The sequence below is a fragment of the Glutamicibacter uratoxydans genome (assembly GCF_006539925.1).
GTDB lineage: Bacteria > Actinomycetota > Actinomycetes > Actinomycetales > Micrococcaceae > Glutamicibacter > Glutamicibacter uratoxydans.
Genome location: NZ_BJNY01000002.1, coordinates 115,344 through 227,419, shown reverse-complemented (window position 1 = coordinate 227,419; position 112,076 = coordinate 115,344). Strand labels below are relative to the sequence as shown.

The following is a 112,076-nucleotide window of genomic DNA, read 5'->3' as shown; positions in this document are numbered from 1 at the left end:
CGGAACCTCTGCGGCTGATTCGCAAAGGTCGGTTATTCATCAGGTGCTGGAATATGCCAACTCGCGGCCCGAAGTACTCGGACTTGAGGAGACGGCAATGCTCTCGGCTTGGCTGCGCAGGCTATCTGAAGCCTAAAGGAATGCGCGTCATGCCGGCGGTGAAAAGGACTTGTATGGAGCTCTCACTGCGAGGCTGCCCGTGGAATGCAAAAAGTCCCCGGAGCTTCAGCATCAGCTGAAATCTCCGGGGACGATTTAGGGAAAGAATGCTGGGTCTAGATTAGACGCCCAGGGTCTCGCGCAGGCGGGCAACGTGGCCCTTGGCGTCGACGCCGTACTCGACGTGGCTGATCTTGCCTTCGGTGTCGATGACAGCGGTGGAGCGCAGGGTGCCCACGATGGTCTTCTCGCCAATGGTCTTTTCGCCGAAGGAGCCGTAGGCCTTGGCTACCTGGTTCTCCGGATCTGAAAGCAGTGGGAAGTTCAGCGACTCGTCCTCAGCGAACTTTGCGATCTCTTCTGGGCTGTCTGGGGAGATGCCCAGAACCGAGTAGCCTGCTCCGCGCAGCGAGTTCAGGTTGTCGCGGAAGTCGCATGCCTCAGTGGTGCAACCTGGGGTTGCAGCCTTTGGGTAGAAGTACACGATGACGTTCTTGCCGGCGAAGTCGCCCAGGGAAACGGTCTCGTTGTCAGCGGTGTTCAGCGAGAAAGCTGGTGCTTCCTGGCCGACGGTCAATGGAGTTGAGTACTCGGACATGTCGTCAACTTTCGTATAGCGGTATTTTCTTTTCATTCTAGAACGAGTTGATGGTGTTCGCTAGCGATGGGCAGAAAGAAGACGATTCTCGGTTGGGAGATGAAGAATTAAAACGAGATGATGCTGGAGCCGTGCGGCTCCAGCATCATCTATGGAATGCGGGTGATCAGTCATTTTGATGGCTGTGCTCTCCGCCCCGCACCTTGGCCTCGTGAGGCTGCGCTTCGGCACCCTTCTTGCCAGCCTTGCTGGGATCGGCGCTGTTTTCTTCACCGAAACTTCCGGTGCTGGCCTCGCCGCCCTTGCGGGCTTGCTCCTCGGTGTCAGAGCGATTGCCAAACTGTCCCGGGTTGTTCTGATCTGCCATGGTCGTGCTCCCTTCTTGACTGCTCCCGGCCTCTCCGGGAATGCACTTTCGACGCTACGGCCATGGTTCCAGAGCTCCAAGGAGGCCCCGCAATGAACGATCAAAGAGCAAGATTCAGGTAAGGAGCTGTTGAGGGAAGCACAGATCCTAGACCGTTGTGCTACAGTGCCGCGCACAGAAAAACGCGTCCCGTGGGACAGGATCTCAGCATTGTTTTGGACGTTCTGCGAGCCTCAACGAGACGCCGCCTTCGCCTCGAGCTTTCTGGTCCAACGCTTCGTCAGCGCCTGGATTACTGATGCGCTCGCACCGGAAATCACCGCAAAAGCGAGCACTTTGCCGACCGCTTCTTCATTCTGAGCGGAGGGGTTGCCGAGCGACGGGGGAGTATCACCGGTGCTCTTCTTCCAGATCCCGCTGACCAGCTTCGCACCCGCCCAGCCTGCGGCAAGGGATAGGGCCATGCTGAAAATTTTGACGAGCAGTTTCATTGATTCTCCTTTGATGGTTGTTCCCAGCGGACTTCCGCTGGTTCCTTGTCTTCGCGCCAGCCACGCCACACCGGATGGCGCAGGTGCCGGTCGCTGGTAAGTTCTGAATATTGGACTTCGGCCACATATTTCGGGGTCACCCAGTGAACATCTCTCAAGAACCGCGGAGGTATGCCGCGCACCGGTGGAGTTTTCCTCTCGATCTTCTCCAACCGATGCCTTATCTCCGACAACTCGGCGGTTGAAAATCCGGTCCCAACACGGCCAACGAATTCCAGCTCGCCTTCCTGGGGAACGGCGAGCAGCAAGGACCCGATGCTTTGGCGGCGTTCTCCATTCCCCTTGCGCCAGCCGATGACGATGACTTCTTGATGCAGGTGGTGCTTCAGCTTGATCCAGCTTTCAGAACGCCGCCCCGCCTCATAATTGCTGTCCGTAGTTTTCGCGACGATGCCCTCTAAATCCAGTTCGAGGCTGCGCTGCAGTGCCTTATCGAGAGAACCGGAAAACGACTCAGGAATTTTGATGTGTTTTCCTTCGCGAACCGACGCGCGTAGCTTTCGCCGCCGCGTGAGGTAGGGCTGGTCCATCAGGTTTTCATGATGCCCTTTCCCGTTCTTGCCTTTTTCAAGCACCTGGAGAGCGTCGAAGAGCATCAGGCGGAGGGGAATCTTTTCCGCGTCGCGGCGCGCCTTCTTCCGCTCATGGGAGATCCGCTGCTGCAGGCGGGAAAAGCTGGGACGCCCCTGGGCATCGAGAGCAACGATTTCTCCATCAAGAATGCTCCCGTCACCGGCCAGCTCCGCTAGTTCCTGAAGCTCCGGGAAGTCCTTTTCCAGGTGTTTTCCGTTGCGGCTGTACAAGACAACCTGCCCATCATGGACCATCGCAATGGCACGATATCCATCCCACTTCATTTCAAACTGCCAGTCATCCTCTTCAGCCAGATCCTCGCGGGTGCCGAGCTGGGCAAGCATCGGCTTCGGAGGCTCGGCGATCGGAGCGGGGCGCGTTTCCGCAACTCCCTGCGGCTGATCCTTGGTCAGCTGAAGCAGCCAGTTATTCTTTTCTCCCATGCCGTGGGCGTGAACCAAGACGTAGCGCCGCGGCACACCCCCGAGCCCGCCATCGGGTGCGCCGGTCAGCACCGCAATAACTTCTTGGCCATCACGCCACTTTTCAATGACGCAGGTTCCCGAATCCCAGATCTTGACTTCTCCAGCACCATACTGGCCCTTGGGGATCGTTCCCTCGAAGCCGCCATAGGACAGCGGATGATCCTCTGTCATGACAGCCAAGCGCTGGACGCCTGTATCCAGCGGAGGCCCTTTGGGGACTGCCCACGAGACAAACACCCCGTCATGTTCCAACCGGAAATCCCAATGCAGGGCCCGGGCATGATGCTCCTGGATGACAAAGCTGGATTCCTTCACTGAGCGCCTAGGAGTTTTTCCCGACACGGCTTCACTAGGTACAGGTTCCGGGGTCGCCGAGGCATCGCGTTTGGCACGATAGAGCGCCAGCTTGTCCTGCTCTTGCCGGTAGCTGGCCGCCAAGTCTGCGAGCGGATCTATTCCCTCGTCGAGGCGGTCGAGTACCGCGCGATAGTCCAACTGCGCCAGGTCCTCAGCTTCCAGCTCTTTCCACGTCCGTGGGGCGGCTACCGTCGGGTGGAGCTTGCCGCGCAGCGAGTATGGAGCAACCGTTGTTTTCGAGCCGTTGTTTTGGCTCCAGTCGACCAGCACTTTTCCTTCGCGCAGCGAACGCCTCATATTCGCCACGATCAGGTCGGGATGTTCATGTTCTAGAGATCGGGCAAGTTCCTTGGCTACCTCGTTGACCTCGTCTGAGGTAGAAGTTCCATCAAGAGCCGCATAAAGGTGGATCCCCTTGGAGCCGGAAGTCACCGGGTAAACCTCCAGACCCATGCCGTGAAGGATCTCCCTGCAGAGGAACGCTGCTTCCACACAGTGTTTGAGCTCGGCTCCGGGTCCGGGGTCGAGATCCAACACCATCCGGTCTGGATTCTGCTGCTTGAGCGAAGCATCGAAACGCCATTGGGGTACGTGGAGCTCCAAGGCCGCCATCTGGCCAGCCCAAGCCAGCGCTGCTTCGTCGTTGATCAGCGGATAGGTATTGGTATGCGTTTGGTGCTGGATCTTGGCGCGGGGGAGCCAGTCTGGGGCCGAGTCTTCAAGGTCTTTGCGGAAAAACACCTGGCCCGGATTTTCTGCTGTGCCTACGCCATTGACCCACCGCTTTCGGGTCGCCGGGCGCCACGCTGTATGAGGCAGCAGTGCAGGAGCGGCGCGCACGAGGTAGTCAAGCACCTCTCCTTTGGTGGTTCCCGTTTCCGGATACATCACCTTGTCGAGGTTGCTGACCTTCAACGTCTGCCCGGCGACGTTAACTTGTTGTTCTTTCTTTGCCATGAGGATCCTCGCTTTGCCGTTAACGGCAAATGTTCCTTGGCCACCTGCCGAAAGCTACAGTTCCTAGCGAGCTTTGCGATTAATCCAGCAGGGACCTTGGCAGGCGCTGGAAGAAACGAAAGATCATGTCGTCAACCGACAATTGGTGTTTCACTGTCGGCATGAGAGCTATATGGACTGGATCAATTGCCTTTGGACTTGTGAACGTTCCGGTGAAAGCCTATGGAGCTACCGAGGACCACGACATCGAGCTGCACCAAGTTCATGCCAAGGACGGCGGACGGATCAAATACCAGCGTCGCTGCGAGGTCTGTGGCAAAAAGATTGCCTATAAGAATATCGACAAGGCCTACCAGGACGGCGACCGCACGATTGTGCTGACGGGTGCAGATCTGGATGCGCTGCCTGCCGAAAAGAGCCGCGAAATCGAAGTCCTCCAGTTCGTCCCAGCAGAGCAGATCGACCCGCTGATGCTCGAGAAGAGCTACTACCTGCAACCTGATTCCAAGTCTCCCAAGGCTTACGAACTGCTGCGCAGGACCTTGGAGCAAACGGAAAAAGTTGCGGTAGTCCGATTTGCCCTGCGCCAGAAAACACGGCTCGGGGTGCTGCGGGTACGCTCCAAAACCATGGTGGTTCAGGCCGTGATGTGGGCCGATGAGCTCAGGGACGCAGCATTTGCCGCCCCGGAGAAAACAGCGCGCATCAGCAAACAAGAACTGGCCATGTCAGCCGCGTTGGTGGAGCAATACAGCAGCGACTTTACCCCAGAAGACTTTGACGACGACTATCAGAAACAGCTCCGCCAGCTCATCGAAGCGAAGATTGAGCAGGGGGACGACATTGATACCGAAGCCACCTTCGGCAAGGAGAGCACGGAAGAGCCTGGTGAGGTCGTGAACCTGATGGATGCGCTGAAGCGCAGCATTGCAGACCGCGGCACCCGCCAAGGCAAGTCGAAACAAACAGCGGATACGAAGAAGCGGAACGCGAAAAAGCGCTCTCCTAAGAAGAAGAGCGCTTGATCCTAACTAGGACTGCGTAGCAGCCGGTGCCACGAGCTCAGTCCGTATTGAACTGCGAAGTTTCTTCGCTATCAGGATCTTTTGCTTTCGCCTTGTCCTTTTTGATCTGCTGTTCTGACTTCTCGTCCTCCAACTGGTCTTCTTCAGGGATCTTGACCTTGCGTGGGTCAGGCACCCGCGACGGGTCCACCTCTGGATCTGCCGGCTCTTTCATGGGATCCACGGGAGTTTGCAGTTTGTCTTCGGCATGTTTTGAGTAGTCCATGACCTGCCTCTTTTCTCTTGCAATGAACACGAAGCCTGATGCCACCGAGGGTGGCACGCTGTGCAGCGTGGAGCAACCCCCTTAGTGGCATCGTTTTGTCATTTGACCTAAACCCCGGAATCACGCGGATATCTGGGCTTTGTTTGCATCACAACCCTGAATAATCGCTGGGCCTTCGGCCCCCGAATCCGATGCCAGCCATAGGCTGGCACGACAGGGAATCAATGTAGTTGGCGAGGTAGGGCAGTGGACGATAAAGAACCGGAAGTCCGCACCGTGGGTCTCATCGCAGATCCAGGTCTTGCACATTCCTTCGCGGATAGTGTTTGCCGGTATCTAGAGAAGAGGCTCAATAAACTTGATGAGTATGCCTACTCATGGCAAGTCACCGCCGACCCGTTAACGCTCCCGTTGCATGAATCCGGGCGCGTGAACCTTGACGACCATATTCCAGGGCTCCGTACAAAGCACGGATGGGACTACATCATCTACCTCACCGACGGGCCCCACTATGAACAAAACCAGCCAGTGCGATCGGTGATCAACAAGGCACAGACCTCGGCTACCCTGAGCATTCCCAGCCTGGGGATTGCAACGCCAGGATCGGTGGCAAAAGCGCTGGTGGAAATCGTGCGTGAACTTGCCACGGGAGATCCGCCGCGGTCCAGTGCTTTTGAACGGGCCTTCAGCATGCGCGGCAGGAAAAATGACGGAGACGAATCATCCAAGATCAATAGCATTGAGGGGCTGCGCGCGCGGCTATGGCTCATCATTGGAATGATTCGAAGCAACCGTCCCTGGAAGCTCGTGCCGCAGCTGTCCTCCGCCATGGCCGGAGCCGCTGCCACGGGCGCCTTCGGCGTGTTTTATACAAGCATCTGGTCCATGGCCGACTACCTTTCGAATGCACGCCTTACCCTCATAACCATCAGCAGCATCACGATGTTGAGCCTATGGCTGCTTTTCCACAATCAGCTGTGGGAGAAGCCTGAAGGGTACCGCCGGCGTGAACGAAAAGTCGTGTACAACGTTGCCACCGTGTTGACAGTGGCTCTGGCGGCAACAGCGATGTATGTTCTCTTGTTCCTTGCGCTGTTTGCCGCGGCTCTGGTGGTCATTGACCAGGAGTATCTGTCGACGCAGCTGGGCCATGAAGTGAGCATGCAAGAATACCTCAACCTTGCATGGCTTGCCGCCTCGCTGGGCACGCTGGGCGGCGCCATTGGCTCAAGCTTCGACGATGTGGAACTTGTCCAGCGCGCAACGTTCAGCCAACGTGAATTTGAACGACGGAATCTGCGCATGAATGAGGATGCCGAATAGCAGCACCTGCGCCGCAAAGATGTTGCGGCACTCGGTGCAGGCAGACACCGGGCGCCGCAACACTGGCCTTCAGCCTATGGCTGGTTCTTGCCGCCATTGACGTGCACAGTAGAGCCGACCACGTAGCTGGCTTCGTCGCTGGCCAAGAACACGTACGCCGGGGCGACTTCTACAGGCTGCCCGGCCCGTCCAAGCCAAGTGTCATGCCCGAATTTGGGCAGAGCTTCAATCGGCTGTCCTTCAGAAGGCTGCAACGGGGTCCAAATTGGCCCAGGTGCCACGGCGTTGACTCGGATACCGCGGGGCGCAGCCTGTTCAGCCAGGGCTTTGGTGAAATTGCTGATGGCGGCTTTCGTCGCTGCGTAGTCCATCAGGTGTGCCGAGGGTTCGAAAGCCTGGATCGACGTCGTGTTGATGATCGAACCGCCCTGGCCTATCACCTTGAGCGCGGCACGGCTCAGGGCAAACATGGCAAAGATATTCACGTCGAACGTCGCTTCAACCTGTGAATCTGGAAGTTCGTCCAATGACTCAACGGAAATTTGCTTTCCCGCATTATTGACGAGGATATCCAGTCCGCCTAGGGCAGCTGCGGCCTCATCGACCAACCCGTCGCGGTACCCTCGATCGCGGAGATCACCGGGGAAGCGATGAACCTGGACTCCCGCATTTTCGAGAACCGATTCGATATTCTCCGCATCCCGGTCCTCAACAGGCAGATGCGCCAGGGCCACGTCGGCGCCTTCGCGGGCGAAGGCAATTGCCACGGCGGCGCCGATTCCCGAGTCGCCTCCGGTGATTAACGCGCGTTTGCCTTCCAGCCTTCCACGCCCTTCGTAGCTGCTTTCGCCGTGGTCTGCCAAGGGGGTCATCTCCGCGTCGAGGCCAGGTTCGGGCTGCTGCTGCTTGGGAGGACTGATGCGCTCCTTCCCAGCGCGATCGGTGGACGACGATTCATTCTTTGGATGATCAAGCATGGGATTCCTTCCATATCGCTGCGGGGTGCTGAAAATCCGCACAGACAGTGCGGGGAAGCAAGATGGTGCCAGTCTTCGACGATCCTGAGCAGATCAACACTCTGAGGCCACGTTCACGAGCTTTCCTCCAGTCAATGTTCGGTGGGATTCCAGTTTCCGGAGCTTCGATGCAAGTTGTGCTAGCGCCGAAGTCTGAGTCTTCGCGCAAAGGTTGACGGTGTGCTGTCAACCTGTAGCGGCTCTCGCTACCGTGGGTGGCATCGAACCAGCAGCACATCGTTGTGGAGGAGGCACCATGGCCAAAAAGACAGACAACCGCATCAAGGACGAAGAACTCTATGAGGAGCTTCGCGAAGAAGGCAACTCCAAGCAGAAGTCGGCCCGGATCGCCAACGCCGCCGCGCGCGACGGCCGATCCAAGGTTGGAAAGCGCGGAGGCAAAGCCGGCAGCTACGAAGACTGGAGCAAGCACGAGCTCTTGGAGCGGGCCAAAGAAATCGGAATCAACGGAAGATCCAGAATGAACAAGAACGAGCTCATTGACGCATTGCGCAACTCATAGGCGCAGTACCGAAAACGAAAGGAGCCAGGACAACATGGGCGATCGAAAGAAGCATGACGAAACGGCGCGGACTACGGAACCTGACCAGTCCGAGGCTGCGCATGAACAAGCCGAAGGCGAAGACGTAGCCCGGCAGGGAGAATACGATCGCCATGGCGGCCACGTACCCGATGAGGACGAAGAGAGATTCGACGCAGGATAACTAAGCGAGGGAAAACATGACTTACGAAAACACTCCGGCCCCGCGCAGGAGGCCGGGCTTGTGGCTAGTTCTCATCGGTGCCGTCGTTGCGATCGTTTTCGCTGTCCTGGCGTTGACAATCTCATCTGAGAGTACGGCAGGCCCCTTCTGGATTGTCGTCGGCTGGGCTGGACTAGTCTTCCTCTTTGGGCTGTACCGGATGATCCGTGGACGGAGCAGCTTGGACCATCGCCGCGGCGGTACCGATGCCGGAGGCCGATGAACCAGCTGCTAAGGAAGTTTCCGGCCTGCGCATCAAGAACTTTGGCTGTCACCGTTGCCGGTGACAGCCAAAGTTTTTTTATGAAGTTATGCATCGTGCTGGATCCCGGCTCCTAAGGTTCAGATACGCCGGAGACCAGATGGCCAGTGTCGTTCTCATCTGAGTACCTGGCAATATCGGCCTGGGCCAACATCCCCACGAGCTTGTGCCCGTCGATGACAGGCAGCCGGCGCACCTGGTGCTGTTGCATGGTGCTGATGGCTTCTTCGATGGAATCGTCGGCGCCGATGGTCACTGGCTTGCCTTGGGCGTAGTCAGCCACCTTGGTGCTTGAAGTGACCACTCCGTCAGCCACGCAGTTGAGCACGATATCCCGGTCGGTGATGGTTCCGGCCAGACGGTTGTCCTTGCCGCAGATCGGCAACATGCCAACGTCGAGGTCCTTCATCAGCTGTGCGGCGAGCTGGATCGAGTCCTGCTCATTGACGCATTTTGCTGGTGAAGTCATCAGTTCACGTGCTGTAGCCATGGTTCTGCTCCTTTCGAATTGTTGTGGTTGGGACAATTTCCACGCTGGTCGAGGGGACAAAAAGAAACAAGGATTGCCAGCCTCCTTCAAGGCTTGAGGCCGGGAAACCTTAAAGCTGGCTCTTAACCGTGTACGTCTTAAAGAAAGCACTGTTACGTGGAAGAAGAAGGATGAAACGACTCACCAGAACTCTTCGGAAGGAATGATCATGGGCTTTCTAGATAAAGCTAAAGAAGCCATCAGCAATGCGGCCGAGCGCATCAAGGACCCTGACGGAACCATTGTGGAAGACACATGGCCGGCGGGTGAAGATCCAGAACCCGGAGACACCAAATATGCGCAGGAGGATTCGTCGACCACTAAGCCGGTGCAAGACGCCGACCCTGAATTGGATGCCTCGCTTGAAGACCAATACGACGAGGAAGACGACTGACCTGCTATTGATCCACCGCTGAGCAAAGGAGAACGACAATGGCAACCTGTAGCACCTGTGGCAATGAAACCGAGCGGCCACTGGAATTGGCCTATGACGGGCGTGCAGGAAAGTACGACAGTTTTGAATGCGCCATCCATGACTTGGCAGAGCGCTGCGCCCACTGCGATTGCACGATCATCGGCCATCCGGTCTATGCCGGCGGCGCTGCCTACTGCTGCGAGCACTGTTCTGGGATCAGCTGAATCATGCCTGACCCGGGTCTTCTGCGCTTTCCGGCGTTGGTGCTCATCGACCTCCAGGAAGGATTCTTTGAAACTCCAGCCCTGGCACGGGAGCGAAAACGCTTGGTAGCCAATTGCAACTGGCTGATCGGAGCCGCCCGCGCGACAGCCATTCCTGTCATCAATGTGCGCACGGTGCATAAAAAGGACAAGTCCACGTGGACGCTGAAAATGCTCGAAGACGGCCAAGGGTACCTGTTTGAAAACACCGAGCAGGCGGCGAACCTGGAAGAGCTTGACTTGGAAGGCAGCATCGAAGTGGTCAAGCGGCGAGACAGCGCTTTCTGGAACACCGAAATGCTCACCGTGCTGCTGCGCCACAGGGTCAGCTCGCTGATTCTGGCCGGAGTCTCATCGGAAACATGTGTTTCTGCAACCGCGACGGATGCCTTCGCCGCCAATCTCAGAGTGGTGCTGGCTTGCGACGCATTGGCCTCAGAGGATGAAAAGTTCGAGGACGTGACGCTGAAATTTCTCGAAAGCCAGTACCGGCAAAAGCTGCGAAAGACCAAGGAGGTGGTTGCAGAACTATTCACGGCAAACGGCCAAGTCCTCGATTGAATCTGAGCAGTGGGAAGCGAATAGGAGAGTCCAAGATGAGCCTGAACAATGAAGAATTTGAGAATGTCCGCCGCGACAGGGATGAAGACGAACCATTGGACGGCCGGGACAGCCAGCCCGGCGAAGGCACGTCAGATGACGTGCGATCCCTTGAAACAGATGACCCATTGCGCGGCGGCTCAGCGGTTCTTGAGGAGAACGACAGGGATCCGCTGGGCTTGAATCCCGAAACCTTGCAATTGGAACCGCTCGATGAACAGCGCAGCATCTATGACGTCGACTCGGAAGATGATCCGGGAATCGATGCTGAACGCGGCGCCGGTTCTCCCGACCGCCGTGAATCGCCGGACACAGAATAGGAGCTTGACATGGCGTTGCTCGTCTCCGACCACATGGTCTCTCGCCTCAAAGACTGGGGAGTATCACGGATATTCGGCTATAGCGGCGATGGGATTAACACCTTTCTCTCGGCTGTCAGACGCGGCGGTATTCCTTTTGTCCAGGCACGTCATGAAGAAGCGGCAGGCTTCATGGCAGTAGCCCACAGCAAGTTTTCCGTGGGGCAGTTTGGCTTGGAAGCCCGGAAGCCCGCCGCCGACTTGGGCGTCGTGGTCAGCACCCAGGGACCGGGAGCTGTTCATCTGCTCAATGCGCTCTACGATGCAAAACTGGATTCAGTGCCTGTACTGGCAATTGTTGGACAACAGAACAGACCTGCGCTGGGCAGCGACTACCAACAGGAAATTGATCTGGAAGCGCTCTTCGCTGACGTAGCCTGTTACCGGGAAGAAGTTGCCACACCTGTCCAACTGCGCCCCGTGATGGACAGGGCCATCCGAAGCGCCTTGGCGAAGTCTGGGCCGGCGGTCGTCATCGTTCCGCATGACGTGCAGCAGATGGGCATGGATGAGCCCGACGGAACCCATGCCCAAATGCCGACGGCCGCGCAGTGGCAGCCCCCGCGTACAATTCCTTCCGACCCTGAGATCAAGGAAGCCGCCGCGCTCTTGGACTCGTCTAGGCGAATAGCCTTTCTTGTCGGGCAGGGGGCACGGCATGCGCAAGAAGAAGTAGAACGGCTGGCCCGCCATGTGGATGCCGCAGTGGTGACGAGCCTTCTGGGAAAGCCGTACATCGATGAATCATCGCCGATGTCCGCCGGAGTGATGGGCCATCTGGGGACGACGGCAAGCGCGGCAGTGCTCAACGAATGCGATGCCCTGCTGATCATCGGCTCGAACGATCCATGGACGGAGTTTTACCCGCCGCCGGGCCAGGCACGGGCAGTGCAGATCGATATTTCCGCCTCGCGCCTAGGAAACCGCTATCCGATCGAGGTCGGTTTGGCAGGAGAAGCGGCTGCCACCCTGCGGGAACTGCGGGCAAATTTGGCTGGGGCACCAGGGCATCGAAGGGCTTGGCGCGAACAAGTTCAGCACCACGTGGCGAACTGGCATCAGCTGCGTCGAGAACGGGCAGCGGTGCCCATGAACGGCGTTAACCCGGAGGCGCTGGTTGCAGAATTGTCAGCGCAATTGCCCGAACAAGCGCAGATTGCCCTGGATGTTGGCAGCTGTGTGTATTGGTATGCCCGGCAGCTGTCGGTGCCGCCCAAAGCTTCGGCGCACCTGTGTAGCACTTTAGCCAGCATGGGTGCCGGCGTACCCTATGGGCTGGCCGCCAAGCTGCTGCATCCGGATCGACCGGCCATTGTCTTGGCCGGCGACGGCGGAATGCAGATGTCTGGAATTGCGGAGCTGATCACCGTGGCGGATCGATGGCGGCAGTGGGAAGATCCTCGGTTCGTAGTCTGCGTGTTGGCGAACAAGGATCTTGCTGAGGTGAGCTGGGAGCAACGTGAAACCGAAGGGGACCCGCGCTTTCAACAGAGCCAGCAGCTGCCGCACTTTTCATATGCCCAGTACGCAAAGATGTTGGGCCTCGCCGGCATTGAGGTCCAGCCTGGCGAAGATCTGGAGGATTTATGGCGCTTAGCGTTGTCAGAACGCCGTCCGGTGGTGCTGGAGGTGCATACCGATCCGAATACGCCGTTGCTGCCTCCGCGAGCGAGCGATAAGCAGCTTGAATCGATGATGTCAGGACTGCGGGAAGAGGACAACGCCGAAGGTCTGGACCTCCTGCAGAAATATGTCGATCTGGAGCGCAGGATCGCAGGAGCGTAGTTGAGCACCTCGCCTGGCCTGCGCGTGAAGCAGCTGCGAGCCGGTCATCGCATAATTGACCGCCGGTGGCGCGCCGTGGAGAAAAAGCGCGTACCAACGTACAGAAGCACGCCTATGACGATGAGCAGGCCTGCACGGAGCCAGATTCCCGCGTCCTGCTGCGACATCAGCAGAAGACAGGAAGCCAACCCCAGATAGGGGATGGGCGGCGCCACCTTGAAGTGCTGGTGCTTCACCTTGTCCCTGCGTAAAACTATCGCCGCGAGGTTGGTGCTGAAGAAGACAAACAGCAGCAACAGGACCACGGTCTTTGCCAGCGTTGCGAGATCTCCGGTGAGCGTCAGCGCCATGGCCACAAGGGTCGTAGCGAGAATGGCAACCCACGGGGTGCCCCGCTTGGGGAGCACCCTTCCCAGCGCCGCAGGCAACAGGCCCTGTTCGGCCATTCCGTACGCCAGCCTGCTGGACATGATCATCGTCAACAACGCGCCGTTGGCCACTGCTATCAAAGCGACAAGGCTGAAGAGCCAGTCGGGCACCGCAAAACCCGTTGCGGCGACAACATCAAGGAGCGGGCTGGAAGAGCCGGCAAGATCATTCGTATCTATTGCAATGGATGAAAGGACACCGAGCAGAAGGTAGATGATGCCAGCGGTGAGCAAAGCGGCGAATAATGCCCGGGGATAAATCCGCGGAGTATCAATCACTTCTTCGGCAACGTTGGCCGAGACTTCAAAACCAACGAAGGAGTAGTAGGCCAGCAGAGATCCAGCCAGGATCGCAGAGGCCGGCGTGGCATCTTCGGGAAAATCTCCCAGCCGCGAGACCTCTCCGTTGCCTGTTCCCACGAACAGGGCCGCCGCGACAATCACCAGCAGCAGGCCGGTGAGCTCTACGGATGTCATGGCCACGTTCGCCTGTACAGATTCCTTGATGCCGCGCGCATTGAGCAGCGCCACCAAAGCTAAAAAGGCCAACGCCACCACAATGGTGGGTGCATCGAAAAACGTGGAGAGATAATCACCGGCGAAGGCAATGCTCAGACCTGCCGCACTGGTAACTCCAGCAGCAAGCATGCAGAAGCCAACCAGGAACGAGACAAGCGGCGATCTGAAGGCGCGCTCTGCGAAAATTGCCGTTCCGCCAGCCTTGGGATATTTACTGACGAGTTCTGCGTAGGAGGCCGCAGTGAGCATCGACAGCACTAAGGCGACGAACAAGGGAGCCCAGATGGCCCCACCGGATTCTGCTGCGATCTCGCCGACCAACGCGTATATTCCGGCGCCCAAAACATCGCCGAGGATGAAGAGATACAGCAGCGGCCCGGTGATTTTCCGTTTGAGCTTTCCCTCGGGTTCCACACTCATGATGTTGTTTCCGCTTCATGGGTGAAAAATGATACTTTGCCGTTGGCTTCCAGAATTGCAAGGCGAATTGAGCTATATTCTTCAATTCCAGCTTGCCGGGCGAGCATGCTCAGCTCGTCTAGGCCGATGCGTTCGTGATGCAGCGCTTTGCGATCAAGCTGTCCGTCTCTGATCAAGACGATTGGGCGGCCCTGGGTCAGCTTTCCGAGCTTTGGCCACAATACATTGAAGTAGGCAAGAAGCACTGCCATCGAAATCATGGTGAGTACGGCCAGGAGATTTCCGGTGAGAGAGCGATCCTCCATGGTGATTCCCTGCTGCACCAAATCACCGAGGACTACGAAGAGCACTAGCTCAAAGGAACTGAGTTCTCCGAGGGTCGACCGTCCGGCGGCCCGTGTCACTAGCCAGAGAACAACAAAAGCGATGGCTGCTCTGATGACTATTTCCATTATGGGATCCTCCATGTGGCGATTGAAATATTGTGTTTCGCCGAGCCTGACTGAACTTGGAGAGTTCCTGGAGTGTAGATATCCCATTGGTCGGAGGCTCGCCCAGTTACGCGAACGACCGTCTTGGTCGCATCATTTGGCACCGAAATAGTGAAGGACAATGCCCCGTCACCATTAGCGGTCTGTGAGTCAGGGTCGGGAAAGACTGCAAGATCCTCGAAGAACTTCAAGTATTCTTCGGACAGCTGCACCGTTAGTTCTTTGGAAAGCGGCTTTTCGGACGAGACCCGAATTTCGAGTTCAACCTCATTACCTGCTCTAGCAATGCTTTGATAGTCAACTTCGACTCTTTGACCGGAGATCCCATGCGTTTTCGTCGATTCGCGGTCGAAAAGGCCGCAGAGTGCTGCAACGATCAAGCAGGCAACGAAGGCAAGAGTCACCATGCTCATCATTCGACGCTTTTTATTCTGCCCTTCTGAAATAACGTCTTTCAGCGTGGAGTTCGAAACATCTGCATCGAAAATGGTTCGCATGGAATCTCCTTAGCCTTTGCTAGAACGCGAGTCTGGAGGTTTCTGGGCTTGCAGGACGGGCCGAACCTCACCGATACAGTTCGGGTGCTCTTTCCGTTGACAACCCCGGAGAGCAAAGAATCAAAGTGAGCAACAGGTCCTGACATCGTTGATCTTCCATAGGGACAGAGGTTGCCGTTTCACTCGCGTAGGTCGCTCTTTGCCTTGCTGCATCAGCGTAATGGTGCGGTGCGTACGGCACACGACACGAAGGCTTCGTGGCGGAGTCTGGGGGCGCAGAATCCGCCACGAAGCGCTTGCTAGTTGACTAGTGTTCGATGGTAGCTCGTACGCACAAGATCATCGGGGATACGAAGCTCTGGAATGAAGTGGGCGACAGCACTGTGCTTCCAGTACTTGATGCGAAAAGTCATTCCGCCGCCTACTGCTACATCCCGGATGAAATCGTCAATGCGATAGCCAGGGGCAAACAAATCTACGCAGTAGAGATTCTCGTTTGGCTCGGACACATGTATGAACATGAGCTTTCCGGATCGCTGTTCCAGCATCGCAACGAGTACCGGCTGTCCATGCAAGGAAACAAGACCCATTACATCGTCGAGCAGTTCATGTTCAGCAGCCATGACAATGGGCATCCCGGGGCGCCAATTGTATTGGCATAGGTACTCGCGACCCTCGCGTGTTCCTAATAGTTGGGCTACCCTCTGTGCTGTGTTGCTTCTTGCGTATCGTCCGGGCATGGGTCTACCTCCACTTGTTCGCAACCTTCGGAAAATTTCGTTCAGCCACGGTATGTCAAAGACAGAAAAACCAGAATCGTCACTGAATTGACATGGCCGCAGAGTGTCCAATCAGCTTAGAAATCTGGGAAGTGCAAGGGAAGAGCGTTGAGGGAACTCACACGCTCTTTCCTTTCGGAACTGTTTATAGGCTCCACAGTCGGCCAAATTCCGAAGAATTCGGTATGCACAAGAATTACTCTTCAATGTCTGAGCATCGTCTTTCGACAAGAGAGAGCATGTCAAAAGCGAAATTGTATTACTCGAGGCTATCGAATGAGTCTTAAATAATGCGGGTCGCATGACAGTGTCGTCCGGCATTCTAGGTGTTTCTTGTACAAAGCAACAGGGCTCATGTTTTCTCGCTGTTCTGGATAGTTGTCTTCCGGTATTCGCAAGGATGTGGCTCATTGTCATGCTCTAGGAAGCCCAAGCTTGAAGAACGATGAGAATCAGTTTTGTCCTTGATTTCGAATCTGTACCGTCCAAGGCATGCAGAGCGCGCTGCTCGCCCAGGGAGCTGGTTGAACAGAGTCTGCGGGCACGTTTCGCATGAACTGAATTGGAGTCAATCTTGTGAGTTGGAGACAACCCGAAAGGAATGAGTCGTAATGAGCAAAGAACCTTCACCAGAGATCAACGAACAATCCTCCGCTAGGGAGGCAACGGGTCACTTGCCAAACACGAGCAACAATCCCCTAACCGAGGAAGAGCTTCTTCGCGAGCAAGAGGCGGAGTCATTTCCAGCTTCGGATCCACCGGCCAATTACTAGCACTTGAGATCTGTGGGATGTCGAACTAAGCGGCGGCAATCGATGCTGCTGTCTGGAGAGTTGAAATGCAAGAGCAACTGAGCCCTGCCTAAATAATTGGGCGCCAAATTGTAAGGACTTCAATGGAGCGAACGTTCGGCCTTGAGGAAGAGTACTTTTTCGTAGATAGGGAGAGCTACCTTCCGACGCCAATCCCTGCATCGCTTCGGCGTGAACTGTCGGCGATGCACGTTCTTGGAACGAGCGTTCAAACTGAACTGTTGGAGTGCCAACTTGAAGTGGTCACAGACGTGTTTCTGCGTCGGGGTGATGCGCTTGAAGCACTAGTGGAACGCCGGCAGAAAATCGATGCAGTCTGTCGCAAGGTCGGCTATCTGCTGCTTGCAGTTGGGACACCAGTAATGCTTCCAACTCAGATAACGGTGACCGATTCTGGTAGGTATGATCAGATCCACCATTTTGTTCCAGGAATAGTCCGCGAACACTATATTAATGGGCTCCATATTCATCTAGGGATACCTGATGATTTAGCTGGAATTAGGGTGATGAATGGTTTAAGGATATGGTTGCCTAAGTTGGCCGCAATAACCGCCAATTCTCCACTGTGGGACGGCCAGTTGTCAGGATTTGAATCATGGCGCACGGTGCATTATCGTCGGTGGTCGGTTATCGGGATTCCTCCGTTTTTTGCAAATGTCGGCGACTACAGAACTCATCGCCATGATCTTCTCGCTTCAGCGGCTCTCTTGGACAGCGGGCATATTGGATGGGCGGTGCGGCTATCCGAACATCATCCAACTGTTGAAGTCCGTGTTGCTGATTCGCAAATGACTGCTGGCGAATCAGTAGCTTTTGCACTTCTTGTGAGAGCAATCGCCGATACGATCTTGGAAAATCACCAGCAGGTTTTTGTGCCACACGAGGAGTTGTTGAACCTCAGCCTGTGGCAGGCGGCGAAGTCCGGACTTGCAGGGCCCCACTTTGACAGCTTGACTGGACGCCTGCTGGACGCGGCGGAGATTGTTTCTTCACTGCTCCAATTTGCTGGCCCGAAACTGGATTTCTACGGTGATTTCGATTTTGTGCAGACATATCTTACTTTCTGGCAGAGGCAGGGAAACGGTGCGCAACGACAACGTCTAAGTTGGGACAATGGAGGTGCAGTTTGTGTTGTAGAGGAGTCGGCGAAGAGATTTGCTTTTGAAGGATAACTGACGAATGCAACGGGGCTGGGTAGCGGAGATGCTTCGCCCGGTTGTACAGCTATAACCTAAACCAAATTGGTTGTTTCACGACTCTGCTCTGCGGAGATCAAAGAATTGCTATACATTCCATTTTGCGGTGTTCTTGTTGTGCAATCTGTGAAAAATCGTTGTCCTTAGGTGATTTCTCGAGGAAAGCTTGCGTGCTGATAAATCGTCCATTCGATTGGTTTGCTAGGGGAGTTGTGGAAATTGGCGCAACCTCGGATGCACTGCAAAATATGAAACCTACGAATTGCTTTTAAACTGTTGAACGATAACCCTTGATGCTGAGACTCTGATGGTGAAAGGAGTCCACTCATGCCGTCTAATGATGTGATCACACAAGAAGCGCTGAACGTCTACCTCAAAGACCTGCCGGACTGGCGGGAGGTTCCAGGCGCTATTGCCGCGGTTTATGAAACGAAGGGATCGGCGGAAGCCATCGAGCTCTTCAGCGACATCGCAGGAGCCGCCGAAATGGACAACCACCACCCGGATGTCGATTGGCGTTACAACCTGATCTTTGTCACTACAACCTCGCATGATGTCGGTGGGCAGATCACCGCGCGAGACATTGCTTTGGCAAGCAAGATTTCCGAACGGGCGAATGCCCTGGGTGCCACAGCGCGGACAGACCTTGTCGGCGTCGTGGAGGTTTGCATCGACACCGACAATCCTGAGGCCATCGCCTCGCAGTGGGCTGCGGGACTCGGATACAAGTTCCTCACCGACGGCAGCCTTGCAGATCCCAACCGCCGAGGCCCGGCCATATGGTTCCAAGGAACTGATACACCCAACGACAACCGCCTGCACCTGGATGTTTGGGTCCCTGACTCAGAGAGCCAGCCGATCCTGGCTGCTCTGGAAGCTTCGGGCGTCAACGCGCAGGCCGACAATGCTCCCGCCTTCACTGTTATCACCGACAGCCAGGGAAACAGATTCTGCATCTGCACCGAAGCCGGGCGCTGGCCTGAATAGGCGGCGGGAACTATGGCCTGTCATTGAACGAGCTAAATTGTCGGAGCGTGGGATTAGTCTGGACAACAAGCTCATAGAATCACGGCGCTAAGTACCTGGCTGGCCGTGTGGCAACCCTCCTCATCGAGCGGGGTGCCCCAGGGGAAGAGTCGGCCCGAACAAAAGCCTCGGGCAAGTCGGTGGATTCCACGGCGTATGCTGTTCGGAATTCCCTCAAGTGAAGGGGAATCTTTTGCAATCATACTGCGCGAATACGCCATCGTTGATGGCGTAGTTCCCGAGTCGCGGCGTTAAGTACCTGGCTGGCCGCGCAGCAACCTGCCTCCATTGGGCAAGGTGCTCCAGGGGAAGAACAGGGCTGTCTTCGGGCAGCTAATACCAATGGCCACACCAAGGTGTGCGCCCTGAATGTATTCAGGAGTCGGCATGAGCTACGAGATCATTAACTGCCCAGAAGTCGAACCAGAAGGGGCGCCGCTAGAACGCCTGTGGCAGAGTGTTCTGATGGACTACCCGTATTACGAGGGTGTGAGCATTGCCCAATCTGCATTTGTGCAAGCCGCTCGGGCTCAGAGCTTTGCTGCGGGCCACCTGGGCAAAGAGAGCGCCGAGCATCAGTCATACGTCAGCCGATGGATTGCAGCGGGATTCACTCCAGAGTTGTATCTGGCGGTCAGCCAGTCAGTTAGAAGTGCTGCTGAGTGGGCCCGTAAGCGCTGTAAGGATGCAGATGATCTTCTGCGTCTGGAAGAGCGCATGCATTGGCTGGGGGTTCTTTCTCCTAATCCTCGGGCGGGAAAGAAGTACAGCCGCTTTGACAGGGACGCTGCGGGAAAGCCGAGACTTATCGAAGAGCAGTATCCGGACTTTATCGTTCAACTGGTTCCGGAAGCCTGGGCTGATTTTCCGAGAAGGCTTCAATTTCATCGCCCGAGTGCGGCGCTGCAGCGGCATATTTACGGCGACGAGGTTTAAGGCCGTCTATGGCTAGTTAGCATCGGTGCAGGAGTGTGGCTGCCTGCCAACTCAGGCAGGTAGCTGCGGCCTTAATCACTGATTGGCAAAAATCAATCGCAAGGATGACTTCTCTTGTCGGTGGATGACGTTAGACTAGCTATCGCTCTTGCATCGCCGTGCCTTTAAAACGAGGGTCTGCAGCGTTTGCAAGTCCGATGCTAGCGAGGACTATCCACATGCTTCTGAAGCTCATCCTTAAACATTCAAAACCCTATACGTCATGGATTATTGTCGTGGTCATCCTGCAGCTGGCCACCACCATGGCCACGCTGTACCTGCCGAGCCTGAACGCAAAAATCATTGACGTCGGCGTAGTGAACGCCGATGTTGGATATATCTGGCGCACCGGCGGCCTGATGCTGCTGGTGGCGCTGGTCCAGGTCATCACTGCCGTCGGCGCCGTCTACTTTGGCGCCAAGACCGCGATGAGCGTTGGCCGCGACGTGCGCCAGTCGGTCTTTGAGAAGGTCTCCACCTTCTCCGCCCAAGACGTCAACAAGTTCGGCGCCGCGACCCTGATCACCCGCGGCACCAACGACGTGCAGCAGATCCAGATGCTCACGCTGATGACCCTGAACTTCATGGTCAACGCGCCGATCATGTCCATCGGCGGCGTGATCATGGCCATCCGCGAAGACCCGGGCCTGTCCTGGCTGGTGTGGGTCTCCGTGCCTGTTGTGCTGATCGTCGTCGGCCTGATCGTCGTGAAGCTGATGCCGCTGTTCCGCGACATGCAGGTGCGCATCGACGGCATCAACGGCGTGCTGCGCGAGCAGATCACCGGCATCCGCGTAGTCCGCGCCTTCGTGCGCGAAGAGCACGAAACCGAACGCTATGCAGATGCTAACGAAAAGCTCACCATCCTGGGCATCAAGGTCGGCAACCTGTTCGTCCTGATGTTCCCCGCGATCACCATGATCCTGCACCTGTCCACCGCGGCGGTGCTGTGGTTCGGTGGACACCGCGTGGACAACGGCGAGGTGGAGGTCGGCGCGCTGACCGCCTTCCTGCAGTACCTGCTGCAGATCCTCATGGCGGTCATGATGGGCACCTTCATGGCAATGATGGTTCCGCGCGCTATGGTCTCCGCGGATCGCATTTCCGAGGTCCTGGACACCGAGCCGAGCATGCTGGATGCCGCCGACCGCGAGATCCAGCTGCCGCAGCCGGGCATCGTGGAGTTCCGCAACGTCACCTTCGGCTACCCGGGCGCTGAGGCGCCGGTGCTTTCCAACATTTCCTTCACCGCCAAGCCGGGGCAGACCACTGCGATCATCGGCTCCACCGGTTCGGGAAAGACCACCTTGCTGAACCTGATTCCGCGGCTCTACGACGCGACCGAGGGTGAGATCCTGATCGGCGGCGCGCCGCTGCGCGAACTGGGACGCGAAACTATTTCGCAGAACATCTCCTCCGTTCCGCAGCGCCCGTACCTGTTCTCCGGAACCATCGCCAGCAACCTGCGCTTCGGCGCACAGGAGGCCAGCGAGGAAGAGCTGTGGGAAGCGCTGAAGGTGGCCCAGGCGGCCGACTTCGTCATTGAGCGCGAGGGTCAGCTTGAATCGAAGGTCTCCCAGGGCGGCACCAATGTCTCCGGCGGTCAGCGCCAGCGCTTGTGCATTGCCCGTGCACTGGCGGCCAAGCCGAAGACCTACCTCTTCGACGACTCTTTCTCAGCACTGGACGTGAACACCGATGCGAAGCTGCGGGCCGCTTTGGCCGAGCCGACCAAGGACGCGGCGGTGATCATCGTGGCGCAGCGCGTCTCCACGATCACCAACGCGGACCAGATCCTAGTCTTGGACCACGGCGAAATCGTCGCCCAGGGTACGCACGAGCAGCTGCTCGAAACCTCGGAAACCTACCAAGAAATTGTGACATCCCAGCTCAGCGCGGAGGAGGTGGCCTAAGTGGCAAAGAAAACTGACAAGACGACAGCTCCGGAGCTTGACGCCGAGCTGGCAGACGTCGACGAGTTCGACACCGCCGCAGGCGCCGACGACTGGAGCGGCGGCGCGCCCGTGCGCAAGGCGCAGCACTTCTGGCCTTCGGCCAAGCGCCTGATCGGGCTGATGTCCCCGTACAAGCTGGGCATGGTTGCGGTCTTTGCGCTGATCACCGTGTACGTGGTGCTCTCCGTGGTGGCCCCGCGGATCCTCGGCAAGGCGATGGACGTCATCTTCGCCGGCTTCGTCGGATCCAAGCTGCAGGTTCCTCCGGGAACCCCTGCCGATGCAGTCATCGAGCAGCTGCGCAGCTCCGGCCAGGGCACCATGGCGGATATGCTCTCCCGGGTGGACTTCGTGCCGGGCGAAGGCATCAACTTCACCCTGCTTTCGCAGTACATCCTGATTGTCCTGTCCATGTACTTCATCGCCTCGCTGTTCTCCTGGGCTTCGGGCTGGCTGCTGAACCGCTTGGTGATGCGCGTGGTCTATAAGCTGCGCCAGGATGTGGAGAACAAGCTCAACCGCCTGCCGCTGAACTACTTCGACACCCGCCAGCGCGGCGACCTCCTCTCGCGCGTGACCAACGACGTGGACAACATCCAGAACGCCCTGCAGCAGGCGCTGAGCCAGCTGGTGCAGTCGATCATGACGGTCATCGGCATCGTAATCATGATGTTCGTGGTGTCCTGGCAGATGGCGCTGATCGCCCTGGTTGCGCTGCCGCTGTCAGCGGCCGCCGCGGGCATCATCGGTTCGCGCGCGCAGAAGCTGTTCACCGCCCAGTGGAAGAACACCGGAGCGCTGAACGGCCAGATCGAGGAATCCTTCTCCGGCCATGAGTTGATGAAGGTCTTCGGCCGCGAAGAGGACATGGTCCAGCGCTTCACCGACCGCAACGAGGAGCTGTACAAGGCAAGCTTCGGCGCCCAGTTCGTTTCGGGCATGATCATGCCCGTCATGAACTTCATCTCCTACCTTGCCTACGTGGGCATCGCGGTAGTCGGCGGCCTGCGCGTTGCCTCCGGCGCGATGAGCTTGGGCGACGCGACCGCGTTCATCCAGTACTCGCGCGAGTTCACCCAGCCGCTGGGCCAGATTGCCGGCGTGGCGAACATGTTGCAGTCCGGCGTCGCCTCGGCCGAGCGCACCTTCGAGCTGCTGGATGCCGAGGAGCAGGAGCCGGAGGAATCCAGCGAGCAGCTTCCTGCGCGCACCGACGGACACGTGACCTTCGAAGATGTGACCTTCTCCTACACCCCGGAGAAGCCGCTGATCGAGAACCTGTCCTTCGAGGCGGATCCGGGCCACACCGTGGCCATCGTGGGTCCCACCGGCGCCGGCAAGACCACGCTGGTGAACCTCGTAATGCGCTTCTACGAGCTGAACTCCGGACGCATCACGCTGGACAACGTGGACATCACCAAGATCACCCGCGCAGACCTGCGCTCCAAGGTGGGCATGGTGCTGCAGGACGCCTGGCTGTTCGGCGGAACCATCATGGAGAACATCCGCTACGGACGCCTGGACGCCACCGATGAGGAAGTCATCGCGGCGGCCAAGGCAACCTTCGTGGACCGCTTTGTGCGCGCTCTTCCCGACGGCTATGACACTGTCATCGACGAAGAGGGCACGAACGTCTCTGCCGGTGAAAAGCAGCTGATCACCATCGCCCGCGCGTTCGTGGCGAACCCGTCGCTGCTGATCCTGGACGAGGCGACCTCTTCGGTGGATACCCGCACCGAGTTGCTGGTGCAGCAGGCCATGGCCGCGCTGCGCAGCGATCGCACCAGCTTCGTGATCGCCCACCGCCTCTCGACCATCCGCGATGCCGACACCATCCTGGTGATGGAGGCGGGCAAGATCGTCGAGCAGGGCAACCACGAAGAGCTGCTGAAGGTACAGGGCGCCTACTACCGCCTGTACCAGTCGCAGTTCTCCGGCCCTGCCGAAGACGTTGATGCGAATCCTTCCACGGCGGCCATCCCGGCTGCCACCGGCGGAATTCCGCTGACTGCGGCTCCGACTCCGGATGCCCAGGAGGAGAGCGAGTAGCCTCCCATTCAAAAGCCCCCGGTACCTGACGAATCTGTCGGGTACGGGGGGCTTTGCGCAGCTATCGAACGGTATCTCGCCGGATCGTTTTGGCGTATTCATCCAGTGCTGCCAGGACCTGGTCGTGTTGCCAGATCCTGTTGCGGCTTTGCCCTGTCTTTTCTTTCAAGACTCCTCGCTCGGCAAGGACAGCGAGGGACCGTTGGGCACTGGCGTCGTTGATACCCAAGGTCTTCTTGAGATAGTTGGCGTTGACAATCGGCTGTGCGATGAGCAGTGGAAGAATTTTGAAGACCGAAGAGTTGGAGCGAATCCCGGACAGTTTCATTCGAGATTGCTGCATAATCTGGGCCAGGGTGGAAACTAATTGCTCGCCTGTTGCTGCAGCGTAGATGCTCGCGTTAATGAATATTTTGATGATTGGGTAGGCGTTGCCATTGCGGAACTCGGTGAGCGCTTCGAAATAGGCTTGCGTGTTTCGCAGAATGCCGGCAGAAACCGGAGCCGTGGTGTTGACTGTAATTTTCCGTTTGCGAAGCATCGCATGTGCGAGGGCTCGCCCAGTACGCCCGTTGCCATCGACGAATGGGTGGATCGTCTCGAACTGGGCATGAGCAACTGCTACCTGTACTAGTGCAGGGACATCATCTCGATTCATGAAATCCATCAAGTCGTCGAGGGCTTCGGGGATCAACTCGTGCTGGGGCGCGACATACGACGCCCCGCGGGGGCCCGCATTGTCTTTCCCTCCAATCCAGACAAGTTCTCGGCGGAGCTTCTCGGCTTCTTCGGCCATGTCTAGCTGGTGTGACAAGAGTTCAGAATGCATTGCCAAGATCGTCTCGACTGAAAGATTTTCGGAGAGCTTCAAGGCTGCTTCCATGGCCCGTACGTTGCCGATTACGGTTTGAGCGTTGGATTTCTGGCTCTCGTTGATCTCCCATAGCGCCAGTTGCTTTGCAGAGGTTGATAGCTGTTCAATCTGGCTGCTAGAAGCGCTTTCTGTGCGAAGCAGAATACTCGACATGGGCCCCAGTTCGGGGCTGGAAGTTCCAAGGGAAGCAGACGCAAAAGTATCAAAGCTGCGTAGGGAATTGGTGGCTTCTTCAAGCTCTGCGGCCAGCTGAGCATCAATCTCGGCAGACCACATGGCCAGCTTCGCCGTAACAGCTGACTCGTAGTTGCCGGTCTGTCTACGCACTTCGGCATTGGAGAATATTTGCGGATGTTGGGGCGACCAGAATTGTGTCACCGTACCTAGTTTAGGAACGGGAACGAACAGCCTATTGTGAGTTCCAGTCATCGAATGCTCCTAAGCGATAGTTACTTGTCACCTTACTATCACTTAAGCGCTAAGTGATAGTAAGGGAAATTCTTACTATCACTTAGCAGATCGACTGAAGGTCATCGATGACGCTCGCGGATTCAGACAATGATGCAATAGACCCATGATTCTTAGACAGTTGGAGTACCTGGTTGCGCTGGCCAATGAACGGCATTTTGCCCGGGCCGCCGATGAATGCATGGTCTCTCAGCCTGCGTTGTCTGAAGGAATCCGCAAGCTTGAAAAAGAGCTTGGCACTCCGCTGGTCCGCCGAGGCCACGCGTTTCAGGGCCTGACGGTGGAAGGCGAAGCGGTGCTGAAATGGGCGCGCAAACTCCTGAAGGATCAGGAATCACTCAAGCAGGAAATTGCGGCGTTGCAAGGCGGGCTGACCGGGACGCTGCGGGTGGGAACAGTCCCTGCCGCGTCCTCGACGATCGCAACGCTCACCGACAAGTTCGCACGAACCCATCCAGAGGTGAACGTCAACGTGCAGGCGAGCCTGAGATCGGTGGATATTATTCGCCAGATCCGAAACTATGAACTTGATGCCGGCCTGATCTACGCCGAACCGCAAGATCTTGCTGGGTTGGTGGTGTATCGGCTGTATGCCGAGCAGCATGTGCTGCTCACAGCGCCGGGAATGCTACAAGAAGATGTGCCGGCATCGTGGGACACCGCACTTGCCCTTCCGCTGTGCCTGTTGGACTCTTCCCTGCGTGGACGCAAGGTCCTTGACCAGAAGCTGCAGGAAGCGGGGTTGAGAGTCAGTCCGCGCATTGAATGTGATTCCATCGTGACGCTGCTGGCTCACGTGTCCACCGGGAACTGGGCGAGCATCGTTCCACGCCAGTGGCTGCCTCCTCTGGGAGAGCTCCCGGGAATCGTCTTGACGCAGCTGGACGATCCGGAAGTGACTTCGCAAATCTCGCTTGTCATGGAAGATAGCAAACCGTTAACACTCATGTCACAGGCATTAACAAAAATTATTCTTGAGACGTTTCCACGATCCGAAATTTCGCTCAGTAGGCATGATAAGCATTAGTTGTTGAGCTATCAAAAGTAATTGTTGGACGTAATCAAACGTTTTCGTCAACCCTAGTAGCAGGCCTTCACTCGTCAATGAGCGGGTGGGCCAAGGCAAGTGGGGGAGGAAACGTGGAAACAGGAAACGCGGCGCAGGCGGCATCGGTCCGAACATCGTTCAAGACGAGGTTCCGTGCCTTTGCCAGCTGGCAGCACTTTCTTGCTTCACACAGCCCCGAAGTCCGGCCAGCGCTGAGAGTGGGCCTGGGCCTGAGCGTGCCCGGCATCATGCTGTTGCTGATCGGGCGGCCGGAACTACTGGCCTACGCAGTCTTCGGCTCGGTGGTGGGGATGTACGGCCGCAATCCGCACCGGCTACTGCGGCTCAAGAACCAGGCGCTGGGCGCGGCCATGATGCTCTGCGCCGGGGTCTGCGGAATCATGCTTGCCCCCTTCGGGCTGCACGGTTGGCCGCTGCTGGCTGGCGGCATGTTCTGGGCAGCTTTCAGCTCCGTGATTGCCGACCGCTATGGGCTCAAGCCGGGTGGCGCGTTCTTCCCCCTCTTTGCCTTCGGCGCATTGGGCACCCTGCCGGTGGGGGAGCGCCCTGCCGTCGACGGTCTGGTGGCCTTCGTCGCCACGGCGCTGTTCAGCATCCTGCTCGGCCAGCTTGCCCGCTTCGGTCCCGCGAAAGAACACGGTGTTGAGACCATTGCCTTTCCCTGGCCCAATGTTCTGCGCCGGGCGGGGACCTACCTGGTGGTCGTCTTCCTGGCCGGGGCCATCGGCATCGGGCTGCAGGTAGAGCATTTGCAATGGACCATGGCAGGTGCGGCAGTCCCGCTGGCCGCCGGCAACGCGCGCGGACGCCTGCGCCGTGGCACCCATCGGATTGCCGGGACGCTGGCGGGCATTGGGGTGCTGCTGGGGATCTACTACCTGGGTCCCAGCGAAGTGTTCCTCGGCTGCCTCATCATCTTGCTGATGTTCCCGACCGAGGCCTATATGGTGCGCAACTACGGCCTGGCGTTGAGCTTCTTCACGCCATTGGTCATCTTGATGCTGCAGCTGGCAAACCCTTCTGTGGGCGCGCAGATGATGTGGGACTGCGCCATGGGGAACCTCCTTGGTGTCGTGGTGGGAATCGCCGCCGCCGCGGTCTTCGACCGACGTCCGCGGACGCAGTACGCCAGCGGCACAGTTGGCTGATCTGGGTGTCTGCCCCATTGGCAGACATGAAACTGTGCGGTGTTGTCGCCCGGTGATGAGCTCACATAGCATGTTGTGCGCAGATAGCTTCTGACTACTGCTTTTCCCTAAAAGAACAAGAGGCTCACAAAGTATGGACCACCGAATTCGCGGCGTACGACGGGTCATGACGGTGCTGGCGGCTGTGGCGCTGATTGCTCCGCTGCAGCCTGTCGCCGCGGCTCCAATCCCGGCGCAAGGTGCAGCAGTTGTAGCCGCGCCGGCGGTCGTATCTTCCACGGCGGTCAAACTCTGGGTCAAGCCAACCACTCGGCTGAACATCAGAACCGGTCCGGGGACCAAATACGCCAGCATTGCGAAGATCGACAAAGGACAGCCGGCCTACGCCACAGCCAAATCGTCCAATGACTGGTACAAGATCACCACCAAAGGAAAGACTGGCTGGGTCTCCGGCAGCTACGTCAGGACCTGTTCCAAAGGCTGCGAAATCGACGCCGGACCGTACACAACGAACAGGGCAGGGCTTACCGATCGATACTACTCCCGATTGGCCGGAACAGATCTGTACGCGTCGGTGAACGGCGCCAAGCGCATCGGCGACATCCCTGCAAACTCCATTGTTTACCGCGATCTTGCCTGGGAGAGGAAGGCGGGTCAGGTTTCGGGCTGGTTCTACGTGCGAACCCAAGGCGCAGATGGATGGATGAAGTCATCAGCACTGAAGCGAACCAGCAGCGCCAAGACCTCGAACACGACAAAAGTCACCGCAGCTGCGGTCCGCCGCCAGAGCAATGGGAACATTCCAGCATCAATGCTGGCCGCCGCCGGGTGGGACAAGGAGAAGACCTTGCTTGCAGCGCCAGCCGTAGCTGACCTGACAAAGCTGAATACTGCATTCAAGAACAAGTTCGGCAAGAATCTGGACATCGATCTTGCCTACCGCACGCTGGATACCCAGAAATTCTTCTATTCCGAGCTCGGCCCCTACATCGCGGCGAAGCCGGGAACTTCAAACCACGGATGGGGTTTGGCCATCGACTTCCCTGAGAGCTACAACTACTCCTTTTCCGGCAAATACTACAAATGGCTGAAAGCTAACTCCAGCAAATACAACTGGGTGCATCGGAAGAATCTCGAACAGTACCGTTCAGATGGAAGCAAGAATCCGTACGCTGAAGCATGGCATTTTGAATATGTCGGCAGGTGATAGATACGTCTGACCGGAAAAAGCTGCTCCCCATTGTTAGGAACTGCCAATTTTTGTCACGAGTTTCACTCGATTTTCATCTGTGGGTAGACATATGGGATCAAGACTAGAGAATAGTATGTACGTGCACTCGCTTTAATCCCTTGAGGAAAGGAAACGCAGCATGTCAGACAATGCCGCACCAACACTCGGTGCCAAACTCTCAGCAGAATTCCTAGGAACCTTCGTGCTGGTCTTCGGAGGCTGTGGCGCAGCGATCTTCTCCGCCAAGGTTGTCGCAGATGGAACCATCAATATGGGCATCGGCTTCCTAGGTGTAGCCCTGGCCTTCGGCCTGACGGTGCTGGTCATGGTTTACGCGGTCGGCCACATCTCGGGCGGCCACTTCAACCCTGCAGTCACCGTCGGCACCGCAGTTGCAGGCCGCACCGCCTGGAAGGATGTTCCTGCCTACATCATCACCCAGATCATCGCAGCCTCGGCCGCAGGTGCCGTGCTGTTCCTGATTGCCAGCGGCAAGGACGGATTCAACGCTGTTGAATCGGGCTTCGCCACCAACGGCTACGGCGACCGCTCGCCAGATGGCTACTCCATGCTTTCTGTACTGGTTGCCGAAATCGTGCTGACTGCGATCTTCCTCTACGTCATCATCGGTTCCACGGACCGCCGCGCCCCGAAGGGCTTTGCCGGCGTTGCCATCGGACTGTCGCTGACCTTGATCCACTTGGTGGCCATCCCGGTTTCCAACACCTCGGTCAACCCTGCCCGTTCTCTGGGTGTCGCTTGGTTCGCCGGCGGCGAGGCACTGGGCCAGGTCTGGCTGTTCATCGTCGCTCCGATCATCGGTGCAGCGATTGCAGGTGCGACCTACAAGTTCATGTTCCCTGATCTGCAGATCAAGGGACGCGAAGGCTACGACAGGAACTAGTCGAAGCCAATCTTTAGTACGTAAAATCGGATTAGGTTAATTATTCGATTATCGAATCCCGGTACTCGCTTCAAGTTCTTTTCGAAGCGCATGCCGGGATTTTGAGTTTAAGTGACGTCGCCTTCGTGGCTGTTATCGAGATTCTATTGCTATGAATGTGGATTTGACCAGTAACTTTGATGATTGAAGTAGATTCTTCGCAAGGCAAAAGGGTACGTGACGCCAGCCCTGCTGGAAGATTCTTGCCTGTTCGACTATTCAGCAAATCTTCACTTAAGCTCAAGTTAAGCTCAAGTAAAGGTATTGTGCGGCATGTTTTGTCCGTGCTAGATTCTAAATAACTCGCGCATCATCAATTGTTATCACTTGTTTGAGGAAAACTTATGTTTGTGTGTTTTGCCCTTTTGCCGGAGGTTGCGCAGAAGGATTTTGCTCCTGCCCAGTAGTGAGGCATGAGCACTTCTGTCTGCTTCAAATGTCAGATTGCAACACTTGGCTGCGATTGCTCGTGACCAAAGGGCGTTCTTTTGCGGCGGCTCTTTCTGGAGCGTTGCGCGATCCGAGTCTTGGAGTAATTCGTTTTTAGTTGCTCGGCGCTGTCTGGTTGTCTTTAACGAACCGTAGAGTCGGTTCTTGTTTTCTGAGTCGCTAAGGCTCATTCCCTGGGTGTCGTGTGCCCATTTTCCCCTCTGCAGCAGTTGCGACGTCGATTGAATAACTTGTATAGTCGTTCGTCTTTCTATATATGCGCAAGTCAGAGTTAAAACAACTAGCTCGTTAAATTTAAGAAACTTTGAGAAATCTCTTGATTTCTCCCCTTGTAACAAGCTTGGATAAACCTTGGGGAAACCTTGGGGTGCCAATCACAAGCACAAAAAACAAGGAGGGTGTCTGAATGCGACGCACCGAGCGCAGTAAGACCGCACCTGCAGTACACGCCGGATGGTGGAGACGACCACTGGCACTAGGCATGGTCTCATCCGTGGCTGTATCCACATTTGGGCTTCCAGCTTTTGCTGATGTTGACACCAAGCCAGATGAGAAGACCGAATCAGCTTCCAGCATTATCGACCTAAGTCTGCTGGGCAAGGAATTGGCCGGTGGCGGGCAAAGCCGTGCTTTGTTCCCGAGCGGTCCAGCTGAGGATGACGGCGCACTTGACGCCTCTCTGATTGGCAGCCAGCTTATCGATCTTGGTGGTGTTGAACTGCCGGTAGACCAGGTAATTGACTATGGCGAACTTGGCGCGATGCTTTCGCGCTCATCAGCAACTGATGCCAAGAACGGCGAGGCCATCACCGGTATTGCCGGCGCAGACGGGTCGATTGGCCTCGACGGCAAAGAAGGCGGCTTCGGTACGGCAAAGCTAGATCTGCTTTCGCTGTTCAAAGCTTCCGGCGCTGACGGAATCACCGACGCGATTTTGTCGAAGGCCGAGCTGACCGCTGGTGTTGGCGGAGCCCACGTGAAGGCTGTCGATGGCAAGTTCCAGGACCCGGACAATGTCGGAGGCCCAGGCCAGTACCGAGTTGCCGAGGCAAACCTCGAACTGCAGTCCCCTCTGGTCGATGACCTTGCAGAATCTATTTACGATTCTGTCGGACAGATCGACGGAATCGTTGAAGACAGTGTCGGCAAGCTTGGCGACTTCACCACGCTGGTTACTGGCATTACCAAGGCGCTTCCAGCTGGCGCTGAGGTTAGTTTTGACGTCAAGTCAAACATGCAAGAGAAGATTTTTGCCGCAATCGTTGATAAGCCGATTACCACGAAGAATGAAATTCTCACCGTCGACTTCTCCAAGGGAACTATCTACGTCGACCTGGACAAGGCCTACTCAGGCGAACGTCCGGAGGGCGTTGATCTTCCCGACGGTATTAACAACCAGGCTCCGAATACTGAGCTGATCGACGACCAGCTTTACCCGATCATTGGTGAGTCAGTTCATGACTTGATCAATGAAGTTGTATCCATCGCAGTAGGTTCCATCGAGGGCGCACTCGACAGCGTCACGCTGGATCTCAACGTCAAGACGACGGGAATCGCTCCAGCAACCGCTTCGTGGAGCGTCAACCTCATGGGCGACGTCAAGCCTGTAGAGTGCGACGGCTCGGCACTCGTTTGCGAACCGCTCAAGGCAACTATCAATACCATCGTTGCACCGCTGGTCAAGACTGCGATCGTGCCGATCCGCGACTACATCCTGTCCGACGACGGACAAAACCTCTACGAATTGGCCATCACCGATATCAAGACCGGCGCCATGACCATGCCGATTCGCGCGGTGCTGGATCCATTCTTCAAGGTCCTGAACCAGGTTGTTTCGCTTCAACTGAACCGGCAGGTCACCACGACTTGTGAAGGCCCTGATGGAGAAATGACCGAGAGCCTCGAAGTTTCAGCTTTGAGCCTCGGCCTGATTCAGGCAGCTGATGCAGGTCGTTTGAATCTGGGCACTGCAGGTGTCCGCATCGGCGCATGTGACGATGCTGCGGTGATCAACCCTGCCATCACCGTCGACCCGGGGTCTGTTGAGCCGGGCCAGCCAACTAATGTCACTGGCGAAGGCTTCACTCCTGAAGGAGACGTGACCCTGCAGCTGACTGATCCTGACGGAAAGCCTGTCGGTGATCCGATTACCGTCAAGGCTGATCCTGAGGGCAAGATTCCTTCCACCGCTGTGCCAGTTCCGGATGACGCTGCACCTGGCGACTACAAGATTGTCGCTACCGACGTCACCACTGATACTCCGGCTGAAGGCAAGGTCACTGTGACCGAGCCGGGCACCCCGCAGCCGGGCAATGGCAGCATCGGCGACACCGTTTTCGATGACGCCAACAAGGACGGCCTGCAGTCTGACGGAGAAGCAGGCGTTCCAGGCGTCACCGTGAACCTGCTGGATGCTGATGGCAACCCGGTCAACGGCGAAGATGGAACCCCGCGTACTGCGACGACCGATGATTCGGGCAAGTACACCTTCGACAAGCTGCCTAATGGCGACTACACCATCGGCTTCGTTGCACCGGAAGGCAAGACCTTCTCTCCAGCGCAGCAAGGTGACGATCGCGCAGTCGACTCGGATCCAAACGCCGAGGGCGTAACTCCAGTTGTGACCGTCAGCGACGACACTCCGACCACCGACCAGGTGGATGCTGGCCTCGTTGACGACGATGGAACCACTCCGCAGCCGGGCAACGGCAGCATTGGCGACACCGTTTTCGATGACGCCAACAAGGACGGCCTGCAGTCTGACGGCGAAGCAGGCGTTCCTGGCGTCACCGTGAACCTGCTGGATGCCGACGGCAACCCGGTCAATGGCGAAGATGGAACCCCGCGTACTGCGACGACCGATGATTCGGGCAAGTACACCTTCGACAAGCTGCCTAATGGCGACTACACCGTCGGCTTTGTCGCACCGGAAGGCAAGACCTTCACCGCTGCTGACCAGGGTGATGACGATTCCAAGGATTCGGACGCCAACTCCGAGGGTGTTACCCCGGTGGTGACTCTGACCGATGATGCTCCAACCACCGACCAGGTGGATGCGGGCCTCGTTGACGACGATGGAACCACCCCGCAGCCGGGCAACGGCAGCATTGGCGACACCGTTTTCGATGACGCCAACAAGGACGGCCTGCAGTCAGATGGCGAAGCAGGCGTTCCCGGTGTCACCGTGAACCTGCTGGATGCCGATGGCAACCCGGTCAACGGTGAAGATGGAACCCCGCGTACTGCGACGACCGATGATTCGGGCAAGTACACCTTCGACAAGCTGCCCAACGGTGAGTACGTCGTTGAGTTCAAGGCTCCAGAAGGCAAGACTTTCACCGCTGCTGACCAGGGTGATGACGACGCCAAGGATTCGGACGCCAATGTTGAGAACGGCCGCACCCCTGCGGTTGTGCTGACTACCGAGGCGCCGAACAACAACACCGTTGATGCAGGCCTTGTCGCAGCAGACCAGGCACAGCAGCCTTCGATCACCGCGGATCCGACCGACGTGAAGCCGGGCGAAGAAACCACCGTCAAGGGCAAGGACTTCGAGCCGAACGAGACCATCACCGTGGTCATCAAGGACAAGGACGGAAACCCGGTCGGCGATCCCATCGAGGTCACCACCGATGAGAACGGAGAGTTCACCCAGCAGGTCCCAGTCCCTGAGGACACCGCGCCCGGCGAGTACGACGTGGTCGCCACCGACAAGGACGGAGACGAGACCACCACCGGAATCAACGTCACCGACTCCAATAACCCTCCTGCCGGCAACGGCGAACTGGGCGACCGGGTCTGGCGCGATGCAGATGCCAACGGCATCCAGGATTCCGGCGAAGCCGGCATTCAGGGCGTCAAGGTCAACCTGCTCGACGCCTCGGGCGCTCCGGTCAACGGCGCCGACGGCAATCCTGTCACCGCCACCACCGACGAGAACGGCAACTACACCTTCGCCGGCCTCGAGCTGGGCGAGTACACCGTCGAATTCGTGGCACCGGAAGGCGCCAAGTTCTCGCCGGCCAACGCAGGCGAGGACCGCACCAATGATTCCAACGCCGGCGAGGACGGCCGCACCGACGTCGTCGCGCTGACCTCGGTAGTGCCTGTCAACACCTCCATCGACGCCGGCATCGTGGATGCCCCGGCGCCGTCCGAGGCAACGGTGACGGCAGACCCAAGCGATGTGAAGCCAGGCCAGGAAACCCAGGTGACCGGCGACGGCTACGCACCGAACTCGGAAGTCACCGTGCAACTGGTGGACAAGGACGGCAATCCGGTCGGCGATCCGATCACCGTCACCACCGACGAGAACGGCCACTTCACCACCCCGCTGCCAGTCGGCGAGGATGTTGAACCGGGCGACTACGGCATTGAAGCCAAGGACGACCAGGGCAACAGCGACTCCACCGCCCTGGTGGTCTCGCCGAAGGACGACGGCAACCCCAACCCGAACCCGGGCGGCGAGGGTGAACTGGGCGACCGCGTTTGGCGCGATGCAAACAGCGACGGCATCCAGGACTCCAGCGAATCCGGCCTGGCCGGCGCGGTGGTCAACCTGCTGGACGCCGAGGGCAACGCAGTCACCGACGCCTCGGGAACCCCGGTGACCACCACCACCGATGACAACGGCAACTACGCCTTCACCGGCTTGGCCCTGGGCGAGTACATCGTTGAATTCGCGGCTCCTCAAGGTGCGGGCTTCTCCCCAGCCGAGGCTGGCGAAGACCGCGCCCTGGATTCCAACGCCGGGGAGAACGGGCGCAGCACCGTGGTCACGCTGACCTCTGCGGCTCCGGTCGACCGCACCATCGACGCGGGCATCGTGGATGCCCCGGCCGTCGACGAGGCGACGGTCTCGGTCAACCCGGGCGAAGTCGCCCCGGGCGAGAAGACCACCGTCAACGGCGAGGGCTACGCCCCGAACTCGGAAGTCACCGTACAGCTGGTGGACAAGGACGGCAAGCCTGTAGGCGACCCGGTCAAGACCACCACGGACGACGAGGGGCGCTTCAGCACCGAGCTGGAAGTTCCGCAGGACGCGGCTCCGGGCGAGTACACCGTTGAAGCCAAGGATGCCGAAGGCAACTCGGACGACGTCGAGCTGACCGTCACCGAGCCGGATGGCAACAACGGCGGAAACAACGGCCAGCTGGGCGACCGCGTCTGGCGTGACGCCAACGGCAACGGCCTGCAGGACGAGGGCGAATCGGGCCTGCCCGATGTCACCGTCAATCTGCTGGATGCCGACGGCAACCCGGTCAACGACGCCGAAGGCAACAAGGTCAGCACGAAGACCGACGACAACGGCAGCTACAGCTTCGCCGGACTGCAGATCAAGCAGTACATCGTTGAATTCGTTGCTCCTGAAGGCGCATCCTTCGCCCCTGCCAAGCAGGGCGATGACCGCGGCATTGACTCGGATGCCGGCGAAAACGGCCGCACCGAGGCAGTCACCCTGACCAGCCAGGCACCGGTGAACAACGGTGTGGACGCCGGCGTGGTGGATGCTCCGGCAGTTGAGGAAGCCACCGTCACCGTCAACCCCGACAAGGTGGCGCCAGGCGAGGAAACCAACGTCATTGGCGATGGCTACGCCCCGAACAGCGAAGTCACCATCACCCTGAAGGACAAGGACGGCAACCCTGTGGGCGACCCGATCAAGGTCACCACGGATGAAAACGGCCACTTCAGCACCGACGTCACGGTTCCTGAGGGCACCGTGGAGGGCGAGTACACAGTCACCGCCGAGGACGCCGAGGGCAACACCGATTCCACCACCCTGCAGGTTACAGCGCCTGACGGTAACGGAAACGGGAACGACGGCGCATCGCTGGGCGACTTCGTCTGGAACGACGCCAACTCCGACGGCCTGCAGACCGAGGGCGAAGCCGGGGTCAAGGACGTGGCAGTGAACCTGCTGGATGCCGATGGCAACCCTGTAGTGGACGAGGACGGCAACCCGGTCTCCACCACCACCGGCGAGGACGGCAAGTACGGCTTCGAGAACCTGAACTACGGCGAGTACGTGGTCGAGTTCAAGGCTCCGAAGAACGCCGCCTTCACCAAGCAGGCACAGGGCAATGACCGCAGCATCGACTCGGATGCAGGCGAGAACGGCCGCACCGCGGCGGTGCAGCTGTCGGCCAACGCCGCATCGAACACCTCGGTGGATGCGGGCCTGGTCATCGATGAGCAGCAGGCGAGCCCTGAGTTCACCGTGAACCCAGACGAGGCTGCTCCGGGCGAACGCGTGAAGATCGTGGGCGAGGGCTATGCTCCAAACACCACGATCACCATCGAGCTGCGCGACAAGGATGGCAAGGTCGTAGACTCCATCGAGGTCACCACCGACGACGATGGCAAGTTCACCACCGATTACACCATCCCTGAGGATGCCAAGGAAGGCGACTACACCGTCGCCACCGTGGATCCACAGGGCGTCGAGCAGACCCGTTCGCTGCGGATCACCGAGAAGACCGCTGACATGTGCGAGGCCGAGCAGTCGATCGCCGTATCGCCTGAAAAGGTGAAGGCCGGCGACACTGTGACGGTCAAGGGCCAGGGCTTCACCCCGGGCCAGACCGTGTCGGTCAGCGTGACCGGAGAGGACGGCAAGCAGATCGAGGTTGCCATCAGCAAGGGCGCCGCTGCCCAGCTGATCACCATCGATGAAAGCTGCGGTTTCGAGTTCAAGATCCAGCTGCCAAAGGACATCAAGGAAGGCTTCTACACCGTCGACGTCAATGACGAAGACGGCAAGAAGATCGACTCCGGCAAGTTCGAGGTAGTCGGCTCCGACGACAACAACGGCAACGGCGACAACAACGGTACCGACAACAACGGTACCGATGATGGAAACCAGGATAACGACGGCAAGCAGAACAATGACGATTTGGCCAGCACCGGCGCAAATGTCATCGGCTTCTCGCTGCTCGGCCTGCTGGCAGCCGCCGGCGGCGTAGTCCTGAGCGTGGCGGCCCGCCGCCGCTCGCAGCGCGGCTAGCGCCCTGCGCTGATTAGCACCAGATGGGGGACCCTTGAGGGGGTTCCCCATCTTGGCGCGTTAATGACAGTACAGCTACGAAGCTTCAAGGATGTGTACGGCCAAGTGTTCGTAAAAATGGTTAAGACTCTCTGCCTAGTGTCGGCGGCGCTGCTTGCAGGATGCCAGGCGGGTACCACCGCAGCTTCTGCGCAGGATGCCGCGGCAGGAAAACAGCAGGAACAAGCCGTGCCGGCCGACTGCTCCGAGGGCCAGAGCCCGCTCAGCCAAAAGATGAGCAGCGGGGCCACCTGGTCACTGTGCTTTTCGGTGGACCCGAAGCTCGGGATGGTGCTCAGCGATGTGGCCTTTGCACCGCCCGGCGCCGAGCCGATCAAGCTGATCAGCTCGATGTCCCTGGCCCAGCTGGAAGTGCCTTATGACGACGGCGGCCGGATGACTTCCGACATCACCACCGCAGGGTTCGGCGGGCCGAATATGCATTCGCTGACCGAAACTGAATGCGCAGGTGATCTGCTGGAGCATCCGATTCCCACGATCGGCGACGGCAAGAAGTTCGGAAAGATCGTCGACCGGCCGGTGCTGTGCAGCGACATGGTTGATGCCGGGCTGTCCTACCGCTCGGGCGAAGTCGGCGAACTGCTCGCCAAGCGCAAAGACGACTGGCAGCTGTCGACGATCTCGAAGGTCGGCTGGTACGAATACATCAACCAGATCACCTTCGGAGCCGACGGCACGATCCGGCCCTCCCTGGGCGCCACCGGAGACCTGTCACCAGCAGACTACAGCGACAAGGACCACGGCAGCGCTGTAGGCGAGGGGCAGCAGGACCACGCTTCCAGCCATTCGCATAACGCCGTATGGAAAATCGACTGGGCGCTGGGCGGTGAAGCCGGCCAGCAGATCGAGCAGTATGACACCCGCAGCACCGGAAAGGAAGGAAAGCATTCGCCGGTCGTCGAAGGAAAGTACACGAAGATCGCTTCGCCTGCCACGGGCCGCTGGAAAGATTCGCGCTGGTGGAAGGTCTCCGCACCTTCGCTGCTGAACGAGGACGGCCACGTCATGTCCTATGAGATCGACATGGGAAAGACCGACAGCTTCACCTTCGTCGACGATGCGCGCAACCATCAGCCGTCGGAACAAGGCGCCGGGTCGGGAACCGAAGAAATCGGCTACGACGTCGCCTTCACCAACGCGGACGAATGCCAGGTCTATGCGACCTATAACCGCGGCGGCTGCGGGCGGGGAGTCTTGGACTATGTGAAGGACCAGAAGCGGCAGAAGCTCGACGACGTCGTGTCATGGGTGGCGGTGGGCTACCACCACGTTCCCCGCGACGAAGAGCAGTCGCCCATGGAAGTGCACTGGCAGGGATTCAACCTGGTGCCGCGTGACCTGACCGCCACGCGGATCGACCCGCCTGAAGAACGGAAGGACCTGAACGGGCAGCCGGATAATTGGGACGGGCAGATGCCTCCGGAAGAAGAATAGCGGGGCTAAGCGTGGACTGGGGAAACAAACAGCCAAGCCAGCTAGGCTGGAAACATGCACCAGCCGCCGCCATACCCGAATTACTACCAGCCGGTTCCGCGGCGCAGACAGCGCGTCTTCGACGCCGGGAGGTTCACCCGCGGCGACCTGTTGACGGTCATCGCCTACATCCTGTTCTTCATCCTTGGCGGAGCTTCGCTGATCGCCCTGATTCCGGGATACATGCAGGCCTTCGCCACCTCGGAGCAGGCATTGTTCGGGATCAACCTGATCCTCTACGTCACGTTCTTCATCCTGGCGATGATCCAGTGCGGGCCGCAGTTCTTCGACTCCTTCAAGACCATGCGCTACCACCCGGTGGCCAAGTGGCTGATGCTTCCCGGCGGCTGGATGATCACCATCCTCTCCACCGGCATCATCTCGGCGCTGCTGGGCAAGCTGCAGACCAGCGAGAACCAGCAGGCGCTGGAAGGCATGTCCCAGGTGGTGCCGCTGCCGGTGATGCTTGCGGTCACCGCCTTGTTCGGCCCTTTCGTTGAGGAATACTTCTTCCGGCACCTGCTGATCGGCAAGCTTTCGCGCAAGCTGAACGTCTGGGTCTGCGCGCTGATCTCCGTGGTCCTGTTCATGGGCATCCACTTTGTGGGAGCGGGCATCGGCAACTGGACCGAAGTGGTCCCCTACGTCATGCTCGGCGTCATGATGTCTGCGGCCTACATCCTCTCGGGCAAGTCCATGGCCTACTCCTACATGCTGCACGTCATCAACAACACCGTGGCCCTGCTCATGGTCTACCTGGTGTACCCGCTGCTTCCATCCCAGGGCATCTAGCCCATGCCGTTCACCGGACACGAACCGCAGACCCCCGCCTACCGGGGGATGCTGTGGGCGCTGTTCGCCGGCGGCGTGGCCACCTTTTCTCAGCTCTATGCGGTGCAGGGGCTGCTGCCGGTCATCGCGCAGAACTTCCAGGTCTCCTCCTCCGACGCGGCCCTGACAGTCTCTGCAGCGACCTTCGGCCTGGCGCTGGCGGTGACGCCGTGGGCCATCGTGTCCGATGGCATCGGGCGGCGCAAGGTCATCAGCATTGCGCTGGTTTCTTCGGTATTCCTAGGCCTGCTCTGCGCCGCTGCCCCGAACTTCCAACTGCTGGTCGCGCTGCGCTTCCTCGAAGGGATCGCGTTGGCAGGCGTCCCGGGCAGCGCTCTGGCATTTCTCGCCGACGAGGTCAGCGCCCGCGCCGTGGCAGTGGCCAGCGGAACCTACATCTCCGGGACCACGCTGGGCGGGCTGGCCGGGCGATTGCTGGCCAGCTTCGTCGGCGAGCCGGCAGGCTGGCGCTGGGGTGTTGCTGCGGTGAGCATCATGGCAGTCGTCGCCGCCCTCTTCTTTCTGCTGAAGGCGCCCAAGCCGCAAGGCTTTGCGCCCATCCGGGGCCGGAGCCTCGGTGAGGTCGTCGCAAAATTCGGGCAGGCATTCCGCGGCAAAACCGTGCTGGTCTATGCCCAGGGCTTTTTGCTCATGGGCGGATTCGTGGCCGTGTACAACTACCTGGCCTTCAGGCTTGAGGCCCCGCCGTTCTTGATTCCCACCTCATGGGCCGCGCTAGTGTTTCTGGCCTATCTTTCGGGCACCTACACGTCGGTGGCCAGCGGAAGGCTCGTCGCCAAGCTCGGACGCATGAACACGCTGCGGCTGAGCATCCTGCTCAGCTTCCTCGGTCTGCTCGCAACGCTGGGCAGCAACTTCATCGTGATCATCTGCGGTTTGCTGGTCTTCACCGCAGGGTTCTTTGCCGCCCATGCTGTGGCCAGCGGCTGGGTTCCGGTCTTGGCGGCCGAAGCCCGGGCGCAGGCCGCCAGCTTGTACAACCTCTTCTACTATGTCGGTTCTTCGCTTCTGGGATGGATGATCGGCATCCCGTTCATGAACAGCGGCTGGGCCATGGTGGTCCTGTGCGTTGGAGGGCTGCAGGTCATTGCCCTGATCCTAGCTTCGTTCCTGAGCCAGAAACCTGTTAAATAATTAGATCAAACACTATATTCTGTTGCAGGAATATTATGTGAGTGCGTCGTATTCGCCCGAGACCCAGCGTGCATAGCGTTCGGCTGAGTACTGGACAATCTGATGGGCGTCGCTGGGGACAGTGCCGGAGAAATTGTTGTAGAGGCGGTCGAACTCCAAGGCGCCCGCTTGGGCGGCGATCCGGCGAACCACCGCCGCCGAGAGCGGGATGCGATTGGGATAGCTGCGCAGGAAGGTGACATTGCCATCCGCCACAGGGAAGATCGCATCCCCTGCCAGCAGCACGCCGCGGCCCTCGGCGCCCGCGCTCCACACAGCGACGGTGCTGCCCATGAAGTGACCGCCGACTTGATGCAGCCAGATGCCCGTGGCTACCTCAAAGGGCTCGTCCCACAGCCGGATGGCCTCCGAAGAATATTGGACCCATTCGGCGTCCTTGCTGGCAACGTAGATCGGGGCATCGTCGAATGCCTGGCTGTATTGCTGCTGCACTCCGTACATGTGCGGGTGGCTGGCAACGATCCCCAGCAGCGGGCCGCGTGCCCGGATGTACTGCACCGCGGCTTCCGTGATTAGCCCGGGAACATCGAAGAGCAGGCAGCCGTTGGCAGTTTCTATCAGCAGCGCGCTTTGCCCAATGCCCACGCCATCGCAGGTCAATGCGGTCAGCCCGGGCTCTAGATGCGTGAACTCGACCTGAAGACCGGAAGCGACCAGCTCTTCGGTGCTGACCCAGCGCTGGACGCCGCCGGGAATGTACTGCCGCTCATCAGCGCAGATAGGACACAGCCCGGTGGGCTGGGGACCTGGCGGATATTCAACGGCGCAGCCGGCGCATTGCCAATGGAGAATTTTGGTCGAATCTGTTGATTGATCAGTCATGGTTTCCTTCAGGCAGGCGCAAAGCAGGGAAGAATAAATCGGCTATGGCTTGATCCTAATTGCGGGCACTAGGCAAGGGAAGAGCAAAGCTGCTCGCTGCCATCTGCAGCAGCCTGATCCCAGTCGGCGAGATGAAATGGAGTTCGACTTTCGCTCTTCGTACAGTTAACTGCGTGACTTCATCGACTCCCACTGAATCCAGCCGCAGCATTTCCCGGCAGATCCTCGCGCTTGCAGTGCCGGCGCTGGGTGCACTGATCGCCGAACCGCTTTTCCTCATCGCTGACTCGGCGATTGTGGGGCACCTGGGAGTCGCCGAACTGGCAGGTGCGGCGTTGGGCACCACGGTGCTGCAGACCGCGGTGGGCCTGATGATATTCCTGGCCTATGCCACCACGCCGGCGGTGGCCCGCGCACTCGGTGCAGGCCAGCCAGGCAAAGCCATGGCAGCCGGGCGCGACGGCATGTGGTTCGCTGTGGTCTTGGGCATCGTGCTTACGGTGCTCGGCTATTTCACCGCCGGGCCGCTGGTTGCGGCCATGGGCGGGCAGGGCGAGACCGCCAGCTTCGCGGTGGACTACATCCACTATTCGCTGCCCGGACTGACCGCCATGCTGCTGGTGCTGGCTGCCACCGGCGTACTGCGAGGCATGCAGGACACCAAAACGCCTCTGGTCGTAGCCACCGCAGGGTTCGGCCTGAACATCATTCTGAACTTCGCGTTCGTCTACGGACTTGACATGTCTGTAGCCGGGGCGGCGCTGGGAACTTCGATCTCGCAGTGGATCATGGCCGTCGTCTATCTGTGGCTGATCTTGCCCAGAATCGTGGAACAGCATGTGTCCATGGCACCGAGCTGGTCGGGGTTCATCTCCACCGGCCAGGTCGGCTCTTGGCTGATGCTGCGCAACCTGACCATGCGCGCGGCCCTGCTGTTGACGGTCATGGTGGCGACCAACGCCGGCGAGCAGACCCTTGCCTCTCACCAGCTGGTATTCACCATCTTCTCCTTCCTGGCCTTCGCACTCGACGCCCTGGCCATCGCCGCCCAGGCAATGATCGGCAAGGAGCTGGGGCAGGGAGATGCCGAGCAGGTCCGCAGGCTCACCGGCATCATGAGTCGGTGGGGCATCTACTTTGGCATTGCCACCGGGTTATTCCTGCTGGCGACCTCATGGGTCTTCCCGATGATCTTCACCACCGATGAACAGATCCGTTCCCTGACGACCGTTGGCCTGTGGGTGCTGGCGCTGTCCCAGCCATTGTGCGGATTGGTCTTCGTGCTCGACGGCGTGCTGATCGGCGCGGGCGATGCGCGCTATCTGGGTCTGGTCGGAGTACTGAATCTGGCGGTTTATGCACCGATGCTCTGGGCGGTCCAGGAATTCACCCATGACCCGCAGACCTCACTGGTGTGGATCTGGGTATCCTTCGCCCTTGGCTACATGGCAATGCGCGGATTGACCTTGCACCTGCGTGCCCGCCGCACCGCATGGATGCGGCTGGGCGCCTAAGCTCACCGGGACGATTCGTCGCGGGGCAGCGGCATCGCGGCCAGCTTCTTTACTGCGTCTGATGTTGGGCGGCCCAGTTCCTGGTCGAGTACCACCTTGAGCTGAGCTGCCTGGATCTCCCTGCGAAGAGTGTCCAGGACTTCGATACGGTTGGCTGGATCATAGGGCCTATCTTCTGGCTGCTCGACCCCGCCCGCTGAGGCTTTGTTCGTTGCGTTCGAGCCTCGGACCGAGTCCGACAGCAATTGGGCGATTCTATGGTCATTCATTTGGGTCGATGACTCCTGCCAGACCGAGTCGAGCAGCTGCTTGTCTTCAGGGCTGGTCAGATTGCTCAGAGCCAAGCTTTTGAGCACCTCGCCGCCGATCCTCTGCAGCCTCGAATCCTTGGAAGCGGTAGATTCCAGCGCCCATTGTGTCCGCCTCCACCACTCGGTGCGCGCATCATTAGCCCGTTGATGCTGCAGAGTTTTCCACGCGATGCCAGCAACAACTACCGCCGTCAGGAAGGCCGCCCACGGCGCCAACGCAGCGATGATGTCCCAGAAAGTCATGCTTTGCTGGTTCGGGGAGGAACTACTGTTTTGGGCAACTGCTACTTCCAAGATCTGCATTGAATTGTGGAATGCAAAGAGCATTGGCCGGGCTCCCTCCTACGCAGGCACCATCACCATAGGTTGGATTACCTTTCCGCACAAGGGAACGTGAGAACCGGACAGCCGCCCGTATCGATCGTCAAAGTCCAAGTGCCAGTGGCGTTAAGTACTAGTGTGCTATTCCACCAGCTAGATGTTTGAACCAAGCATTGCAGTCCGAATGGAATTAAGATGTTCGCGCATTCTCGATTCTGCTGTTTGAGGATCGGATGCTTCAATGGCATCGAGAATTCCTCGATGCTCGGACAGCTCACCTGATTGCGACATATAAGGCTGCATGGAAGGAAGCACGTAGTGGGCACGTGCGGTTTGGGCTAGGCATGTATCAAGTGTGGCCACGATACGGGAGTTGCGTGAAGCATTGCTCAGCGCGGAATGGAATTGACGAGCTGCATGCATTGAAGCGATGGGATCGCTTTTCGCTAACGACTCCTGCTTGTCTAGAAGAGCATGGAGCTCGTTAATGAGTTCGGCACTGTGGATCCGGGCGACTTGACCGCTGACATGCGGCTCCAGAAGAATGCGCATCTCGACGACTTCATAGACATCGCTCATGGAGACGGCTCGAACTAGATAGCCCTTCTTCGGCAGAATCTGTAAAAGACCTTCGCTGGTCAGCTGTCTAAGGGATTCTCGAACAGGGGTCTTGGAGACATTAAATTCCTGGGCGAGGGCCGGTTCTATGATCAACGAACCGGGTGCCAGCTCGCCCCGGTTGATGCGTTCTCGCAGCTGTGTAGTCAGCTGCTCTGACAGAGAGCCGGCCATGAATCCCCAATCTTCCACCACGGAGGGCACGGAATTTTTATATGTAACATTGGGACCTAGTTCACAAAAGCCCCCTAGAACACTCTAGTCTTGGTTGAAATATATTTCAGGTATCTTAGATGCTTCGGCGAAGACGAGGTTGGCATATGGCATTAGTTGATCGCATCGCAATCGAACAACGCGACAAGAACCGTCGCAGGGCGCTTCTAGCGTCCGTTCTTGGAACAACCATTGAATGGTACGACTATGCTCTCTATGGCGCCGCTGCTTCCGTAGTCATCGGCCCGCTTTTCTTTGCCAGCGCAGGTGAGTCGGCTGCATCCATTGCCGCTTTCGCGACTTTTGCGGTGGGCTTCATAGCTAGGCCGCTCGGAGGAGTAGTCATTGGACACCTCGGGGACCGTTTCGGCCGCCGGCCAGCAATGCTGCTATCGGTTATCTTGATGGGAGTCGCTACCGTCGGTGTCGGTTTGCTGCCCACGGCCAACACCTGGGGCACCTGGGCGGTCATACTTCTGGTGATTTTCCGACTAATTCAAGGTTTTGGTGCTGGAGCAGAACTCACCGGAGCGATGACGCTAGTCGCAGAGTACGCCGATCCCAAGCGTCGTGGGCTATACACATCGTTCGTGCTGGCAACGCCACCGTTGGGAATTGCGCTAGCCACCGTCTGTTTCTTCCTAGTATCTATTCCCGGCGAAGAGGCCCTCCTTGGGTGGGCGTGGAGAATACCGTTCCTGATTTCGGCTTTGCTGTTTCTCGTCGCGATCTATATTCGCAATAAATTGGAAGAGACTCCTGAATATGCTCTGGCGATGGCTAAGGCACGGAGCAAGAGCAAGGAAGCACAGCTTCCGCTGCGCGAGGTCTTCACGTCCCACTGGCGTCGTGTGATTCTGGGCTTCTTCGCCATTACCGGACACAACGCGGTGAACTACATCATCGCTGTCTTTTCGATCAGCTTCATGGTCACCTCCGGAATGGACAGAACAGCTGCCTTGCTGGCAGTCACCTTGGGCTCGCTAGTCTCGGTGATTCTGACTCCTGTGGGAGGTCTGCTTGCAGACAGGTATGGCTCCGCCAAGATTCTTGCAGCAGGTAATATCAGCGGCGTTATTCTGGCATATCCCATCTTCTTACTTCTTTCTTCGGGCGAGTTCATCTTTGGATTCGTAGCTGTTGCAGTGGGATACGCATTGGTGATTCCCTGTACCTCGGGCGCACAGGGTGCATTCCTCACAGAACTGTTCCCTGTATCTGTGAGATTTTCCGGTATCGCTATTGCGCGAGAGCTCAACGGTGCTTTGGTAGCGGGGCTTTCGCCACTGATTGCTGCAGCGCTCTTGGACCTAGGCGGCGGGTCAATCATTTTGCCTGCTGGATACTTGGCACTGTGCTGCTTTGCATCAGCTATGGCCATCTTTGTAGGAGTACGGATCGGCAATACGACGCGTTATTAGCAGGCAGCACAAAGAGCATTTATTAGTCCCGAACGTAGAAGGAAATTTTTATGGGAAACCTCAACCGCCAAATTCCAGATGTCAAAGAACTGGTCAGCCTGATGAGGTTCAAGATGCCTTCCCTCGATCGCAGGGCAGCGCGGTTGTCTTCCGCCGCAGATATATGGGACCTGCGCAAAATCGCCAAGCGCCGCACCCCGACCTCTGCCTTCGACTATGTGGACGGCGCGGCCGGACGCGAAATCACCGCCAGCCGGGCCCGCGAAGTCTTCGACTCGGTCGAGCTGCTGCCTCGGATCCTGCACGGAACAGCACACTCGGATCTATCTACCACTATCGCCGGTGGAGAATCGGCGCTTCCTTTCGGCATTGCGCCGACTGGATTCACACGATTCATGCAGTCCGAGGGCGAGATCGGTGGGTCCAAGGCGGCTGCCAAGGCGGGAATCCCCTTCAGCCTGTCCACCATGGGTACCCGGTCAATCGAAGAGGTTGCTCAGGCGGCACCCGAAGGTCGCAAGTGGTTCCAGCTGTATCTATGGAAGGACCGAGAAAAGTCCAAGGCATTGGTCGAGCGTGCCGCCGCGGCAGGCTATGACACCCTACTGGTCACCGTTGACACTCCGGTGGCAGGACAGCGGTTGCGCGATACCCGCAATGGCATGAAGATCCCGCCGGAGCTGACCTTGAAGACTGTTCTTGACGCTTCCTATCGTCCCGAATGGTGGTTCAACTTCCTGACCACTGATTCGCTCAAGTTTGCGTCGCTCTCGGATACTTCCGCCGATCTTCCGACCATCATCAACTCCATGTTCGATTCTTCGCTCGACTTTGAAGACCTGAAATGGATCCGCAAATTGTGGAAGGGCAAGCTCTTCGTCAAGGGCGTGCTCACCACTGAGGATGCTGCAAAGTCCAAGGCTGCCGGCGCTGATGGCCTGGTGGTTTCCAATCACGGTGGGCGCCAGTTGGACCGCGCACCGATCGCTTTCGAAGCTCTGCAGGAAGTGCGTGCCGAGGTTGGCGACGACATGGAGATCATCATGGACTCGGGCATCATGTCTGGTGCTGATATCGTCGCGTCTCTCTGCGCAGGAGCGGACTTTGTCCTGATCGGCAGGGCATACCTCTACGGCCTGATGGCCGGAGGTGAGCAGGGAGTTTCGCGAGCCATTGAATTGTTGGCCAAGGAGATTGAAGTCAACATGCAGCTGATGGGCGCAGCCACGATCAAAGATCTGACTCCGGACTTGATTCGCCGCCGCAAGTAGCGACTTTGTGCCCAGCTTCGTTTAGCCTCATTAATCAGAAAACGAGCAGCTCGATAGGCTGCTTCGAGTTGTTCCCGTATCACCGGTTCATGCCCGCATCCGGAGCGAGATTTCATCTTGAACACGGTGAAGCGAGCGGTGTTCGCGACTTCCGTGCAGAACAATGTAAGAACCTACATTTAAGTGCGCGGTCGTGTTCTTTTCTGTAATTGAGCGCCGTGCGCCAGAATCCATTGTGCTTAGCAGCATCAGACCGCAGTCAGCGAGCACGGCGGGATGTGCACAACGCACACTTTCCTGCCTGCGTTCCACGATTGGATGCCGTCGGCCAGGCTGGTCACAGGCAAATGTGATTAAGCCCGGCCGAAGTGGCAGATACTTCTATGGCCGGTAGAATGGAAATTGTGCCAGCACCAAAAACCACCCCAGCCCAAGCTCAAGATGTCTTCCGCCCAGTTCTGCTGCGCGGCGGTACAGCACTGCTGTATGCACTGCTCTCGATCTTCTGGATTGGCGCGGACGCCAAGGTTCTGGCCTACTCCACCGCCGCATTCTTGGTGCTGACCGGTGTGTTCATGTGGCAGTACGTCACCGTCGACAGTGCGCCGGAGAAATCCCGCGGCGCCTATGCGCTGGGTGCGGGACTGATGCTTATTGCGGGCATCGCCACCATCTTCGTCACGACGCCCATGTGGATCGGATTCATCGCCGCTTTCGCCTTCCTGGCCGCCGGCTTGACCGAACTCTACGTCTTCTTCACGCTGCGCCACCAGTTCCCGCCGTTCCGCAACCAGCTGGTCAGCGGCGTCGTTTCACTGGTAGTCGCGGCCGCCGCAGTGGTCGGCTACCAGATGGATGCCCACGCAATGTTCGGCATCATCGGCGGCGGCGCAATCGTCCTGGCGGTCTTTGGACTTATCGCAGGCTTTGGACACCGCCATGAAATGAAAGCTTCCCCTGCGGAAGCGGCCCCCGAGATCGAGGGGAACGACTAGACTTGATGTCTTCAGAAAAAGTAGAAACGGAGTTTTCGGTGGGAAACAACCCGAAGAAGAAGCAGCCGTGGAGCCAATCCATCAAGGGCCCACTGAGCTTCTCCTTGGTCATGGCGATCGTCTCCGGCGTCGTCGGCATGATCAGCTCGACCGGTGGATCGGAGAATCCAATCCGCCTGGACATTGGGCTTGCCTGCTTCGGCATCGCGTTCATTGTGTGCCTGCTGGTCATCTCCGTTCTGACCATGGCGTCAAAGGAAAATGATCCTGAGCTAGGCAAGGGAACCGGCGTGAACCGATCCTCGGCCGATCCAGACAAGAAGTTCGAAGACTGATCATAAAAAATTGACCACGCATGGCTAGGCGCTGGGATTCTCCGACTTCAAGGAGGATTCCAGCGCTTTGTCGTGTGTGCAGCCGTTTTCTGCAAGGACGCAGAAACGCAGAACAACCTAAGGAAACACGTGAGTAGTACCGGTAGCGGCATGACGCCGACTGAAACCCCGCTGGGCCGCCAGCTGATGCGCCGCAAGTCGATTGCGGCGATGTCCCGCGACGCGGCATCCAATGGCATGGGCCAGCTCAAGCGGTCCCTAGGCGTGGTGCAGCTGGTGATGATCTCCGTAGGCGCCACCCTGGGCACCGGCATCCTGGTGATCCTGGGCGAAGCGGTGCCGCAGGCAGGCCCCGCCACCTGGCTGGCCTTCGTGATCGCCGGCGTCACCGCGCTGCTCTGCGCAGTGTCCTACGCCGAGATGGCGGGCATGGTCCCGGTCTCCGGTTCCAGCTACTCCTATTCCTATGCAACCCTGGGCGAAGGCATCGCATGGATCTGCGGCTGGTGCCTGGTGCTCGAATACGCAGTGTCCGCCGCCGCGGTGGCGGTGGGTGCCGGCGCGTACGTGAACCAGACCCTGCAGATCTTCGGGCTCTCGCTGCCTGATGCCCTGGCCAACGGACCGGCCGAGGGCGGCATCATCAACCTGCCGGCCCTGCTGGTCGTGGTGCTTGCCACCGCCCTGTTGCTGCGCGGCGCCAAGGAATCGGCCACGGCGAACACCATCATGGTGCTGATCAAGATCGCCATCCTGATCTTCTTCGTGATCGTCGCCTTCACCGCCTTCGACTCGGGCAACTTCGAGCCGCTGATGCCAATGGGCATCGCCGGCGTCAGCGGAGCCGCGTCCATGGTGTTCTTCTCCTACATCGGCTTCGACGCCGCCTCCACTGCCGGCGAGGAAGCCAAGAACCCGCAGCGAGATCTGCCGCGCGCCATCATGATCGCCATGGCGCTGGTCACCGCGCTGTACGTGCTGGTGGCAGTAGCCGCAGTGGGAGCGCGCAACTGGGAATGGTTCTCCGACTCGGAGGCCGCCCTGGTGCAGATCGTCTCTGAAATCACCGGCCAGCGCTGGCTGGTGCTGCTCTTCGCCGTATGCGCGGTCATCGCGATCATCTCCGTGGTGCTCACCGTGCTCTACGGCCAGACCCGCATCCTGTTCTCCATGTCCCGCGACGGGCTGATGCCTAGCATCTTCGGACGCGTCTCTGCCAAGACCTCCACCCCGCGGGCAGGCACCCTGGTCACCGGCCTGGTTGTCGCAGTCACCGCGGCGCTGATCCCGCTGGGCCAGCTGGCAGAAGCCACCAGCATCGGCACCCTGTTCGCCTTCGCGCTGGTCAGCGTCTCGGTCATGTACCTGCGCAAGACCCAGCCCGAGGCCCCGCGCTCATTCCGCGTGCCGCTGTACCCCGTGGTGCCGGTTTTGGGCATCGCCGCCTGCCTGTACCTGATGTTCAACTTGGCGGTCATCACCTGGATCGTGTTCGCGATCTGGATGGCTGTGGGCATCGGCATTTACTTCATCTACGGCCGGCGCAATTCGCGCCTGGGCGCGCTGGATGAACAGCAGTACCAAGAGGAGCTGGCGCTCTAGCCAAGCCCGTCGCCAATGGCCCGAAGCCACGCACGCGCGTGACCTTCGGGCCATTGCCGCATCTGCTGGCCCATCAACTAGGCTGTGGAGTAAGGCAGGCCACAAATTTTGTGCAGGAGGCAGCATGCAGCAGGACCCGATTAGCACGGCCGATCTCTACGACCAGTATGGAGACCAGCTCCAATCCATCAGCATCCAGTTCCAGGACTTCGGCGGGCGGCTGTCCTTCCACGGCCCGGCGCGCACCATCAAATGCCATGAAGACAACGGCCTGGTCAAGGAGACGCTCAGCTTCCCGGGCAACGGCGCGGTGCTGGTGGTCGACGGCGGCGGCTCGCTGCGCTATGCGCTGATGGGGGACATGATCGCCGCCAACGCCGAAGCCAACGGCTGGGCCGGCGTGCTGATCTACGGAGTGGTCCGCGACCGCACTGCGCTGGCCGAGCTGCAGCTGGGCATCAAGGCGCTGGGCAGCAATCCGCGCAAGACTGTCAAGCGCGGCCACGGGGTGGTGGATGAAGTCATCACCATCGGGGATGTCCAGATCCGCCCCGGAGCTATGGTCTACGCCGACCTCGACGGCGTCCTGGTAGAGAGGTAGAAGCCGATGGACACCATCAAGCGGAACATCATCGGCATCCTGGCCGCCGCGTTCCTCGCTTCGATGGTTCTTGCCTGGAATGAACGCATCCCCGATCCTTGGGGACTGCTCCTGGTGCTGGTTACCTTCTTGGCTTTGGGAATCAGCCTGGCCGCACTGGCTATCAAGAAGGCCAACAAGCAGGGCTAAACGCAGTGCAGGCCCAGACTTGGTCTAGGCCTGCACTATTGCATGAATAGGAGGGGCTGATCAGCGGTTGTCGTTGGCCGCTTCCCACTCGTCCTTGAATTCCTCGATGGTCATCGATTCCAGATCTTCGCGGATCTGGACGATGAGGCGCTCCGCCTCTTCCAAGCTTGCGGTATGGATGCTCAGCAGCACCGAATCGTCGACCCGTGAATGGACCACTACCTGCGGCTCGTTGGCTTCGAACTCGCCGTCGCCCAAGGTGGCTGAGGCCAGTGCAACGACCCAGCGTCCGGCGGCCTTCAGCGGACTGGCTTCCACTGCTTCCAGGCGTGCCTCGTAATCGGCGGATGCGTGTGTTTCTTCGGTCATGACCTGCCCTTTCGACGCGACAACCCGGTAAGACGGTTGTGTGATTATCTTAGGGTTGAAGAGCACCTAAATGCGAGAGGCGCGGTCAAAGCATTCGATACTGTGGCCGACGAGTCAAGAATGGAATGCAAATGAGCTATTTCGCGCAGACAGCCTACGGAGCGCTGTATTTGGAGGGCATCTATGCCCCCAGCGGGACCATCGGAACGTACTCGGGGCTCGTGACGGTTTTTGGGAACACCACCCTTGGAATCCACGTGGCGACCCAGTACGGGCCGGTGCATATCGAGTCTTCCGTGCTGCCAAGCCGGACTGAAGTGGATGACTCGTGGGAAGACATCGCGGAAGTCAGCGGAGTTAAGGCTGCCGGTGACGAGGCCTGGGTGGTCAATGGCTGGGACGACCGCGGCGAAGATCCTGAACCCGTCATCGACGGCACTGCTGCCGGCGGATACAGGCTGAGGATCCACCGATCGGGGCTGGGATTTGCCGATGGGCAGGAGCCCAGCTCGCGGCAAGACCCGCGAATGGAGCGGCTGCTCATCTTGATTTGGCCCGAGCACGAAGCATCGGACCCCGCAGCGCTGAAGATGAGCTCTGCCGGTGCAGTGGAAGTCCAATCATTGCAGGGACAGTTTGAGCTGCCGGACAGCACCGATGAATACGACGAACGGCTCGAGCAGAACCTGCGCAATGCCGCCGAGGGCTGGACCGCGCCCTAGACAAGGCTGCTAGCCGGCCGGTGGAGTCTTCTTGGCCTTGCGCGCCCGGTAGGCGCGCACATGCTCGCGGTTGGCGCAGTTGCCCGCGTCGCAGTACAGCTTGGAGCGGTTGCGGGACAGGTCCAGCAGCGCGTTGTTGCAGTCGGAGGAAGCGCAGATCCGCAGGCGTTCCAGGCCTCCAGAGCGGATCACCTCAGCCAGCGCCATCGCCGCGTCCACCGCAAAGCGGTCGTAGAGCGGGTTGCTGGTGGTCGTGGCATGCAGGTGGTAGCCGAGCTTCTCGGTCTTCACCAGCTGCGGCTGGGCATTGGCCGTGCGCAGGATCTGGTTGACGCGGAAGACAGCGTCCTCTTCACTGGCGGTCCAGATGCTCTTGAGCTGCGAACGCAGCTGGCGGATGGAGCGCAGCTCCGCCTGGTTATGGGCGCGGGCGCCGGTGAAGTTCTGCGAGTCCAAGAATTCGTCGAGGTCAGCCACGGTGGAGAGCATGTCGACGATCTGCACCTCGGTGTTCAAAAGGTTCACGACCAGCTTGAGCGAGGCTTCGATATCGGGGGCAAATGTCATAATTCGGTCCTGAACGCGCTAGCGGATTGACTGCTCTTCCAGCCTAACCGTATCGTCTGGAACATATGGATTCATCACCGCCGGTTTCGCAGCCGGCGGCTCGTATTTTTAAAGGTCGCACCGCACTATGTCTCAGTCCCCGGATTCCGCGGATTCATCTGTCCTGTCCGCTGAACCCCAACGCGCTTCAAGCTCTGCAATGGGAGTCTGGATCGCCCTGGCTTCTTCGGCGGCTTTCGGCATCTCCGGCACCTTTGCCAGGGGATTGTTCGAGGCGGGCTGGTCTCCGGTAGCCGCGGTGACCGCGCGCATGGCCGGCGCCGCCCTGGTGCTGGCCATTCCGGCGCTGCTTGCCATGCGCGGGCGCTGGACCCTGCTGCGCACCAACTGGGTCTCGATCCTGCTCTTCGGCCTATTCGGCGTGGGCGCCTGCCAGCTGTGCTATTTCCTTGCGGTGCAGCGGCTGGATGTCGGAGTGGCGCTGCTGCTTGAGTACCTGGCACCGGTGCTGATTGTGCTGGTGTTGTGGATGCGGCACAAGAAGCGGCCGTCCATTGCGACGATCCTGGGCACCCTGCTGGCGCTGGGCGGATTGATCGCGGTGCTTGACCTGACTGGCACCTCAAAGATCGACCCGATCGGCGTGCTCTGGGGCCTGGGCGCCGCGGTGGGCCTGACGGTGTACTTCTTCATCAGCGCCCGGGTGGATGGTGCACTGCCTCCGATCATGCTTTCTGCCGGCGGCATGGCCATCGGCGCGCTGGCCATGGTGGTGGTGGGCGCCTTCGGGATCCTGCCCATGGAATTCTCCACCGGCTCCGGCTCCTTCGCCGGCTATGAAACTCCGTGGTGGCTGGCGCTGACCGGCCTGATCCTGATCGCCACGGTGTTCTCCTACACCACCGGCGTGATGGCAGCCCGCGCGCTGGGTTCCAAGGTGGCAAGCTTCATCTCGCTGACCGAGGTGCTCTTCGCGGTGCTCTGGGCTTGGCTGCTGCTCGCTGAGCTGCCCGGGCCGGTGCAGCTGCTCGGCGGCCTGCTGATCGTTGGCGGAGTTGTGCTGGTGCGCATCGACGAGCTGCGCTCCACCCGCATCAAATAAGCAGGCTTTAAGCGCGCATCGCGGTGCCGCCGGATATTCGGCGACACCGCGATAGGATTACAGCTAGGCGGCTAGTCCCAGATCACGGGTTTTCACCTTGTGGGTTTCACGCAGGCCTGCCGCACAGAGGATCAGCACCAGCGCCGCGAAGGCTGTGTACAGCCCAACGCCCAGCGGGTTGCCGCCCATGAACGTGAACAGCGCCGCCGCGACAGTAGCCGCCGTGCCGCCGCCGAGCGCGGCGCCGGTCTGGTACGTGGCGCTGATGGCTGACATGCGGGTTTCCCGCGGGAACTGCTCCGAAAGGAACGCCGGGATGCAGCCCTGCGGGGCCGCCATGAAGATGTTCACCAGGGCGTAGGCGAGGATCACCATCCAGGCGATGTGCGCATCCACCATGGGGAAGAACATGAAGAACACCGCCGCGTAAATTGCGGTGCCCCAGCCAATGACCTTTTTGCGTCCGTGGCGATCCGACAGCGCTCCCATTATGGGGGCCGAGATGACGAAGACCGCGGCGCCGACGACCTGGAGCAGCATCGAAACGGTCGGGGAGTAGTCGCGCTGTTCTGCGTAGGTCACGGTGAAGATCGAACCGATGTAGGCGATGGTGTTGTACCCGTAGGCAATGCCGATGGCCAGCAGAATCTGCTTGGGGTGCTTGCGCAGCGCTTCGAGCAGCGGGGCGCCCTTGTGAGCATCTGCGGCCGGCTTTTCTTCTGGCATGCGGCGCCGGGCAAAGAGGCCTACGACCACCAAGGCGCCGCCCAGCCAGAAGGCTACCCGCCATCCGAAGGAGAACAGCAGATCTTCGGGCATCAGGGTCAGCAGCGCGAAAACGCCGGAACCGATCAAGCTGCCCAGGCCGATGCCCATGGAGGTGAAGCTGCCAAAGAGGCCGCGGCGCTGTTCGGGAGCATTCTCAACTCCTGTCAGCGAGGCGCCGCCCCATTCGCCGCCGGCAGAGAAGCCCTGCAGCAGCCGCAGCACCACCAGCAGGATCGGTGCGGCGATGCCCAGGCTCTGGTAGCTCGGGAGGCAGCCGATCAGGAAGGTTGAAGCGCCCATGATCGTCAGGGTGGTAATCAGCACCGTACGGCGCGAATGCTTGTCGCCGAAGTGCCCGAAGACAATGCCTCCCAGCGGCCGGGCAAGGAACCCGGAGCCGAACGCGGCGAAGGCGATGATGGTGCCAACCAGAGGGTCGAAGTCGGGGAAGAAGAGTTTTGGGAAGACCAGCGCGGCTGCCAGCCCGTAGACGGTGAAATCGTAGAATTCCAAGGCGGTGCCAAAGCCCGCGATCATGAAGATCCGGCGGGCGCTGATCGCCGGCTTATCCGGTGCTTGAATGGTGTTCATTGTTGTCCTTGGCGGCTAGAAGGTCTTCAACCCGGTGCGGGCCGCGGCATCGGGATTGCCGTTGAAGTAGTGCAGTGCGAATTTTTCGGTGTCCAGCCCGATGCTCAACAGGGTTTCCCACTGTTCAGTTGCTGGTTTTCCAGCTTCCGGTGCCATGCACAGCACCGGCGCCTCTGCGCCGGAGCTTGCCAAGAGGTCTGCGATCTCCTTGGCAGATCCCGGCTCATGTCCCGGGGTGCGCTGGGCAAGGTAGTCATAGCGTTCTGCCGTGGTCGAGTCGGCTGGCATGACGTCGCCGGCAAACAGGTCGCCGTCGAGGAAATGGTTGGTGTGCAGCGCCCAGCCATTAGTCGTGCGATTGACGACGCGGCGGCCGCTGGGGCTGAACTCGATGCTCGCTGCTTGAGGCTGCTGCTCGCCTTGGACGAGCGTGAGCACCGTGGAGGCGCTGACAACGATGTTTTCGGTGAGGGCTATGGCTTCGTCGATGCTGCCTGCACGTTCAAGGACAGAACGCGCAATCGAATGCACCGGAACCCCGCCGGAGGCGTTGTCATTTGCGTGCGCCAGGATGTTGAAGTGGACGCCCAGTCCGCTGGAATTCACTCCGATCTTTCCATTGATGCCGAATTCGGTGAAGAGCTTCACGCTGCGGCCCGTTCCGGATTTGAGTTCATGCAGCAGGCCGTCGAATGCAAGATGCGGATGCCAGTCCCAGGTTTGGAATGTTGCGGGTGCGCCCTGCCGGGGAACGAAGACTGCGGTGGAGCATTCGCCTTCCTTGCTCGGCGGTGCGGCGGCAAGAACCTCGGTGCGTGCGTTCAACGCCCCCAGCTGCCACAACTCGATGTCCAGCTCTTTGGCCTGTGCCTCCAGCTCGACGGCAAGAGACTGGTCCCAAGCGAGCAGTGCCTTGTGGCTGTTCTCGGCAATTGAACGCACCGTGCTGGACGAGATTTTCAGGCTGGCGAAATGCTCCAGATAGTCGTAGACATTCCGCATGATGAATGGACCGTAGGTTGAAGCGATGACTCGGCCGCGCTCAGCTGGGTCGAGGGTCGTCGTATGTAGTGGATGAAGATGCACAAAAATCCTTGGCGAGTTGCAGTGGGGTTGTAAGCTGAGTAACACATTAAGGACATAAAACGTTTTATACAATGTGTTTTCAAGGGTTTTGCAAATCTCGCTGGTGACTAGGAAAAAGGGGTGCCGGGCAGCCGTGGTGAAGGCAAAAAAGACAACGATTCATGATGTGGCGAAGGCCGCGAATGTCTCCATCGCGGCGGTTTCCTTCGCCCTGAACGGCAAGGGAACACTGAGCCAGGCGACGCGCGAGCACATCATCGCTACCGCCGAGCACATCGGCTACCAAGCGGACGCGCTGGCGCGGGGCCTCCGCCGGTCCCGGCTGGGGGCCATTGGCATTGTGAACCGTTCGCTGGATCTGCTTGGCGAATACTTCCTCCCGGGAATTGATGCTTTTGACCGGACCATCAGCACCTTGAGCGCTCTGGCGCTGCAGCGTGGCCTGGCGCCGGTGGTGCTTCCTGATTTGACCGGTGCGAGCATTCCCGCGATTTCACTTGCCTTGGACGGCTACATCATCGTGTCGCCACAAAGCGGTGACCCGGTTCTTGAACTGCTGGACAACAGGGAAATTCCCTATGCCTGCATCGGCTTTGACCCGAGCCAGGCGGGCTTCCGTTCGTGGGCCTCGGAAGACGATGCGGAAAGCTGCCTGCAGGTGATGGAACATTTTCGGCGCCAAGGTGCGCAGCATCCTTCGCTATTGCGAGGCGAGAGCGAGAACTCGTGGAATGTGAGCAGCGAGCAGGCCTATAGAACATGGTGCGCGGCGCAAGGGGTTCAGCCGCAGGTGCACGTGCTCGATGAATCAAGCGGCGTTGCCGGGGCGGTAGGACTCTTCGACAAGCTCTGGCCACAGAACAAGACCGATGCAATCTACGCCATGACCGCTCGCCATGCTGTCGGCATCGTGACTGCGGCATTAGACCAAGGCGTTGATGTCCCAGGAGAACTATTGGTTGCAACGGGCTCGGATTCAGAGGCCGCTCGATTCAGTCGGCCTGCGATCAGTGCGATCCAATTGAATCCCAATGAGGTCTGCGCGGATGCGCTGAATCTACTCATTGAGCGGATGGAAGAGCGCGAGCCCAGCGGCCCAGTCTTGCGCAGGGCCAAATTCAGGCCGCGGAGTTCAAGCCTTCGTCGCTGACGCGAAGGCCGGTAACTTTCATGTTTCCGGATCGTCGGGGACGGCTCCCAGCTCGGCGGCGATGCCGCTGATGCGCAAAGCCAGTCGGAAATCGCGTTCCGCGGCGCCATGGATGCGGTTGACAGCGATTTCTGCCTGCACATTCTCATAGCACCAGACGATTTTCGGGTGGTGGTTCTGCTGCTCTGCGGCCAGGCCCGCGCTCGCGATGAATTCAAGTGCCGTCGCCGTGGATTCGAAACGGTAGGCAGCACGCAGTCCTGTCGCGTCCAGCTGCCATTCCGGCAGCTGGTCCAAGTGCTCTTGAACCTGAATTTTTGGCAGTGGGCCGGTATCAGCCATTCTTTTCCCCCTGAAAAGTCCCCGGTGGTTTCGGAGCCATCATCGCATTCCACATTTCGGCTTCCTAGGACTGACAGACATTGCCCAGCAGGGGCCGCCGAGGCCTACTGCTCCGGGCAATTAGTAGTAGGAGGAGAGAGCCTGCGCAACATGAGCTACTCAGCTCCATGGGCAAAAATACGCTCAGGTGCTGGAGCAAGCCAGCCGCGATCAAGACGTTGTCATCGCTGGACAACCGGGAAGCAAACCAGTTGCCTTCGTCTCGCCCGGCGAGCATGAGGCGCAGCCACTGCGAATGAGCGAATCAATTTTCGTAGCCATTACGAGTTATGGGCCGGCGGCTGCCTCCAATGTGGAAGCGGCCGCCGGCCCACGACATTGCCAGCAGGATGAAGCGCTAGGCGACAGGCTCCTTAGCGTCTTCCTGCGCGTCCTTCATGCCGCGGGCGTTGAATGCCAGGGCATCTCGGTAGGCAGCCGCCTCATAGCGCTCATCGGCCACCTTGGCGGCGTGTGCGTTGCGCAGGGCCGCGTGCTTTGGATTGCGGCGGACAAACATATAGCCGATGCCCAAGATCAGGAACCAGATCGGGGTGACCACCATGGCGGTGAGCGTATCGGCCTGCGTGGTCAGCGCCCACAGGATGAAGACGAAGAATGCCAGCACCACATATGGCATGAATTTGCCGCCAGGCATCTTGAAGATGCTTGCATCGTGCAGGTGCGGACGGCGCGCGCGGAACACCAGGTAGCTGAGCAGGATGATGGTCCACACGAACATGAAGCACAGTGCTGAAACGGTGGTGACCATGGTGAAGGCGGTCATGACCGAGTCGCCGCTGTAGAGCAGGACGACGCCTGCGAGCAGGAACATGCAGGAGAACATCAGCGCATTGCGCGGTACCTTGCGCTCGGAAAGCTTCGCGAAGCCCTTGGGTGCATCGCCTTCCAAAGCCAGGCCGCGCAGCATGCGCGAGGTGGAGTAGATGCCAGAGTTTGCGCTGGAGGTGGCGGAGGTGAGCACCACGAAGTTGATGATGCCTGCGGCACCAGCCAGTCCGGCCAAAGCGAACATTCCGACGAACGGGGATTCCTCGGAGGAGAACAAGTTCCATGGTTCAACGGTCATCAGGATCAGCAGCGCGCCCACGTAGAAGAACAGGATGCGCACCGGGATGGAATTGATGGCCTTGGGAAGGGTCTTTTCCGGGTCCTTGGTTTCGGCGGCGGTGGTGCCGACCAGCTCGATGCCGACGAAGGCGAAGACAGCGATCTGGAAGCCTGCGACGAAGCCCATAAAGCCGGTCGGGAACATGCCGCCGTTGGTCCAAAGGTTGGAAACGGAAGCGGTGGCCGAGTTGTGCTCGAAGCCGGTGATGATCATGACTAGGCCGACGACGATCAGCGCTGCAATGGCGACGATCTTGATCAGCGCAAACCAGAACTCGGTCTCGCCGAAGGCCTTCACTGTAGCGAGGTTCAGGACCAGCAGCAGTGCAATGCAGGCCAGGGCTGGAATCCACAGCGGCAGGTCGCCCCACCAGAAGGCTACGTAGTGGGCGATGGCCACCACGTCGGCGATGCCCGTGACCACCCAGCAGAACCAGTAGGTCCAGCCGGTGAAGAATGCGGCCCAAGGGCCCAGCAGGTCGCCGGCAAAGTCGGCGAAGGTCTTGTAGTTCAAGTTGCTCAACAGCAGCTCGCCCATGGCGCGCATGACGAAGAAGAGCATGAAGCCGATGATCATGTAGACGAAGATGACCGAGGGGCCTGCGACGGAGATGGTCTTGCCGGAGCCCATGAACAAGCCGGTGCCGATGGCGCCGCCGATTGCGATGAGCTGGATGTGGCGGTTGGATAGACCGCGTTCGAGGTTCTCTGCAGAACTATTGGTGCTCAATCTGGTGCCTTCCAGGTGTGGGAGGTCCCGCACTCGAAGCTCTCGCAGGCAGGCGCTGCCGGTTGATCGCTTCAGCAGGCGCTGTCGATTGGGCGTTCTCCTGGTTTTGGCGGCGGCAGACGCAAGCGCTCAAGCAGGGTCTGCAGCTGCAACGGAAGAACATCGACGTAGGCCCGTGAGTGCGGCACTGTTCTGATGTCCTCCCCAATCTGTTGACGTACCTGAGAGTTTTCATTTCGCTCCGACTACTGGGCGAAACTTGCTCCTTCGGTGAGCATGCGCTGAAACATGCTGCTTTCCAGATGTGCCTGCTCGCGGCGGTACGGATGCCTGAGAGTTTCCCGGGGAGGAATTGCTCCTACGGCGCCCGCCTTGGCTTAGGTCGGATCTCTCCCGCCACGCGTCAACGGCTTTGCAGTGATTGCCATCACAGTATGCGCAGGAAAAGTGAAGTGACGCAAGTCGCTTTTTTGATTTTCGGGTTAATGGACGTTCGCCGGGATTCGCAGACGTTCGGCTGACCACACGTTTTACGCTTGACGAAATTTATTGAGGATTTGAAGCGGTTTTGGTTGATCTGCGGATGGTTGCCTAGGTGCGTTTCACTCCGGGAATGAAGCTGAAGATGATGAGAGTCAGCCGCGTGGTGAGAATGAAGGGCCAAGTGTAGACCGGGATGCCGCGCATTCCCACCAGGGATCCCACTGGGATGAACAGAATCAGGCAAGTTGGACAATTCCGCAGCAGCTGGTGGATAGAAGGTTGTCGTACCAAAATTCGGTGGCCTGCTTTTTGTTTTGCTGTCGAACCAGCCAAACGGATGAAATCAAAATTGGTATTAACAGCATTGCGAATAATGGACATACCTTGCGTACTGTTCCTTTGCTAAAAATGAAAGGCCACACGATAGGTGACGCATGACACTTGAATGATAGGGAGTTGAAAATGGGGCTAGAGCAGCGCTTCGTAGAAATCTTGTCTACGAACCTCAGTCCGGAAGAGATCGAAGAGATTCCGAGCCTAACGCGAGAGCTCGCGACTAAGTTGGTTCAGCGAATCGACGACATTCCGCTGTTCGCGCACGCATATGCACTGCTGGGAAACTTCACCTATGGAGATTTCCGCCCCGTTGACTTATTGACCTATGCGTTCGACCACGAATTAGCAGGAGTCTGCATCCACCTTTTGGATGGCGAAGAACGTAGCTTAGGCCAAGCGTCAGACGAAGAACTCCGAGAGTTTGGAGCCAAGGCGGCCAAGCTGAATCTTCGGGTACATCTGGAGATCAGCAGCACTCGGAAGGCCGACGTTGATGAAGTAGTCCGAATTGCGCGCATCCTTAAAGTCGAGCACATTCGCGTGTACTCGCGGTATGAGGGCTATTTGTCCGAAGTTCTTAAAACCGTTGATGCAGATCTGCAATATCTCATCGCCATAGCTGACCAGCACGATTTGCAGTTCTATTTTGAACAGCATGAAGAGTTCAAGAGCTATGAAATAGCCCAAGCGCTAGAACGAGCCGATCATCCAAGACTTCACGCGCTCTTCGACTTCGGCAATATGATCAACGCCCACGAACGCCCGATGGAAGCGTTGAATCATTTGGCGCCGCATATTCGCCAGGTGCATTTGAAGGGAATCAAGATCATCCCTGAAGGAGCAGGTTATGGTCATCGAGGGGTTCTGCAGGGAAGCTCTGAAGACGATATGCCAAGCCCAAGAATGCTTCTTGAACTTCTGCTACTTGGCGATGCTGAACACCAGCTCATTGCCTTTGCCCTTGAACAGGAGAACCACTACCGCGCTCCTGCATTCCGCACCGCGACCGATGGGCCCGACCCGTTCATCGCCTACCGAGATCTGAGCACGACCGATTTGCCGAAAGGGCTGTCTCTAGAACAGATGCTGATCGAGGAGCCTCGATGGGCGGTCAACCAATTGACCTATGTACGCGGCCTCCTGGCTCAGCTGCGCGAAATTGCCATGTGCTACTTGGCCTCAGAAAACCACACCGCATCATTTGAAGAAGAGCAAGAGGAGAACCTGTAATGACGATGACTGCAAAGGCTAAATGGGGGAGATTCGCATTGCTCGTTATGGGCGGCGGAACAATCTACAAACTGGCAAATCTCAAAGACGTCTTCTATGTCCCCATGCAGGACCATCTCGGCCTAACCAATACAGAGATTGGCCTGTTGCTCAGTGTAAATTCCATTGTGGCGACAGCATTGTTTGTTGTCGGAGGATTCCTGGCAGACCGCTTCCGTACACGCACGGTCATCAGCGCCGGATTGATCGGTGCAGGTCTACTCGGTCTGTACATGAGCACCTTCCCCACCTTTAGCGTCCTGACGGTAATCTTTGCACTTCTGGCGGTATGCTCCGACTGCCTGTTCTGGCCGGCGTTGCTCAAGAGTGTTCGCCAGCTTGGCGGCAAGGAAGAACAGGGCCGGATGTTCGGCTTCCTCGAAGGCGGACGCGGAATTGTCGATACCATCGTTGCCTTCTCGGCCTTGGGCATCTTTGTACTTTTGGGCTCGGGGATCGCAGGTTTCAGGGCTGCGATCATTACCTATGCAGTGATCGATATTGCTATCGGCATCCTCTTGTTCTTCCTGCTCCGGGATTCATCTGAAACCCCAAGCGTGGAAGCCACCGAAGCGAAACAGGACAAACTGAAAGTCTTCGAAGCCTTCAAGATTGTTGCAAAGCTGCCACAGCTTTGGCTGGTGAGTCTGACAGTATTCATGGTTTATATCGTGTACGTGGGCCTGACCTACTTTATTCCTTTCCTCTCCGACGTCTACGGCCTGCCGACCGCCCTAGTTGGAGTCTTCGGAATTATTAACCAGTATGGGCTGAAAATCCTCGGCGGCCCGATGGGCGGGTTCCTAGCTGACAAGAAGTTCAAGAGCTCGAGCCGATACATCGGTTTCTCTTTCCTTGCACTCCTGCCAGTCATGGCAGTCATTATTCTTCTTCCCAAAACGTCGAACTTTACCGTTGCGGCAATGATCATGTGTCTGCTGTTCTCCGTCATCGTCTTCTCCATGCGTGGAGTTTTCTGGGCGCCGATGGACGAAGTGGGGATCCCGGAGGAAATTAGCGGCACCGCATTCGGCATCGCTAGTCTTATCGGTTATGCCCCGGGTATGTTCGGATTCCTGATCTACGGTGCGATTTTGGACGCCAATCCAGGAACTACCGGTTACTACACCGTGTTCATGATCATGTGCGCGTTGGCGGTGATTGGCAGCGGTGTGGCCTTTACCGTGGCCCGAATGGCGCGCAGGAAGAAAACGGCCACAATGGCTGCATAGCGGCGGTTCATCGCCGAAGATTTCCTGGACGGGGACGTATCAGAATGCAACTGTATTCTGATATTTCCCCGTCCTTTGCATTGTTGAGAGGACAGCACATAGCTCAAGACAGCGAGGCAAGGATGAAAGGCGAAGGCGGCAGGCTTCTGGGAGGGCTGGTCTTGGATCGCGGTAGCAAAGCGCCGATTCATCGGCAGATCTACACGCAAATCCGCAATATGATCCTCACCGGAGACCTGCCCGGAGGAACACGACTTCCCTCGACACGCACACTTGGCATGGAGCTCGGCGTTTCCAGGATTACCATGGTCAATGCTTTTCAGATCCTGACCAGCGAAGGCTTCCTCCGATCTAGGGCCGGAGACGGCACCTATGTGGGGAACGAGTGGCTCAACGAGGCAGTCACCGCCCCGGAAGTTCGCCGGCCGGAGTTATCGAGCCGCGCTGGACTGTCGGCCTCGACCAGAGGCAGCGATCTGCAGCGTCAGACTTCGCCCTCTTGGAACCCCGAAGATCCTGAATCATTCGTCGCAAGCCAGGTGGGAATCGACCTCTTTCCGACGTCGGTGTGGAAACGCCTGATCGGAAGGCACAGTGAAGAGCAATCGATTGAAATGCTCGGTTACCCGGAGGCGCTTGGTCACCGGCCGCTGCGGGAAGCAGTCGCCGACTACCTGCGCGATTCGCGGGGGATCGATGCAGCGGTTGAGCAGATCGTGATCACCTCGGGGGCGCAGCAGGCAATTAATGCACTGATGCTCATGATGACCGACCCTGGGGACGAAGTTTGGATGGAAGAACCTGGCCATATCGCCGCGTCCGCAGCCATGCTGGCCAACGGATGTAGGGTTCTCCCAGTACCGATCGACGAGTGCGGTGCGGACTTGGCACAGATGCCCAATGAGCTGCCTGCGGGGCGGTTGATGTTCTTGACTCCCTCCCGCCAGCACCCTCTAGGGGTGCAGATGTCGCTGGCCCGGCGGATGGACTGGGTGGCATGGGCCAATGAGCAGGGAAGCTGGCTCATCGAAGATGACTGCGACAGTGAACTGCGTTATCGCGGTTCCCGTTTGCCGTCGCTCTACGAGCTCGACCGGGGACAGCACGTCGTCCACGTGGGCTCGTTCAGCAAGATCATGTTCCCGTCGATTCGTGTGGGCTACGTCGTGCTTCCCGAAGACTTGGTGGACTCATTTGCTACTGCAATCTCGGTGACAGGTCGAGCTCCTGCAACGCTGATGCAGGCAGCGACGGCGGATTTCATCCGCGAGGGCCATTTGAACACGCATGTGCGCCGTAGCCGGAAAACCTATGCGCAGCGGCAGGAAGCGCTGCTGCGTGAGTTGAGGAATCAGCTGGGATCGTTTATCCGGGCAGAGGCGGTGGATGCAGGAATGCACGTCATCGGCTGGCTGCCTAGCACGGTAGACGACCAACGGCTGGCCGCGCAGCTTGCAGACAAGGGGGTCTACACCTATGCCTTGGGCGATTACCTTCTAGAACGCAGCCTGCCGCCAGCGCTGCTCATCGGCTTCGCGGCGACCGATGCAGGACACATGCCCGATGCGGTGAACTACATGGTGCGCGCACTGCGCCATGACGGGTACAGCTGTTAAAACCATGGAGCCGCGGCCGATTCGAACGATCGAATCGGCCGCGGCTCTTGCTCAGGCTATTTTTCTGTGGTCAACAGTGACATCATTTCGAAGACCAGGGTGGCGGCGGCCAGCGAGGTGATATCCGCGTGGTCGTAGGCCGGGGCCACCTCCACGACGTCGGCTCCGACGATGTTCAGCGAGCTCAAGCCGCGCAGGGTCTGCAGGATCTCGCGTGAGTGCATGCCGCCCATTTCTGGGGTGCCGGTGCCCGGAGCGTAGGCCGGGTCGAGCACGTCGATGTCGATGGATAGGTACACCGGGGTGTCGCCGATGCGCTCCTTGATCCGTTCGATCACCGCAGGCACACCTAGGGTGTCGATGTCCGAGCAGCGCAGGATCTGGAACCCGAACTCGTGGTCCCGGATGAAATCGTCCTTGTCGTACACCGGGCCGCGGATTCCAACATGCATGGAGCGGTCCTCCACCAGCAGCCCTTCTTCGAAGGCACGGCGGAACATGGTGCCGTGGGTGATCTCCTCGCCGAAATAGGTGTCCCAGGTGTCCAGATGTGCATCGAAGTGCAGCAGGGCTACCGGACCGTGCACCGCGGCGGTGGCGCGGATCATCGGAAGAGCGATGGTGTGGTCGCCGCCGATAGCGATCACCGTCTTGTCCTTGCCGACCAATCGGGTCGCCTGTTCCTGAATCTGCTGGACCGCTAGCACGTTGTCATAGGGAGTGCAGGATAGGTCGCCGGCGTCGACGAACTGTGCAGTGTCGACTGCGGTGGTCTGCAGCTCGGGGTGGTAGCCCGGGCGCAGCAGGCGCGAGGCCTCGCGGACATGCGATGGGCCGAAGCGGGCGCCCGGACGGAAGGACGTGCCACCGTCGAAGGGAACACCGACGATTGCTACGTCGTAGTCCGGTACTGAACCCAGCTGCGGCAGTCGGGCGAAGGTGCCCAGCCCTGCATAGCGGGGAACTTCTGTTGCAGCCACGGGGCCAACTGGAGTGAAATCAACCATGATGGTTCTCCTTTTCTTTTTCAATAGCCCTATGGGAGGGTGATCCAAACGGTCTTGGTTTCGGTGACGTAGTCAAGCTGCTCTGCACCCAGGTCCCGGCCGAAGCCTGACTTCTTGTAGCCGCCGAAAGGCATCGCAGGGTCGATGGAGCTCTGCGCGTTGACGTAGATGGATCCGGCCTTCAGGTCCTTTGACAGCTGGTGCACGCGGTTCAACGACTGCGAGTAGATCGTGGCGGCCAGGCCGTATTCGCTGTCGTTAGCCAAAGCCAGAGCTTCCTCCTGGGTGGAGAAGCGCTGGGCCACGAGCACCGGGCCGAAGATCTCTTCCTGCACGATCTTCATGGAGTTGGTGCAGTCTCCGAAGATGACTGGCGCCACGTAGTTGCTGGTGCCCTCGTCCACTGGGCCGCCGCACAGCAGCTTGGCGCCCTCGGCAACGCCGGCCTCGATGTAGGAGGTCACCGTGCGGTACTGAGACTCGGAGACCAGCGGGCCGATGGTCGATTCAGCATCGAGGCCCGGGCCAAGCTTCCAAGCCTTGGCGTTGTCAACAAGCTTGGCCATGAACTCGTCGTAGATGGATTCCTGGACATAGAGCCGGGAGCCCGCATCGCAGATCTGGCCGGCGTTGAAGAAGATGCCGAAGGCGACTTCCTCTACTGCCGCGTCAATGTCGCAGTCCTCGAAGACCAGCACTGCTGACTTGCCGCCGAGCTCAAGGGTCATGCGGGTGACGTTTTCCAGGGCTGCATGGCCCACGGACTCGCCGGTCTTGGTCGACCCGGTGAAGGTGACCTTGTCGATGCCCGGGTGCGCCGCGAGTGCCGCGCCGACGGTGGAGCCCTTGCCGGTGAGGATGTTTACCACACCGTCGGGCAGGCCAGCTTCCTTGACCAGCTCGGCGAAGCGCAGGGTAGTCAGCGAGGTCAGCTCCGGCGGCTTGACGACGGTGGTGCAGCCCACGGCCAGCGCTGCGCCCAGCTTCCAGGCAAGGGTCTGCAGCGGGAAGTTCCACGGGACGATGACGCCGATTACTCCCACAGGTTCCTTGCGGGTGTAGGTGACGTAGTTGCCGTCCAGGCCTGCCGGTTCGGAGCTGCGTCCGGAGATCTTCGAAGCCCAGCCGGAGAAGTAGCGGAAGGTGTCGACAGTGCCGGCGATGTCCATTTCTGCTTCGGCCAGTGGCTTGCCGACATCCAGCGACTCGAGGATTGCCAGTTCTTCGGCGTGCTCCTCGATCAGGTCTGCCAGGCGCTGCAGCTGGCGTTCGCGGGCCAGTGGGGTCTGCGAGGTCCAGGTGCTGCTTTCAAAGGCCTGGCGTGCAGCGTTGACTGCCTCGTCGAGGTCTTCGACGGTGGCGCTGGCGATGGTGGAGATCTGCTGGCGGGTGGAAGGCTCGATCACCGCTGCGGTGGCGCCGTCGGCGGCAGGTTTCCACTGGCCGTTGATGAACAGCTCGTGGCTGCGGAAAAGGAATTCTCGTACGTTCTGCGGGACCTCGTAGGCGTCGAGGTAGTCCGTCGGAGTCTGGAAGGTTTTCATGCTGGCTTCCGTTGCTGCGTTGGCATTCATAGTGGTTTACCGGTCCTTGGTCTTTAGTAGGTGACGACCAGGCGGCCCTCGGCCGCGCCGGCGTCGAGGGCGCTGAAGGCGTCGTTGATCTCAGTAAAAGGCAGGGTCTTGATGGTGGAGCGGATCTTGCCTTCCTTGGCAAGCTGCATGACTTGGTCGCGCTCCAGGCGGGTGCCATCGGCGCTGCCGATGATCGTGATGCCCAGGTCGATGATTTCCGCAGCGGCGAAGCTGAGCGGCTTGTTCGGTAGGGCGACCTGGATGAAGCGGGCGGTCGGTGCGGCGAGGTCGAACATGCTGCGGAAGACCTGTGGGGACGGAGCGAAGCTGAGGCAGGCGTCTGCACCGCCCAGCGCCTGGATGGCCGCCACGGCCTCGTCGCCCGGGGTGTAGGCGGCGTAGGCGCCCAGTTCCTTGGCGGTTTCAAGCTTGGCAGGGTCCAGATCGATGCCGATGACCTTGGCACCGTAGAGGGTGGCGCACTGGATCGCGTACTGGCCCAGTCCGCCTAGGCCGAAGATGACCACTACCGAGTTGGGCTCAAGCTGGGCCTTGCGTACGGCGCTGAAGGCGGTGACCCCGGCGCACAGCAGCGGAGCGGCCTCTTCGCTGGAAAGCTCTTCGGGAATCAAGGTGACCCAGTCAGCAGGCGCGACTACGTATTCGGAGAAGCATCCGTCCACGTGAACGCCGGTGGCCTGGGAGTTGCGGCAGTAGGTTTCAAAACCGCGACGGCATTCGCGGCAGGTGCCGCAGGCCTGGTAGACGAACCCGACGCCGACGCGAGTGCCTGCTTCCAGTTCTACGCCTTCGCCCTGGGCGACGACTATTCCTACGCCCTCATGGCCCAGGATGGCAGGCTTTTCACGGGGTAGCTCGTCTTCGCCCTTCCAGAAGTGGACGTCGGTATGGCAGACGCCGCAGCTTGCCATCTGGATCAGCACCTCGCCCTTGCCAGGGGTAGGGATGCTGGTCTGACGCAGCTCCAGCGGTGCGTTGTCTTCGGTGTAGTAAGCGGCCAACATGGTTTCAGTCATTGCTCTTCAGCTCCTTGGTGAAATGGTGGTGTGTCAGTTGTTCGAAATCGGAGTATCCGCCTTGTTTGCGGGGCAAAGTGAATACAAGTGAGAAGATCCAGTACAGGACGGCGGATACTGCGGCGGCCAGCAGCGAAGCTGTGGTGAACCGGAAGTAGCTGGTGTGTTCGAAAGTCAGTGGATTGAAAGTCACCGTGAATACGATGCATCCAAGAACCAGTGCTGCCATAGATGCCAGATTGAACCCTGCCGTGAAGTAGTAGCGGGAAGATTTTCCTTCGACGAAGAGGTCTTTGAGTTCCACATGCTGTCGGCGCAGGACAAAATAGTCAACGATCATGATGCCGGTCAGCGCGCTGTAGAGAGCCGCCGTCCATACGAGGAAGGTTAGGAAGCCGTCGTAGAGACCAGGGAGGACAAACAGGGTGATTGCTGGAACAAGACAGAAACCAACTACTAGCCATTCCCAACTGAATTTCTTGAGTATGGCGTCGAACATCTGGCGCAAGCCCACAACTGCGGTGTAGAGGATGTTTGCCATGCTGGTGACATTGGCGAAGGCTACGAAAAGCAGCACAACGAAACTTAGCCAGAGTCCGCCAGCTTCTGTCATCCATTGAGTGGGATCCGCATTTCCGAACTTGATGGCACCGATCAGTCCGACTGCCTCACCGAGGGATGCAGCCAGGCCAATTCCAATCAAGTTTGGCCAGAATGCTACGCGCTCATTCTTGGTGATGCGGGAGAGATTTCCGATGTACGGCCACCATGAGAAACCTGCAGCAATATTGATTTCCACTGCGATCATGAAGTTCACTGCATGGGAGTCAAACGGCTGTCCCAACGCTGGCAGCGCCAGGATTTCGCTGACGCTCGAATCCTTCAAGAAGATGTAGATCATCAGTCCCATGACCAAGAACAAGGCCGGCGCAACGATGGTGTTGAAGACCTTGATCGAGGTCGGCCCCTTGGCGACGATAAATGCTGTGATTGCGATGGCAACCAGCGTAATGAGGTAGATATGCCAACCGGATGGCTGTGGGTCGCGCTCTGCGACGACGCTGATGGCAGAGTCAATCGAGCGTCCAAACATGATGCCGAGGACAACTAGCCAGCCCACGGTGAGCAGGATCATCGCGAAAAAATAGATGAGTCGGCTGCCGTTGTGTCCGAAGACGCTACGCATGAACGTATATTGTTCGGTTCCGTACTTGCCGGCGCTGATAGAAACAGCCAAGCCGACCAGTAGAACGCCGAGGATATTTCCAGTAATGATGGCCAATAGGCCATTCTTGACGTCGACAACAAGCGAGAGTGATCCACCGATAAGGAAGCCCCAAGTGGCAATTGCCAGTGCAGCATTTGCCCAGGTGTATTCCCAGAATCCCCATAATCTCTTGCTGGGTGGCAGAGGAGCTCTGCCACGCTCAGCTTCGATGGTGTAGTCCATAAAAACTCGATTTCAGATGAGACGGGTGCTTTGCAGCATCCGAAGAACGGCTATTGAACGACGAGAGTGAAGATGTACGTAGCAACAAGCAAAAAGCCCACTGCGAGGTATTCAACGCGAGTCAGCTGACCTGGTTGGTAGTGGCCTTCTTGTCCGGCGAACGAGTCGCAGACAGTGTTTCGTTCAGTTTGGAATTCCAGCTCCTCGGCTGTGACATTGTGTGAACTTGCGGTGTTCATGGAGGCTACTTCTTTACGGGAAAGTCGATCGTCGCGTGCCGCCGTTGGCACTGCAAGGCACAGAAGGCGGCACGCTTGATCTGGGAGGTACAGTTTGCTGACTCCTGTTGGAGAGAGCGGAAAATACCATCGCTGACTAGTGGTGTTTAGTAGTTCGTTGGTATGTATCAATCTTCCTTTTTGAATGTGACCTAAGCAACAAGTGATCTGTAATTGTTTGAATGTGAGCGGTGTTACACTCTGTAAATGGCATTGACGATTCGCCGCCTGCTCCAAAATCCCGCACTCAACAGGTCGCGACCACATATTCTGAGTGGGGGAGCTCGGCTGGATGATCGTGTAGATGGTATACACATTGCCGAGTCTGCCGACTTGATGGGGCTCATTGAAGGTGGAGAGCTCATTTTGTGTTCCGGCATCGCGTTAGACGACTCGGTTGAACGTGCGTCAGCGTTCTTGAATGGCCTTGAGCGTTCCAGTGCCGGGGGAGTCGTGTTCTCATTTCTTTCTGATGCTGCCGGTGCGAAGGCGGCACTCAGATCTGCTGCAGCTGGAATGGAATTTCCGGTAGTGCTCTTGGATGATCGCGCCCGCTTTATTGAAATTATTGAGGCTTTCCATGACATGTCTCGTGCAACAGTGGTTTCCAAAGGGCCGGAAGCAGTGGTCGACTTCTTGGATTCGCCTTTGGCTGGTCAGTTGTCTGCCATGGACTTTTTGCGTACCACGGCAGAGCTGCTTAACCGGCCTATCGTATTGGAAGACGAACTCTGCGCGGTGCTCTTCCAAAGCGGCCTGGACATAGAGCAGATGCTTCGCTACCCGCAGTCGCGTCTACGTTCAGTAGGTTTGCAGCAAGAGAGTTTTGAGCTCGCTGGGGAGCAGTGGATTCAGAGACAGGTAACTGTACGAGGCCGGCGAGTGGGTCGTATTCTGAGCCCATTGTGGAAAGAAACAGCTCTACTTGCTGTGGTACTCGAAAAGCTCTCGCGGACGCTAGAAGAGAAGCTGCCTGGTCGCGTCGATCAATTGGAATTGCTTCGGCAGGAACTGCTGGCAGATTCTGTGGCCGAATTGCGCGGCAAGAAACGCTCGTCAGAAAAAGCAGCTCTGGTGCGGTTGAGCCTTTATGGCATGGCCAATGCTGAAGAATTCATTCCAGTGGTGCTGTGCTTTGCTGAGGGGCAAGGTGGATCCGAGGAACAGTTGTTGCTGATCCGCCGGCTTCGTGCTGCGTTCCGTCGAAAGTCGATTCCTGCCGTTGTCTCGCATGACCTCACCCAGTGGCCTGAAGCAATCGGCATTGTGGTTGCTGCGGAGGGCCTGGGGGCGGTGCCCAATCTTCTGCAAAAGATCTATCAGGTAGTGGAAGATGAATGCTCCTTTGACTTCTGGAGCATGGGGGTGGGCGATTCTGTTGAGTCTTTGCATGCAGTGGCGAACAGTGGAATTGATGATGCATTTCGTGTTGCCCGTGGTGCCCTGAGTATTATTGGCCGGCATAAAAAGTACTATCGCGCCCATGACTTGGGGTTTCGCTGGATTATTCAGTCGTTAGCCGCCACTTCGGAAGGCATTGATTTTGTTCGAGACCAGCTGGAGCCGCTGAAATCCGACCCGGAATTGTTGGATTTTCTTGAAGCCTACCTAAACTCTAATGGCAATATCGCCGAGCTCTCACGGTCCATCCATCTGAGTAGGCCGAGCACCTATGCTCGGTTGCGCAGGCTTCAGGAGGAATTTGGACTCGACTTGGAATCCGCAGATACTAGAACTTCTCTGCACTTGGCATTGGCCATGCATAGGCTGATGGAAATATAAGTTGCCAGCAAATGTCAGGGGCCTGCGGCCCGGTCGAAACCGACCGGGCCGCAGGCCCCTTGGACTTGTTCGTGGCTTACTTGCCGAAGCGGAGCAGCCGCAACGAGTTGAGCACCACCAGCACCGAGCTGGCGGCCATGGCGCCGCCGGCGATCATCGGGTTCAGCAGCCCCAGGGCCGCGATCGGGATGCCTGCGGTGTTGTAGGCGAAGGCCCAGAACAGGTTCATCTTGATGGTGGACAGCGTCTTGGCCGACAGGTCGATGGCCTGTGTGACCTGGTGCAGGTCGTTGCCCATCAGGGTGATGTCGGCGGCCTCGATGGCCACGTCGGTGCCCGAGCCCATGGCGATGCCAAGGTCCGCCTGGGCCAGTGCCGGGGCGTCGTTCACGCCGTCGCCGACCATTGCCACCACGCGTCCCGCCTCCTGCAGGGAGGTGATGGCCTTGGCCTTGTCAGCCGGGAAGACCCCGGCGAAGACGTCCTCAGGCTTGATGCCCACTTGGGCGGCGACCTTGGAAGCCACCGACTTGTTGTCGCCGGTCAGCAGCACCACGCGCAGTCCGCGCTGCTGCAGCTCTGAAATGGCGGCGGCGCTGGAATCCTTGATCTTGTCGGCCACCGAGATCACCGCCTGGAACGCGCCATCCACTGATACCAGAATGGCGGTTGCGCCTTCTGCCTCTGCCGCGGCGAGCATGTCCATGGCCTGCTGGTCCAGCTCGGTGCCCTGGGCGGCCAGCCAGCTGGCGCGACCCACGACGACCTTGCGGCCTTCGATGAAGCCGAGCACGCCGCCGCCGGGATCCGAGTCGAATCCGGTGACCTGGGCCAGTTCGCCCTGGGCTGCCGCGGCCTTGGCGATAGCTTGGGCGATCGGGTGTTCAGAGTGGTGCTCCACGGCGCCTGCCAGGGCCAGCGCCTGCGCCGGATCTACGCCGTCGACAGCGGCGGTGCCCAGGTGGGTCATCACGCCGGTGGTGACGGTGCCGGTCTTGTCCAGCACGATGGTATCCAGCTTGCGGGTGTCTTCCAGCGCCTGCGGCCCGCGGATCAGGATGCCCAGCTGGGCGCCGCGACCGGTGCCCACCAGCAGTCCGATGGGTGTTGCCAGTCCTAGTGCACATGGGCAGGCGATAACCAGCACCGCCACCGCGGCGGTGAATGCTGCATAGACGTCGCCCGTGCCCAGCCACCAGGCCAGGAAGGTCACCACGGCAATGCCCAGGACAATCGGGACGAAGACCGCGGAGATCCTGTCGGCCAATCGGGCGATCGGGGCCTTGCCTGACTGCGCTTCGGAGACCAGCCGTCCCATTTGGGCCAGGGTGGTATCCGCTCCTACGCGGGTGGCGCGGATGACCAGACGGCCGGAGGTGTTCAGCGTGGCGCCAGTGACCTCATCGCCCGCGGCGGCCTTCTGCGGCACCGATTCGCCGGTGATCAGCGAGGTGTCCACGGCGCTGGAGCCTTCGATGACCACACCGTCGGTGGCGATCTTTTCGCCCGGGCGGACGATGAATTGGTCGCCCACCTGGACCTGGTCGGCAGGGATCTTCACTTCCTTGCCGTCGCGCAGCACCACTGCTTCCTTGGCGCCCAGGTTCAGCAGCGATTTCAGTGCGTCGCTGGCGGAATTCTTGGCGCGGTGCTCCAGGTAGCGGCCGAGCAGCAGCAGGGTTGCCACCACACCGGCGGTCTCGAAGTAGAGCGCATGTTCGCTCATCTTCATGCCGATGTGCGCTGTTATCATCGGATCGATGAGCAGCTGCACGGCGGAGAACAGGTAGGCCGCCAGCACGCCGAGGGACACCAGGGTGTCCATGGTGGAGGCGAAGTGCCGGGCGTTGACCGCCGCGGCCTTGTGGAATGGCCAGGCGCCGTAGAACACGACGGGGGTGGCCAGGGCGAACGCTGCCCATCCCCAATGCGGGAACTGGGCGGCGGGCACCATGGAGATGATGAACAGCGGGATGGTGAAGACCGCGGAGACGATCAGCCGGCGCAGCAGGTGGCTGGGGACCAGATGGTCGTGGCCGCCGTGCTCCGCGTCTTCGTGTTCGGCGCTGTGCTGCCCATGCTCCGTGTGGGGCGCCGGGTGGGCCGGGGCCTTCACATTGGCCGAGTATCCGGCCGCCTGGACCGTGTCGATCAGCTGTTCGTTGGTGATATCTGCCGGAACCTGGACCTTGGCGCTTTCCAGGGGGAGGTTCACGGTGGCGACGACGCCGGGCAGCTTGCCCAGCTTGCGTTCCACGCGGTTGACGCATGACGCACAGGTCATGCCCTGGATTTCAAGGTCTACGGTACGCAGGTCCGTGGCCGGATCCTGGCGGGTTTCGGAAGTCATGAGGGGTTACCTTTGCACTTTTTGAGCCGTCCTTTGGGGGCGGCTGCGTGCCTTGTCGCGGTGCGGCTAGGCGTTGATTGCCTCGACTGTGTAGCCCGCTTCGTCGATGGCGTTTCGGATGCTCTCTTCGCTGATGGCGGCGGAGGAGCTGACCGTGGCAGTGGAGATGCCCGAAGCGTTCAGGACGACGTCGACGTTGTCCACGCCGGCGATTTCCTTGAGCTCTTCGGTGACAGATGCCACGCAGTGTCCGCAGGTCATGCCGGAGATCTTTACCTCGGTCTGGGTCTGGACCGGGGCAGCCTGGGCACGAGGGATGATCTGCAGCAGGTCATTTGCCTCGTCGGCCTTGTTGGAGGAGCATCCGCATCCGCAGTTCTGGCTCATGATATTGCTCTCTTTCGAGTAGGGGTGGCGTGTGGGAAAAATGGGTGGCGGGCGCGATCAGCGCACCAGACGCGAAATCGCGGCTGTCGCTTCGGTGATCTTGTCGTTGACGTAGGAGTCATCCCCGGTTTCCAGGGACTTCGCGGCTGCGTCAACCACGCAGTGTCCAATATGGTCTTCCACCAATTGGACGCTGACCTTGTGCAATGCCGCGTTGATCGCGGAGATCTGGGTCAGGATGTCGATGCAGTACTTGTCATCGTCAACCATCTTCGCCACTCCGCGGACCTGGCCTTCGATGCGGCTCAGGCGCCGCTGGAGGGCGGCTTTGTCGGCGTGGTAGCCGTGGTGATGCGCCTGCGCATCGTGTGCTGGGTTCGTGTCCATGCTCCTATCATACCCCTAGGGGGTATCTTGTCAAGTACCCCCTAGGGGTATTCTAATCCCGGTAACTCGAGGTATGACACGGTAGGATTTCACCCGTGAGCCACAATGAATTGCACGTGCGTCCGATTTCCAGCACCGAACACTCAGCCTTCCTTGCGACCGCCCAAGATGTCAGCTTCCTGCAGCGGCCGGAATGGGCCGCGGTCAAGGCAGGATGGCGCGGCGAATCCCTGGGCTGGTTCGACGGGGACAAGCTGGTGGGCGCCGCGCTGGTGCTGCACCGCAGCGCACCGGTGATCAAGAAGACCCTCGCCTACATTCCCGACGGCCCGGTCATCGACTTTGCGGAATTTGACCCGGAAGCCGTGCTGACCCCGCTGGCCTCCTACCTGAAGAACCGCGGAGCCTTCACCCTGAAGATGGGCCCGGGGCGCACCGTGCGCACCTGGAGCGCAGCCGATGTGCGCAAGAACCTGGGCAAGGAAGGCTTCGAACAGCTCTCCGACCTTGAAGTCCTCTCCGAATCCGCCTCCGCACTGGCGCTGAATGACGCGCTGTCCAAGCTCGGCTTCACCAAGGAAGACGTGGGACTGGACTTCGCCGCGGGCCAGCCCGAATACGTCGCCCGCGTGGCCCTGCAAGACGAGGCAGGCAACCAGCTGGACGTCGACCAGGTTATGGCAAGCTACTCGGCCACCACCCGCAATGAAACCCGCAAGGCGCTGAAGAGCACCCTGAAGGTGGAGGTCGGCCAGGTCCAGGACATGGCCCGCTTCCACGCCCTGTACAATCACACCGCGGACCGCCAGGAATTCACCGGCCGCCCGCTGAGCTACTTCGAGACGATGCACACAGTGCTCAATGCCGCAGTGCCAGGCTCCTGCACCCTGTACATCGCCAGCAACGAGGGAGTGGACCTGGCCGCGTCCATCGTGATCCGCTCCTCGAACCTGGCCTGGTACCTCTACGGAGCCTCGTCTTCCGAGCAGCGCAAGCTCTTTGCGCCCAAGGCCATCATGCAGCACATGGTCGCTGACTCCATTGCGGCCGGCTGCCGCTACTTGGACCAGGGCGGTGTCAGCGCCACCCTGGACAAGGAGCACCACCTTTCGGGGCTGACCAAGTTCAAGACCAACACCGGCTGCGACATCGTGCAGACCAATGGTGAATGGGACCTGGCGCTGAACAAGCCATTGGCCTGGGCCTTTGAAAAGTACATGAACTGGCGCAAGAAGTAGGAACCGCACACCCATGGCAATTGATCCAAACCAGCGCTTCGTCCCGGTCATCCTGGGCGGAGACATCGGCACCTACACCCTGGCTCGCGAATTCTACGAGGCCTACCAGGTGCGCTCGGTGGTGCTTCCCGCCTCCGGCAACGGCGTCATCGAGCACTCGGTGGCCATCGACCTGCGCCCCATCGGCTCCATGGCCGACGAGGCCAAGGTGGTCGACGCGCTGGTCGCGCTGGCCCAGGAGCTCAAGGGCCAGGCGCAGCGCCCGTTGATGCTTTTCGGCTCGCTGGACTTCCACATCATGCTCATTGCCAAAAACCGTGCAGCGCTCGAAGAGCACTACGCGATCCCGTACCCTCAGCTTGAGGTCATCGAGGCCGCCGCGCTGAAGGAGAACTTCTACGCGCTCGCCGACCGCCTGGACATCGCCCACCCGCGCACCGCCGTGTACCGGCCGGGCGACGTGCTTTCCGAATTGGCGGGCGGATTGACCTTCCCGCTGATCGGCAAGCCGTCCAGCTCGGGGGACTGGATCGCCGCGAAGTTCGAGGGCAAGCAGAAGATCCACACCCTTGAGAACTTCGGCCAGCTCGAAGCGCTGATGAACAAGATCGACGGCGCAGGCTACCGCTCCGGCTACATCCTGCAGGAATATGTTCCGGGCGGCGACGACGCCATGCGCCTGTGCACCTACTTCGCCACCCAAGAGGAAAAGGTCATCTTCGCCGGCTATGGAGAGGTGGTCATCGAGGAGCACGCGCCGCTGGTGCTGGGCAATTCAGCCGCCATCGTCACTGGGCGCAATGACCAGATGGCCGCCGACGGCGCCCGCATGCTCGAAGAGCTGGGCTGGCGCGGCATCGCCATGATCGATGCGAAGTACGACCACCGCGACGGAAAAATCAAGTTCTTCGAGATCAACCCGCGCCTAGGCCGCAACCACTTCTACCTCACCGCCGCCGGGGTGAACCCGGCCCGCTTCTACGTCACCGAATTCCTCGGACCCGAGTTCGACGCGGACAGCGTCGAGACCAGCGCGGTAGTTGACACCGCGGCGGGAGTGCTGCAGCTGAGCCGCGAGCAGCTGTTCACCGTGCTGCCACATCAGCTGCTGCGCCGCTTCCTGGACAGCGACACCGGGCGCAAGGCAGCGGTGCTGCTCAAGGCCGGCAAGGTGTCCAACCCCTTGAAGTTTGCTCCGGAGAAGAATCCCCGCCGCAAGCTCTATCTGCTGCTCAACGCGGTCAACCACTACGTGAAGTACAAGAAGTTCCCGCCGCGCAGCATGTAGAACGCCAACGGGAAAAGCTGTGTGGAGTGGCGGAATTCTTGCGCAGTGAGATCTTGGCCTCGAAGCTCGACGTTGCAGAGCTAGGCTATTAGAATTGGTATACCATGTTAGATTCATCGAAGAGCCGCCCTCCTGTTTCCCGCACCTTCAGCGTTCTGCTGGTGATCGCCATCGTCCTAGCGGCGTTGAACCTGAGGCCTGCCGTGACCTCGCTGGGTGCACTGCTGGGCCCGGCGATCGAAGGCCTGCAGATGAACGGCTTCATCGCCGGAATCATCACCGGCGTCCCACCGCTGTGCTTTGCGCTGCTCGGGCCGCTCGCGCCCAAGCTGGCAGGCAAACGCGGCCCGGAGCTCGTGGTCATGGGAGCCATGGGCGCCATCCTGGTGGGCATCCTGCTGCGCTCCGTTGCACCTGAAACGTGGACCTTCCTGCTGTGCACCGCGCTGGCGCTGGCAGGCATTGCCATCGGCAACGTGCTCATGCCGGTACTGGTCAACCGCTGGTTCCCGCACAAGCTGGGGCTGGTTACCGGCGCATACACCACCTCGATTTCCCTGGGTGCCGCGGTGGTCGCCGGCGTTGCTGTGCCGGTGAACGAGGCACTGGGCGGCAACTGGCGCGTAGGCCTGGCCGCCTGGGGAATCCCCGCTCTGGCGGCGCTGGTTGTCTGGCTCATCGTCTTCCTTGGGCTGCGCTCGCAGATCGCCGCGAAGAACGCGGGGCTGAAGCGAGAGGCGTCGACCCAGACTCCCGTGGGCCCGATGTCCAAGAACGCCACCGCCTGGTGGGTCGCGGTCTTCTTCGGCATGCAGGCATCGGTGGCCTACATCTTCATGGGATGGGCTCCGAAGATCTTCACAGACCTCGGCGTGAATCCGGCTTCGGCGGGCGTGCTTTTGGCAATCATCATGGGCGTCGGCGTGCCGCTGGCCTTTGTGATGCCGTCCCTGGCCTCGCGCTTCCCGCACCAGGGTCCGCTGGTGATCATCAACGGCGTGGCCGGGATGATCGCGATTGCCGGCATGCTGACCATTCCCGTCCAGGGCGCCTACCTCTGGGCTGTGCTGCTGGGCGTCTGCGGTTCGAACTTCCCGCTCGCGCTGACCATGATCGGCTTGAAGTCGCGCACTGCCGCCGGCGTTGCCAAGCTCTCGGCCTTCGGGCAATCGGTGGGCTACCTGTTGGCGATCCCGGGCCCTTTCGCGGTGGGTGCGCTGCATGAGGTGACGCAGTCATGGACTCCGTCGATCTGGCTGCTCGGCACCCTCATTGTGCTGCAGACCGTCACCGGAATGATGGCGGGACGCCCGCGCTACGTCGAGGGCGAGCACCGCATCGAAATCCACTAGCTGGCGACTTCTCCGGCCGCCGGCCCCTGCTGGCCCACGCTCTTCTCGAAGCCAAGGTGCGCTTGGCTGCCGGCGACCCGGCCCGCAAGCATGGCTCCGGCGCTGCCGGCGGCGGTGCGGTTGCGGCTGCGCTGCAGGAACGGGTACTGCTCGGAAACGAAATCATCCACCTGTTCCTTGCGGCCCACCAGCACCAGCTCGGTGCCGCTGCCCGACTGCTCGGTTTCCTGTGCATACAGTTCCCTGATGCGAGAGGAAACCTGGAACAGGAAGCTGCGCTGGAACTCCCTGCGCTCGATGCGCTTCTCCGAATCAGTGCGTTCCCAGGGCCACATCTTGCCCTCGGCCTCCCACCAGCGGCTCATCGCCACGCCCGCCTGCACCAGCAGCGAGGAGAACAGCGTCTTGACGGTGTTGACGTCTGATTCGTGGCCGATGATGTACAGCCGGCAGTAGTTCGAATAGTTGGTCTGCAGCATGGTGATCGTCGGGAACGCCTGGCCGATGGCGCTCAGACCATCGCGCTGGCCCAGCCGGTAGCTGCCGCGGATGTCGAAGCGGGCCTCGATGATCGGCTCCTGTTTCTTGCCCTGCTTGGCATCCACCGCATCCAGCTCCGCCTTGCCGATGCCGTAGCGGACCATGAGCCGTTCGGCGTGTTCCTGGAAGGCCTGCGCCTCGGGAGGGTAGGGCGTATTTTCTGCCTTGTTCAGCAGCAGCGCGATGCGTTCCTTCAAGCGGTTGAGCTTGGTTTCAGAGATGCTCATGATGCCTTCCTTGCGGTGCCGGCGGCGGATGCTGCCCGGTCGGTGATGCTGTTGGCCCCAGTCTGACAGCCCGCCGGGAGCCCCGCGGCTCTGGCCGGACCTGTTGTGGATAACTGCCTGCGGCGATCCCTAGCCCGGGTCGGGTTCTGCGCGTAGAGTGAATGAACCTGACCGGCCGCACGGCCCGTGCCGCTGCTGTCGAACATGATCTATGGGAGGTTGAAATGGGCGATTTTCGGGCATACACCATGGAAGAGCGCAAAACATACCTTGCGCCATCATGCCAGCGCTGCGGGCAGCACCGCCACATTGTGTGGGAGAAGGTTCCGGATACCGAGACCTACCTTCCGCGCGACGCCGGCTGCTCCAACGAGGCCTGCACAGCCTAGCTCCGCACGCCCAGCGCGGTGGAAATCTTCGCCGAGGCTTCATGCAGCGCCGAGGCCACCTTCGCCTCGTCCACCTCGCGCGGCGGGTAGATGACGGCGATGGCCGCCGGCTTGCCCTGAGGCAGCGCCAGCGGCACGGCGATCGAGGTCAGCCCCGGGATCACCTCGTCATGGCTGGATTCGAAGTCCTTGGCGGGGAAGTCCTGGGGGTGCAGCTGCGAGCGGATTACGCGCCCCGGCGCCCCGTTGTCGATCGGATGGCGGGTGCCGGGGCGCTGCGCCACGGTGGCATCCGCCGCGCGCGGCTCAGCGGTGCTCAAGGTGACAGCTTCCTCCCCGTCAAAGACCACCAGCAGGGAAGTCATCAGCAGCTCGTCGCTGAGCGCTGCAAGGTGCGGCGCGGCGGCCGATTGCAGGGACTGGGCGACATTGCGGGCCAGCGCGCCAAGGCGGGCGCCGAGTTCCAGCTCTCCGGAGGCGGTGCGCTCGACGAACCCGTACTGCTCGAAGGTCTTCACCAGGCGGTAGGCCATGGAGCGGTGGATCCCCAGCTGCGCGGCAAGGTCTGCGACGCTGAGCGGGCTGCGCGCTTCGCCGATCAGCGTCAGGGCTTGGAGCCCGCGGCCCAGGGTCTGGGAGCCGCCTTCAATATTGGACTTGGGGGCAGTGCTCATACATCAATCTTTTCATCGCTGCTGGAAAACCCCGCGTCGAAAGCACTTTTGGTGACCTAGGTCCAAGGGTGCTGTGATGCAGGTCTTGAAGACAGCGTACTTCAAAGATAGGCTTGTATCTATAGTTACAACCGTGTCGCAAATATAGAGACAAAGATGTTTGTGCGACGCTCAAAGGGAGCCAGAATATGCAGATTCACCACAGGGGCTATGTCTCCGGAGATCCACGCGTCAAGCCAGCCGCAGGCTACGGCATTGACCGTCCAACTGAAATCCCAGACCAGATGGATGTGCTGATCGTCGGCACCGGACCTGCCGCCTCGGTGGTCACCGCACAGCTTTCGCGCTTCCCCTCGATCAACGCCCGCGCCATCGAACAGCGCCCGGGCCGCCTCGAAGTGGGCCAGGCCGACGGCATCCAGGCCCGCTCCGTGGAGACCTTCCAGGCTTTCGGCTTCGCCAACGAGGTCATCGAAGAGGCCTACCGCAACGTTGAAATGTGCTTCTGGACCCCGGATCCGGAAAACCCGCAGAACATCAAGCGCCACTCCCGTGCCGCCGACGACTCCACCGGCATGAGCGAGTTCCCGCACATCTACGTCAACCAGTCGCGCATCCTTGACTACTTCCTGCGCGACGCAGAACGCGCCCCGGGCAAGATCGTCCCGGACTACGGCGTCGAGTTCCTTGACTGCCAGATTGACCCGAACGCCGAATACCCTGTCACCGCGCGCATCAAGTACACCGCGGGGGAGCGCGCGGGCGAAGAGCGCACCGTTCAGGCCAAGTACCTGGTCGGCGGCGACGGCGCCCGCAGCCAGGTGCGCCGCTCGCTGGGCCACAAGCTGCACGGCGATGCCTCCATGCATGCCTGGGGCGTCATGGACGTCATGGTCAACACCGACTTCCCCGACATCCAGGTCAAGTGCTCCATCCAGTCCCACGAGGCCGGCAACATCCTGCTGATCCCTCGCGAGGGCGGCTACCTGGTCCGCTTCTACGTGGACCTGGGCGAGCTGACCGCGGAAGACGCCGGCGCCATCCGCAACACCCCGGTGGAGGAGATCATCGCCACCGCGAACCGCATCATCCACCCGTACACCATGGACGTGAAGAACGTCGCCTGGTTCTCCGTCTACGAGGTAGCCCACCGCATCACCGACGGTTTCGACGACGTGGAGGACGAGGAGCGCGGCACCCGCTGTGCCCGCGCGTTCATCATGGGCGACGCCTGCCACACCCACTCGGCCAAGGCCGGCCAGGGCATGAACGTCTCCATCCAGGACGGCTTCAACCTCGGCTGGAAGCTGGCAGCGGTGCTGGAAGGCCGCGCGCCGATCTCCCTGCTGGACACCTACGCCGAAGAGCGCAAGGTCATCGCCCAGGACCTGATCGACTTCGACAAGGAATGGTCCACGCTGATGGCCAAGTCCGTCGACGACTGGGAAGACCCGGACGAGCTGGAGAAGTACTACACCAAGACCCAGGAATTCCCTGCCGGCTTCATGACCCAGTACACGCAGTCTGCGATCACCACCTCGCTGGCCAACCAAGATCTTGCCCCGGGCTTCCCGATCGGCAAGCGCTTCAAGTCCACCGAGGTCATCCGCCGCTCGGACAACCGCTGGCGCCACCTAGGCCACCTGCACGAGGCCGACGGCCGCTGGCGCGTCTACGTCTTCGCCGACGCCGCCGCTCCGGCGCTGGAAGGCACCGACATGGCTGACTTCGCCGCCTGGTGGGCCAACGACGACGCCTCTCCGCGCAACCTCTACACCCCTGCCGGCGGCGACGAGGACGCCGTCTTCGACGTGAAGGCCGTCTACCAGCAGGACTACACCGAGGTGGAGCTGCACGACGTGCCGCTGACCTATCAGCCGCTGAAGGTTCCCTTCGGTCTGCATGACATCAACCAGGTCTTCTCTGCAGGCCACGGACGCGACATCTTCCGCGACCGCGAGATCAGCCGAGACGGTGCAGTCGTCGTGGTCCGCCCGGACCAGTACGTGGCAGGCATCTTCCCGCTGACCGCACGCGAAGAGCTCGCAGAGTTCTTCGCCGGCAACATGATCCCTGTGGAAAACAGCATCAAGGGCTAGCCTCTACGGCCTGCTCCAGCCAGTCCAGCAGCCGACCATCACCTGCACGGTAATGGTCGGCTGCTGCTGTTAAGGTCGGATCATGAGCGCATTTGCCGATATGCTTCCGCTGCGGCGGATCACCGAGCACCACCTCGCACCGCCGCTGGAACGGGACCAATGGCCAGCCACCATCCCCGCCGTGCGCCAAGTCCTGGACGAGGGGCTGGATTTCTCTGCGCTGACCGTCCTGGTCGGCGAGAACGGCGCCGGCAAGTCCACCTTGGTGGAGGCGATCGCCGCGGCCTTCGGAATGAACGCCGAGGGCGGCACGGTCAATGCCATGCATGAAACCCAGGCCACCGAGTCCAAGCTCAACGAGCACCTGCAGCTGGTGCGCTCGGCAGGAGGATCGCGCCAAGGGGTCTTCCTGCGTGCAGAAACCATGCACGGGCACTTCGCCTACCTGGATTCGATCCTCTCGCGCGGCAAGCACAACTTCCAGAGCCACGGGGAATCATTCATTGAGTTCTTCACCGACAGGGCGCCGATCAACGGCCTGTGGATCTTCGATGAAGCCGAATCCGCCCTGTCATTCAACGGCTGCCTCATGCTGCTCTCGCACATCAGCGACCTGCTGCGCGCCGGATCCCAGGTCATCCTCTCCACCCACTCGCCAATTCTCGCCTCGCTGCCCCAGGCAACCATCTATGAACTGGGCGATTGGGGAATCCGGCGCAGCAATTACGACGAGCTGGACATGGTGCGCAGCTGGCGTTCATTCCTCGACGCGCCGGGGCGCTTCACCCGCCACTTTCAGGAGTAGCGCCGCCAGCTAGCGCAGCACGAAGCCCGGTGTGAGGTCGTCGCGCGGGTCGACGATGAACGTATGTTCTCCGGTCTGGAAGGCAGTGCCAGTGACCTGCGGGATCACCGGAGGGTAGCCGTTGGCCTGTACCTGTTCTAGGAAGACAGCTTGGAAAGTGGAGCCGACGATTGATCCATGCTCCAAGACCTGCCCCGGTGCCAGCACGCCGCGCTCGGTCAGCGTTGCCACCCGCGCGCTGGTGCCCGACCCGCAGGGGGAGCGGTCGACTTCGCCGTCGGCAAAGACCGTGGCATTGCGCTGGGTCACCCGGGAATCGGTGGACAGGTCCTCAAAGACAATCGTTCCGTAGATGCCGCTGAGGCGGGGATCGCTGGGATGCTGTGCGTGCACCGAGTCGTTCAGCGCCCACTTGATTTCGCGGCCGATCTCGATGATCTTGCCGTAGTTCTCCGGGGTGACGCTCAAGCCCACCGAGGCGGCGTCGAGCTGCGCGTAGATCGCGCCGCCAAAGGTGACATCCACCAGGACCTCGCCCAGTGCGGTCGGCACGGATACGTCCTTGGCCAGGACATAGCTCGCCACGTTGATGAAGTCGGCGTGCGTCACCTCGCCTGAAGCATTCGTGTGGACCCGGGCTACCACCCGGCCCGAAGGAACATCGATCACCACATCGGTAACGCCCGAAGGGTCGATGGTGACCTTGCCGTGTTCCACGGCCCAGATGCCAAGTGCGATGGTTCCGTGTCCGCACGCGGTGGAAAAGCCGTCCTTGTGCCAGAAGAGCACGCCGAAATGCGCTCCTGCGTCATTGGGCTCCGTGATGAAACCTCCATACATGTCGGCATGGCCTCGCGGTTCAAAGCACAGGATTTTGCGGATGCGCTCAACCTGTGGGTCGTTCATGGCAAAGACGCGCTTTGCAGGGACATCTGCACCTTCGAGCACAACAGGAAGCTCGGTGATGATTCGAAATGGCTCGCCGGCGGTGTGGTAGTCGATGCTGTGAAATTTCTCGGTGTTCATGGCTCTTCCCGGTGAGGCGCTGAGGTTTGGCTTCACGCTATTGAGCTCACAGTTGCAGTGTCAACGTGGCCAGCGAAGGCCTGAAGCCTTCCAATGAAGCGTGTCATGTTTTCCGCCAGTAGTAAATCTTAATCTGACTAGCGATTTTGTGGATCTTTTCGGAAGGTCTGGCCATGTTCGGCGCCTTGCCTTCTGACAGGTACCCGACATTCCACCACCACTTTTTACTCAGAATCGCAGGAGGCTTGAGAAGAAAAGCACCGCAGAATTCGGGAACCGAAACCACTTCCCCTAGAGTTAAACATGCAAAACGAAGGGAAGTCACGTGGCCAAGAAACAATCAATTTGGGCTCGCATTTTCGGCATCGGCAAAGCCAACGCCAATGCGGCAATTGACGCGCTGGAAGATCCGAAGAAGATGCTCGACCAGACGGTCCGCGACTACACCAACAACATCGCAGAAGCGGAGCAGGCTGTCGCCCAGACCATCGGCAATCTGCGCATGGCAGAAGACGACCTGGCCAAGGCGCAGACCGAAGCCAAGGACTGGGGCTCCAAGGCCCTGGCCGCCTCGAACAAGGCCGAAGAATTCGCCGCTGCAGGGGACACTGCCAACCAGGACAAGTTCAACCAGCTGGCTACCGTTGCCATCCAGCGCCAGATGGCCGCGGAAAAGAAAGCCAATGCGCTGGCCGCAACCGTGGGCACGCAGAACGAAGTGGTCGAGAAGCTCAAGGCCGGCCTGAACACCATGCAGACCAAGCGCCAGGAACTGGTTTCCAAGCGCGATGAGCTGGTGGCCCGCGCCCGCAATGCCAAGACCCAGAACCAGATGATGGACACCATCAAGGCCCTGGACATCAACGACCCAAGCAGCGAGATCAGCCGCTTCGAGCAGAAGATCCGCGAAGACGAGGCCAAGGTCCGCGGGGCCGCTGAACTTGCTGCTTCCTCGCTGGATTCGCAGTTCGCAGCGTTGGAAGACTTGGGCGCCGCCACCGAGGTGGAGGCCCGTTTGGCGGCGATGAAGGCAGTCAACGCGCCGGCAGCCGACATTCTTGAAGAAGCCGACGGGGCGCAGGCGCTGGAAGCCGGTGCTCCCGAAATGTCTGAAATCGAAGCGCGCCTCGCTGCCATGAAGAAGAACCAGGCCTAGAACTTCTACCAAAGCCGCGAAAGAAACGCACCGAGTTCTTCTCGGCAGCAAGAGAGCCCGGACGAGGGTGGAAGATTCCACCCTCGTCCGGGCTCTCGCGTTATCTGCGGTTTGCCGCGGCTACTTGCTGTTCGTCGGCGCTCCGCCGGGAAGCAGCACCGCGCTGCCTGCCGAGGTCGTGACGCTGATGGTCCGCGGCGACGAGCTTGAGGTCTGCAGGCCGTTGTCGATGCTGCCTGCCGAGGAGCTGCTGGCCACCTTGTAGGTGGTGTCGGGGACGGTCAGCTGCAGCAGGCCGGCGCTGACTCGGCCGTCGATCTGCTCGGGAGCGGTGCCGGAGAGCTTCGCATCAAGTCTTCCGGCAGAAACATCCAACTTGGCCTGCTTGACATCCGACAGGTTCATATCTGCTCGGCCGGCGCCGAGATTCACATCGAGGTTTGCCGCCGAGCCATTGAGCAGCAGCAATCCGGCGCTGACGTCGATCTTCAGGTGATTGAAGTTGCCGTCTGCGTTGAACTGTCCTGCGCCCAGGTTGAACTTCGCATCAACGCTGCCGTCGTTCAGCTCCTGCGGCAGGGTCAAGGTGATCTGGTTGTCGTCCTTGGTGCAGCCGAAGAAGCAGAAGTTGAACCAGTCAGCTGGCGGTCGGACTTCAAGGCTCTGCCCGTTGCGTTCCAGAGACCATTCCTTGCCATTGGAACTGCGGACGTCGAGCACCGCCTGGTCGGTGGGGGCGAATTCCAGAGTGAAAGTGCCAGTGGTTGCCGCCACGTCCAGGGAGGTGACGCCCTTGGCATCCACGCTCTGCACCACGTGGCTGGTATTCAGCGTGGCAATTGCCTGGCGGGTGGTGCTGATCAGCATGGTCATCAGGGCGATCACGCCCAAGACCGCAAGGATGATGTTCAGCGGCTTGGCCGAGCCGCGTGGGGCTGTCTGTGCGGGAGGCAGCGGGTTCATGGTCGGCGTGCTCATGGGTTTGTCCTGTCTGTGCGGGTGGTGCCCAGGTTTTCGATGTGGGCCAGGGCCGCCAGCACGCGCCGGTTGCCCGTTCCGTCTGCTTCCAAGCCGAGCTTCTGGAAGATGGAAGTGATGTACTTTTCAACGCTCGCCTCGGAGAGGAAGAGCAGGGAGGCGATGGCCTGGTTGGATTTGCCTTCGGCCAGGGCTGCCAGCACCGTGCGCTCGCGGTCGGTCAGCTGCTGCATCTTGGCGTCGTGGTTTCTCCTGGTCAACAGCTGTGCCACCACTTCCTGGTCCAGTACGGTGCCGCCGCCGGCGATCTGCTCCAGCGAGGCGATGAAGTCCGAAACATCAGCCACGCGGTCCTTGAGCAGGTAGCCCAGGGAACCGGACTGCGCGGCGATCAGCTCCGATGCGTAGCGTTCCTCCACATATTGGGAGAGCACCAGCAGCGGCAGGTCGGGGAAGCGGGCGCGGATGGCCAGCGCCGCCCTGATGCCCTCGTCCGTGTAGGTCGGCGGGAGCCTGACATCCAGGATGCAGATCTGGGGGAAGCTGTCCGGTGCGGCCTGCTCAAGGAAGTCCATGAGCCCGCTGGCATCCGGCAGATCTGCCACCACCTGGTGCCCGGTATGGGCCAGCAGGCGCACCAGGCCCTCGCGCAGCAGTACCGAGTCTTCGCAGATTAGGACGCGCATGGCACGTTGACCTCCAGTGCAGTTGGGCCGCCCTGCGGGCTGTCCAAGGTGAATGTTCCGCCGGCCGCGGCGACCCTGTTGGCGATGCCGTCGAGCCCGCCGCCCGGGGTGATGCTTGCGCCTCCGGTGCCGTTGTCTTCGATGCGGGCCCACAGGGTGCGCTGCCCGTTCTCATCATTGCGTTCGCGCACCGTGACCCGGCAGCTTGAGGCCCGCGAGTGCTTGGCCGCATTGGTCAGCGCTTCGGCGATGGCAAAGTAGAGCGCTGCTTCCGCGTGGCGGGCGTAGCGCCCGGAGAGCTGCACGTCGAGCTGCACCGGGATGTGCGAGCGGCCGGCGATGGCAGACAGTGCGGCGTCCAGTCCGCGGTCGTCGAGCACTGAGGCGTAGATGCCGCGGGTGAGCTGGCGCAGCTCGGTGATGGCTGACTTGGTCGAGGCATGCGCCTCCGCCACCAGCGCCTTGGCCTGCTGTGGGTCGGTGTCGATCTGCTGGTGGGCCAGGCCCAGAGTCATGGCCACGGAGACCAGCCGGGGCTGGACCCCGTCGTGCAGGTCGCGTTCAATGCGGGCGCGTTCAAGTTCGGCGGCCCGCAGCGCTCCTTCGCGCTGCACCGTGGTGGTGCGAACGCGCTCGGTCAGCTGGGTCTGCAGGGCGCTGGAGCCGATGATCGACACGGTGATCACGCGGTGCAGGAAGATCATTCCCACCGCCAATCCGGCGCCGAGCACGCCGACCAGCGCCATCCACGGCGCGTCGGCGGCGGCCACCGATAGGCCGAAGGGGCCGGTAATCGTCTCTGCTTCGGTCAGCGGGGCGAACGCGGTGATGCCCAGGCGCACCGCCCATTCGATCCCGCCGAGCATCGTGGCGCCCAGGAAGCAGGAGACTGCGAAGCTGCCGAAGGCCGCCCACATCCGCCCGTGGCCCAGGTTCTTGAGCAGCGAACGGACCCAGGGGCCGAAGCCCGGAGCCTGCTGGGGGATCCAGAACAGGTCTGGCACAGGCAGCCCGTAGAGCTCTGCAATGCGGCGGTTCTCCATGCGGGCAGTGCCGAAGACGGCGTAGAGCAGCCCGGTGAGCAGGACCAGCCCCAGTCCCAGCAGCAGGGTGAAGCCCAGGCCTGCGGCGAACCAGGCGGCAAGGAGAGAAATGAACACCACGCCGAAGGTGCCAAGCGCTGCCAGTTGGAGGAGGGTGGGCCAGAATCTCAGGCCCGGCCGAGCTGGCAGCATGCCCGGGATTCCCTGCTGTGTTGAAGTCATGGTTCAACCTTAATTTGAGCTGCAAACTTCGAACACCGAGGGATCCGTAGTAGTTGGTTATGGAAAACCCGAATCCCGGTGGACGATTCACCGGCAGTTTGGCCGCCGGCCACCGTGCGGTTGCCGAACTTTCCTAGCCTGTGGGTTGTGGGCAGATTATTTGTGGCGCTGGGAGACTCGTTTACCGAGGGCGTGGGGGACTGGGAGCCGCGCCTGCCCAACGGGGTGCGGGGCTGGGCCGACCGCGTGGCCAAGCAGCTGTCCAAGCTTGATCCGAGTTGGCAGTACGCGAACCTTGCCCTGCGCAGCCGGCGGCTGGATTCGATCGTCGAGGAGCAGATCGACGCGGCGATCGCCATGAATCCCACGGTGGTCAGCTTTTATGCAGGCGGCAACGACATCCTTGAGCTGCGCCAGGACATGGGAAGCTTCCTGGACCGCTATGAGGCCGCGGTGGACAGGCTCGCAGCCTGCGGGGCGCAGGTCCTGCTGTTTACCGGGTTCGACATCCCGGTGCATCCGGCGCTGGCGCCCTTCAAATACCGCAACTGGAAGTTCAACGAGCGGGTTCGGCTGATCGCCGCCAAGCATCCCGAAGCCATCACGCTGGTGGACTACTGGTCGTGGCAGATCTACAAGGACCACCGCATGTGGGACGTGGACAAGCTGCACATGAACCGGGCAGGGCACCGCTATATGGCCATCAGGATTCTGGAGATCCTCGGGGCGCGGCACCAGTTGGTCTTCGAGCCGCTGGGCGAATCGACGCGCATGGGGCCGGTGCAGGCGGTGCGGCGCGATGTCGAGTGGCTGGCGCAGTGGGTGCTGCCGATGTTCGGGCGCAGGCTGCGCGGGGTGACGCTGGGCGATGAGCTTGAACCGCGCTGGGCCGTGCCGATGTATCCGGCAAAGGGCATGAAAAAGCAGTTCCGCGCACGCCAGAAGGCCCGCGCGGAACTACGGAATTCACGGTCCGGCTAGGCGCCCGGGTTTTCCATGGCCTGGGGGCTCATCCATGCGATCTCCCAGACGTGTCCGTCCGGGTCCTGCACTGCCGCCTGGTACATGCCGGGGAACGGCTCGTCGGCCGGGCGGTAGACGGCGCCGCCGCCTGCCAGCGCATCGGCGACGAATTTGTCCACGCCCTCACGGGTGTCGGCGGAGAGCGCGTTCAGGCATTCGCGGCCGCCGGTGCCGGTGACCGGGGCATCGCCGTTGACCAGGAAGCTGGCGAAGAATTCATCGCGCAGCACCATGACGAGGATGTTCTCTGCAATGATCCATGAGGTCGCGTTCTCATCGGAGAAGGTGTCGTTCTTCGTGAAGCCGAGCGAGGAGTAGAACTTGTCGGCCCGTTCAAGGTCGGCGGTCGGAAGATTGACGAAGATCATCTGGCTCATAGGGGTGTCCTTTGCTGCGGCCCAGACGGCGGTTAAACAGGTCGGGCAATACTCTCCTAGAAGTTGCACGTCAGCGCAATGCTTTTGGGTGAATTGGGCGTTAACGTTTTTCGCCTGCGGCATCCGCAAGGAAGGTGCGGGCGCCGCAGGCGAAGAAGCAGTTCAAACCAACAACCGCGAGGGCTGAGGGTATCGAGGGGAAACCTAGATCAGGGCCTTGGTGATTTCCAGCGGGATACGGTCGCGGGTGTAGGTGATGTGGTCGTAGCCGTGCGGTTCCGGCTTGCCGTCTTCGCCCATGTTCACGAAGACCAGCTTCTCGATGGTCAGGATCGATTCCTGGGTGAAGATGTTGCGGACCTCTGCCCGCAGGGTGATGGAGGTACGGCCGAAGTCGATCGCGGTCAGGCCCATTTCGATCAGGTCGCCTTCGCGGGCCGAGGCGATGAAGTTGATCTCTGACATGAACTTGGTGACGACGTGCTTGTTGCCCAGCTGGATGATCGAGTAGATCGCAGCTTCTTCGTCGATCCAGCGCAGCAGGCTGCCGCCGAACAGTGTGCCGTTTGCGTTCAAGTCTTCTGGGCGGACCCATTTGCGCGTGTGAAAAGTAATACCCTTAGCCATATAAGAAATGCTAGGTCAGGCAAGCCTCACGCCGCTGTAAGCTCCTGCACAATGTCAGTGAAAACACATGTGACAAGACCATTGCGAATACTGGCGTAAACCGGCGTGAAAACTCGTGCCAGCTAGGAATGTTGTTGATAGTGTCGAGGCGTCGAGCAAACACGGAAACTAGCAGGAAATAGGTGGTTATGAGCTACACCTCGGACGGGAATGAAAATATTCCCACCGATTTCGATGACGTTGTACAACAGGTGTCTACCGGCACCCTGGAGCACAACCGCATTGACGAGCTGTTGCTTGAAGCCCATGACCGCTACTCCGAAGTCGACGACGGCCTGCTGGCCCACTACATTCCGGTGCTGGGGCAGGCCAACCCCGAAACTTTCGCCATAGCGATGTCCCATGTGGGCGGTTCGCTGCACGGCGTAGGGGACTGCAAACACCAGTTCTCCATCCAGTCCATTTCCAAGATGTTCGTCTATGCGCTGGTGCTGCAGGAGCACGGCCATGAGGCAGTGCACGAGCGGATCGGCGTGAACAACACCGGCATGCCCTTCAACTCGGTGATGGCCGTCGAGCTGAATAACGGCCACCCGATGAATCCGATGGTCAATGCCGGAGCGATTGCCACCACCGAAATGATTCCGGGCAAGAGCTCTGCCAAAAAATGGGAGAACGTGCGCGAAGGCCTGTCGGCATTCGCAGGACGCCCGCTGATCCTGGACGATGAAGTCTACGAGTCTGAATCCGAGGCCAATGAGCGCAACAAGGCGCTGGGGCGCCTGCTCAAAAGCTACGGCCGATTGGAAGGCGACCCGCTGAACGCGGTGGACGTCTACACCAAGCAGTGTTCGCTGAACATCACGGCCAACGACCTGGCTGTCATGGGCGCGACGCTTGCCGACGGCGGGATCAACCCGGTGACTGGCCAGCGGGTGGTCAGTGCGGACGTCTGCCGCGATACCCTCGCCACGGTGGCAACCAACGGCCTCTACGAGCGTTCGGGGGACTGGCTTTTCGAGATCGGAATTCCCGCCAAGTCGGGCGTCTCGGGAGGCATCGTCGCGGTGGCTCCGGGCAAGGGCGCCATCGGGGCGTTCTCTCCGCTGCTGGACATGGCGGGCAACTCGGTGCGCGCCCAGCTGGCCATCGGCCATCTTTCGCGCGCCATGGGCCTGAACCTGTTTGCTTCCGCTCCCGAGCGGCGCGGCTAGAGCCGGCAGACGGCAATGTTCTTCAAGGGGCGCCGCCGCGGCAGGAAGCAGCTGAACGAGGAAATCCTGGGGCTCCGGCGCGCCCTGTACATCCAGCGGCTGGAAGCGATCGAGCTGTCGGCACCGCCGGCTGCAGATCCCGGACCCGCGATGTGGAATATCGGCCGAGGGCAAGCGGATTTCCTCGGTTTCGCGCACGCAGGAGATTTCAAAAACCACTATGTGATGCTCGAAGTCGAAGGGCTGCCAACCTGGTACTTGGCTTATGAAAGGAGTTCGAGCTGGGTAGAGCTTTCAGCCCACCAGATGCTGGCCAGCATCATCGGATACGACCTCGGCTTCTTGCGGATCAGCGACAACCAGCCTTTTCGCCCTCCGGCCGACACCGAATTCAGCTTCAAGACCTTAGAGAAGCTGCAGGCATTTGCGGATCCCCTTCAGATCTCCTGGTATCCGGCGGCCCAGGCGCTGAGCCTGCTCGACGGGGTCGGCTTCTATTCCCCTGACTGGCGCCACGGGGATGAACCTCTGACTCCTGATAGTCGGTATTCCGAACGCTGAACCGCAAGCTGTCTTTGCGGCGTTAGGCCAGCGGCGACAAGTTATGGGTGTATGTACTTCGCCCTGCTTTCGAAAGGCATGCACAAAGATGTGCACGTTGGCGAGACTTTGTGGGGACTCGGCGTTGTCCGCTGCCGTCGGCTAGCGCCCCATCGGACAGCCCGCAACAGTGTGCTGTTAGAAATATCTGTTGTCGGTTGTTGGAGATAATCTTAACTTGTGAATGCCGGAATAGTTTAATAATCTATTGACCTTAAATAACTGATGCGTTGTACTTGAAGAAGTGTCAGCGGGACACTCTTATCTTGAGGATGCATTTCTTATGAAGAAAGTAACCAAAGCGACTATTGCTGCTGTCGCTGCAGGCGCATTGCTGCTGGGAGGCGCAGGAACTGTTGCACTGTGGCAGAGTACCGATACCGTCGATGCCGGGCAGATTGACACCGGGCACCTAAATCTCACCCTTGGAACGGACGGACAGTGGAGCGATATTAGTGATGCCGCTGCACCGGAACCTATCACCAACGTAAGCGACTTCAAACTGGTCCCAGGCGATACGGTCAAGTTCACCCAGACCGCGAGCATCGCGGCTGCGGGCAAGAACCTGCAGGGTGCACTGAAGGTAGGAACTCTAGATGCAATTCCAGCTTCATTGGCCGGTCAGGTCACTGTCACCGTCGATGCAGACGCGAGCGCTGCGGGACTGGTGAAAAGCGGAAACGTCATCTCCTTTGCTGATGAAGGAAACTACGACGTTCCAGTCAGTATTACCGTAGGGTTTGCCGAAGGCACCACCGGGTCGACGCCGTCGTCCACCATGGATCAGAGCGTAGACCTATCCAACCTGTCGCTGACGCTTGACCAGGTGCGCCCATAAGCTGACTGTTCTTGTGAGAGCAATGCCGAAACAGCTTAAAGTACTCTTTGTCGCGACCGTGATCTTGGCGCTTGGTCTAAGCGCCCAGGGCACGGTCGCTTCGTGGCGCGTCAATAATGAAATCGATGCCGGTGCAATGACTACCGGATCGTTGAAGCTGATGTTGGCAGCTGGCGGCCAGAGCAGCGGCACGTTGAACTTTAGCCAATTGGACGACGCAAACCTCTGGCCGGGAAAGTTCTCCCAGGCGCCCCTGGAGGTTCTCAACTCCGGCTCAGTGGACTTGCGCTACAACCTCGTTGACGCTGTCAGTGCACCGGCCAATGCCACCGCCGCAGACAGGTCGCTTGCTGAGCAGAGCCTGCTCTCAATTTATGCGGGAATGAACCCGAAGGATTGCGCCGCCGACGCCGCGCTAACCGGCCAGCTCCTCTATTCTGGCCCGCTTGGGAGCAATACGAAATTTAGCCAGAACCGAGTCCTCGCGGCAGGGACGGGCGCAAACACGTCCGAGTCGCTGTGCGTCCGTGTGGCACTTCCTTCCAATGCTTCGCAGCAGGCTTCCGGTGGAAAATTGAAACTCGTCTTGAGATTCGTGGGGCAGCAATTGTGAACACCTCAACTCTGCGGCGGCACCACGGCAAGCGAGCAAAGACCGGAGCATTCTGGTGGATTGGGCAAATTGTTTCTTGGCTTGTCCTATTTGTTGTGGTCCTGCTGATCGCGGTAATGATCGTGATCCCAAGGATCGGCGGGGCGGCAACTTATACCGTGCTGACAGGATCCATGCGCCCTAATTTTCCGCCCGGTGAATTTATCGTGGTCAAACCGGTGCCCTTCGATCAGATTCGTGCTGGAGATGTGGTGACCTATCAGCTGGAATCCGGCAAGCCGAAGGTCGTGACGCACCGAGTCGTGGGTATCGAGTCGAAGGTTGACGGCAGCAAGAGGCTGATAACTCGTGGAGACGCAAACAACGTTGATGATGACCCTGTGCGGAGCGAGCAAGTTCGAGGAAGGCTTTGGTATTCACTGCCATGGCTCGGCTATGTGAATTCAACTCTCACCGGACAGCAGCGTACCTGGCTTACTTGGACAGCCGTTGTCGGTTTATCGACCTATTCCCTGGTGATGTTTGCTGGAGCAATACGCGATCGCCGCAAGAAGGAGGAGTCGTGAATCTCCTGGAAAGGGCGAACAAATTGGGTGTGAGTACTGCGCTAGCCTTGGTAGCCCTCTGCCTCGCCGCTGTGCCGAGCATGGCCAACGAGTCTGACGGCAATTCAGTTAGCTTCAGCAATGATGGCCGGAGTTTTACCGACCATCCTGGCTCTATTTTTGACGGCCCGGACCGGTTAGTTCCCGGCGACAGATTGGCCGGTGGTATCTGGATTCGCAACGACCATTCCAGCAAAGTTGAAATGGCAGTGACACCGAAACGGCCAGAAGTAGAATCGGCAATGGAATTCACGACCATTGGAGAATCTAGGTTTCAGCTGGCACCGCAAGAGAAGGCATGGGTGGCACTGCAGGTAGAACTGCCGGAGGACGCCGGGAATTCGTCGGCTGACAGGACCGAGCAACTGCAACTGCAAGTTCGATCCAGTGAACTTTCGACCGAAGGTGAGGCAAATCCGCAGGCCCCTGATCATCTGTCTGATGCAGGTTTTAATTCGTGGCCGCTGATCATGGGACTAGCCCTGACTGCTGCTGGAATGATCAGCCTCAAAGTCTGTTGCCGCACGCACGGCGATAATTCCAGCGGGAGAGGAAACTCAGAGTGAGCAACCGATCGACAAAGATTAAAGCGCTGCTGTCCCTAGGCTTGCTTGTTGGTTTCGGAACAGTGACCACCTTAGCTGCCTGGACTGGAACTGCAACGGCCACCACGAGCATTACCGCGGCAACAGTGTCGCTGGGTGTGGGGGCCAATGCTACTTCCGCAACCACCAGCACCTACACCGTGCCGATTACGGGTACAGATTGGTACCCGGGTGCAAGCGCTGCTGCCTTGGTGACGGTAAAGAACAGCAGTTCGGTGGCGGTCTCCTACTCAATGCAGGGTGCCATCACCGAGTCCTCCCAATATGAATTGGGGAAGGCGATGCAAGTTTCGGTGCGCAGCGGGGCAAGCATTACCGGCACTGCACCCGCGGCAACATGCACCGGTGGAACACCAGTCATTTCCAAAGCATCCGGGGCGGCATTCGACGCACCGGCGGCCAGACCAGCTCAGCTGGCGCCCAATGGATCGGAGACTTACTGTGTGCAGTATTCGTTGCCGACGGCCGCCGCTAATAACCTGCAGGGCGCGGCAACGAAGATCGACGTCGTTTTCACCGCCTCGGTCGGGTCCTGAGATGGTCAGCAAAAGAACTATCCAGTCGGCGGCGCTGAATCTGGGGGCGGTGCTGGGAGTCGTCTGCCTGTTCTTTGCCCTGGCCTCGGTGCTCTTCGGATTGAAGCCGTTGATGTTCGCCAGCGGTTCAATGGGCCCGATGATTCCGACCGGCTCACTGGGCATCGCGGTGCCGGCAAACGTGAATGAGATTGCCGCCGGAGACATCGTTTCGGTTCAGACCAGCGCGGATGCACGGATCACCCACCGGGTCGTTGAGATTCTTCCCGAGGGCTTGGTGCTTAAAGGCGACGCCAATCCCGTTGCCGATCTACAGCCTTACCCTGTCACCACGGTCGATAAGCTGATCTTCAGCGTTCCGCTGTTGGGTTCTGTGGTGTCTTGGATGAGTCAGCCGTGGGCCTATTTTCTGGGTGGGTTGTTGTGCGCCTATCTGTTGTACGTGGCTTTTGGGGCGGTGGGACAAAAGAATGGGCCGAACGACGGAGATGGAAGAAACCTGCCCAGTAAGAAGCGCAAGGACTCAGGTGCGCTGAAGCCATCACTAGATTCGAAAACTGCAAGACATGCACCGCTGAGGAACGTACTGCTTATAGGTGCGGTGGCGATGTGCATGGTAGGCATAGGGTTGAAAGTCCCTGCACCGCAAAGTACCCAGGCAGCATTCTTGGGCAGTGCAAGGGCTGCGGGATACCTGCAGGCTGCAACGCTTGCGCCACCAGCCAATGTGACCTGCACGAACGTTCAGGGCAACGGTGAAACCATCAGATTCAACTGGGGAACGACAGGCATTGCACCCACAAGTTTTCTCGTGACGGGACAGCTCAACGGAAGCACAGCGATCAAGAGCGAAACGTTGGCGGCTTCGGTGCGCAGCTACAGCACGAGCATTACTTCCAGCAATAGCCTGCTCGGTGCGCTGCTTGACCTATTGGTCGGATTCGACCGAACGTTTACCGTCGCCATCTACGCAAATTACGATTCGTGGCAGTCGAGACCGGTGAGTTTCACCCAGGTGCATGCAACTGCTGGCCTCTTGGGGTCCAATAGGCGGCTGACCTGCACACCGCACTAGGCGCGCGGAACAGCCGAGAGTCCGTTTAGGATCACGTCCAGACCCATCAGGAAAGTGACCTCTGCGCGCTGTGCGAGGGGCAGGCCTGCTTCCAGGGCTTCCTTGAATTGAGGGCTGGAGGTATCGTCGGCTTCCCATACCTGCTCCGGAGCAGCTGCATCCAGTGCGGAGCCGAGCACAAAGGAATCGACGATGGTGATGACTTGCAGCCGCTGCTCCGGCGCGAATCCTGCCTGGGCGAAGGCCTCGGCCAGCGCATCGTAGACGCGCAGGGTGGTGCGGTCGCGCACGGTATGGCTGGTGAGCAGGGGGATCAGCCGCGGGTGCTTCGAGTAGGAATCCCAATAGGCGGTGGCGATGTCCCGCACCGTCTGCTGCCAATCCCCGTCTTGGGCCTCGGGCAGCTTGATGGCTGACATGGCGTGGCCGCGCATGAGCTCGACGATCTCATCTTTACCCTGCACATGGTTGTACAGCGAGGAGGCGCTGACCGACAGCGCCTTGGCCAGCTGCGGAAGGGTGAATTCTCCATGCTTGTCCACCAGTGCCAGCGCCGCCTTGGCGATGATGTCGGTATTGAGCTTTGGCTTTGAGGGGCGTGCCATGGTTTTCAGCCTTCCTGGATTTCCTGCTGATTAGAGCATATCGAACTTAAACGAAAAACATTCGTTTAACCCTTGCGCGCGGGTCGAAGCCTGCCTATAGTTTTAAACGAATCATATTCGTTTAAATTCTTGGAGAGCACCCCATGAAGGAAATACTTGCACTCACCGCTCCGGAGTCGCTGGCTCGCGTTGAGGCTCCAGAGCGCGGCGAAATCACCGTTGCGCTGGTCCAGCACCGCTGGCATGAGGATCCGCAGGAACTGCGCGGCGAATTGGAAGACGGCATTTCCCGTGCCGCATCCCATGGTGCGCAGATCGTCTACCTGCCAGAAGTGACCCTGAGTAAGTACCCTGCCTTCGTGGTGCCGAATCCTGAAGCCGCCGACGAGACCGCCGAGGATCTTGAGACCGGCCCCACCGTGGCCTTCGCCCGCGAAATGGCTGCCAAGTACAACCTGCACGTGCACATCTCGCTGTTCCGCAAGGCGCCGGCCGAGGACGGCCTGGGCCTGAACACCGCCGTGGTCGTCTCCCCTGAGGGTGAGATTGTCGCGCTGACCAACAAGCTGCACATTCCGCGCACCGCCGGCTACTACGAAGACAAGTACTTCCGCGAGGGCCCTGTCGAAGATCCGTACCCGGTCCACAAGATCGAAGCCCTGGGCGATCTGGCCATGGGCCTGCCGACCTGCTGGGACGAATGGTTCAGCGAGCCTCCGCGCATCTACTCGCTGGCGGGTGCCGACCTGCTGGCCTACCCGACCGCCATCGGCTCCGAGCCGGACCATCCGGACTTCGACACCGAGCCGCTGTGGCGCCAGACCATCGTCGGCAACGGCATCGCCAACGGCTTGTTCATGGTGGTTCCAAACCGCTGGGGCGAAGAGGGTGCGCTGACCTTCTACGGCTCTTCCTTCATCTCTGACCCTTACGGCCGCATCCTGGCCCGCGCACCGCGCGACGAGTCGGCAGTGCTGGTGGCAACCCTTGACCTGGATGCACGCCGTGACTGGCTGACCCTCTTCCCGTTCCTGCGCACCCGCCGCCCGGAGACCTACGCGGCCATGACGCAGCAGCGCAATGACTCGGAGCTCGGCGAGCAGAAGGAAGACTCTCATGTCTAAGTTCTTCATGCCGGCGGAAACCGAAGCTCACGAGCGCATTTACATGGCCTTCCCGTCCAGCGGCTACACGCTGGGGGATACCGCGGAGGACGCCGAGGCGGCACGCACCACCTGGGCTAACGTCGCCCGCGCCGTCGCAAAGTTCACCCCGGTGACCATGGTGGTCGACCCATCGGCCGAGGCCGACGCCCGCCGCCATCTGGGCGATGCGGTGGCCTACGAGCTGCGCGAGCTGGATGACGCATGGATGCGCGACATCGGCCCGACCTTCGTGCGCGATGGCAACGGCGCACTGGCGGCCATCGACTGGAACTTCAACGGCTGGGGCGCCCAGTCCTGGGCCGCCTGGGGCAAGGACTCCAAGATCGCCGCCGCGGTGGCGGAGCTTGAAAGCACCACCCGCGTGCAGGCATCGATCACCAACGAGGGCGGCGGCATCCATGTGGACGGCGAGGGCACCATGCTCGCCACCCGCAGCGTGCAGCTTGATCCAGGGCGCAACCCGAATGCAACTGAGGTTGACATCGAAGCGGAGTTCGCTACGCAGCTGGGCGTAGAGAAGGTCATCTGGCTGGACCGCGGGCTGACCCGCGACAACGAGGAGTTCGGCACCCGCGGGCACGTGGACATCGTTGCCTGCTTCCCGGCCCCCGGCGTGGTGCTGTACCACGACCAGCAGAACCCGGAGCACCCGGACTTCGAGATCTCCGCCCAGGTGCGCGCCACCTTGGAGGCCGCAACGGATGCCAAGGGCCGCAAGCTGCAGCTGATCGGCGTCCCTGCGCCGAAGACCCTGCGCGACGAGGAAGGCTGGGTGGACTATTCCTACATCAACCACCTGGTCACCAACGGCGGCGTGATCGCCTGCGCATTCAACGACGAGAATGATGCAGTTGCGGCCAAGATCCTCGCCGACGCCTACCCAGGCCGCGAGGTCGTGGCCGTGGACGCCACCGAGCTCTACGCGCGCGGCGGCGGAATCCACTGCATTACCCAGCAGGTTCCTGCGGTCTAGGCGAGCCGAACGCACGCAGGATCATTACCAGCGGTGGAGCGCGCCCCTTTGCGGGCGCGCTCCGCCGCTGTGCCCTTTAAGGCAGGGACGAACCACTGCCTGCCCTGGCAAGAGCGCAGTTCATGCGGCTTTCGTTTTTAGGAGGGACAGCCTCGTCGATGCGCTTCGTTTAGCTGAGGTTGAAGCGGGCTTTGGTCTTGCGCAGCATCGTGAATGTGTTGGCATACTCGACGCCCATGGCTGTGCATGCGTCTGGAATCAGTACACGTTTCTTTGAGTTTGGCTGAGGAATCTCGTGAGTGACCACCGTGTGGCCGTGGGCTCATGCATGCGCGATCAAAAGGTAATCTGCATCGTTGCCAGTGAATGCGTTGAGCGCCGACTGCTGGTACTGCCTGCTTTGCGCCCAGGTGGTGAGATCCGAAAATTGGGCTACCGTCTGAGCATCCATAGGACGGAAGAAATCAGGGCGTGCCCTGGCCCACTGGGACAACTCGTCAGCTCCGGCTAATAGTTCTTGGCGTACCGCCTCGATTGAGCAGGCTAGATGCTGGGCATGGGCTTGGTCCAACCAAGCCCAGAACCCGGGCGCAATATCGAATGCGTAGTAGCGGTTCTTCGCTTCGATGAGGACGTTTGCATCCACGAGGTACATCAGGCGACCCCCAGCTGTTCCGCTAGACCCATGAACGTCTCGTGTTTTTTTGGTTCCCAGCATCTGGTAGGCATCGCGAAATGTCGTCTCTCCCTGCAAAGTGCTAGAGAGTACTGCCTGAGCGAACTGGCGACTTAGCCGAATGGGTTGGGTGTAGTAGTAATTCCCACCGCTCTCAGACTTGCGAGCGGCCACTAGCTCCATGATCCGCTTGAATTCGTCACTGTAGTGTTCTTGATACTGTTCCCAAGTCAGGAAGCCCGCATCGAAGATGCTCTTGAGGACTACGAGAGTGCTGACCTTGTAGCGTCGAGCCAGCCTGTTCAACTCTTCACTGGTCACGGTGCCGGTGAAGTCCTTGCTGAGCAAGGCGCGAGGAACTAGCACTTCGGCGGCTACTTTATTGCACCAGAGTTCATGTGTGGAGGTGCTGGGCCTACCTAGTGCGGAATCGGAGAGCGCGCTCTCACCGAGGTATAGATGAGCGAACTCGTGAATGAGCGTGAAGATCTGTCCGGCTTTGGTATCAGCGCCGTTGACGAAGATTAGCGGCGCAATTTCATCGGCGAGTACGAACCCTCGGAACTCATCGGTCTTGAGCTTGCGTTGCGTGTTGGAGCCGACGATGCCACTGACCTTGACGAGAACACCGAGCTCTTCAATTCGGATGATCAGCTGGCGGAGAGATTCCTCCCACGTAGGAAATTCAGCGCGCGTGGATGGTTCGAAGCGCAGTGCCTTCCGAATAAAGCCGGCAACGATTTCTGGGTCATCGGCTGCCGAAGAGGAACCGACGAACGATAGTTTTTCGGCACCTTGTTCGATTGCGTAGTCTCGGTACCAGTCTTGATGTTCCTGGCAAAGGTATATGGTGTCGAGCAGATCTGCAGATGGTTGGGAGAGCCGCTCGTTACCCAACGTGCGCATGTCTGGAATCGGAACTGTTTCAACCGGAGGTTCCTTCAGAAAGAGCAGCCCCAGGGGAGCGTGGGTGTCATTGGCGAACTTTTCGATCTGCTTGAAAGTGGGGCGCTTTCTGCCTTCAATCCAGTCGTCAAATTTCGGTGCTCGGCGTGCGGTGGTTTCCGCATCCCAGCCGGCACGGGCAACAGCCCAGCGGAGAAGGCTGGGGGCAACATCGACATATAAAGCTGTCATAGCTGCTTCCTCCTCGCTGCAAGGTGCAATGCTCGCGGACCGAAGTTGGCATCGATGGATGATTTGATAAAGCCGTCCAGTTCGGCGCGACGGCTACAAGCTGATGAGCGATGCTTTTGAAGTCACCGGGCATCGGATCAGTACTGTTTTCTCTTCTATATATGGTAACAGCGAGACGTGGTTCGGCTCAGCCGAGAGATGTGAAAGATTGGGCGGATCCTATGGCAGATGAGTGACTGGAGCCGAGGAGTACTTGGGCCCCTGTCGTGCCGGAGTTTTGAAGAGCTGACGACTGGATCGCCGCGTCAAGAAAATTATACGAACGAAATTCGTTTTCCTCTTGCCTGAGAGCTGGGTCACAACCTATCATCGTAAATGAATTTCATTCGTTTTAGTTCCTGGAGGATCCGATGATGGACGCACTCGCACACTGCGCCGACGAACAGGCTGTTCGATGAACGGCGCGGCGAAGACCAGCAAGCTGAGCACCACCCCGGTCACCGAGACCGGCAAGGGCCTGACCGCGGGGCAGATCGGCCTGTTCACCGCAATCGTCATCGGCGTCTCCACCATTGCGCCGAGCTATGTGGTGGCAAGCACGCTCGGCCCCACCGCCGAAGCAGTGGGCACGCACTTGCCGGCAATCTTCATCGTCGGGTTCATCCCGATGTTCCTGGTGGCCCTGGGCTACCGCGAGCTGAACCGCGCCATGCCTGACAACGGCACCACCTTCACCTGGGTATGGCGGGCTTTCGGGCCGCGCGCCGGCTGGATGGGCGGCTGGGGCATGCTGGCGGCGAACATCATCGTGCTCTCCAACCTGGCCGGCGTGGCGGTGGACTTCTTCTACCTGTTCCTCGCCCAGCTCACCGGCAATGATTCGCTGGCCGAGTTGGCGGCGAACCCGTGGATCAACGTGGCCACCTGCCTGGTATTCATGCTCGGCGCCACGTGGGTTTCGGTGCGCGGCCTGCATGCGGCCTCGCTGGTGCAGTACCTGCTGGTCGGCTTCCAGGTAGTGCTGCTGGTGTGGTTCTCCATCGCCGCCTTCTCCAAGGCCGCCCCGGCTGTCGACTTCTCCTTCGAGTGGTTCAACCCGATGGGCATCGACTCCTTCTCCGCCATGGCCATCGGCCTGAGCCTGTCGATCTTCGCCTTCTGGGGCTGGGACGTCTGCCTGTCGATGAACGAAGAAACCAAGAACGGCGAGCGCACCTCCGGCCTGGCCGCCGGGTTCACCGCGGTGATCGTGCTGGGCATCTACCTGCTGACTTCCGTGGCCGCCACGGTTTACGCCGGCGTGGGGGACACCGGGCTGGGCCTGGCGAACCCCGAGAGCATCGGCAATGTCTTCGCAGCCTTGGCCGGTCCGGTCATGGGCCCGGCGGCGATCCTGCTCTCGCTGGCCACCTTGGCCTCCTGCGCCGCTTCGCTGCAGTCCACCATGATTTCGCCGGCCCGCTCCATGCTGGCCATGGGCCACCACGGCGCGCTGCCGCAGGCCTTCACCCGCATCCACCCGAAGTTCGGAACCCCTGCCTTCTCCACGATTGTCGCGGCGGTGATCTCCACCGGGTTCTACGCGCTGATGCGCTTCGTGTCCACGAACGTGCTCAATGATACGATCCTGGCGCTGGGCATGATGATCTGCTTCTACTACGGCATCACCGCGTTCGCCTGCGTCTGGTACTTCCGGCACACGCTGTTCGCCTCGGCGCGCAACTTCTTCACCCGCGGGCTGGCGCCGCTGCTGGGAGGCATTGCGCTGGTGGCGGTGTTCGGCCAGACCATCGTCGACTCGCTGGATCCCGCCTACGGCTCGGGCACCGAGATCGGCGGCATGGGATTGGTGTTCCTGGTGGGTGCAGGCATCCTGCTGCTCGGCGCGGTATTCCTGATCGGTGCGCGCAAGCGCCGCGAGTCCTTCTACACCTCGAAGCCTGAAACCAGGTATGTGAAGGTGGAAGAGAACGCCTAAGTCAGCAATGCCATTGGCACCCGCTGGTGAATACTCTCAGGACGAGTTTCATCTCCAGTGGATGCCAATGGCATTTTTCCGTTCGGCGGCCAATGCATGGCCATGCCGGCTTCGGCTATCACGTGGGCCTATCCGGCTAGATGGCCGCACTGGGTTTTCTGGCGCTGCCTCTTTCCTGATGTCCATAGAGCTCGTCATTGATCTTGTCGATCAGCTCTTGTACCTGGCGGACTTTGTCTTGCCAGTATTTGGCGTTCTCCTGGGCCAGCGGGGTGACAGCGTCCATGCTGGACTCGGCAAGTTCGATGAAGTGATCCCGGTAGGTGCATAGCGCCGAATTCAGATCATCGATCTGTTCATCGTCCAGATGCAGATGTAGCAATGTTTGGCGCATAGCGCGTTTCCTTTCTGGTATGACCGCCAGGGGTGCGCCCGGTACTGTTCGGGCGCACCCCTACAGACCACTTTTCAAGTTCTCCCCTCAGGAGAGGAGTGGTGGAGGTGAACGAGAGTAGACCCGCAAGGGCTTGGGTCTGTGTAAGGACTGTTCACCCGCACCATCAGCGAACACTTCTTCCGGACACCGCTGACTGGGCCGCGGAACACCGCCGGTCGCGCAGTATTTGCGCGCCCGGGGCGGCTGGTCTTGACGTGCTGCTGTCGAAAGCTCGAGCTCGTACATGGCCAAAAGCAGTTCGTCATCAACGACCAGCGGGTCGAACGCCGAGTGCGTGAGGGCTGGCATGGCACTTCATCTCCCTTAGGTGTTCACAAGGAGACTGGGTAGTTAGCTGGTGATCTCTTTAGGATCTTGGGCATGCTTGGCTGCGGCCACGTGGATGCGGCGGGGCTTGGCGCTCTCTGCCAGGGCGATGTCCACACGCAGCACGCCATCAACGTAGGAGGCTTGGATGCTCTCGGTGTCTAGGCTGTCGCCGAGCACGAGCTCTCGCGTGAAGTGGCCCCAGAGCCGTTCCGAGCCGGTGATGTGCTGCCTGCCTTCGGGCTTGGCACGTTCGGCGCGGATCGTCAGGATGTTCTTTTCGACTGCCATGTCAATCTGGCCATCGTCGACTCCTGGAAGATCGAACTCGGCATGGAATCCGTCTTCGTCCCGCCATGCTTCCATCGGCATGGGGTGGACGGGCTCGGTGCTGAGCTGGGTGTTGAAAGCACGCTGTACCAAGCGGTCAAAATCGCGAAGTACCTCGGTCTGCATCATCTGAACTCATTCCTTTCCTGCTTGACGCCTCGTGATGGTGCAATTCACTTTCCGTTAGATCTATGTCTAACGATGTAGATTTTATAGCATGGAGGTCATCGAGGGAGCAAGCAATCCAAGGTGAAAAATGACAAAAAATTTAACCGGTATTGAGAGCGCCAGAGCGGTTCATTCAATCGCCGCAGCGGCCCAGAGCGTGGGCGTGAGCGTCCAGACGGTGAGGCTCTATGAGCTGCGCGGCTTGATCACCCCGACGCGCACCGCAGGCGGCACCCGAAGGTATGGCGGAGAAGACTTGGCCAGGCTGAAACAAATTTCTGCGCTGATCGACCGTGGAGTGAACCTGGCAGGCATCGGCATCATTCTTGAACTGGAAGCCGAAAATGAAGTGCTCCGACAGAAGTTGGGCAAAAGAACGCGCGGCTAGGCAGTGGGCCGCGGCTCCCACGCACTACTCCAACCCGGCTTCAGCCCTTCGGTTTAGGAACACCGGGTTGTCGATGATCCGCGAGGCGCTGAATGCGGGGATGGCCCCGGTCTTCCCGCTGGCCAGCTGCGCCAGGTGCTCGCCGATGGCGGGAACGAACTTGAACCCGTGGCCGCTGAAGCCCGCGCCCACGGTGACCGGCCCGAAGCGGTCGAGGATGAAATGCTCGTCCTCGGTATTCGCGTAGGTGCAGGAGACCGGCTCGAAGGATTCTGAGTCCACCCCCGGCAGCCAGCGGGCGGCATAGTCCTGCAGGGCGGCGATCTGCTCCTGGATGACCCGGTGCGGGCGGTGCTCCGGATCGATGATGTTCCCCGAACCGTGCCATCCGACCTTGATGCCTTCGCCGGGGGTGTGCATGCCGTAGACCGGAGCAAACACCTTGGAGCCGATGTCCCGGGCAGGATCGAGGGTGTGATTGAAGCCCGGCCAGAAGGCAACTTCATTCTTGAGAGCGAAATGCACCGGATGTTCCTCGGTGACGTGGATCTTCGGCAGCGCAACAGCATGGCCGAGCAGCCGCTGCGTCCACGCGCCGGCGGCGACGACCAGATGCCGGGCAGTGATGGTGCGCTCGCCGGAGGACTGCCGGACGAGCACGGAGACCAGGTTCTCATCAAGTACGTCGATGCTCAGGGCCCGCGCTTCGTGGATAACCTGTGCGCCCCGGGCCGCGGCAATCTGCTGGAAGGCCGCCACCGCCTTGTCAGCATTGATCTGGCCGCCTTCCTTGATGAACAGGGCCTCGGTTTCAAAGCGCATGCCGGCAAAACGCTGCTGGGCCTCGTCGATGCCCAGCAGCTCGCTGGTGAATCCAGCCCGCGGAAGCACCTGGTGGATGGCCCGCTGGCCGGGGACATCGCCGTGGTTGACCAGTCCGGTGCGCCTGAGCAGTTCGACGCCTGCCCGCTGCGAGACCTCGTCCCAGAGCAGATGCGAGCGCTGCAGCAGGCGCACATAGTCCAGGTGGTCGTAGGCCGGGTTGAAGTTGCGGGTGCTGCCGTGCGAGGCTCCCTGCACATGGCCGGGCTCGAAGCGTTCAAGCAGCACCACCTCACGGCCAGCCGCGGCAAGGAAGTAGGCGGTTGCCGAGCCCATGGCCCCGCCGCCGATGACCAGGTACTCGGTGTCTGCGTTCATGGCTCCAGCTTATTTCCGGGAGGCTACCTGATTCCATTCGTTTCCTATCTACCTTGTCGACTACCGTAATAGTGGTTGGTTTTTTGGGATCGGAGGCTGCGTGGATCAGGCGGTACAACTTAGTGCAGTGCTCGGCCTGGCGGCCGCTGTCTTCCTGGGCGCATCCACGCAGCGGATCTCCGGCATGGGTTTTGCCCTGGTGTCCTCGCCGTTCATCGTCATGGCGCTGGGTCCGTACCACGGCATCATGGTGGTCAACCTGCTCGGCGCCTGCAGCAGCCTGCTGATCTTCCTGCAGGTTTTCAGGCAGGTGGAGTACAAGAAGGTCGCGCTGCTGCTGGTCCCGGCAGTGCTGATGACTTTCCCCGGAGCCTGGGTCGCCTCGAAAATGGACGGGCCGTGGCTGTCCATCGGCATTGCAGTCATGGTGATCCTCGCCCTGGGTTCCAGCTTCCTGATCCGCAATCTTCCCGCCGCGCAGAGCAATGGCCTGGCGATCGGAGCCGGCGCAGTCTCCGGATTCATGTCGGTGACCGCCGGAGTTTCAGGCCCAGCCATTGCCGGCTACGCGGTGGCGAGCCGGTGGCCGCAGGCGAAGTTCGCGATCTCGGTGCAGTTGTACTTCCTTGTGGTCTCTTCGTCCTCGCTGATCGCCAAGGGTGGCATCCCGGACTTGTCAGTGGCGCAGTGGATCGCCTGCTTCGGCGCCCTGGTCCTGGGCATCCTGCTGGGTAATTTCCTGGCACCGAAGATCCCGCCGAAGTTCAGCCGCGCCTTCGTGGTGCTGGTTGCGTTCTCCGGAGCCATCAGCCTGCTGGTCAATGGAATCCGCCACCTGAGCTAGCCCGGCGGTGCATGGAAGAATGGACCATGTGCAGCCACCAGCCGAAAAGAACCTGAAGGTCCACCGCGTCACAGAGCTCGACATCGAGCGCTATGCGCTGTGGGCAGGGCTGTTCTGCGCGCTGTTCGGCATGGCCGTGGGCATGATCATCTTTGCCGGGGCGAGCCCGCTGCTCTTCGGCGGGCTGTCTGTAGGCGGCGTTGCCTCGGTGACCGGGGCGGTTTCCGCCGGCACCTCCAGCGCCTATGCCTTCCGCAGGCTGCTGCGCCGCCGCGAAGCCTGGCTGCGGGCCATTCCCACATGGCGGCAGTATGTGGTGGGGCTGGGCCTGATACTTGTCCACGTCGCCAGCACCGTCATGATCATCCTGGTGGTGACCTACCTGTTCAGCCAAGCCTTCTTCGGCCTGCACCTGGATGTGCTCTCTAGCTCCCTGTTTGTCGCCGCGATCAGCGGCCTGAGCTCCTACCTGTGCCTGGTCGCCACGGCGCGCACCAATGCAGAGAACCTGTCGGTGGTCCTTGGAATCTACATGGCTGCCGGCGTGCTGCTCAGCATGCTTCTGGCCGAAAACCAGGGCTGGTGGAAGGGCATGTTCTCCGCCCTGGGGACCTCGGATTCCGGGCTCGGCTCATTTTGGACCTTCAATACCACGATGGTGATTTCAGGGCTGGTGCTTGTAGCCTTCACCGAATTCCTCACCCGCGACCTGGTGGTGCTGTCTCAGGCCTATCGATGCCGTCCGAGCCTTGAACGCTACCCGATGATCCGCAAGCTGCGGCCCCGGCCGCGCGTGGTGCGCTGGTGCCTGATCGCCGTGTCCATTGGAGTCATCGGGGTTGGCAGCGTGCCGATGGACCTTGCCCCGCTGGTGCATTCTGCGTTCGTCCAACTGGCCTCGGGCGCCATGGTGATCCTGCTGGTGGGGACCTGGGTGCTGCTGCCCGGCCACCCGGCGGTCTTCCACCTGATGTCCCTGTCCGCGGTGGGCGCGCTCTGGCTGGCGTTCCTGCTGTGGGACTCGTGGTCCTACTACAACCTGACCGGCTTTGAACTGTCTGCCGTGGCAATCCTCTTCACCTGGATCTCGGTGTTCATCCGCACCACTGCGGCCATGATCAGGGACCGTCGGCGCCCGCATGCGTCGCACGGCATCGAGGTCGACGACCCGTATCTGCACAAGGGCGCGTGAAGTGGCTAGGCTGGAGCCATGATGCTCTGCCAGATGCTCTACCTGCTGTTGACCAAGGACGACGGGAAGCCCGAGTCGGTGATGGCCCAGATGGGCTACGGCATGAACGCCGCCGTGCTCAGCGACCTCATGCTTGCCGGCCGCATTGAACTGACGGATGAGAAGCGCCCCCGGGTCCTTGTTCTCGATGAGGGCCCCTGCACTGATCCGCTGCTTGCCGCCGCGCTGGCCAAGCTCGCCAAGAAGCACGGCAAGCGCCTTGAATCGGTGGTCACCATCTCCAACCTGTGCGACATCCGCTTGGTCACCGATTCGCTGGCCTCCGCGGGAATCGTCGAGTACGGGGAACGCGGCTTCTTCGGTCTGGGCAAGGAACGGGCAGTGGTGCTCAAGCCCGAACTGGAAGCACAGATCCGCGCCTCGCTTCGGGCCGCGATCCACGGCGAAAAAGAACCGGAGTTGGAAGACGTGACGCTGCTGTCGATTCTGCAGGGGCTTGACCTGGCACCTAAGGTGCTTGCCATGGAGCTGGCGCCGCTGAACAGGAAACAGGCCAAGGAGAGGATCAAATACCTCGCGCAGAATTCTCCCACCGGCGATGCCGTGGGCAAGGCGGTGGCCGCGATGAATACGGTGCTGATGACCACCGTGATTATGCCGGGCATAGCAGGAGGCTCCGTCTAGGCACACGGCACGCTGACTAGCTGGCAATTTGCCGAAGCTGTTCCAGTTGCCGGCGGCGCATCGTAGTCTCGGGGCATGCCAGTGACGATTCGAACGATTCAAACCAGCATCCCCGCCGTGAAGCTTGGCCAAAGCGAGATCCGAGACGTCTTTGCCGCCCAGGAACACCTGACGAGGCTGGGCCGGCGGCTGATCCATACATCCTTTGATTCGGCGGCGATCAGCACCCGCTACAGCTGCGTCGCCGAGTTCGACGCGAGCACCCCGGTGCCGCAGGAACCGACCTTCTATGACCGCACTACCGGAGCGCTGCTCTCTCCCACCACCAGGCAGCGCAACCAGCATTACGTCCGCCACGCGCCGCAGTTGTTCATCCAGGCCGCGCGCCGGGCCCTGGAAGCCTGCCCGGACCTGTCGCCAGGCGATATCACCCATGTCATCACCGTCTCCTGCACCGGGTTTTACAACCCCGGACCCGACTACCAGCTGGTCCGCGAACTTGGCCTGAAGCCCAGCACAGTGCGCCACCACTTGGGCTTCATGGGCTGCTATGCGGCCTTCCCCGCACTGCGTGCTGCCTGGGACTTCTGCCGCGCCGACCCGAAGGCAGTGGTCCTGGTGGTCAGCGCCGAACTGTGCACCCTGCATGTGCACAGCTCCAACGACCCCGATACCATCATGGGCTCGGCGATCTTTGCCGACGGTGCGGCCGCCGCGGTGGTGTCCAGCGGGGAGCACTCGGGGCTGGCCATCGAGGATTTCCAGACCACGCTGACCCCGGTGGGGGAGGAGGCCATGGCGTGGAATATCGGCGACCACGGCTTTGAGATGGTGCTGGGCACCTACGTCCCGCATATTATCGACGAGAACATCACCGGCGCCCTGCAGCCCCTGCTGCACAACGGTCAGCGGGATATCCCTGTTTCAGAGATCCGCCACTGGGGCATCCACCCCGGCGGCAGGGCAATCCTGGACCGCATCCAGAAACGACTGGAACTGACCGATGAACAGTTGGCCCCGGCACGCCGCGTGCTGCGGGACTACGGCAACATGTCCAGCGCCACCGTCCTGTTCGTCTTGAAGGACATCGTCGAATCTGCGCGCCGGGAGCCGCCGGAGAAGGTCTGCGCCATGGCCTTTGGACCCGGCCTGACCGTGGAAACCGGGCTGTTCACCCTGAACCAGGAGTAGCCGATGCGCGCACTGCCCAGAGACGACGCCGCCATCGAAGAAATGGACCGGCCCGACTGCAGCGAACGCCTCCTGCGTCGCACCTATGCGCAATTCCCGCTGGTGAACCGGGCCGTCGGCGGCTGGCGGAAGAACTACGAGCAGTTCATCCGCCCCGTGCTTCAACGCCGCCGCCAGGCACGAATCCTCGACATCGGCTGCGGAGGCGGGGATATCGCCGTGGACCTCTACCGCAGGGCGCTGGCCGACGGATTCAGCGTCGCCGTGCGCGGCATCGATCCGGATCCGCGGGCCATTGATTTTGCCCGGGCGGCGGCCCTGAGCCGCGGGCTGCCGCGCCAGGCAGTGGAATTCCACCGCCAGAACAGCACCCAGCTGGCGGCTGAAGGGGCGGCCTTCGACGTCGTGATCTCCAACCACCTGATGCACCACCTGCACCCGGGCGAGCTGCAGCAGTTGATGGCGGACAGCGAAAAGCTGTGCACGGAGGTGGCAGTCCACAGCGACATCAGGCGCTCGCGGGCTGCGCTGGGCCTCTTTGGGGCGGCAACCCTGCCGCTGGCGGGAACATCGTTCATCCGCCGCGACGGGCTGACGTCCATCCGGCGCAGCTTCACCGCCGCAGAGCTTGCGCAGCTGGCGCGGCCAGGCTGGCAGGTCGAGGCGGGCAGGCCCTACCGCAACCTGTTGACCTGGCGGCCGGATCGCGATGGATGATGCGGCGGTCATCGGCGCCGGCCCCGTGGGCCTGTCGCTGGCGATATTTCTGGCACTGAGAGGCCAGCGCGTCAGAGTCTTCGAGCAGCGCAGCACGCCGAGCACCCATTCGCGGGCCATCGGGCTGCATCCCCCGGCACAGCAGATTCTTGCTTCCCTGGGCATCGGCGAGCAGCTGCAGGCGCTGGGAGTCCCCATCCGGCGCGGTCTGGGCATCTCGCGCGGCAAGCTCATCGGCGCCATGGACTTCAGCGTGCTGGGCGGCGAATACCCGCAGATCCTCTCGCTGCCGCAGGCGCAGACCGAGTCCCTGCTGCGGGCCCGGCTGCGGCAGCTGGCCCCCGGGGCGCTGGAAACCGGCTGCGCCTTCGAATCGGTATCTGCACTATCCGGGCGCCACGTGGAATTCAGCGCAGGCGGATCCAAGCATGGGGCACGATGGCTGGTTGGGGCCGACGGGGTGCACTCGCAGGTCCGCGCCCAGCTGGGCATCGGCTTCCATGGAAAAGCGCACCCGGACCGCTACAGCATGGGCGACTTCCCGGACACGACAGGGCTGCGGCATACGGCGGCGTTGTTCCTGCATTCCGAGGGGATCGTCGAATCCTTTCCGCTGCCCGGCGGCCTGCGGCGCTGGGTCGTGCGCACGGATCCTGCGGGCTGCGGCGGGACTAGCGCCGGGCTCGCCCGCCAGGTGGCCCGGCGCACCGGGTTCATCGTGGATCCGGAGCGCTGCAGCATGCACAGCAACTTCACCACCGCGACGCGCTTTGCCTCCTCGATGGCCCAGGGGCGGGTGGTGCTGTTGGGGGATGCCGCGCACCAGATCAGCCCGATCGGCGGGCAGGGGCTGTGCCTGGGGTTGGCTGACGCGCAGGCGCTGTCCCAGGCCATGGAGCAGGGCAGCGGGCTGGAGGAACTGTCCCTGTTCAGGTTGGCGGCCGCCCGCGCCGCGGCCCGCCGGGCCCGGATCAACATGTTTCTCGGCAGGCCGGCGCCCTGCTGGTCGCTGCCCTTGCGCGATGCCATGTTCCGGCTGGCTGCCTCGTCCGAACGCGTCCATCTCGCGGTGGCCAAAAGCTTCACCATGTCCCCCTAGGCGCCTTTGCCAAGTGGTGCCCAAACTCACCGAGAGATCTGCGCGAATACATGAAACAATGGATGGTGATGACTTCCAGCAACTCCACCACACTTTCCGCCGATGAGCGCAAGGCCCTGCGTCAAGAGCAGGCCGCGGCCCAGCGCGCCCAGCAGCTGCGCATTTCCAAGTCCCGTGCCGAGGCCGAGGGCCGTGCGCAGGTAATCCCTACAGCTGAAGGCTGGAAGCAGGAAATGGGCGCCGACGGCCGCCCGGAACTGCAGTTCACCACCAAGCGCCGTGTCTCCCAGCCGCCGGTGCACCTTGCAGACCTCACCCTTGCCGAGCGCCAGGAGAAGCTGAAAGAACTGGGCCTTCCGGCTTTCCGCGCCAAGCAGCTTTCGGTGCACTACTTCCAGCACTACACCACCGACCCGGCCAAGATGAGCGATCTGCCCAAGAACGGCCGCGAAGAACTGGTCGATGCCATGTTCCCGACCCTGCTCACCGAGGTCAAGCGGCTGACCACCGATGACGGCAAGACCATCAAGTTCCTGTGGCGCTTGTTCGACGGCTCGCTGGTC

At 60.1% G+C, this 112,076-nt stretch carries 108 protein-coding genes, 1 pseudogene and 4 riboswitches (2 of these 113 cut by a window edge); of the genes and pseudogenes, 68 read left to right on the top strand and 41 right to left on the bottom strand.

What is annotated here, in order from left to right; genetic code table 11:
* Positions 1–136 carry the end of a TetR/AcrR family transcriptional regulator gene (locus AUR04nite_RS02860; protein WP_141361730.1) on the top strand. It extends 548 nt beyond the left edge of the window, so 136 of the gene's 684 nt are visible here — the last part of the coding sequence; its start codon lies beyond the left edge, outside the window; it ends in the stop codon at positions 134–136.
* 144 nt (positions 137–280) lie between these two features.
* Here AUR04nite_RS02860 and bcp read toward each other — a convergent pair whose 3' ends face one another.
* The 4 genes from bcp to AUR04nite_RS02840 all read right to left on the bottom strand — a co-directional run bounded on the left by bcp (position 281) and on the right by AUR04nite_RS02840 (position 4,047).
* On the bottom strand, positions 281–757 hold the full coding sequence (bcp, locus tag AUR04nite_RS02855; RefSeq protein ID WP_141361728.1) for a thioredoxin-dependent thiol peroxidase: 477 nt from the start codon (positions 755–757) through the stop codon (positions 281–283).
* Positions 758–923: 166 nt separating this feature from the next.
* Positions 924–1,124: a hypothetical protein gene (locus tag AUR04nite_RS02850; RefSeq protein ID WP_141361726.1), complete on the bottom strand. Its 201-nt coding sequence runs from the start codon at positions 1,122–1,124 to the stop codon at positions 924–926.
* Positions 1,125–1,357: 233 nt separating this feature from the next.
* Entirely contained in the window at positions 1,358–1,615 is a 258-nt protein-coding gene (locus AUR04nite_RS02845; protein WP_141361724.1) for a DUF4235 domain-containing protein, read from the bottom strand.
* Entirely contained in the window at positions 1,612–4,047 is a 2,436-nt protein-coding gene (locus tag AUR04nite_RS02840) for an ATP-dependent DNA ligase (protein ID WP_141361722.1), read from the bottom strand. Before AUR04nite_RS02840 ends, AUR04nite_RS02845 begins: the two co-directional genes overlap by 4 nt.
* Positions 4,048–4,172: 125 nt before the next feature.
* Here AUR04nite_RS02840 and ku point away from each other — a divergent pair, with 125 nt between their 5' ends.
* On the top strand, positions 4,173–5,072 hold the full coding sequence (ku, locus tag AUR04nite_RS02835; protein WP_407646643.1) for a non-homologous end joining protein Ku: 900 nt from the start codon (positions 4,173–4,175) through the stop codon (positions 5,070–5,072).
* 37 nt (positions 5,073–5,109) lie between these two features.
* Here the strand turns inward: ku and AUR04nite_RS02830 are convergent, their stop codons facing one another.
* Positions 5,110–5,337, bottom strand: coding sequence for a hypothetical protein (locus AUR04nite_RS02830; RefSeq protein WP_141361720.1), 228 nt, complete (start codon positions 5,335–5,337; stop codon positions 5,110–5,112).
* A gap of 246 nt (positions 5,338–5,583) precedes the next feature.
* Here AUR04nite_RS02830 and AUR04nite_RS02825 point away from each other — a divergent pair, with 246 nt between their 5' ends.
* Entirely contained in the window at positions 5,584–6,660 is a 1,077-nt protein-coding gene (locus tag AUR04nite_RS02825; RefSeq protein ID WP_170184062.1) for a hypothetical protein, read from the top strand.
* A 74-nt stretch (positions 6,661–6,734) separates the two neighbouring features.
* Here AUR04nite_RS02825 and AUR04nite_RS02820 read toward each other — a convergent pair whose 3' ends face one another.
* Positions 6,735–7,637 (bottom strand): SDR family oxidoreductase, encoded by a 903-nt coding sequence (locus AUR04nite_RS02820; RefSeq protein ID WP_141361716.1) that lies wholly within the window; start codon positions 7,635–7,637, stop codon positions 6,735–6,737.
* A 295-nt stretch (positions 7,638–7,932) separates the two neighbouring features.
* Between AUR04nite_RS02820 and AUR04nite_RS02815 the strand changes: the two genes are divergently transcribed.
* The 3 genes from AUR04nite_RS02815 to AUR04nite_RS02810 are packed head-to-tail and all read left to right on the top strand — an operon-like array spanning position 7,933 to position 8,663.
* Entirely contained in the window at positions 7,933–8,199 is a 267-nt protein-coding gene (locus AUR04nite_RS02815; RefSeq protein WP_141361714.1) for a Rho termination factor N-terminal domain-containing protein, read from the top strand.
* Positions 8,200–8,233: 34 nt separating this feature from the next.
* Positions 8,234–8,401 carry a hypothetical protein gene (locus AUR04nite_RS17835; RefSeq protein WP_170184061.1) on the top strand — a complete coding sequence of 56 codons (168 nt, stop codon included), beginning with the start codon at positions 8,234–8,236 and terminating at the stop codon, positions 8,399–8,401.
* A gap of 16 nt (positions 8,402–8,417) precedes the next feature.
* A complete protein-coding gene (locus AUR04nite_RS02810) occupies positions 8,418–8,663 on the top strand; it encodes a hypothetical protein (RefSeq protein WP_141361712.1) in 246 nt (81 codons plus the stop codon).
* 112 nt (positions 8,664–8,775) lie between these two features.
* Here the strand turns inward: AUR04nite_RS02810 and AUR04nite_RS02805 are convergent, their stop codons facing one another.
* Positions 8,776–9,192 carry a CBS domain-containing protein gene (locus AUR04nite_RS02805; RefSeq protein ID WP_141361709.1) on the bottom strand — a complete coding sequence of 139 codons (417 nt, stop codon included), beginning with the start codon at positions 9,190–9,192 and terminating at the stop codon, positions 8,776–8,778.
* 208 nt (positions 9,193–9,400) lie between these two features.
* Between AUR04nite_RS02805 and AUR04nite_RS02800 the strand changes: the two genes are divergently transcribed.
* Genes AUR04nite_RS02800 through AUR04nite_RS02780 form a run of 5 tightly spaced genes read left to right on the top strand, consistent with a single transcriptional unit; the run spans position 9,401 to position 12,653 of the window.
* Positions 9,401–9,625 carry a hypothetical protein gene (locus AUR04nite_RS02800; RefSeq protein ID WP_141361708.1) on the top strand — a complete coding sequence of 75 codons (225 nt, stop codon included), beginning with the start codon at positions 9,401–9,403 and terminating at the stop codon, positions 9,623–9,625.
* A gap of 38 nt (positions 9,626–9,663) precedes the next feature.
* Positions 9,664–9,870 carry a hypothetical protein gene (locus tag AUR04nite_RS02795; RefSeq protein WP_141361706.1) on the top strand — a complete coding sequence of 69 codons (207 nt, stop codon included), beginning with the start codon at positions 9,664–9,666 and terminating at the stop codon, positions 9,868–9,870.
* 39 nt (positions 9,871–9,909) lie between these two features.
* Entirely contained in the window at positions 9,910–10,470 is a 561-nt protein-coding gene (locus tag AUR04nite_RS02790; protein ID WP_246055325.1) for a cysteine hydrolase family protein, read from the top strand.
* 35 nt (positions 10,471–10,505) lie between these two features.
* Positions 10,506–10,829: a hypothetical protein gene (locus AUR04nite_RS02785; protein WP_141361702.1), complete on the top strand. Its 324-nt coding sequence runs from the start codon at positions 10,506–10,508 to the stop codon at positions 10,827–10,829.
* A 9-nt stretch (positions 10,830–10,838) separates the two neighbouring features.
* The gene (locus AUR04nite_RS02780; RefSeq protein WP_141361700.1) at positions 10,839–12,653 is read left to right on the top strand and encodes a thiamine pyrophosphate-requiring protein; all 1,815 of its coding nucleotides are present in this window, start codon (positions 10,839–10,841) and stop codon (positions 12,651–12,653) included.
* A 44-nt stretch (positions 12,654–12,697) separates the two neighbouring features.
* On the opposite strand, the gene AUR04nite_RS02775 is transcribed toward AUR04nite_RS02780, so the two are convergent.
* The 3 genes from AUR04nite_RS02775 to AUR04nite_RS02765 are packed head-to-tail and all read right to left on the bottom strand — an operon-like array spanning position 12,698 to position 15,008.
* Positions 12,698–14,020, bottom strand: a complete 1,323-nt coding sequence (locus tag AUR04nite_RS02775; protein WP_141361698.1) for an APC family permease — start codon at positions 14,018–14,020, stop codon at positions 12,698–12,700.
* Positions 14,017–14,472, bottom strand: a complete 456-nt coding sequence (locus tag AUR04nite_RS02770; RefSeq protein WP_141361696.1) for a DUF421 domain-containing protein — start codon at positions 14,470–14,472, stop codon at positions 14,017–14,019. The genes AUR04nite_RS02775 and AUR04nite_RS02770 overlap by 4 nt, the downstream gene beginning before the upstream one ends.
* Positions 14,472–15,008 carry a hypothetical protein gene (locus tag AUR04nite_RS02765; protein WP_141361694.1) on the bottom strand — a complete coding sequence of 179 codons (537 nt, stop codon included), beginning with the start codon at positions 15,006–15,008 and terminating at the stop codon, positions 14,472–14,474. The genes AUR04nite_RS02770 and AUR04nite_RS02765 overlap by 1 nt, the downstream gene beginning before the upstream one ends.
* Positions 15,009–15,325: 317 nt before the next feature.
* On the opposite strand from AUR04nite_RS02765, the gene AUR04nite_RS17830 reads away from it, so the two are divergent.
* From AUR04nite_RS17830 to AUR04nite_RS02735, 7 genes are all read left to right on the top strand, one after another.
* Positions 15,326–15,670 (top strand): hypothetical protein, encoded by a 345-nt coding sequence (locus AUR04nite_RS17830; RefSeq protein ID WP_170184060.1) that lies wholly within the window; start codon positions 15,326–15,328, stop codon positions 15,668–15,670.
* Positions 15,671–16,398: 728 nt separating this feature from the next.
* Positions 16,399–16,560, top strand: coding sequence for a hypothetical protein (locus AUR04nite_RS17825; RefSeq protein WP_170184059.1), 162 nt, complete (start codon positions 16,399–16,401; stop codon positions 16,558–16,560).
* A 122-nt stretch (positions 16,561–16,682) separates the two neighbouring features.
* Complete coding sequence (locus tag AUR04nite_RS02755; protein ID WP_141361690.1) at positions 16,683–17,771, top strand: carboxylate-amine ligase; 1,089 nt, start codon at positions 16,683–16,685, stop codon at positions 17,769–17,771.
* Positions 17,772–18,122: 351 nt separating this feature from the next.
* Positions 18,123–18,782, top strand: coding sequence for a 4a-hydroxytetrahydrobiopterin dehydratase (locus AUR04nite_RS02750; protein ID WP_141361688.1), 660 nt, complete (start codon positions 18,123–18,125; stop codon positions 18,780–18,782).
* A 69-nt stretch (positions 18,783–18,851) separates the two neighbouring features.
* Positions 18,852–18,966: riboswitch (SAM riboswitch) on the top strand.
* 89 nt (positions 18,967–19,055) lie between these two features.
* Positions 19,056–19,167, top strand: a riboswitch (SAM riboswitch).
* 41 nt (positions 19,168–19,208) lie between these two features.
* Positions 19,209–19,757 carry a hypothetical protein gene (locus AUR04nite_RS02745; protein WP_141361686.1) on the top strand — a complete coding sequence of 183 codons (549 nt, stop codon included), beginning with the start codon at positions 19,209–19,211 and terminating at the stop codon, positions 19,755–19,757.
* Between the two features lie 218 nt (positions 19,758–19,975).
* Positions 19,976–21,709 (top strand): ABC transporter ATP-binding protein, encoded by a 1,734-nt coding sequence (locus tag AUR04nite_RS02740; RefSeq protein ID WP_141361685.1) that lies wholly within the window; start codon positions 19,976–19,978, stop codon positions 21,707–21,709.
* Positions 21,710–23,800 (top strand): ABC transporter ATP-binding protein, encoded by a 2,091-nt coding sequence (locus tag AUR04nite_RS02735; protein ID WP_141361683.1) that lies wholly within the window; start codon positions 21,710–21,712, stop codon positions 23,798–23,800.
* A 61-nt stretch (positions 23,801–23,861) separates the two neighbouring features.
* On the opposite strand, the gene AUR04nite_RS02730 is transcribed toward AUR04nite_RS02735, so the two are convergent.
* Positions 23,862–25,103, bottom strand: a complete 1,242-nt coding sequence (locus AUR04nite_RS02730) for a Fic family protein (RefSeq protein WP_141361681.1) — start codon at positions 25,101–25,103, stop codon at positions 23,862–23,864.
* 145 nt (positions 25,104–25,248) lie between these two features.
* Between AUR04nite_RS02730 and AUR04nite_RS02725 the strand changes: the two genes are divergently transcribed.
* The 8 genes from AUR04nite_RS02725 (at position 25,249) to AUR04nite_RS02690 (ending at position 40,508) form a co-directional block, all read left to right on the top strand.
* Complete coding sequence (locus AUR04nite_RS02725; RefSeq protein ID WP_141361679.1) at positions 25,249–26,169, top strand: LysR family transcriptional regulator; 921 nt, start codon at positions 25,249–25,251, stop codon at positions 26,167–26,169.
* Between the two features lie 113 nt (positions 26,170–26,282).
* On the top strand, positions 26,283–27,359 hold the full coding sequence (locus AUR04nite_RS02720; protein WP_170184058.1) for an FUSC family protein: 1,077 nt from the start codon (positions 26,283–26,285) through the stop codon (positions 27,357–27,359).
* Positions 27,360–27,492: 133 nt separating this feature from the next.
* On the top strand, positions 27,493–28,566 hold the full coding sequence (locus AUR04nite_RS02715) for an SH3 domain-containing protein (protein ID WP_141361675.1): 1,074 nt from the start codon (positions 27,493–27,495) through the stop codon (positions 28,564–28,566).
* Between the two features lie 163 nt (positions 28,567–28,729).
* Positions 28,730–29,494 carry an aquaporin Z gene (gene aqpZ, locus AUR04nite_RS02710; RefSeq protein WP_141361673.1) on the top strand — a complete coding sequence of 255 codons (765 nt, stop codon included), beginning with the start codon at positions 28,730–28,732 and terminating at the stop codon, positions 29,492–29,494.
* A gap of 982 nt (positions 29,495–30,476) precedes the next feature.
* Complete coding sequence (locus AUR04nite_RS02705) at positions 30,477–36,989, top strand: SdrD B-like domain-containing protein (RefSeq protein WP_170184057.1); 6,513 nt, start codon at positions 30,477–30,479, stop codon at positions 36,987–36,989.
* A gap of 63 nt (positions 36,990–37,052) precedes the next feature.
* Positions 37,053–38,483: a copper amine oxidase gene (locus AUR04nite_RS02700; RefSeq protein ID WP_141361669.1), complete on the top strand. Its 1,431-nt coding sequence runs from the start codon at positions 37,053–37,055 to the stop codon at positions 38,481–38,483.
* Between the two features lie 54 nt (positions 38,484–38,537).
* Positions 38,538–39,314, top strand: coding sequence for a CPBP family intramembrane glutamic endopeptidase (locus tag AUR04nite_RS02695; protein ID WP_141361667.1), 777 nt, complete (start codon positions 38,538–38,540; stop codon positions 39,312–39,314).
* A 3-nt stretch (positions 39,315–39,317) separates the two neighbouring features.
* Positions 39,318–40,508, top strand: a complete 1,191-nt coding sequence (locus tag AUR04nite_RS02690) for an MFS transporter (RefSeq protein WP_141361665.1) — start codon at positions 39,318–39,320, stop codon at positions 40,506–40,508.
* 33 nt (positions 40,509–40,541) lie between these two features.
* Here AUR04nite_RS02690 and AUR04nite_RS02685 read toward each other — a convergent pair whose 3' ends face one another.
* Entirely contained in the window at positions 40,542–41,390 is an 849-nt protein-coding gene (locus tag AUR04nite_RS02685; RefSeq protein ID WP_141361663.1) for an MBL fold metallo-hydrolase, read from the bottom strand.
* A gap of 131 nt (positions 41,391–41,521) precedes the next feature.
* On the opposite strand from AUR04nite_RS02685, the gene AUR04nite_RS02680 reads away from it, so the two are divergent.
* Positions 41,522–42,904 carry an MATE family efflux transporter gene (locus tag AUR04nite_RS02680; protein ID WP_141361661.1) on the top strand — a complete coding sequence of 461 codons (1,383 nt, stop codon included), beginning with the start codon at positions 41,522–41,524 and terminating at the stop codon, positions 42,902–42,904.
* 2 nt (positions 42,905–42,906) lie between these two features.
* Here the strand turns inward: AUR04nite_RS02680 and AUR04nite_RS02675 are convergent, their stop codons facing one another.
* Both AUR04nite_RS02675 and AUR04nite_RS02670 read right to left on the bottom strand, forming a co-directional pair.
* Positions 42,907–43,542, bottom strand: a complete 636-nt coding sequence (locus AUR04nite_RS02675) for a hypothetical protein (RefSeq protein WP_141361659.1) — start codon at positions 43,540–43,542, stop codon at positions 42,907–42,909.
* Positions 43,543–43,689: 147 nt separating this feature from the next.
* Positions 43,690–44,358 (bottom strand): GntR family transcriptional regulator, encoded by a 669-nt coding sequence (locus tag AUR04nite_RS02670; RefSeq protein WP_246055297.1) that lies wholly within the window; start codon positions 44,356–44,358, stop codon positions 43,690–43,692.
* Positions 44,359–44,474: 116 nt separating this feature from the next.
* On the opposite strand from AUR04nite_RS02670, the gene AUR04nite_RS02665 reads away from it, so the two are divergent.
* The 7 genes from AUR04nite_RS02665 to AUR04nite_RS02635 all read left to right on the top strand — a co-directional run bounded on the left by AUR04nite_RS02665 (position 44,475) and on the right by AUR04nite_RS02635 (position 50,781).
* Positions 44,475–45,788 carry an MFS transporter gene (locus AUR04nite_RS02665; protein ID WP_141361657.1) on the top strand — a complete coding sequence of 438 codons (1,314 nt, stop codon included), beginning with the start codon at positions 44,475–44,477 and terminating at the stop codon, positions 45,786–45,788.
* Between the two features lie 50 nt (positions 45,789–45,838).
* Complete coding sequence (locus AUR04nite_RS02660; RefSeq protein WP_141361655.1) at positions 45,839–47,059, top strand: alpha-hydroxy acid oxidase; 1,221 nt, start codon at positions 45,839–45,841, stop codon at positions 47,057–47,059.
* 404 nt (positions 47,060–47,463) lie between these two features.
* On the top strand, positions 47,464–48,054 hold the full coding sequence (locus AUR04nite_RS02655; RefSeq protein ID WP_170184056.1) for a DUF308 domain-containing protein: 591 nt from the start codon (positions 47,464–47,466) through the stop codon (positions 48,052–48,054).
* 5 nt (positions 48,055–48,059) lie between these two features.
* Positions 48,060–48,389 (top strand): hypothetical protein, encoded by a 330-nt coding sequence (locus AUR04nite_RS02650; RefSeq protein WP_246055295.1) that lies wholly within the window; start codon positions 48,060–48,062, stop codon positions 48,387–48,389.
* Positions 48,390–48,539: 150 nt separating this feature from the next.
* Positions 48,540–49,991 (top strand): amino acid permease, encoded by a 1,452-nt coding sequence (locus tag AUR04nite_RS02645; protein WP_141361950.1) that lies wholly within the window; start codon positions 48,540–48,542, stop codon positions 49,989–49,991.
* A 124-nt stretch (positions 49,992–50,115) separates the two neighbouring features.
* Positions 50,116–50,592 carry a ribonuclease E activity regulator RraA gene (gene rraA, locus AUR04nite_RS02640; protein WP_141361651.1) on the top strand — a complete coding sequence of 159 codons (477 nt, stop codon included), beginning with the start codon at positions 50,116–50,118 and terminating at the stop codon, positions 50,590–50,592.
* Between the two features lie 6 nt (positions 50,593–50,598).
* Positions 50,599–50,781 (top strand): hypothetical protein, encoded by a 183-nt coding sequence (locus tag AUR04nite_RS02635; protein WP_141361649.1) that lies wholly within the window; start codon positions 50,599–50,601, stop codon positions 50,779–50,781.
* Between the two features lie 60 nt (positions 50,782–50,841).
* Here AUR04nite_RS02635 and AUR04nite_RS02630 read toward each other — a convergent pair whose 3' ends face one another.
* The gene (locus tag AUR04nite_RS02630) at positions 50,842–51,150 is read right to left on the bottom strand and encodes a hypothetical protein (RefSeq protein ID WP_141361647.1); all 309 of its coding nucleotides are present in this window, start codon (positions 51,148–51,150) and stop codon (positions 50,842–50,844) included.
* Positions 51,151–51,281: 131 nt separating this feature from the next.
* Here AUR04nite_RS02630 and AUR04nite_RS02625 point away from each other — a divergent pair, with 131 nt between their 5' ends.
* Entirely contained in the window at positions 51,282–51,872 is a 591-nt protein-coding gene (locus AUR04nite_RS02625) for a hypothetical protein (protein ID WP_141361646.1), read from the top strand.
* A gap of 9 nt (positions 51,873–51,881) precedes the next feature.
* Here AUR04nite_RS02625 and AUR04nite_RS02620 read toward each other — a convergent pair whose 3' ends face one another.
* On the bottom strand, positions 51,882–52,439 hold the full coding sequence (locus AUR04nite_RS02620) for a CGNR zinc finger domain-containing protein (RefSeq protein ID WP_141361645.1): 558 nt from the start codon (positions 52,437–52,439) through the stop codon (positions 51,882–51,884).
* Positions 52,440–52,638: 199 nt separating this feature from the next.
* Here AUR04nite_RS02620 and AUR04nite_RS02615 point away from each other — a divergent pair, with 199 nt between their 5' ends.
* Positions 52,639–53,541 (top strand): EamA family transporter, encoded by a 903-nt coding sequence (locus tag AUR04nite_RS02615; protein WP_246055293.1) that lies wholly within the window; start codon positions 52,639–52,641, stop codon positions 53,539–53,541.
* 63 nt (positions 53,542–53,604) lie between these two features.
* Here AUR04nite_RS02615 and AUR04nite_RS02610 read toward each other — a convergent pair whose 3' ends face one another.
* Positions 53,605–54,900 carry an MFS transporter gene (locus AUR04nite_RS02610; RefSeq protein ID WP_141361643.1) on the bottom strand — a complete coding sequence of 432 codons (1,296 nt, stop codon included), beginning with the start codon at positions 54,898–54,900 and terminating at the stop codon, positions 53,605–53,607.
* Positions 54,901–54,915: 15 nt separating this feature from the next.
* Positions 54,916–55,986 (bottom strand): C45 family autoproteolytic acyltransferase/hydolase, encoded by a 1,071-nt coding sequence (locus AUR04nite_RS02605; RefSeq protein WP_218024620.1) that lies wholly within the window; start codon positions 55,984–55,986, stop codon positions 54,916–54,918.
* Between the two features lie 133 nt (positions 55,987–56,119).
* On the opposite strand from AUR04nite_RS02605, the gene AUR04nite_RS02600 reads away from it, so the two are divergent.
* Positions 56,120–57,136, top strand: a complete 1,017-nt coding sequence (locus tag AUR04nite_RS02600) for a LacI family DNA-binding transcriptional regulator (RefSeq protein ID WP_218024619.1) — start codon at positions 56,120–56,122, stop codon at positions 57,134–57,136.
* Positions 57,137–57,154: 18 nt separating this feature from the next.
* On the opposite strand, the gene AUR04nite_RS02595 is transcribed toward AUR04nite_RS02600, so the two are convergent.
* From AUR04nite_RS02595 to AUR04nite_RS02585, 3 genes are all read right to left on the bottom strand, one after another.
* Positions 57,155–57,478: a 4a-hydroxytetrahydrobiopterin dehydratase gene (locus tag AUR04nite_RS02595; RefSeq protein WP_141361641.1), complete on the bottom strand. Its 324-nt coding sequence runs from the start codon at positions 57,476–57,478 to the stop codon at positions 57,155–57,157.
* Positions 57,479–57,875: 397 nt separating this feature from the next.
* Positions 57,876–59,378, bottom strand: coding sequence for a D-serine/D-alanine/glycine transporter (gene cycA / locus AUR04nite_RS02590; RefSeq protein WP_141361640.1), 1,503 nt, complete (start codon positions 59,376–59,378; stop codon positions 57,876–57,878).
* 199 nt (positions 59,379–59,577) lie between these two features.
* Positions 59,578–59,686, bottom strand: a riboswitch (glycine riboswitch).
* A riboswitch (glycine riboswitch) is annotated at positions 59,687–59,784 on the bottom strand.
* A gap of 185 nt (positions 59,785–59,969) precedes the next feature.
* A complete protein-coding gene (locus AUR04nite_RS02585; RefSeq protein WP_141361639.1) occupies positions 59,970–60,242 on the bottom strand; it encodes a hypothetical protein in 273 nt (90 codons plus the stop codon).
* A gap of 81 nt (positions 60,243–60,323) precedes the next feature.
* Here AUR04nite_RS02585 and AUR04nite_RS02580 point away from each other — a divergent pair, with 81 nt between their 5' ends.
* The 3 genes from AUR04nite_RS02580 to pdxR all read left to right on the top strand — a co-directional run bounded on the left by AUR04nite_RS02580 (position 60,324) and on the right by pdxR (position 64,314).
* The gene (locus AUR04nite_RS02580) at positions 60,324–61,427 is read left to right on the top strand and encodes a sugar phosphate isomerase/epimerase family protein (RefSeq protein WP_141361638.1); all 1,104 of its coding nucleotides are present in this window, start codon (positions 60,324–60,326) and stop codon (positions 61,425–61,427) included.
* Positions 61,427–62,698 (top strand): MFS transporter, encoded by a 1,272-nt coding sequence (locus AUR04nite_RS02575; protein ID WP_141361637.1) that lies wholly within the window; start codon positions 61,427–61,429, stop codon positions 62,696–62,698. Before AUR04nite_RS02580 ends, AUR04nite_RS02575 begins: the two co-directional genes overlap by 1 nt.
* 161 nt (positions 62,699–62,859) lie before the next feature.
* On the top strand, positions 62,860–64,314 hold the full coding sequence (gene pdxR, locus AUR04nite_RS02570) for a MocR-like pyridoxine biosynthesis transcription factor PdxR (RefSeq protein WP_218024618.1): 1,455 nt from the start codon (positions 62,860–62,862) through the stop codon (positions 64,312–64,314).
* Between the two features lie 56 nt (positions 64,315–64,370).
* Here the strand turns inward: pdxR and speB are convergent, their stop codons facing one another.
* The 4 genes from speB to AUR04nite_RS02550 are packed head-to-tail and all read right to left on the bottom strand — an operon-like array spanning position 64,371 to position 69,382.
* Positions 64,371–65,321: an agmatinase gene (gene speB, locus AUR04nite_RS02565; protein ID WP_141361635.1), complete on the bottom strand. Its 951-nt coding sequence runs from the start codon at positions 65,319–65,321 to the stop codon at positions 64,371–64,373.
* A 29-nt stretch (positions 65,322–65,350) separates the two neighbouring features.
* A complete protein-coding gene (locus AUR04nite_RS02560; RefSeq protein ID WP_218024617.1) occupies positions 65,351–66,895 on the bottom strand; it encodes an aldehyde dehydrogenase family protein in 1,545 nt (514 codons plus the stop codon).
* A 23-nt stretch (positions 66,896–66,918) separates the two neighbouring features.
* Positions 66,919–67,932, bottom strand: a complete 1,014-nt coding sequence (locus tag AUR04nite_RS02555) for an alcohol dehydrogenase catalytic domain-containing protein (protein ID WP_141361634.1) — start codon at positions 67,930–67,932, stop codon at positions 66,919–66,921.
* The gene (locus AUR04nite_RS02550) at positions 67,925–69,382 is read right to left on the bottom strand and encodes a purine-cytosine permease family protein (protein WP_141361633.1); all 1,458 of its coding nucleotides are present in this window, start codon (positions 69,380–69,382) and stop codon (positions 67,925–67,927) included. Before AUR04nite_RS02550 ends, AUR04nite_RS02555 begins: the two co-directional genes overlap by 8 nt.
* A 485-nt stretch (positions 69,383–69,867) precedes the next feature.
* Here AUR04nite_RS02550 and AUR04nite_RS02545 point away from each other — a divergent pair, with 485 nt between their 5' ends.
* Positions 69,868–71,442, top strand: a complete 1,575-nt coding sequence (locus AUR04nite_RS02545; RefSeq protein ID WP_141361631.1) for a helix-turn-helix domain-containing protein — start codon at positions 69,868–69,870, stop codon at positions 71,440–71,442.
* A gap of 76 nt (positions 71,443–71,518) precedes the next feature.
* Here the strand turns inward: AUR04nite_RS02545 and AUR04nite_RS02540 are convergent, their stop codons facing one another.
* From AUR04nite_RS02540 to AUR04nite_RS02530, 3 genes are all read right to left on the bottom strand, one after another.
* A complete protein-coding gene (locus AUR04nite_RS02540) occupies positions 71,519–73,792 on the bottom strand; it encodes a heavy metal translocating P-type ATPase (RefSeq protein WP_141361629.1) in 2,274 nt (757 codons plus the stop codon).
* A 66-nt stretch (positions 73,793–73,858) separates the two neighbouring features.
* The gene (locus AUR04nite_RS02535) at positions 73,859–74,179 is read right to left on the bottom strand and encodes a heavy-metal-associated domain-containing protein (protein ID WP_141361627.1); all 321 of its coding nucleotides are present in this window, start codon (positions 74,177–74,179) and stop codon (positions 73,859–73,861) included.
* Between the two features lie 57 nt (positions 74,180–74,236).
* A complete protein-coding gene (locus tag AUR04nite_RS02530) occupies positions 74,237–74,566 on the bottom strand; it encodes a metal-sensitive transcriptional regulator (RefSeq protein WP_141361625.1) in 330 nt (109 codons plus the stop codon).
* A 95-nt stretch (positions 74,567–74,661) separates the two neighbouring features.
* Between AUR04nite_RS02530 and AUR04nite_RS02525 the strand changes: the two genes are divergently transcribed.
* The 3 genes from AUR04nite_RS02525 to AUR04nite_RS02515 all read left to right on the top strand — a co-directional run bounded on the left by AUR04nite_RS02525 (position 74,662) and on the right by AUR04nite_RS02515 (position 78,444).
* Positions 74,662–75,804 (top strand): lipid II:glycine glycyltransferase FemX, encoded by a 1,143-nt coding sequence (locus AUR04nite_RS02525; protein WP_141361623.1) that lies wholly within the window; start codon positions 74,662–74,664, stop codon positions 75,802–75,804.
* Positions 75,805–75,817: 13 nt separating this feature from the next.
* Positions 75,818–77,092: a carboxylate--amine ligase gene (locus AUR04nite_RS02520; protein WP_141361621.1), complete on the top strand. Its 1,275-nt coding sequence runs from the start codon at positions 75,818–75,820 to the stop codon at positions 77,090–77,092.
* Between the two features lie 104 nt (positions 77,093–77,196).
* Positions 77,197–78,444: a CynX/NimT family MFS transporter gene (locus AUR04nite_RS02515; protein WP_141361619.1), complete on the top strand. Its 1,248-nt coding sequence runs from the start codon at positions 77,197–77,199 to the stop codon at positions 78,442–78,444.
* Here AUR04nite_RS02515 and AUR04nite_RS02510 read toward each other — a convergent pair.
* The gene (locus tag AUR04nite_RS02510) at positions 78,441–79,211 is read right to left on the bottom strand and encodes a DUF2786 domain-containing protein (RefSeq protein WP_141361617.1); all 771 of its coding nucleotides are present in this window, start codon (positions 79,209–79,211) and stop codon (positions 78,441–78,443) included. The genes AUR04nite_RS02515 and AUR04nite_RS02510 overlap by 4 nt on opposite strands.
* Before the next feature lie 224 nt (positions 79,212–79,435).
* Here AUR04nite_RS02510 and AUR04nite_RS17820 point away from each other — a divergent pair, with 224 nt between their 5' ends.
* Complete coding sequence (locus AUR04nite_RS17820) at positions 79,436–79,600, top strand: hypothetical protein (RefSeq protein ID WP_170184053.1); 165 nt, start codon at positions 79,436–79,438, stop codon at positions 79,598–79,600.
* Here the strand turns inward: AUR04nite_RS17820 and AUR04nite_RS02505 are convergent.
* Positions 79,597–80,274 carry an IclR family transcriptional regulator gene (locus AUR04nite_RS02505; RefSeq protein WP_141361615.1) on the bottom strand — a complete coding sequence of 226 codons (678 nt, stop codon included), beginning with the start codon at positions 80,272–80,274 and terminating at the stop codon, positions 79,597–79,599. The two genes, AUR04nite_RS17820 and AUR04nite_RS02505, sit on opposite strands and share 4 nt — an antisense overlap.
* 188 nt (positions 80,275–80,462) lie before the next feature.
* On the opposite strand from AUR04nite_RS02505, the gene AUR04nite_RS02500 reads away from it, so the two are divergent.
* Positions 80,463–82,373, top strand: a complete 1,911-nt coding sequence (locus tag AUR04nite_RS02500) for an FAD-dependent monooxygenase (protein WP_141361613.1) — start codon at positions 80,463–80,465, stop codon at positions 82,371–82,373.
* A gap of 82 nt (positions 82,374–82,455) precedes the next feature.
* Positions 82,456–83,178 (top strand): AAA family ATPase, encoded by a 723-nt coding sequence (locus AUR04nite_RS02495; protein WP_141361611.1) that lies wholly within the window; start codon positions 82,456–82,458, stop codon positions 83,176–83,178.
* A gap of 9 nt (positions 83,179–83,187) precedes the next feature.
* On the opposite strand, the gene AUR04nite_RS02490 is transcribed toward AUR04nite_RS02495, so the two are convergent.
* Entirely contained in the window at positions 83,188–84,204 is a 1,017-nt protein-coding gene (locus AUR04nite_RS02490; protein ID WP_141361609.1) for a proline racemase family protein, read from the bottom strand.
* 325 nt (positions 84,205–84,529) lie between these two features.
* Here AUR04nite_RS02490 and AUR04nite_RS02485 point away from each other — a divergent pair, with 325 nt between their 5' ends.
* Positions 84,530–85,360 carry a PspA/IM30 family protein gene (locus AUR04nite_RS02485; RefSeq protein WP_141361607.1) on the top strand — a complete coding sequence of 277 codons (831 nt, stop codon included), beginning with the start codon at positions 84,530–84,532 and terminating at the stop codon, positions 85,358–85,360.
* Positions 85,361–85,480: 120 nt separating this feature from the next.
* On the opposite strand, the gene AUR04nite_RS02480 is transcribed toward AUR04nite_RS02485, so the two are convergent.
* The 3 genes from AUR04nite_RS02480 to AUR04nite_RS02470 are packed head-to-tail and all read right to left on the bottom strand — an operon-like array spanning position 85,481 to position 88,289.
* Positions 85,481–86,338 carry a DUF4097 family beta strand repeat-containing protein gene (locus tag AUR04nite_RS02480; RefSeq protein WP_141361605.1) on the bottom strand — a complete coding sequence of 286 codons (858 nt, stop codon included), beginning with the start codon at positions 86,336–86,338 and terminating at the stop codon, positions 85,481–85,483.
* Positions 86,335–87,024, bottom strand: a complete 690-nt coding sequence (locus AUR04nite_RS02475) for a response regulator transcription factor (RefSeq protein WP_141361603.1) — start codon at positions 87,022–87,024, stop codon at positions 86,335–86,337. The genes AUR04nite_RS02480 and AUR04nite_RS02475 overlap by 4 nt, the downstream gene beginning before the upstream one ends.
* Complete coding sequence (locus AUR04nite_RS02470; protein ID WP_141361601.1) at positions 87,012–88,289, bottom strand: sensor histidine kinase; 1,278 nt, start codon at positions 88,287–88,289, stop codon at positions 87,012–87,014. The genes AUR04nite_RS02475 and AUR04nite_RS02470 overlap by 13 nt, the downstream gene beginning before the upstream one ends.
* Positions 88,290–88,436: 147 nt before the next feature.
* On the opposite strand from AUR04nite_RS02470, the gene AUR04nite_RS02465 reads away from it, so the two are divergent.
* Positions 88,437–89,270 (top strand): SGNH/GDSL hydrolase family protein, encoded by an 834-nt coding sequence (locus tag AUR04nite_RS02465; RefSeq protein WP_141361599.1) that lies wholly within the window; start codon positions 88,437–88,439, stop codon positions 89,268–89,270.
* Here AUR04nite_RS02465 and AUR04nite_RS02460 read toward each other — a convergent pair.
* Positions 89,267–89,689 (bottom strand): VOC family protein, encoded by a 423-nt coding sequence (locus AUR04nite_RS02460; RefSeq protein ID WP_141361598.1) that lies wholly within the window; start codon positions 89,687–89,689, stop codon positions 89,267–89,269. The genes AUR04nite_RS02465 and AUR04nite_RS02460 overlap by 4 nt on opposite strands.
* A gap of 204 nt (positions 89,690–89,893) precedes the next feature.
* Positions 89,894–90,316 carry an acyl-CoA thioesterase gene (locus AUR04nite_RS02455; RefSeq protein WP_141361596.1) on the bottom strand — a complete coding sequence of 141 codons (423 nt, stop codon included), beginning with the start codon at positions 90,314–90,316 and terminating at the stop codon, positions 89,894–89,896.
* Between the two features lie 188 nt (positions 90,317–90,504).
* Here AUR04nite_RS02455 and glsA point away from each other — a divergent pair, with 188 nt between their 5' ends.
* The 8 genes from glsA (at position 90,505) to AUR04nite_RS02420 (ending at position 96,402) form a co-directional block, all read left to right on the top strand.
* Positions 90,505–91,530 carry a glutaminase A gene (gene glsA / locus AUR04nite_RS02450; RefSeq protein WP_141361594.1) on the top strand — a complete coding sequence of 342 codons (1,026 nt, stop codon included), beginning with the start codon at positions 90,505–90,507 and terminating at the stop codon, positions 91,528–91,530.
* A 15-nt stretch (positions 91,531–91,545) separates the two neighbouring features.
* Complete coding sequence (locus tag AUR04nite_RS02445; protein WP_141361592.1) at positions 91,546–92,091, top strand: hypothetical protein; 546 nt, start codon at positions 91,546–91,548, stop codon at positions 92,089–92,091.
* Positions 92,092–92,413: 322 nt separating this feature from the next.
* Positions 92,414–92,968 (top strand): alternate-type signal peptide domain-containing protein, encoded by a 555-nt coding sequence (locus AUR04nite_RS02440; protein WP_141361591.1) that lies wholly within the window; start codon positions 92,414–92,416, stop codon positions 92,966–92,968.
* A 22-nt stretch (positions 92,969–92,990) separates the two neighbouring features.
* Positions 92,991–93,581 (top strand): hypothetical protein, encoded by a 591-nt coding sequence (locus AUR04nite_RS02435; protein WP_141361589.1) that lies wholly within the window; start codon positions 92,991–92,993, stop codon positions 93,579–93,581.
* Complete coding sequence (locus AUR04nite_RS02430) at positions 93,578–94,147, top strand: signal peptidase I (protein ID WP_246055291.1); 570 nt, start codon at positions 93,578–93,580, stop codon at positions 94,145–94,147. The genes AUR04nite_RS02435 and AUR04nite_RS02430 overlap by 4 nt, the downstream gene beginning before the upstream one ends.
* Complete coding sequence (locus tag AUR04nite_RS02425; protein ID WP_141361587.1) at positions 94,144–94,752, top strand: hypothetical protein; 609 nt, start codon at positions 94,144–94,146, stop codon at positions 94,750–94,752. Before AUR04nite_RS02430 ends, AUR04nite_RS02425 begins: the two co-directional genes overlap by 4 nt.
* On the top strand, positions 94,749–95,327 hold the full coding sequence (locus tag AUR04nite_RS17815; RefSeq protein ID WP_170184052.1) for a hypothetical protein: 579 nt from the start codon (positions 94,749–94,751) through the stop codon (positions 95,325–95,327). Before AUR04nite_RS02425 ends, AUR04nite_RS17815 begins: the two co-directional genes overlap by 4 nt.
* A gap of 1 nt (position 95,328) precedes the next feature.
* The gene (locus AUR04nite_RS02420; protein ID WP_170184051.1) at positions 95,329–96,402 is read left to right on the top strand and encodes a signal peptidase I; all 1,074 of its coding nucleotides are present in this window, start codon (positions 95,329–95,331) and stop codon (positions 96,400–96,402) included.
* Here AUR04nite_RS02420 and AUR04nite_RS02415 read toward each other — a convergent pair.
* Entirely contained in the window at positions 96,399–97,007 is a 609-nt protein-coding gene (locus AUR04nite_RS02415; RefSeq protein WP_141361583.1) for a TetR/AcrR family transcriptional regulator C-terminal domain-containing protein, read from the bottom strand. The genes AUR04nite_RS02420 and AUR04nite_RS02415 overlap by 4 nt on opposite strands.
* Positions 97,008–97,150: 143 nt before the next feature.
* Between AUR04nite_RS02415 and AUR04nite_RS02410 the strand changes: the two genes are divergently transcribed.
* Positions 97,151–98,131 (top strand): nitrilase-related carbon-nitrogen hydrolase, encoded by a 981-nt coding sequence (locus tag AUR04nite_RS02410; protein WP_141361581.1) that lies wholly within the window; start codon positions 97,151–97,153, stop codon positions 98,129–98,131.
* Positions 98,124–99,146, top strand: coding sequence for an agmatine deiminase family protein (locus tag AUR04nite_RS02405; protein WP_218024616.1), 1,023 nt, complete (start codon positions 98,124–98,126; stop codon positions 99,144–99,146). The genes AUR04nite_RS02410 and AUR04nite_RS02405 overlap by 8 nt, the downstream gene beginning before the upstream one ends.
* A gap of 169 nt (positions 99,147–99,315) precedes the next feature.
* Here the strand turns inward: AUR04nite_RS02405 and AUR04nite_RS18235 are convergent.
* Positions 99,316–100,728: pseudogene (locus AUR04nite_RS18235) on the bottom strand (DUF4411 family protein).
* A gap of 685 nt (positions 100,729–101,413) precedes the next feature.
* On the opposite strand from AUR04nite_RS18235, the gene AUR04nite_RS02390 reads away from it, so the two are divergent.
* Complete coding sequence (locus AUR04nite_RS02390) at positions 101,414–102,937, top strand: APC family permease (RefSeq protein WP_141361579.1); 1,524 nt, start codon at positions 101,414–101,416, stop codon at positions 102,935–102,937.
* Between the two features lie 136 nt (positions 102,938–103,073).
* Here AUR04nite_RS02390 and AUR04nite_RS02385 read toward each other — a convergent pair whose 3' ends face one another.
* Together AUR04nite_RS02385 and AUR04nite_RS02380 are read right to left on the bottom strand one after the other, a co-directional pair.
* Entirely contained in the window at positions 103,074–103,331 is a 258-nt protein-coding gene (locus AUR04nite_RS02385; RefSeq protein ID WP_141361577.1) for a hypothetical protein, read from the bottom strand.
* A 393-nt stretch (positions 103,332–103,724) separates the two neighbouring features.
* The gene (locus AUR04nite_RS02380) at positions 103,725–104,159 is read right to left on the bottom strand and encodes an Hsp20/alpha crystallin family protein (RefSeq protein ID WP_141361575.1); all 435 of its coding nucleotides are present in this window, start codon (positions 104,157–104,159) and stop codon (positions 103,725–103,727) included.
* 127 nt (positions 104,160–104,286) lie between these two features.
* Here AUR04nite_RS02380 and AUR04nite_RS02375 point away from each other — a divergent pair, with 127 nt between their 5' ends.
* A complete protein-coding gene (locus AUR04nite_RS02375; RefSeq protein ID WP_141361573.1) occupies positions 104,287–104,586 on the top strand; it encodes a MerR family transcriptional regulator in 300 nt (99 codons plus the stop codon).
* 24 nt (positions 104,587–104,610) lie between these two features.
* On the opposite strand, the gene AUR04nite_RS02370 is transcribed toward AUR04nite_RS02375, so the two are convergent.
* Positions 104,611–105,786 (bottom strand): FAD-dependent oxidoreductase, encoded by a 1,176-nt coding sequence (locus AUR04nite_RS02370; protein ID WP_141361571.1) that lies wholly within the window; start codon positions 105,784–105,786, stop codon positions 104,611–104,613.
* 100 nt (positions 105,787–105,886) lie between these two features.
* Between AUR04nite_RS02370 and AUR04nite_RS02365 the strand changes: the two genes are divergently transcribed.
* From AUR04nite_RS02365 to rlmN, 7 genes are all read left to right on the top strand, one after another.
* On the top strand, positions 105,887–106,630 hold the full coding sequence (locus AUR04nite_RS02365) for a sulfite exporter TauE/SafE family protein (protein WP_141361569.1): 744 nt from the start codon (positions 105,887–105,889) through the stop codon (positions 106,628–106,630).
* 28 nt (positions 106,631–106,658) lie between these two features.
* Positions 106,659–107,822: a hypothetical protein gene (locus tag AUR04nite_RS02360; RefSeq protein WP_141361567.1), complete on the top strand. Its 1,164-nt coding sequence runs from the start codon at positions 106,659–106,661 to the stop codon at positions 107,820–107,822.
* An 18-nt stretch (positions 107,823–107,840) separates the two neighbouring features.
* Entirely contained in the window at positions 107,841–108,506 is a 666-nt protein-coding gene (locus AUR04nite_RS02355; protein WP_141361565.1) for a GOLPH3/VPS74 family protein, read from the top strand.
* Positions 108,507–108,581: 75 nt separating this feature from the next.
* Complete coding sequence (locus tag AUR04nite_RS02350; RefSeq protein WP_141361563.1) at positions 108,582–109,697, top strand: type III polyketide synthase; 1,116 nt, start codon at positions 108,582–108,584, stop codon at positions 109,695–109,697.
* Positions 109,698–109,700: 3 nt separating this feature from the next.
* Entirely contained in the window at positions 109,701–110,414 is a 714-nt protein-coding gene (locus AUR04nite_RS02345; RefSeq protein WP_141361561.1) for a methyltransferase domain-containing protein, read from the top strand.
* Entirely contained in the window at positions 110,407–111,513 is a 1,107-nt protein-coding gene (locus tag AUR04nite_RS02340; protein WP_141361559.1) for an FAD-dependent oxidoreductase, read from the top strand. Before AUR04nite_RS02345 ends, AUR04nite_RS02340 begins: the two co-directional genes overlap by 8 nt.
* 68 nt (positions 111,514–111,581) lie before the next feature.
* Positions 111,582–112,076 carry the 5' end (the start) of a 23S rRNA (adenine(2503)-C(2))-methyltransferase RlmN gene (rlmN, locus tag AUR04nite_RS02335; RefSeq protein ID WP_246055289.1) on the top strand. 804 nt of this gene lie beyond the right edge of the window, so 495 of the gene's 1,299 nt are visible here — the first part of the coding sequence; its start codon is at positions 111,582–111,584; the stop codon falls past the right edge of the window.

What these genes read in the sequence shown, in the direction of transcription:
- AUR04nite_RS02460 (WP_141361598.1), bottom strand. Translation starts at nt 89,689, where the DNA reads ATGAGCCAGATGATCTTCGTCAATCTTCCGACCGCCGACCTTGAACGG.
- speB (WP_141361635.1), bottom strand. Translation starts at nt 65,321, where the DNA reads ATGGTTGATTTCACTCCAGTTGGCCCCGTGGCTGCAACAGAAGTTCCC.
- AUR04nite_RS02385 (WP_141361577.1), bottom strand. Translation starts at nt 103,331, where the DNA reads ATGCGCCAAACATTGCTACATCTGCATCTGGACGATGAACAGATCGAT.
- AUR04nite_RS02480 (WP_141361605.1), bottom strand. Translation starts at nt 86,338, where the DNA reads ATGAGCACGCCGACCATGAACCCGCTGCCTCCCGCACAGACAGCCCCA.
- AUR04nite_RS02500 (WP_141361613.1), top strand. Translation starts at nt 80,463, where the DNA reads ATGCAGATTCACCACAGGGGCTATGTCTCCGGAGATCCACGCGTCAAG.
- AUR04nite_RS02535 (WP_141361627.1), bottom strand. Translation starts at nt 74,179, where the DNA reads ATGAGCCAGAACTGCGGATGCGGATGCTCCTCCAACAAGGCCGACGAG.
- AUR04nite_RS02345 (WP_141361561.1), top strand. Translation starts at nt 109,701, where the DNA reads ATGCGCGCACTGCCCAGAGACGACGCCGCCATCGAAGAAATGGACCGG.
- AUR04nite_RS02505 (WP_141361615.1), bottom strand. Translation starts at nt 80,274, where the DNA reads ATGAGCACTGCCCCCAAGTCCAATATTGAAGGCGGCTCCCAGACCCTG.
- AUR04nite_RS02615 (WP_246055293.1), top strand. Translation starts at nt 52,639, where the DNA reads ATGGGAGTCTGGATCGCCCTGGCTTCTTCGGCGGCTTTCGGCATCTCC.
- AUR04nite_RS02440 (WP_141361591.1), top strand. Translation starts at nt 92,414, where the DNA reads ATGAAGAAAGTAACCAAAGCGACTATTGCTGCTGTCGCTGCAGGCGCA.
- AUR04nite_RS17830 (WP_170184060.1), top strand. Translation starts at nt 15,326, where the DNA reads ATGGTAGCTCGTACGCACAAGATCATCGGGGATACGAAGCTCTGGAAT.
- AUR04nite_RS02680 (WP_141361661.1), top strand. Translation starts at nt 41,522, where the DNA reads ATGAAATGGAGTTCGACTTTCGCTCTTCGTACAGTTAACTGCGTGACT.
- AUR04nite_RS02340 (WP_141361559.1), top strand. Translation starts at nt 110,407, where the DNA reads ATGGATGATGCGGCGGTCATCGGCGCCGGCCCCGTGGGCCTGTCGCTG.
- AUR04nite_RS02850 (WP_141361726.1), bottom strand. Translation starts at nt 1,124, where the DNA reads ATGGCAGATCAGAACAACCCGGGACAGTTTGGCAATCGCTCTGACACC.
- AUR04nite_RS02380 (WP_141361575.1), bottom strand. Translation starts at nt 104,159, where the DNA reads ATGATGCAGACCGAGGTACTTCGCGATTTTGACCGCTTGGTACAGCGT.
- AUR04nite_RS02475 (WP_141361603.1), bottom strand. Translation starts at nt 87,024, where the DNA reads ATGCGCGTCCTAATCTGCGAAGACTCGGTACTGCTGCGCGAGGGCCTG.
- AUR04nite_RS02745 (WP_141361686.1), top strand. Translation starts at nt 19,209, where the DNA reads ATGAGCTACGAGATCATTAACTGCCCAGAAGTCGAACCAGAAGGGGCG.
- AUR04nite_RS02765 (WP_141361694.1), bottom strand. Translation starts at nt 15,008, where the DNA reads ATGCGAACCATTTTCGATGCAGATGTTTCGAACTCCACGCTGAAAGAC.
- AUR04nite_RS02750 (WP_141361688.1), top strand. Translation starts at nt 18,123, where the DNA reads ATGCCGTCTAATGATGTGATCACACAAGAAGCGCTGAACGTCTACCTC.
- AUR04nite_RS02690 (WP_141361665.1), top strand. Translation starts at nt 39,318, where the DNA reads ATGCCGTTCACCGGACACGAACCGCAGACCCCCGCCTACCGGGGGATG.
- AUR04nite_RS02540 (WP_141361629.1), bottom strand. Translation starts at nt 73,792, where the DNA reads ATGACTTCCGAAACCCGCCAGGATCCGGCCACGGACCTGCGTACCGTA.
- AUR04nite_RS02530 (WP_141361625.1), bottom strand. Translation starts at nt 74,566, where the DNA reads ATGGACACGAACCCAGCACACGATGCGCAGGCGCATCACCACGGCTAC.
- AUR04nite_RS02635 (WP_141361649.1), top strand. Translation starts at nt 50,599, where the DNA reads ATGGACACCATCAAGCGGAACATCATCGGCATCCTGGCCGCCGCGTTC.
- AUR04nite_RS02675 (WP_141361659.1), bottom strand. Translation starts at nt 43,542, where the DNA reads ATGCTCTTTGCATTCCACAATTCAATGCAGATCTTGGAAGTAGCAGTT.
- AUR04nite_RS02715 (WP_141361675.1), top strand. Translation starts at nt 27,493, where the DNA reads ATGGACCACCGAATTCGCGGCGTACGACGGGTCATGACGGTGCTGGCG.
- AUR04nite_RS02840 (WP_141361722.1), bottom strand. Translation starts at nt 4,047, where the DNA reads ATGGCAAAGAAAGAACAACAAGTTAACGTCGCCGGGCAGACGTTGAAG.
- AUR04nite_RS02685 (WP_141361663.1), bottom strand. Translation starts at nt 41,390, where the DNA reads ATGACTGATCAATCAACAGATTCGACCAAAATTCTCCATTGGCAATGC.
- AUR04nite_RS02405 (WP_218024616.1), top strand. Translation starts at nt 98,124, where the DNA reads ATGTCTAAGTTCTTCATGCCGGCGGAAACCGAAGCTCACGAGCGCATT.
- AUR04nite_RS02755 (WP_141361690.1), top strand. Translation starts at nt 16,683, where the DNA reads ATGGAGCGAACGTTCGGCCTTGAGGAAGAGTACTTTTTCGTAGATAGG.
- AUR04nite_RS02665 (WP_141361657.1), top strand. Translation starts at nt 44,475, where the DNA reads ATGGCATTAGTTGATCGCATCGCAATCGAACAACGCGACAAGAACCGT.
- AUR04nite_RS02370 (WP_141361571.1), bottom strand. Translation starts at nt 105,786, where the DNA reads ATGAACGCAGACACCGAGTACCTGGTCATCGGCGGCGGGGCCATGGGC.
- AUR04nite_RS02545 (WP_141361631.1), top strand. Translation starts at nt 69,868, where the DNA reads ATGGCATTGACGATTCGCCGCCTGCTCCAAAATCCCGCACTCAACAGG.
- AUR04nite_RS02820 (WP_141361716.1), bottom strand. Translation starts at nt 7,637, where the DNA reads ATGCTTGATCATCCAAAGAATGAATCGTCGTCCACCGATCGCGCTGGG.
- AUR04nite_RS02515 (WP_141361619.1), top strand. Translation starts at nt 77,197, where the DNA reads ATGTTAGATTCATCGAAGAGCCGCCCTCCTGTTTCCCGCACCTTCAGC.
- bcp (WP_141361728.1), bottom strand. Translation starts at nt 757, where the DNA reads ATGTCCGAGTACTCAACTCCATTGACCGTCGGCCAGGAAGCACCAGCT.
- AUR04nite_RS02830 (WP_141361720.1), bottom strand. Translation starts at nt 5,337, where the DNA reads ATGGACTACTCAAAACATGCCGAAGACAAACTGCAAACTCCCGTGGAT.
- AUR04nite_RS02390 (WP_141361579.1), top strand. Translation starts at nt 101,414, where the DNA reads ATGAACGGCGCGGCGAAGACCAGCAAGCTGAGCACCACCCCGGTCACC.
- AUR04nite_RS02730 (WP_141361681.1), bottom strand. Translation starts at nt 25,103, where the DNA reads ATGACTGGAACTCACAATAGGCTGTTCGTTCCCGTTCCTAAACTAGGT.
- AUR04nite_RS02625 (WP_141361646.1), top strand. Translation starts at nt 51,282, where the DNA reads ATGAGCTATTTCGCGCAGACAGCCTACGGAGCGCTGTATTTGGAGGGC.
- AUR04nite_RS17825 (WP_170184059.1), top strand. Translation starts at nt 16,399, where the DNA reads ATGAGCAAAGAACCTTCACCAGAGATCAACGAACAATCCTCCGCTAGG.
- AUR04nite_RS02555 (WP_141361634.1), bottom strand. Translation starts at nt 67,932, where the DNA reads ATGACTGAAACCATGTTGGCCGCTTACTACACCGAAGACAACGCACCG.
- AUR04nite_RS02455 (WP_141361596.1), bottom strand. Translation starts at nt 90,316, where the DNA reads ATGGCTAAGGGTATTACTTTTCACACGCGCAAATGGGTCCGCCCAGAA.
- AUR04nite_RS02575 (WP_141361637.1), top strand. Translation starts at nt 61,427, where the DNA reads ATGACGATGACTGCAAAGGCTAAATGGGGGAGATTCGCATTGCTCGTT.
- AUR04nite_RS02700 (WP_141361669.1), top strand. Translation starts at nt 37,053, where the DNA reads ATGACAGTACAGCTACGAAGCTTCAAGGATGTGTACGGCCAAGTGTTC.
- AUR04nite_RS17820 (WP_170184053.1), top strand. Translation starts at nt 79,436, where the DNA reads ATGGGCGATTTTCGGGCATACACCATGGAAGAGCGCAAAACATACCTT.
- AUR04nite_RS02805 (WP_141361709.1), bottom strand. Translation starts at nt 9,192, where the DNA reads ATGGCTACAGCACGTGAACTGATGACTTCACCAGCAAAATGCGTCAAT.
- AUR04nite_RS02490 (WP_141361609.1), bottom strand. Translation starts at nt 84,204, where the DNA reads ATGAACACCGAGAAATTTCACAGCATCGACTACCACACCGCCGGCGAG.
- AUR04nite_RS02420 (WP_170184051.1), top strand. Translation starts at nt 95,329, where the DNA reads ATGGTCAGCAAAAGAACTATCCAGTCGGCGGCGCTGAATCTGGGGGCG.
- AUR04nite_RS02520 (WP_141361621.1), top strand. Translation starts at nt 75,818, where the DNA reads ATGGCAATTGATCCAAACCAGCGCTTCGTCCCGGTCATCCTGGGCGGA.
- AUR04nite_RS02610 (WP_141361643.1), bottom strand. Translation starts at nt 54,900, where the DNA reads ATGAACACCATTCAAGCACCGGATAAGCCGGCGATCAGCGCCCGCCGG.
- AUR04nite_RS02810 (WP_141361712.1), top strand. Translation starts at nt 8,418, where the DNA reads ATGACTTACGAAAACACTCCGGCCCCGCGCAGGAGGCCGGGCTTGTGG.
- AUR04nite_RS02620 (WP_141361645.1), bottom strand. Translation starts at nt 52,439, where the DNA reads ATGACATTTGCCCCCGATATCGAAGCCTCGCTCAAGCTGGTCGTGAAC.
- AUR04nite_RS02595 (WP_141361641.1), bottom strand. Translation starts at nt 57,478, where the DNA reads ATGGCTGATACCGGCCCACTGCCAAAAATTCAGGTTCAAGAGCACTTG.
- AUR04nite_RS02550 (WP_141361633.1), bottom strand. Translation starts at nt 69,382, where the DNA reads ATGGACTACACCATCGAAGCTGAGCGTGGCAGAGCTCCTCTGCCACCC.
- AUR04nite_RS02785 (WP_141361702.1), top strand. Translation starts at nt 10,506, where the DNA reads ATGAGCCTGAACAATGAAGAATTTGAGAATGTCCGCCGCGACAGGGAT.
- AUR04nite_RS02795 (WP_141361706.1), top strand. Translation starts at nt 9,664, where the DNA reads ATGGCAACCTGTAGCACCTGTGGCAATGAAACCGAGCGGCCACTGGAA.
- AUR04nite_RS02355 (WP_141361565.1), top strand. Translation starts at nt 107,841, where the DNA reads ATGATGCTCTGCCAGATGCTCTACCTGCTGTTGACCAAGGACGACGGG.
- AUR04nite_RS02775 (WP_141361698.1), bottom strand. Translation starts at nt 14,020, where the DNA reads ATGAGTGTGGAACCCGAGGGAAAGCTCAAACGGAAAATCACCGGGCCG.
- AUR04nite_RS02800 (WP_141361708.1), top strand. Translation starts at nt 9,401, where the DNA reads ATGGGCTTTCTAGATAAAGCTAAAGAAGCCATCAGCAATGCGGCCGAG.
- AUR04nite_RS02770 (WP_141361696.1), bottom strand. Translation starts at nt 14,472, where the DNA reads ATGGAAATAGTCATCAGAGCAGCCATCGCTTTTGTTGTTCTCTGGCTA.
- glsA (WP_141361594.1), top strand. Translation starts at nt 90,505, where the DNA reads ATGAGCTACACCTCGGACGGGAATGAAAATATTCCCACCGATTTCGAT.
- AUR04nite_RS02695 (WP_141361667.1), top strand. Translation starts at nt 38,538, where the DNA reads ATGCACCAGCCGCCGCCATACCCGAATTACTACCAGCCGGTTCCGCGG.
- AUR04nite_RS17835 (WP_170184061.1), top strand. Translation starts at nt 8,234, where the DNA reads ATGGGCGATCGAAAGAAGCATGACGAAACGGCGCGGACTACGGAACCT.
- AUR04nite_RS02495 (WP_141361611.1), top strand. Translation starts at nt 82,456, where the DNA reads ATGAGCGCATTTGCCGATATGCTTCCGCTGCGGCGGATCACCGAGCAC.
- AUR04nite_RS02350 (WP_141361563.1), top strand. Translation starts at nt 108,582, where the DNA reads ATGCCAGTGACGATTCGAACGATTCAAACCAGCATCCCCGCCGTGAAG.
- aqpZ (WP_141361673.1), top strand. Translation starts at nt 28,730, where the DNA reads ATGTCAGACAATGCCGCACCAACACTCGGTGCCAAACTCTCAGCAGAA.
- AUR04nite_RS02780 (WP_141361700.1), top strand. Translation starts at nt 10,839, where the DNA reads ATGGCGTTGCTCGTCTCCGACCACATGGTCTCTCGCCTCAAAGACTGG.
- AUR04nite_RS02410 (WP_141361581.1), top strand. Translation starts at nt 97,151, where the DNA reads ATGAAGGAAATACTTGCACTCACCGCTCCGGAGTCGCTGGCTCGCGTT.
- AUR04nite_RS02510 (WP_141361617.1), bottom strand. Translation starts at nt 79,211, where the DNA reads ATGAGCATCTCTGAAACCAAGCTCAACCGCTTGAAGGAACGCATCGCG.
- AUR04nite_RS02375 (WP_141361573.1), top strand. Translation starts at nt 104,287, where the DNA reads ATGACAAAAAATTTAACCGGTATTGAGAGCGCCAGAGCGGTTCATTCA.
- rraA (WP_141361651.1), top strand. Translation starts at nt 50,116, where the DNA reads ATGCAGCAGGACCCGATTAGCACGGCCGATCTCTACGACCAGTATGGA.
- AUR04nite_RS02630 (WP_141361647.1), bottom strand. Translation starts at nt 51,150, where the DNA reads ATGACCGAAGAAACACACGCATCCGCCGATTACGAGGCACGCCTGGAA.
- AUR04nite_RS02650 (WP_246055295.1), top strand. Translation starts at nt 48,060, where the DNA reads ATGTCTTCAGAAAAAGTAGAAACGGAGTTTTCGGTGGGAAACAACCCG.
- AUR04nite_RS02470 (WP_141361601.1), bottom strand. Translation starts at nt 88,289, where the DNA reads ATGACTTCAACACAGCAGGGAATCCCGGGCATGCTGCCAGCTCGGCCG.
- AUR04nite_RS02725 (WP_141361679.1), top strand. Translation starts at nt 25,249, where the DNA reads ATGATTCTTAGACAGTTGGAGTACCTGGTTGCGCTGGCCAATGAACGG.
- AUR04nite_RS02580 (WP_141361638.1), top strand. Translation starts at nt 60,324, where the DNA reads ATGGGGCTAGAGCAGCGCTTCGTAGAAATCTTGTCTACGAACCTCAGT.
- AUR04nite_RS02815 (WP_141361714.1), top strand. Translation starts at nt 7,933, where the DNA reads ATGGCCAAAAAGACAGACAACCGCATCAAGGACGAAGAACTCTATGAG.
- AUR04nite_RS02560 (WP_218024617.1), bottom strand. Translation starts at nt 66,895, where the DNA reads ATGAATGCCAACGCAGCAACGGAAGCCAGCATGAAAACCTTCCAGACT.
- AUR04nite_RS02740 (WP_141361685.1), top strand. Translation starts at nt 19,976, where the DNA reads ATGCTTCTGAAGCTCATCCTTAAACATTCAAAACCCTATACGTCATGG.
- AUR04nite_RS02435 (WP_141361589.1), top strand. Translation starts at nt 92,991, where the DNA reads ATGCCGAAACAGCTTAAAGTACTCTTTGTCGCGACCGTGATCTTGGCG.
- AUR04nite_RS02415 (WP_141361583.1), bottom strand. Translation starts at nt 97,007, where the DNA reads ATGGCACGCCCCTCAAAGCCAAAGCTCAATACCGACATCATCGCCAAG.
- AUR04nite_RS02645 (WP_141361950.1), top strand. Translation starts at nt 48,540, where the DNA reads ATGACGCCGACTGAAACCCCGCTGGGCCGCCAGCTGATGCGCCGCAAG.
- AUR04nite_RS02845 (WP_141361724.1), bottom strand. Translation starts at nt 1,615, where the DNA reads ATGAAACTGCTCGTCAAAATTTTCAGCATGGCCCTATCCCTTGCCGCA.
- AUR04nite_RS02585 (WP_141361639.1), bottom strand. Translation starts at nt 60,242, where the DNA reads ATGTCCATTATTCGCAATGCTGTTAATACCAATTTTGATTTCATCCGT.
- AUR04nite_RS02660 (WP_141361655.1), top strand. Translation starts at nt 45,839, where the DNA reads ATGGGAAACCTCAACCGCCAAATTCCAGATGTCAAAGAACTGGTCAGC.
- ku (WP_407646643.1), top strand. Translation starts at nt 4,173, where the DNA reads ATGTCGTCAACCGACAATTGGTGTTTCACTGTCGGCATGAGAGCTATA.
- AUR04nite_RS02445 (WP_141361592.1), top strand. Translation starts at nt 91,546, where the DNA reads ATGTTCTTCAAGGGGCGCCGCCGCGGCAGGAAGCAGCTGAACGAGGAA.